Annotated in this window: 85 protein-coding genes (2 of these 85 cut by a window edge); 33 read left to right on the top strand and 52 right to left on the bottom strand. The window is 69.3% G+C overall.

The window, feature by feature from the left end; all coding sequences use genetic code 11:
• The 3 genes in view from QHF84_RS14515 to QHF84_RS14505 are tightly spaced (at most 42 nt apart) and all read left to right on the top strand, a layout consistent with a single transcriptional unit that may run on beyond the window.
• A protein-coding gene (locus tag QHF84_RS14515; protein WP_281313875.1) for a serine/threonine-protein kinase crosses the window boundary here: on the top strand, positions 1-941 show its 3' end. It extends 2,239 nt beyond the left edge of the window; 941 of the gene's 3,180 nt are visible here — the last part of the coding sequence; its start codon lies beyond the left edge, outside the window; the stop codon is at positions 939-941.
• Between the two features lie 42 nt (positions 942-983).
• Positions 984-2,882: a DUF4114 domain-containing protein gene (locus QHF84_RS14510; protein ID WP_281313874.1), complete on the top strand. Its 1,899-nt coding sequence runs from the start codon at positions 984-986 to the stop codon at positions 2,880-2,882.
• A complete protein-coding gene (locus QHF84_RS14505) occupies positions 2,879-5,347 on the top strand; it encodes a MopE-related protein (protein WP_281313873.1) in 2,469 nt (822 codons plus the stop codon). Before QHF84_RS14510 ends, QHF84_RS14505 begins: the two co-directional genes overlap by 4 nt.
• 20 nt (positions 5,348-5,367) lie before the next feature.
• Here QHF84_RS14505 and QHF84_RS14500 read toward each other — a convergent pair whose 3' ends face one another.
• The 9 genes from QHF84_RS14500 to QHF84_RS14460 all read right to left on the bottom strand — a co-directional run bounded on the left by QHF84_RS14500 (position 5,368) and on the right by QHF84_RS14460 (position 19,678).
• Positions 5,368-6,066, bottom strand: coding sequence for a siderophore-interacting protein (locus QHF84_RS14500; RefSeq protein WP_281313872.1), 699 nt, complete (start codon positions 6,064-6,066; stop codon positions 5,368-5,370).
• 198 nt (positions 6,067-6,264) lie between these two features.
• Positions 6,265-7,434, bottom strand: a complete 1,170-nt coding sequence (locus tag QHF84_RS14495; RefSeq protein WP_281313871.1) for a porin — start codon at positions 7,432-7,434, stop codon at positions 6,265-6,267.
• A 176-nt stretch (positions 7,435-7,610) separates the two neighbouring features.
• A complete protein-coding gene (locus QHF84_RS14490) occupies positions 7,611-8,222 on the bottom strand; it encodes a hypothetical protein (RefSeq protein ID WP_281313870.1) in 612 nt (203 codons plus the stop codon).
• On the bottom strand, positions 8,219-8,818 hold the full coding sequence (locus tag QHF84_RS14485) for a sigma-70 family RNA polymerase sigma factor (protein ID WP_281313869.1): 600 nt from the start codon (positions 8,816-8,818) through the stop codon (positions 8,219-8,221). Before QHF84_RS14485 ends, QHF84_RS14490 begins: the two co-directional genes overlap by 4 nt.
• A 188-nt stretch (positions 8,819-9,006) precedes the next feature.
• On the bottom strand, positions 9,007-10,533 hold the full coding sequence (locus tag QHF84_RS14480; RefSeq protein WP_281313868.1) for an NADH-quinone oxidoreductase subunit M: 1,527 nt from the start codon (positions 10,531-10,533) through the stop codon (positions 9,007-9,009).
• 21 nt (positions 10,534-10,554) lie between these two features.
• Positions 10,555-12,114 carry an NADH-quinone oxidoreductase subunit M gene (locus tag QHF84_RS14475; protein WP_281313867.1) on the bottom strand — a complete coding sequence of 520 codons (1,560 nt, stop codon included), beginning with the start codon at positions 12,112-12,114 and terminating at the stop codon, positions 10,555-10,557.
• A gap of 2 nt (positions 12,115-12,116) precedes the next feature.
• Positions 12,117-14,282, bottom strand: a complete 2,166-nt coding sequence (locus QHF84_RS14470; protein ID WP_281313866.1) for a proton-conducting transporter membrane subunit — start codon at positions 14,280-14,282, stop codon at positions 12,117-12,119.
• Entirely contained in the window at positions 14,275-18,210 is a 3,936-nt protein-coding gene (locus QHF84_RS14465) for a putative inorganic carbon transporter subunit DabA (RefSeq protein ID WP_281313865.1), read from the bottom strand. Before QHF84_RS14465 ends, QHF84_RS14470 begins: the two co-directional genes overlap by 8 nt.
• A gap of 7 nt (positions 18,211-18,217) precedes the next feature.
• The gene (locus QHF84_RS14460) at positions 18,218-19,678 is read right to left on the bottom strand and encodes an NADH-quinone oxidoreductase subunit M (protein WP_281313864.1); all 1,461 of its coding nucleotides are present in this window, start codon (positions 19,676-19,678) and stop codon (positions 18,218-18,220) included.
• Positions 19,679-19,864: 186 nt separating this feature from the next.
• On the opposite strand from QHF84_RS14460, the gene QHF84_RS14455 reads away from it, so the two are divergent.
• A complete protein-coding gene (locus tag QHF84_RS14455) occupies positions 19,865-21,505 on the top strand; it encodes a SulP family inorganic anion transporter (protein WP_281313863.1) in 1,641 nt (546 codons plus the stop codon).
• A gap of 109 nt (positions 21,506-21,614) precedes the next feature.
• Here QHF84_RS14455 and QHF84_RS14450 read toward each other — a convergent pair whose 3' ends face one another.
• Positions 21,615-22,277 carry a hypothetical protein gene (locus tag QHF84_RS14450; protein WP_281313862.1) on the bottom strand — a complete coding sequence of 221 codons (663 nt, stop codon included), beginning with the start codon at positions 22,275-22,277 and terminating at the stop codon, positions 21,615-21,617.
• A gap of 272 nt (positions 22,278-22,549) precedes the next feature.
• On the opposite strand from QHF84_RS14450, the gene QHF84_RS14445 reads away from it, so the two are divergent.
• Positions 22,550-23,674 carry a diacylglycerol kinase family protein gene (locus tag QHF84_RS14445; RefSeq protein WP_281313861.1) on the top strand — a complete coding sequence of 375 codons (1,125 nt, stop codon included), beginning with the start codon at positions 22,550-22,552 and terminating at the stop codon, positions 23,672-23,674.
• Between the two features lie 50 nt (positions 23,675-23,724).
• The gene (locus QHF84_RS14440) at positions 23,725-24,048 is read left to right on the top strand and encodes a TMEM165/GDT1 family protein (RefSeq protein WP_281313860.1); all 324 of its coding nucleotides are present in this window, start codon (positions 23,725-23,727) and stop codon (positions 24,046-24,048) included.
• On the opposite strand, the gene QHF84_RS14435 is transcribed toward QHF84_RS14440, so the two are convergent.
• Positions 24,039-25,352, bottom strand: a complete 1,314-nt coding sequence (locus QHF84_RS14435) for an inositol-3-phosphate synthase (protein WP_281313859.1) — start codon at positions 25,350-25,352, stop codon at positions 24,039-24,041. The two genes, QHF84_RS14440 and QHF84_RS14435, sit on opposite strands and share 10 nt — an antisense overlap.
• 678 nt (positions 25,353-26,030) lie before the next feature.
• Here QHF84_RS14435 and QHF84_RS14430 point away from each other — a divergent pair.
• The gene (locus tag QHF84_RS14430; protein WP_281313858.1) at positions 26,031-26,861 is read left to right on the top strand and encodes an NTP transferase domain-containing protein; all 831 of its coding nucleotides are present in this window, start codon (positions 26,031-26,033) and stop codon (positions 26,859-26,861) included.
• Between the two features lie 10 nt (positions 26,862-26,871).
• Here QHF84_RS14430 and QHF84_RS14425 read toward each other — a convergent pair whose 3' ends face one another.
• Complete coding sequence (locus tag QHF84_RS14425; protein ID WP_281313857.1) at positions 26,872-27,603, bottom strand: DUF2064 domain-containing protein; 732 nt, start codon at positions 27,601-27,603, stop codon at positions 26,872-26,874.
• A gap of 211 nt (positions 27,604-27,814) precedes the next feature.
• Between QHF84_RS14425 and QHF84_RS14420 the strand changes: the two genes are divergently transcribed.
• The 3 genes from QHF84_RS14420 to QHF84_RS14410 all read left to right on the top strand — a co-directional run bounded on the left by QHF84_RS14420 (position 27,815) and on the right by QHF84_RS14410 (position 33,553).
• Entirely contained in the window at positions 27,815-29,092 is a 1,278-nt protein-coding gene (locus tag QHF84_RS14420) for a hypothetical protein (protein ID WP_281313856.1), read from the top strand.
• Between the two features lie 83 nt (positions 29,093-29,175).
• Positions 29,176-31,725, top strand: coding sequence for a HEAT repeat domain-containing protein (locus QHF84_RS14415; RefSeq protein ID WP_281313855.1), 2,550 nt, complete (start codon positions 29,176-29,178; stop codon positions 31,723-31,725).
• 244 nt (positions 31,726-31,969) lie between these two features.
• Positions 31,970-33,553, top strand: a complete 1,584-nt coding sequence (locus QHF84_RS14410) for a VWA domain-containing protein (protein ID WP_281313854.1) — start codon at positions 31,970-31,972, stop codon at positions 33,551-33,553.
• 12 nt (positions 33,554-33,565) lie between these two features.
• Here the strand turns inward: QHF84_RS14410 and QHF84_RS14405 are convergent, their stop codons facing one another.
• The 4 genes from QHF84_RS14405 to QHF84_RS14390 form a co-directional block, all read right to left on the bottom strand.
• Positions 33,566-34,798, bottom strand: coding sequence for an MFS transporter (locus QHF84_RS14405; protein ID WP_281313853.1), 1,233 nt, complete (start codon positions 34,796-34,798; stop codon positions 33,566-33,568).
• A complete protein-coding gene (locus QHF84_RS14400) occupies positions 34,795-35,403 on the bottom strand; it encodes a TetR family transcriptional regulator (protein ID WP_281313852.1) in 609 nt (202 codons plus the stop codon). Before QHF84_RS14400 ends, QHF84_RS14405 begins: the two co-directional genes overlap by 4 nt.
• A gap of 82 nt (positions 35,404-35,485) precedes the next feature.
• Positions 35,486-36,430, bottom strand: a complete 945-nt coding sequence (locus QHF84_RS14395; RefSeq protein ID WP_281313851.1) for a hypothetical protein — start codon at positions 36,428-36,430, stop codon at positions 35,486-35,488.
• A 120-nt stretch (positions 36,431-36,550) separates the two neighbouring features.
• Positions 36,551-37,666 (bottom strand): hypothetical protein, encoded by a 1,116-nt coding sequence (locus QHF84_RS14390; RefSeq protein WP_281313850.1) that lies wholly within the window; start codon positions 37,664-37,666, stop codon positions 36,551-36,553.
• 50 nt (positions 37,667-37,716) lie between these two features.
• Between QHF84_RS14390 and QHF84_RS14385 the strand changes: the two genes are divergently transcribed.
• Positions 37,717-38,682, top strand: coding sequence for a serine/threonine-protein kinase (locus QHF84_RS14385; RefSeq protein WP_281313849.1), 966 nt, complete (start codon positions 37,717-37,719; stop codon positions 38,680-38,682).
• A gap of 39 nt (positions 38,683-38,721) precedes the next feature.
• On the top strand, positions 38,722-39,108 hold the full coding sequence (locus QHF84_RS14380; protein WP_281313848.1) for a hypothetical protein: 387 nt from the start codon (positions 38,722-38,724) through the stop codon (positions 39,106-39,108).
• A gap of 1 nt (position 39,109) precedes the next feature.
• Here QHF84_RS14380 and QHF84_RS14375 read toward each other — a convergent pair whose 3' ends face one another.
• Genes QHF84_RS14375 through QHF84_RS14360 form a run of 4 tightly spaced genes read right to left on the bottom strand, consistent with a single transcriptional unit; the run spans position 39,110 to position 43,459 of the window.
• On the bottom strand, positions 39,110-40,060 hold the full coding sequence (locus QHF84_RS14375) for a ferritin-like domain-containing protein (RefSeq protein ID WP_281313847.1): 951 nt from the start codon (positions 40,058-40,060) through the stop codon (positions 39,110-39,112).
• A 10-nt stretch (positions 40,061-40,070) separates the two neighbouring features.
• Entirely contained in the window at positions 40,071-40,754 is a 684-nt protein-coding gene (locus QHF84_RS14370; RefSeq protein ID WP_281313846.1) for a hypothetical protein, read from the bottom strand.
• 38 nt (positions 40,755-40,792) lie between these two features.
• A complete protein-coding gene (locus QHF84_RS14365; RefSeq protein ID WP_281313845.1) occupies positions 40,793-42,241 on the bottom strand; it encodes a GuaB1 family IMP dehydrogenase-related protein in 1,449 nt (482 codons plus the stop codon).
• A 45-nt stretch (positions 42,242-42,286) separates the two neighbouring features.
• Entirely contained in the window at positions 42,287-43,459 is a 1,173-nt protein-coding gene (locus QHF84_RS14360) for a hypothetical protein (RefSeq protein ID WP_281313844.1), read from the bottom strand.
• A gap of 201 nt (positions 43,460-43,660) precedes the next feature.
• Between QHF84_RS14360 and QHF84_RS14355 the strand changes: the two genes are divergently transcribed.
• The 5 genes from QHF84_RS14355 (at position 43,661) to QHF84_RS14335 (ending at position 55,030) form a co-directional block, all read left to right on the top strand.
• Entirely contained in the window at positions 43,661-45,481 is a 1,821-nt protein-coding gene (locus QHF84_RS14355) for a hypothetical protein (protein WP_281313843.1), read from the top strand.
• Entirely contained in the window at positions 45,478-47,244 is a 1,767-nt protein-coding gene (locus QHF84_RS14350; protein WP_281313842.1) for an acetyltransferase, read from the top strand. Before QHF84_RS14355 ends, QHF84_RS14350 begins: the two co-directional genes overlap by 4 nt.
• Before the next feature lie 23 nt (positions 47,245-47,267).
• Positions 47,268-48,719: an outer membrane protein transport protein gene (locus tag QHF84_RS14345; protein ID WP_281313841.1), complete on the top strand. Its 1,452-nt coding sequence runs from the start codon at positions 47,268-47,270 to the stop codon at positions 48,717-48,719.
• Between the two features lie 245 nt (positions 48,720-48,964).
• Positions 48,965-49,912: an alpha/beta hydrolase gene (locus tag QHF84_RS14340; protein WP_281313840.1), complete on the top strand. Its 948-nt coding sequence runs from the start codon at positions 48,965-48,967 to the stop codon at positions 49,910-49,912.
• Between the two features lie 147 nt (positions 49,913-50,059).
• Positions 50,060-55,030 carry an AAA family ATPase gene (locus QHF84_RS14335; RefSeq protein ID WP_281313839.1) on the top strand — a complete coding sequence of 1,657 codons (4,971 nt, stop codon included), beginning with the start codon at positions 50,060-50,062 and terminating at the stop codon, positions 55,028-55,030.
• Here the strand turns inward: QHF84_RS14335 and QHF84_RS14330 are convergent.
• Together QHF84_RS14330 and QHF84_RS14325 are read right to left on the bottom strand one after the other, a co-directional pair.
• Positions 55,015-55,770: a glucose 1-dehydrogenase gene (locus tag QHF84_RS14330; protein WP_281313838.1), complete on the bottom strand. Its 756-nt coding sequence runs from the start codon at positions 55,768-55,770 to the stop codon at positions 55,015-55,017. The two genes, QHF84_RS14335 and QHF84_RS14330, sit on opposite strands and share 16 nt — an antisense overlap.
• A 101-nt stretch (positions 55,771-55,871) precedes the next feature.
• Complete coding sequence (locus tag QHF84_RS14325; RefSeq protein ID WP_281313837.1) at positions 55,872-64,400, bottom strand: non-ribosomal peptide synthetase/type I polyketide synthase; 8,529 nt, start codon at positions 64,398-64,400, stop codon at positions 55,872-55,874.
• 579 nt (positions 64,401-64,979) lie between these two features.
• On the opposite strand from QHF84_RS14325, the gene QHF84_RS14320 reads away from it, so the two are divergent.
• Positions 64,980-66,629: a PAS domain-containing sensor histidine kinase gene (locus QHF84_RS14320; RefSeq protein ID WP_281313836.1), complete on the top strand. Its 1,650-nt coding sequence runs from the start codon at positions 64,980-64,982 to the stop codon at positions 66,627-66,629.
• Here QHF84_RS14320 and QHF84_RS14315 read toward each other — a convergent pair.
• From QHF84_RS14315 to QHF84_RS14290, 6 genes are all read right to left on the bottom strand, one after another.
• Positions 66,626-69,490, bottom strand: coding sequence for a response regulator (locus QHF84_RS14315; protein WP_281313835.1), 2,865 nt, complete (start codon positions 69,488-69,490; stop codon positions 66,626-66,628). The two genes, QHF84_RS14320 and QHF84_RS14315, sit on opposite strands and share 4 nt — an antisense overlap.
• A complete protein-coding gene (locus tag QHF84_RS14310) occupies positions 69,490-70,293 on the bottom strand; it encodes an alpha/beta hydrolase (RefSeq protein WP_281313834.1) in 804 nt (267 codons plus the stop codon). The genes QHF84_RS14315 and QHF84_RS14310 overlap by 1 nt, the downstream gene beginning before the upstream one ends.
• Before the next feature lie 97 nt (positions 70,294-70,390).
• A complete protein-coding gene (locus tag QHF84_RS14305; protein WP_281313833.1) occupies positions 70,391-71,026 on the bottom strand; it encodes a hypothetical protein in 636 nt (211 codons plus the stop codon).
• A 74-nt stretch (positions 71,027-71,100) separates the two neighbouring features.
• Positions 71,101-72,357: a metallophosphoesterase gene (locus tag QHF84_RS14300; protein ID WP_281313832.1), complete on the bottom strand. Its 1,257-nt coding sequence runs from the start codon at positions 72,355-72,357 to the stop codon at positions 71,101-71,103.
• Positions 72,358-72,378: 21 nt separating this feature from the next.
• The gene (locus QHF84_RS14295) at positions 72,379-73,092 is read right to left on the bottom strand and encodes a hypothetical protein (protein WP_281313831.1); all 714 of its coding nucleotides are present in this window, start codon (positions 73,090-73,092) and stop codon (positions 72,379-72,381) included.
• 65 nt (positions 73,093-73,157) lie between these two features.
• A complete protein-coding gene (locus QHF84_RS14290; RefSeq protein ID WP_281313830.1) occupies positions 73,158-74,633 on the bottom strand; it encodes an NADH:flavin oxidoreductase in 1,476 nt (491 codons plus the stop codon).
• Positions 74,634-74,758: 125 nt separating this feature from the next.
• On the opposite strand from QHF84_RS14290, the gene QHF84_RS14285 reads away from it, so the two are divergent.
• On the top strand, positions 74,759-75,667 hold the full coding sequence (locus tag QHF84_RS14285; protein ID WP_281313829.1) for a hypothetical protein: 909 nt from the start codon (positions 74,759-74,761) through the stop codon (positions 75,665-75,667).
• A gap of 13 nt (positions 75,668-75,680) precedes the next feature.
• Here QHF84_RS14285 and QHF84_RS14280 read toward each other — a convergent pair whose 3' ends face one another.
• The 5 genes from QHF84_RS14280 to QHF84_RS14260 are packed head-to-tail and all read right to left on the bottom strand — an operon-like array spanning position 75,681 to position 79,467.
• Entirely contained in the window at positions 75,681-76,847 is a 1,167-nt protein-coding gene (locus tag QHF84_RS14280; protein WP_281313828.1) for an acyl-CoA dehydrogenase family protein, read from the bottom strand.
• Positions 76,844-77,698 (bottom strand): enoyl-CoA hydratase family protein, encoded by an 855-nt coding sequence (locus QHF84_RS14275; RefSeq protein ID WP_281313827.1) that lies wholly within the window; start codon positions 77,696-77,698, stop codon positions 76,844-76,846. The genes QHF84_RS14280 and QHF84_RS14275 overlap by 4 nt, the downstream gene beginning before the upstream one ends.
• Positions 77,695-78,276: a MarR family transcriptional regulator gene (locus QHF84_RS14270; protein WP_281313826.1), complete on the bottom strand. Its 582-nt coding sequence runs from the start codon at positions 78,274-78,276 to the stop codon at positions 77,695-77,697. The genes QHF84_RS14275 and QHF84_RS14270 overlap by 4 nt, the downstream gene beginning before the upstream one ends.
• A complete protein-coding gene (locus tag QHF84_RS14265; RefSeq protein ID WP_281313825.1) occupies positions 78,273-78,692 on the bottom strand; it encodes a RidA family protein in 420 nt (139 codons plus the stop codon). Before QHF84_RS14265 ends, QHF84_RS14270 begins: the two co-directional genes overlap by 4 nt.
• 16 nt (positions 78,693-78,708) lie before the next feature.
• Positions 78,709-79,467, bottom strand: a complete 759-nt coding sequence (locus tag QHF84_RS14260; RefSeq protein ID WP_281313824.1) for an SDR family NAD(P)-dependent oxidoreductase — start codon at positions 79,465-79,467, stop codon at positions 78,709-78,711.
• A gap of 245 nt (positions 79,468-79,712) precedes the next feature.
• On the opposite strand from QHF84_RS14260, the gene QHF84_RS14255 reads away from it, so the two are divergent.
• Positions 79,713-81,749, top strand: coding sequence for a hypothetical protein (locus QHF84_RS14255; protein ID WP_281313823.1), 2,037 nt, complete (start codon positions 79,713-79,715; stop codon positions 81,747-81,749).
• Positions 81,746-82,498: a hypothetical protein gene (locus QHF84_RS14250; protein WP_281313822.1), complete on the top strand. Its 753-nt coding sequence runs from the start codon at positions 81,746-81,748 to the stop codon at positions 82,496-82,498. Before QHF84_RS14255 ends, QHF84_RS14250 begins: the two co-directional genes overlap by 4 nt.
• A 56-nt stretch (positions 82,499-82,554) precedes the next feature.
• On the opposite strand, the gene QHF84_RS14245 is transcribed toward QHF84_RS14250, so the two are convergent.
• Positions 82,555-83,076 carry a tetratricopeptide repeat protein gene (locus QHF84_RS14245; RefSeq protein ID WP_281313821.1) on the bottom strand — a complete coding sequence of 174 codons (522 nt, stop codon included), beginning with the start codon at positions 83,074-83,076 and terminating at the stop codon, positions 82,555-82,557.
• 90 nt (positions 83,077-83,166) lie between these two features.
• On the opposite strand from QHF84_RS14245, the gene QHF84_RS14240 reads away from it, so the two are divergent.
• Genes QHF84_RS14240 through QHF84_RS14230 form a run of 3 tightly spaced genes read left to right on the top strand, consistent with a single transcriptional unit; the run spans position 83,167 to position 86,516 of the window.
• Complete coding sequence (locus QHF84_RS14240) at positions 83,167-85,167, top strand: hypothetical protein (RefSeq protein WP_281313820.1); 2,001 nt, start codon at positions 83,167-83,169, stop codon at positions 85,165-85,167.
• Positions 85,168-85,201: 34 nt separating this feature from the next.
• Positions 85,202-85,915, top strand: coding sequence for an alpha/beta fold hydrolase (locus QHF84_RS14235; protein ID WP_281313819.1), 714 nt, complete (start codon positions 85,202-85,204; stop codon positions 85,913-85,915).
• A 10-nt stretch (positions 85,916-85,925) separates the two neighbouring features.
• Positions 85,926-86,516, top strand: coding sequence for a hypothetical protein (locus tag QHF84_RS14230; protein WP_281313818.1), 591 nt, complete (start codon positions 85,926-85,928; stop codon positions 86,514-86,516).
• 155 nt (positions 86,517-86,671) lie between these two features.
• Here the strand turns inward: QHF84_RS14230 and gcvPA are convergent, their stop codons facing one another.
• The 9 genes from gcvPA to QHF84_RS14185 form a co-directional block, all read right to left on the bottom strand.
• The gene (gcvPA, locus tag QHF84_RS14225; RefSeq protein WP_281313817.1) at positions 86,672-88,030 is read right to left on the bottom strand and encodes an aminomethyl-transferring glycine dehydrogenase subunit GcvPA; all 1,359 of its coding nucleotides are present in this window, start codon (positions 88,028-88,030) and stop codon (positions 86,672-86,674) included.
• 35 nt (positions 88,031-88,065) lie between these two features.
• Positions 88,066-88,467: a glycine cleavage system protein GcvH gene (gene gcvH / locus QHF84_RS14220; protein ID WP_281313816.1), complete on the bottom strand. Its 402-nt coding sequence runs from the start codon at positions 88,465-88,467 to the stop codon at positions 88,066-88,068.
• Between the two features lie 57 nt (positions 88,468-88,524).
• On the bottom strand, positions 88,525-89,640 hold the full coding sequence (gene gcvT / locus QHF84_RS14215; RefSeq protein ID WP_281313815.1) for a glycine cleavage system aminomethyltransferase GcvT: 1,116 nt from the start codon (positions 89,638-89,640) through the stop codon (positions 88,525-88,527).
• A gap of 126 nt (positions 89,641-89,766) precedes the next feature.
• The gene (locus QHF84_RS14210) at positions 89,767-90,282 is read right to left on the bottom strand and encodes a hypothetical protein (RefSeq protein ID WP_281313814.1); all 516 of its coding nucleotides are present in this window, start codon (positions 90,280-90,282) and stop codon (positions 89,767-89,769) included.
• On the bottom strand, positions 90,279-93,923 hold the full coding sequence (locus QHF84_RS14205; RefSeq protein WP_281313813.1) for a PilC/PilY family type IV pilus protein: 3,645 nt from the start codon (positions 93,921-93,923) through the stop codon (positions 90,279-90,281). Before QHF84_RS14205 ends, QHF84_RS14210 begins: the two co-directional genes overlap by 4 nt.
• Before the next feature lie 10 nt (positions 93,924-93,933).
• On the bottom strand, positions 93,934-94,590 hold the full coding sequence (locus QHF84_RS14200; RefSeq protein WP_281313812.1) for a hypothetical protein: 657 nt from the start codon (positions 94,588-94,590) through the stop codon (positions 93,934-93,936).
• Positions 94,587-95,852 (bottom strand): prepilin-type N-terminal cleavage/methylation domain-containing protein, encoded by a 1,266-nt coding sequence (locus QHF84_RS14195; protein WP_281313811.1) that lies wholly within the window; start codon positions 95,850-95,852, stop codon positions 94,587-94,589. Before QHF84_RS14195 ends, QHF84_RS14200 begins: the two co-directional genes overlap by 4 nt.
• Positions 95,852-96,463, bottom strand: a complete 612-nt coding sequence (locus tag QHF84_RS14190; protein WP_281313810.1) for a prepilin-type N-terminal cleavage/methylation domain-containing protein — start codon at positions 96,461-96,463, stop codon at positions 95,852-95,854. The genes QHF84_RS14195 and QHF84_RS14190 overlap by 1 nt, the downstream gene beginning before the upstream one ends.
• The gene (locus QHF84_RS14185) at positions 96,460-97,026 is read right to left on the bottom strand and encodes a prepilin-type N-terminal cleavage/methylation domain-containing protein (protein WP_281313809.1); all 567 of its coding nucleotides are present in this window, start codon (positions 97,024-97,026) and stop codon (positions 96,460-96,462) included. The genes QHF84_RS14190 and QHF84_RS14185 overlap by 4 nt, the downstream gene beginning before the upstream one ends.
• A 256-nt stretch (positions 97,027-97,282) precedes the next feature.
• On the opposite strand from QHF84_RS14185, the gene QHF84_RS14180 reads away from it, so the two are divergent.
• Positions 97,283-98,371: a DUF6599 family protein gene (locus tag QHF84_RS14180; protein WP_281313808.1), complete on the top strand. Its 1,089-nt coding sequence runs from the start codon at positions 97,283-97,285 to the stop codon at positions 98,369-98,371.
• Between the two features lie 52 nt (positions 98,372-98,423).
• Here the strand turns inward: QHF84_RS14180 and QHF84_RS14175 are convergent, their stop codons facing one another.
• Positions 98,424-99,197, bottom strand: coding sequence for a peptidylprolyl isomerase (locus QHF84_RS14175; RefSeq protein WP_281313807.1), 774 nt, complete (start codon positions 99,195-99,197; stop codon positions 98,424-98,426).
• 104 nt (positions 99,198-99,301) lie between these two features.
• The gene (locus QHF84_RS14170) at positions 99,302-100,153 is read right to left on the bottom strand and encodes a MaoC/PaaZ C-terminal domain-containing protein (RefSeq protein ID WP_281313806.1); all 852 of its coding nucleotides are present in this window, start codon (positions 100,151-100,153) and stop codon (positions 99,302-99,304) included.
• Between the two features lie 142 nt (positions 100,154-100,295).
• Here QHF84_RS14170 and QHF84_RS14165 point away from each other — a divergent pair, with 142 nt between their 5' ends.
• Together QHF84_RS14165 and QHF84_RS14160 are read left to right on the top strand one after the other, a co-directional pair.
• Positions 100,296-101,525, top strand: a complete 1,230-nt coding sequence (locus QHF84_RS14165) for an AAA family ATPase (RefSeq protein ID WP_281313805.1) — start codon at positions 100,296-100,298, stop codon at positions 101,523-101,525.
• Entirely contained in the window at positions 101,503-102,165 is a 663-nt protein-coding gene (locus tag QHF84_RS14160; RefSeq protein WP_281313804.1) for a retron system putative HNH endonuclease, read from the top strand. The genes QHF84_RS14165 and QHF84_RS14160 overlap by 23 nt, the downstream gene beginning before the upstream one ends.
• A 10-nt stretch (positions 102,166-102,175) precedes the next feature.
• Here QHF84_RS14160 and QHF84_RS14155 read toward each other — a convergent pair whose 3' ends face one another.
• Positions 102,176-102,940 carry a hypothetical protein gene (locus QHF84_RS14155; RefSeq protein ID WP_281313803.1) on the bottom strand — a complete coding sequence of 255 codons (765 nt, stop codon included), beginning with the start codon at positions 102,938-102,940 and terminating at the stop codon, positions 102,176-102,178.
• Positions 102,931-105,114, bottom strand: coding sequence for a serine/threonine-protein kinase (locus tag QHF84_RS14150; RefSeq protein WP_281313802.1), 2,184 nt, complete (start codon positions 105,112-105,114; stop codon positions 102,931-102,933). Before QHF84_RS14150 ends, QHF84_RS14155 begins: the two co-directional genes overlap by 10 nt.
• Before the next feature lie 66 nt (positions 105,115-105,180).
• Here QHF84_RS14150 and QHF84_RS14145 point away from each other — a divergent pair, with 66 nt between their 5' ends.
• Complete coding sequence (locus QHF84_RS14145) at positions 105,181-106,440, top strand: segregation/condensation protein A (protein WP_281313801.1); 1,260 nt, start codon at positions 105,181-105,183, stop codon at positions 106,438-106,440.
• Positions 106,430-108,196 carry an SMC-Scp complex subunit ScpB gene (scpB, locus tag QHF84_RS14140; RefSeq protein WP_281313800.1) on the top strand — a complete coding sequence of 589 codons (1,767 nt, stop codon included), beginning with the start codon at positions 106,430-106,432 and terminating at the stop codon, positions 108,194-108,196. The genes QHF84_RS14145 and scpB overlap by 11 nt, the downstream gene beginning before the upstream one ends.
• A 17-nt stretch (positions 108,197-108,213) precedes the next feature.
• Here scpB and QHF84_RS14135 read toward each other — a convergent pair whose 3' ends face one another.
• Entirely contained in the window at positions 108,214-108,564 is a 351-nt protein-coding gene (locus QHF84_RS14135; protein WP_281313799.1) for a helix-turn-helix transcriptional regulator, read from the bottom strand.
• Between the two features lie 58 nt (positions 108,565-108,622).
• Here QHF84_RS14135 and QHF84_RS14130 point away from each other — a divergent pair, with 58 nt between their 5' ends.
• Positions 108,623-110,143, top strand: a complete 1,521-nt coding sequence (locus tag QHF84_RS14130) for a lamin tail domain-containing protein (protein ID WP_281313798.1) — start codon at positions 108,623-108,625, stop codon at positions 110,141-110,143.
• Positions 110,144-110,500: 357 nt separating this feature from the next.
• Entirely contained in the window at positions 110,501-111,160 is a 660-nt protein-coding gene (locus QHF84_RS14125) for a helix-turn-helix domain-containing protein (RefSeq protein WP_281313797.1), read from the top strand.
• 115 nt (positions 111,161-111,275) lie between these two features.
• On the opposite strand, the gene QHF84_RS14120 is transcribed toward QHF84_RS14125, so the two are convergent.
• The 4 genes from QHF84_RS14120 to QHF84_RS14105 all read right to left on the bottom strand — a co-directional run bounded on the left by QHF84_RS14120 (position 111,276) and on the right by QHF84_RS14105 (position 114,111).
• Positions 111,276-111,599 carry a hypothetical protein gene (locus QHF84_RS14120; RefSeq protein WP_281313796.1) on the bottom strand — a complete coding sequence of 108 codons (324 nt, stop codon included), beginning with the start codon at positions 111,597-111,599 and terminating at the stop codon, positions 111,276-111,278.
• A gap of 11 nt (positions 111,600-111,610) precedes the next feature.
• Positions 111,611-111,922 carry a hypothetical protein gene (locus QHF84_RS14115; protein WP_281313795.1) on the bottom strand — a complete coding sequence of 104 codons (312 nt, stop codon included), beginning with the start codon at positions 111,920-111,922 and terminating at the stop codon, positions 111,611-111,613.
• Positions 111,923-112,025: 103 nt separating this feature from the next.
• Entirely contained in the window at positions 112,026-113,411 is a 1,386-nt protein-coding gene (locus QHF84_RS14110) for a metallopeptidase TldD-related protein (RefSeq protein ID WP_281313794.1), read from the bottom strand.
• A gap of 40 nt (positions 113,412-113,451) precedes the next feature.
• Entirely contained in the window at positions 113,452-114,111 is a 660-nt protein-coding gene (locus QHF84_RS14105; RefSeq protein ID WP_281313793.1) for a hypothetical protein, read from the bottom strand.
• A 74-nt stretch (positions 114,112-114,185) separates the two neighbouring features.
• On the opposite strand from QHF84_RS14105, the gene QHF84_RS14100 reads away from it, so the two are divergent.
• Both QHF84_RS14100 and larB read left to right on the top strand, forming a co-directional pair.
• Positions 114,186-114,692, top strand: coding sequence for a DUF1579 family protein (locus tag QHF84_RS14100; RefSeq protein ID WP_281313792.1), 507 nt, complete (start codon positions 114,186-114,188; stop codon positions 114,690-114,692).
• Positions 114,693-114,757: 65 nt separating this feature from the next.
• Positions 114,758-115,343 carry the 5' portion of a nickel pincer cofactor biosynthesis protein LarB gene (gene larB, locus QHF84_RS14095; protein ID WP_281313791.1) on the top strand. It continues 200 nt past the right edge of the window, so only the first 586 of its 786 coding nucleotides appear in the window; it begins with the start codon at positions 114,758-114,760; its stop codon lies beyond the right edge, outside the window.

The raw sequence follows: 115,343 nt of genomic DNA, 5'->3' as shown, positions 1-115,343 counted from the left end.
TCGATCCTCGCAAGACGATCGAAGAGTCCGTCGCGCGGTTCGAGCGGGCGGGGAAAGAGGACCCGGCGTATAGCTCTGCCTTCTCGAACATCGCGTTCGTCCTCTCGATCCGCGCGAGCTACGAGCTTTCGATCGGCGAGGACCCGCGCCCGTCCGTGCGGCGCGCGGTCGAGGCTTGCGCGCGCGGGGCGGAGATCAATCCGAAATGGCTCCCCATGCTGAACAACCGCGGCTGGGCCGAGCTCGTCGCCGCGCAATACGAGGAGGCCACCGGCGCCGATCCCACCCCGACGCTCGACCGCGTCGAGGCGAGCTTCCAGGCCTCGCTCGATCTCAACCAAGACGAGGCCGATACCCATTTCGGCATGGGCGCCGCGAAGCACGTACGCGCGCTCTACCTCCTGCGGACGAATGCCGATCCGCAAAAGGCCCTCGACGAGGCCCGCGCCGAGCTCCGTCGCGCCGCCGAGCTCGACGCGCGGGAGCCTGCCATTCGCCTCGAGCTCGGCCTGCTCACGATGACCATGGCCCGGCGCGCGGCGCTGCGCGGCGAGGACGCCTCGGCCCTGCTCGACGAGGCCGAACGTGTCCTCCGGGAGGGATTGCGCATTCATCCCCGCCACGCCCCGCTCCACGCCGCGCTCGCCGAGCTCCTCGCGCTCCGCGCCGAAACGCGCACGGGCGACGACGCGTCGCGTGAAAAACGCGTCGCGGAAGGCCTCGCTGCCGCGGACGAGGCGCTCCGGCACAACCCGAAATGGGCCCTCGCCATGGCTGCCAAGGGCGTCCTCCTCGCGCAGCGCGCTCGCGCCGGCAAGGACGCCGACCGCGCCGAGGACACGCGGCTCGCCGTGGAATGGCTCGACAAGGCGATCGTGACGAACCCCCTCTTGCCGCGACGCTTCAAGGATCGGCTCGTGGAACTTCGCCGCGCCCCTTGATCCCTCTTGTGGGTGGAGCGGCCGTTCGCTTATCGTTGCATCATGGAGATCCTTCGATCAGGTCCTCCGCGGGCGGCGTGGCCCGCGCTCGTGGCCCTCGGTCTTTGCTTGTTCCCCGGGGATGCGCGCGCCGTCGTGGAGCAGACCGATGGGCTCGTCGTCCCCGTGCAAGTCGCGACCTGCCCGGGCAGCGGCAACGCGGAGGGCTGCATCCAGGTGGGGCTCAACATCGGCGAGGGCCTCGCGGCCACGGCGGCAAACAACCCGCTGAACGCCATCTTCAACGCCGTCACGAGCCCGGAGCTCTTCTCCATCCCGAAGACGAACAACGTCTTCGGCAACGTCACGGTGAATGACCTCATCGAGGGCGCCGGTTACGAGAACACGTTTGGCTGGTACAACGCCTCCGACCCGACGAAGCTCTACGCGATCACGCCTTGCGCGGACGAACCCGGGTCGAGCCGCACCGTCAACTTCCAGACGGAGTTCACGGCGGGCCGGTACCTCGGCGGGTTCATCGGCTTCTTCCTGATCACGCCGGAGAATGCGCCGGTCGGGAACAACTGCGGCGCCATCGGCAACGTCGGGCACATTTATTACACCGAGCAGGCCCGGAACGGCGACGGCAACTACGTCCACTATCTTCTCTATCAATCCAAGGCGAACCCGCTCGCGTATTACTTTGGGTTCGAGGATCTCTACCGCGGCGGCGACAACGACTTCGAGGACATGTTCCTCAAGGTGACGGGCCTGCTCGCGCCGTGCACGCCTTCCGCCGAGATCTGCGACAACAAGGACAACAACTGCGACGGCATCATCGACAACGCGCCCGTCGACGCGGGCGGCACGTGCGGCGCCACCGACGTCGGGGAGTGCGCGTTCGGCACGGTCACCTGCCAGAACGGCGCGCTCGTGTGCGTCGGGGCCGTCGGGCCCACGGCCGAGCAGTGCAACAAGCTCGACGACGATTGCAACGGCGTCGTCGACGACAACGCCGCGGGCGCGGGCGCCTCCTGCGGCAGCGACGTCGGCGAGTGCTCCTTCGGCACCGCGCAGTGCATCGGCGGCGTCATCGTCTGCCTCGGCGGCAAGGGTCCCTCGCTCGAGGTCTGCAACACGCTCGACGACGATTGCAACGGCGTCGCCGACGACGACACGAAGGACTCGGGCGGCCCTTGTGGCTCGAACATCGGCGCGTGCCTCCCGGGCACCCTCGCCTGCGTGAGCGGCTCGATCGAATGCGTGGGCGGCACGGCGGGGACGCCGGAGACGTGCAACGGGATCGACGACGATTGCAACGGCGCGATCGATGACGGCAACCCCGGCGGCGGCGCGAGCTGCGGCACGGACGTGGGGAGCTGCGAGGCGGGGACGGAGTTCTGCGTGGGCGGCTCGATCGTGTGCGTCGGCGCCGTGGGCCCGGGCTCCGAGATCTGCGACGGGCTCGACAACGATTGCGACGGCGTGGCCGACAACCTCGCCGCGTGCCCCGGTGATTCCAAGTGCGTCGAGGGCACCTGCGCCGAGAAATGCAAGTTCGGCGAGTTCCCGTGCCCGGGCGGCCAGGTCTGCAAGGAGGGCTATTGCGTGCCGGTGACGTGCGACAACGTCACGTGCGAGCCCGGCTTCTCCTGCACGCAGGGCGTGTGCGTCCCTGACAACCCCATGGGATCGGGCGGCGCGGGCGGCGCAGGCGGCGCAGGCGGCGCGGGCGGCAGCGGTGGCACGGCCGGAAACGGCGGCGCGGCGGGCGCGACGGGGACCGGCACGGGGGCGTCCGGACAAACCGGTGCGTGGGGGCTCGCGACGGGCGGCGGCGGCGCGCTTTGCGCGGCATCGCCCACGAACCTCGGCGGACGCGCGGGCGGCGCGGCCATGACCCTTCTTCTTGCGGCAAGCGCGTTCGTCGCGCGGCGGCGCGGCCCCCGGAGGAGCGCGTGAAAAGGTCTGTCGTCTACGGCGCATCCATCCTCGGCCTCTCGCTCGCCTCGCTCGTGTTCACGAGCGGCTGCACGACCGAGGCCTTTTGCTGGGATTGCAATGCCACGCCCTCGGGCAGCGGCTCGGGCGCGTCCGGCGGCGCGGGCGGCACGGGCGGCATCGGCGGTGACGGCGGTGAGGGTGGCCTCATCATCGTCGGCTCGGGCGGCACAGGCGGCTGCAATGCCGACGTGCTCACGGATCCGCAGAACTGCGGCGCTTGCGGCGTCGTCTGCAACCTGCCGAACGCGTTCTCCACGTGCGAGGCCGGCTTCTGCGTGGTCGACACGTGCGCCTCGGGCTTCGTCGATCTCGACAACCAGGTCGCGAACGGCTGCGAATACAAGTGCTCGGTCTCGAACAACGGCGACGAGATCTGCGACACGATCGACAACGACTGCAACGGCGCGATCGACGAGCTCACCGATCTGCAGGGCGACCCCTTCAACTGCGGCGCCTGCAATGCGGTCTGCGCGTATGCGAACGCCTCGCCCTCCTGCGTCGGGGGCATGTGCCAGCTCGCCGAGTGCCTCGTCGGCTACCACGACGTCAATGGTGAGCTCGGCGACGGCTGCGAGTACGCGTGCACCGAGACGAACGGCGGCGTCGAGCTCTGCGATTACGCGGACAACGATTGCGACGCCACGGTCGACGAGGGCTTCGACGTCCAGACGGACCCGGCGAACTGCGGCACCTGCGGGACGAACTGCAGCGCGCTCTACCCGAACTCCGTCGGCACCTGCAACGCGGGCGTCTGCGCGTTCGGCCCCTGTTTGCCCGGGCATTACAATATCGACGGCATCGAGGCGAACGGCTGCGAGTACGCCTGCACGCCCTCGGGCATGGAGACGTGCGACGGCGCCGACAACGATTGCAACGGGCTCATCGACGACGGCACGCTCCCAGGCGTCGGCGCTCCGTGCGGCGAATCCGACGTGGGCGAATGCTCGCTCGGCGCGCAGGCTTGCCAGGGCGGCATGCTCGCTTGCATCGGCGCCGTCGGCCCCGAGACGGAGCTTTGCGACGGCCTCGACAACGATTGCACGGGCGGCGCGGACGAGGCGTGCCCCGTGGCGAAATCGACGGACACGCGGCTCGATCTCGGCTCGGCCGTCGGGGCGGCGCCGAGCACGCAGCTCTCGGTCGCGTCGCGCGGCGACGTGGTGATCGCGGCGTACCTCGATCGTCGCTCGGGCAATGCCGACATCCGCGCGAACGTCTCGACCAACGGCGGCACCACGTGGCTCGCGGCCGACGTCCAGGTCGCGGGCGGCACGCTCACGCAGGTCGAGCCCTGGGCTTTCCTCTCGCCCACGCGCGCCTACGTGGCGCTCGCGCAATTCCCCGTCGCCGCGCACCGCGACGTGTACATCGCCTCGGCCCCCGCGCCTTACAATACGTACTCGGTCCCCTCGCGCGTCGACAAGGACGCGGGCACGGCCGACGCCTTCCTCGTGCGTGGCGTCGTGGCCAAGGCAGGCGCGCAGGACACGCTCGTCGTGGTCTGGCAGAGCCTGAGCGGCACCGGCTCGAACGTCACGACGGACGTCTTCCTCCAGCGCTCGACGAACGGCGGTTCGTCGTGGCTCGCCACGGACCTCCGCGTCAATTCGGTCCAGGGCAAGGCCGAGCTCCCCGCGATCGCCACCGACGACAATGGCAAGGTGTTCATCGCGTGGCGCGACGCGCGTAATGGCAAGGCCGAGGTCTACGGCGCGGTGTACGACGCCGAGGCGGGCACGCTCGGCACGAACGTCGCGCTCTCCGGCGGCAATCCGGCCGAGCAGATCACGGTCGCCGCCGATTCCGGAGGGACGAACGTGTACGTCGCCTGGACCGACCTGCGCGGCGCGAAGAAGGTCATCCGCCAGAATCGCAGCAACAATTCGGGCATGACGTTCCAGGCCGACGGGGCGGTCGTGAACGTCGACTCCACGTTTGCCGACGCATCCTCGCCGTCGATGGCCTCGGCCGGCGGGCGCGTCGTCATTGCGTGGGAGGACACGCGGAGCGGCTTGCCCGACATTCGCTTGAACCATTCGATGAACGGCGGCGTCACCTGGCAGCCGACCTCGGCGCGCGCGGATCTCGGCACCGTCGCGGGCACGAGCGCCTCGACCCGCCCGCGCGTCGCGCTCGGCGGGGCGAGCCTCGTTTTCGTCACGTGGGAGGACGCGCGGAGCGGCCAGCGCGACATCTTCGCGAACCACTCCTTCGACGACGGCGCGACGTTCCAGCCGATCGACCTGCGCATGGACGTCGGCACGGCGGGCGCCCCCTCGCCGGCGGGCACCGCCGATTCTCGCAGCCCGTTCGTCGTGACGAACGCGGCCGGCGCCCGGGCCATCACGATCTGGACCGACAACCGGACCACGGCCGGCGCGAACGGCGCGAACGCCGACATCTACACGAACTTCTTCGAATAGTCCCTCGCGGACGTCCGCGTCTACAGACCCCGCTTCCCGTCCGCCCAGTAGGCCTTCGTTCGAATGCTGCGACGCGGCCACCCTCGTCGCAGCAGCCGCTCGCGTATCTGGATGAGCGAGCCCGTGTGCCCTGCCAGGTAAAAGCAAATGTCCGCGCTCAGCGCCGGCTCGTTCGCGTCGAGCCATTGCAAGAGCGCGTCGCCTCGATCCCCCGTCCTTTCTGCGGCGGAGAGATCGAGACCCACGAGCGCGGGCCAGCCACCTCCTCCGCGACCCACTTCAACCGCGCCGATGCATTGCCCCGGGGCCGCGCGCGCGAAGCACGCGAAGAGCCCGAGCGCGGTCTCGTCGCCGAGCAGCACGTGCTTGGAAGCGTCCCGCAAGACGAGATTCCCGCCGGGCCCGAGCACGTTCGTGGTTTGTCCGCGGCGCAGATTCGCCGCCCAGTGCGAGCCAGGGCCTTGCCCGTGCAGGAAAAACACGACCTCCATGGCGCCCGCGCGCGCGTCGTACGCGGAGGGCGTGTAATGCCGGAACGCCCGATCGCTCACGCGGAACTCCACCTCGTGGCCGGCTTTGAAGGGGACACCTCGCAGCGCCTCGCCCTCGAAGCGCACCTTGCGGAGCTTCGGCGCGAGGTCCACCACCCCCGTCACCTCGGCGCGGCGGCCGAAGCGAGGTTCCAGGACGTTGGCGAGAAACGCAGGCATCTCGGGCATGGGCGTAGGACCTCCTGTGCGAAGAATCGACCTCCCCCGTCGCTCCTCAGGATCTCCTGTCGGGGTAGGAATGAACTCTACCCGACGCCCTTGAAAACGAAAGTGAAAATCGTTTTCAACTACAGTCAAAATCTTGCTGGGAGCAGCCGGCGCCACCTCCGTTCGAGGCGACGCCGGCCGCGTGCCGAGCCTTCCAGGCTAAATCCAGAGCTGCACCTGAAAGGTCAGCTTGTGGTTCGTGCCGGCTGCATACCCGTCGGCCGTCTTCGCGTCGGTGCGCAGCCACATGTAACGCAAGCCCATCTTGAGGTGGTTGCCCACGACGTACCCATTGAGCAGGCCCTCGACGCTCCGCTCGGTGTCCGCCTTCGTCGAGTCCGGATCCATCACGCCCGCGCGCGCCGCGATCTCGAAGCGCTTCGGCACCACGAAATACCCCGCCTGCGCATATCCACCGAATCCCTGGATCCGCTTGCCCTCGTCGGGCTGCACCTGCCTTGCAAACGCCTCGGCGAGGAACGTGAACCGATCCCAGGCGATGTACAGGTCGGCGCCCGCGGTGAGGCGCGTCTCGGCGGGCAAGGCCACGGTGGTCTGCTGGCCCGTCGCGGGGTCCGTCTGCTGTTTCGTGGGGTGCGCGCGATCGGCGATGCCATTGACGCCGATGGAGATCCCGAAAGGAACGGCGCCGCGCAAGGAAGGCGTCTCGTCGTACGGCATGGCCCGCACCGGGCTCACCGCGAGGCGGCCGATGCCCATCACGGACGTATCGTCGTTGCCGCCCTTGTCGATGCCGTTTCCATTGAAGGCGCCCGCGTAATACTCGAGGCGCCCCTTGCCGGTCGAGCCGAAGAGCATCATGCCGGTGTCGCGCGACGCCCGGAATCTCTCGTTTACGCGCGAAAAATCGGGGAACTGGAGGACCGGCACGGGCGTGAGGAACGCGCGGCTGAACGGCGTCAGGAACTGGCCCACCTTGATCCCGAGCTCCGGCATCGGCTGCCACGTGATTTCGAGGTCGAGCAGCTTCGGCGTGGCCGTCGCGAGCTCGGGCTGGACGAAGAAGCGGATCTGATCGTGAAATGCACGGGCCCGGATGTACGGGCGTACGACGGCGACGTTGAATCCATCGGTCGCGAGCCCGTCGCTGTTCGAGACGAGGTCGAAGCGCGTCTGGCTGAGCACGCCCGCGTCGAGGGCGAATTTGTCCTGCTCGGTGCGGAAGCCGAGCCCGTCCGCGAGCGAGGCGTGGAATTGGAATTTGTCGCTCTTCGCGGGCGCCTCGGCGCGGGCGGCGGGGAGCGCGAAGAAAGAGGCCATGGCGAGCGACGCGACGCCGCTCGCGAGCGCGCGAATGCGATGAGACACGATACCTCCAGCGGTCCGCAGCGCGGACGTACCAGGACGAACGATCGCACCGACAAACCCGGGTCGGCGCGGAGGACGAGCCTTGGGCGCCGGGCAAAAGGGCGCGGCGTCCCGGGGCTCGGGTGGTTGTCTTTCAATCGATGGGGCGCCGGGGTGTTCCCCGCCGCCGAATTATTTCAATCGCGGCTGGCCGTCAGCACGAACTGCTCGCGGAGGGCAGCTTTTTTCGATTCGTGCCGGACGTGAATCTCGTAACGGCCCGGGTGCGCGACGGCGACCCGCAACGGCACGCCCTTGCCATTGTGGTGCGTGAACTTGTGCACGCAGCGCGTCTCGACACACTGCCGTTCGAGCTTCGCGTCGCTCTCCGACGGGAGCTCGACACGCACGTGCGTGGGCACTTCGAGGCTCACGAGCGTCGGCTGACCGTCGTGGTGTTGCGTCTGCAGGTGGAGCTCGGTCCAGGCGTGCCCGTCCTCCGGCAAGGCCACCGCGCGCTCCTCGACGCGCACGACCTCGGCGCCCCCCGAGCGCACGTGCCCCCAGACGCCATACACGAGCGCCGCCGCGAGGGCCATGGCCGGCACGAGCCGCACGAACGCCGAGCCGCCGCCACTCTGAGGGGGTTTGGCCGGGACATTCGCGCTCGCGCGACGTTCGGAGGCCGAGCGCTCGGGCAGACCCGAGAACACGCGCTCGACGAGCGCTTGCGGAGGCTTCACCTGGCGGAGCGCGCGGATCTCCTCCTCCAGCTTTTCGGGGAGCGGGGGCAGGTCGTTCGAATTCATGTCGATTCCTCCTCCTCCCTCGCCGGCGCTTCGGGCTTCGCCGCCACGAGCTTTTCATAGGCCACGCGCAGACGCGCGCGCCCGCGGGCATGTCGGCTCTTCACCGTCCCCTTGGGGACGCCGAGAATTTCGGACACCCGATCGTATCCAAGCTCCTCGATGTCGCAGAGAACCACGACGGTGCGGAATTCCTCGGGCAACGTCTGCAAGCATGCGAGGAGCTGGCCCGCGTGCTCGTTCTGGATCACCAGCGCCTCGGGGCTCTTTCGTTCGTCCTCGGCCCCGAATCCGAACGCGGAAGCGCAAGCATCGACGAATTGCTCGAAGAGCCCGCGCCGCCGCGCCTCGGTGCGCCGCGCCTCCAGGTGCTCGTGCCGGGCAATCCCGCAAATCCAGACCACGAGGTCGCTCCGGCCCTCGAACGAAGCCGCGTTCGCGTAAGCCTTGATGAGCGTGTTCTGAAAGAGATCGTCGGCGCGGTCGCTGTCGCCCGAGAGGGCAAGGCAGAATCGATAGAGCCGTGGCAGGACCGGGCGAACCGCCGCCTCGAACTGCGCGCGGCCTTCCGCGAGTGACGTGGATTGCGGAGCGGCCATGGAGAACCCGTCGAGCATGGGCGACGACGGGGCCACTCTAGCGTAGTCGAGACGCGGGGCCACCCCTGGGAAGCGGAAGATCGGTCCTTCCGCGGAGAACGCCCTTGATTCGGTGGTGGCGCGCATGTCCGGAGTAGGACGGAACGAGCTCGGCCCGGGTTCCCGGGCGGGCGCGGCGGGGCGCATGATCACGGGTGCGCGGCGACGGCAGGGGTCGCGGGGCGCGCGAGGGCCTCGGCGCTCGGGCCCACGACCGCGAGCAAAGGCCGCGGGTAGAGGCCGACCACGAGCACGAGAATGGCGAGGCACCCGACGACGCCCCATTCGAGGGGCCGGAGGTCCTTCATCGAGGCGACACGCGGGCGCGTCACGGGGCCGAGGAAGACCTGCTCGAAGACCCGCAGGACGTAGGCCGCGCCGAGGATCGTGCCGAGGAGCGCGAACCCGAGCAGCGGGAGGCTCGTCTCGTACGCGGAGAGCAGGACGAGGTGCTCGCCGGGGAAGCCGCTCGTGCCAGGCACGCCAATGCCGGCGAGGCTCAAGAGCAAGAACATCACGGCCGCGCGCGGCGCTTTCTGGGCGACGCCGCCGAGCGCCGAGACCTCGGACGAACCCACGCGGCTTTGCAGGAAGCCGGTCAGGAAAAACAGGCCCGTGGCGGACAATCCCAGGTTCAGCATCGCGAGCACCGCGCCCGAGAGGCCCTCCGCCGTGCCGGACGAGATGCCGAGCAAGACGAGGCCCACGTGGCTCAGACACGCGAACGAGAGCATACGCCGGAGGTTTGGCTGGACGAGCGCGACGAGCGCGCCGTACACGACGCCCGTGACGCCGACGGCGCCGAGCAGCCACGCATAACGCGCCGTGGCCTCGGGGAGGAGCGGCACGAGGAAGCGGAGCACGCCATAACTGCCGAGCTTGAGCCCCGTCAAAAGGACGCCGATCCCCACGGGGCATTCGCGCAGCATCGTGGGCATCCAGGTGTGGAGCGGGACGAAGGGGCCCTTGACGGCGAAGCCGGTCAGCATCGTGAAGAACACGATCGGGCCGATCGCCGCCGGGACGGGCCTGCCGCGGAGGACGAGCCAATCGAAGGTGTACGGATCGGCGGGGCTCTGCCGGCCCGCGACCGCGAGCAGGACGATGCCGAGCAGGAGCGGCCCCGAGGCGGCGAGCATCGTGAGCACGAACTTCATCGCCGCATACCGGCGCTCGGGGCCCACGCCCCAGAGGCTCACGAGGAAATAAATGGGGACGAGCGACGCCTCCCAGAACACGAAAAAGAGGACGAGGTCGAGGGACGAGTAGATGCCCACGACGATCGCGGAGAGCGCGAGGAGCGACGCGCAGAAGCCGCGGGCGCGGGTCTTCACGTCGTGCCAGGAGGCGACGAGCACGAGCACCGTGAGCATCGCGGCGACGGGCAAAAAGAGGACGCTCATGCCGTCGACGCCGACGTGATAACTCGCGCCGAGCGCAGGGATCCACGAGCGCCGCTCGGCGAATTGCACGTCGGGCGTGCCGGGCGAAAACCGCGCGAGCACGAAGAGCGAGAGGAAGAGCTCGATCAGGGCGCCGGTGAGGGCCGTCCACCGCGCGCGTTTTTCGTCGCCGATCGCGAGGACGAGGATCGCCCAAAGGAGCGGCAGGAAGATGAGCGTGGAGAGGACGGGAAAACCGACCTGATCTGCGGCGAAGATCTCGCGAATTTGCACGCTGAAGCCTCCCGAGCGCCCTTACGGGGCGCCCTCCCCGTGCATCACGAGGGACGTCTGCGGTTTGGCGTGCTCGAGCCGCGTGGACATGGCGCGGACCGAGCCGTCCACGAGCTCGAGCAAGGGGTGAGAAAAGAGGCCGAGGCCCACGATGATCGCGCCGACCGCGCCGGCGATGACGAGCTCGCGCGGGTTGAGGTCACGGACGGCCTTGCCGCGCGTGGATTTCGCCTCGGCCGCGGGCGAGCCGGGCGACGCGGCGGAGGCGAGGAAGGCGCGCTGGAAATAACGCAGGAGGTAAGCGGCCCCGAGCAAGCTGCCGAGGCCGACCGCGATCGCCATGATGCCGTGCCGCGCGCCGAGCGCGCCCACGACGACGAGGTGCTCGGCCTCGAAGCCGCTCGTCCCCGGCATTCCGATCGTCGAGAGGCCAACGAGCAGGAACGTGAACGAGAGCAGCGGCGCGCGATGCGAGAGTCGCGCGGCGCGGTCGATCTCGGTCGAGCCGAGGCGGCGGTGCAAGAAGCCCGCGACGAAATAAAGCCCGGCCGCGCTGAGGCCGACGTTCAGCGTGACGAGGAGCGCCCCCGACAAACCTTCCACGTTGAGCGCCGAGAGGCCCACGAGCACGGCGCCCGTGTGCGCGAGGCAGGCGAACGCGACGAGGCGGCGCAGGTTTGTCTGGACGAGCGCGAGGAGGGCGCCGTACAGCATCCCGACGACGCCAAGGATCGCCAGAATGGAACCGTGGCGGTGCGCGGCGACCGGCAGGATCGGGACCACGAATCGCAGGAGGCCGTACACGCCGAGCTTGGCGCCGACGAGGAAGACGCTCACGCCGACGACAGGGCCCTCGGCCATGACGGGCGGAAGCCAGCCGTGGAAGGGGAAGAGAGGAATCCGGACGGCGAAGCCGAGGACGAAGAGCCAGAACGCGAGGGATTGCGCCCGCGCCGGCGCGGGCATGTCGAAGAGCGCGTCGAGGGAGAATCGGCCGCCGGTGACGCGGCCGAGGACGATCGCGCCGGCGAGGACGAGCAGGACGCCCATCGCATTGAGCGCCGCATACCGGCGCGCCGCCGCGTGCCTGCCCGGCCCCGTGCCCCAGCTCCGCACGAGCAGCGTGCCGGGCACGAGCTCGAGCGCGGCGAACGCCCAGAAGAGCAGGAGATCGAGGGCGACGAAGGCGCCCATGAGCGTCGACTGGAGGCAGAAGATCGCGGCGAGGTAATGGCCGGGCCGCTCCTTGGAGGCGACCTGCGCGTGGAGGATGACGAGCAGCGCGAGCAGCGCCGTCAGCGGCAGGAAGAGGACGCTGATGCCGTCGACGCCGACGTGATAGGCGAAATGGCCGAAGAGCGGGACACGCTCGACGAGCTGGAGCGCGGAGGTGTGCCGCTCGAACCGGGCCACGACCATGACGGCGAGGACGAGCTCGAGCGCGGCGACGCCGAGGCCAATGGCATACACGTGGCGCGCCTGTTTCAGGGAACGGACGAACGCCGCGGCGAGGAGCGGCACGAGGATGAGCGCGCTCAGGACCGGGAAGGGCAAGGCCGAGGAGTAGGGAATCTCGTTCATGGTCAAACGGCCCAGCGGACGACGACGAACAGGGAGAGGACGACGAGCGCCCCGACGACGACGGGCCTCTCGAGCAGCGCCTCGACGTGATCGAGGGTGCGCCCGATGAGGTCGCCGGTGATCGGAATGCCGTGGCCGATCGCGCGCCGGACGAGGTGTTTCTCGACGAGGTGCGCGAGCGCGGCCGCATATTGGAGGATCCGGCCCGCGATGCCCCGTCCGCGCGCGAATTCGTCCTCGGCGCTGGGCGCCGGCGGCAGCTCTTCGCCCTGCGTCATCGCGGCGCCGCTCGTGGTCTGGCGTTCGAGCGCCGCCCGTACGGCCGCGAAAGGATCGGCGTCGTCGATTTCGCCGGCGAGGACCTTCTCCTGGAACGTCGCGAGCGGCGCGGGCGCGTCCTCGGGCGAGAGCGGGCGGCCGAAGGCGCGATCGAGGAGCGAGGCGTCGAGGTGATCGAGCGCGCGGCCGAGCCGGAGAATGGGCGCGAGGAGGAAACGCTCGTAAAGAGGTTCGAGCCAGAATCGCGCGAGCGCCGTGACGTAAAGGCCACGCAGGCGGGTCGGCAAGATGCCCGGTCGCTCGGGCGCGGCGCGGTGGAAATAAAGCGCCGTCGCCCAGCCCGCGACGAGCAGGCACCCGAGCAGGAGCATGAGGCCGAAGGCCCAGAAGGGATGCGCGGCGCGGCCGAGGCCACCACGCTTGAGCAAGGGATCAAGGACGAGGTGGAAGAGGCCGTGCGGCCGTCCGCCGGGCGCGAGGCCGAGCGAGAGGCTGACGGCGCCGACGACCGCGGGGGCGATCCACGCCGGGCCGAATTCGACGAACGAGGAGACGGTCTTCCACTCGGCGCCGCTGCCGGCATTCGCGAGGCTCCGCTGCGCGAACCGGAGGAGATAATGGCCGCCGCAGAAGAGCGCCATGCCGGCGCCCGCCGCGGAGAGGAATGCGCCGGGCGAGAGCGGCGCGTCCGGGCCGGCCCAGATCTCGGTGAGGAACGGCAATGCGAGGACGCCGAGCAGGCCCGCGAGCAAGAGCCAGAAGGCCGGCTCGACCTCGCCCGCGACGGGGCGCTCTTCGCGCGACGGCTCGTCGCGCGTGACGAGGAGCAAGGTGCTCGGCGCCGTGAGGAACTGCGCGCCGCGGAGGAGCGCGTGCGCGAAGAGGTGAAACAGCGCAATGCCGCGGGCCCCGAGCCCGACCGCGAGGAACATGAGCCCGAGCTGGCTCACGGTGGAGAAGATGAGCCCGCTCTTCGCGTCCGTCTGCACGAGGCTCACGAGGCCGCCATAAAGCGCGGTCGCGGCGCCCATGGCGGCCATCGCGCGCAGCACGTCGGGCGCGTGCACGAGCACGGGGTTCATGCGCAGCACGAGGAAGAGGCCGGCCGTGACCATGACGGCGCCGTAGAAGAGCGCGCTCGAAGGCGTCGGGCCCTCCATGGCGCGCGAGATCCACGGCGAGAACGGGAGCTGCGCGGATTTCGCGGCCGCCGCGACGAGCAGGCAGAAGCCGAGGGCCGAGAGCGCCCCGTGGTTCGCGGTCTCCGCGACGTGGAAGAGCGACGAATAGCTGACCGTGCCGAGCTCGTGCCAGGCGATGAAGATCGCGCAGAGGAAGGCCGCGTCGCCGATGCGGTTCGTCACGAACGCGTACGTCGCGGCCCGGGCCGGCGCCTTGCGATTGTAATGGTATCCGATGAGCAGGTACGACGCGAGGCCCGCGCCCTCCCAGCCCACGAACGTCATCACGAGGTTGCCGCCGAGGACGAGCAGGAGCATCGCCGCGAGGAAGAAACACATCACCGCGAAGAACCGGGGGAAGCCGGCCTCGCGGTGCATGTAATTCGTCGAGAACCGGAGGACGAGCGCGCCGATCCCGGTGACGAGGAGCGCGAGCGACGCCGAGAGCGGATCGAGCAGGAGCTCGAGAGGTGCGCGATAGGAGCCGCTCTCGATCCAGGGCGCGACGAAGATCGTCGCGGGCGCGGCGCCGAGCGTGGAGCGCGCGAGGAGCGCCCCGGCGCCGAGGAAGGAGAGCAAGGTCGCGCCGAGGGCGAGCCGGCTCGTCGTGCGCTCCGAGAGCGGGCGTCCCCCGAGGGCGAAGAGGCCGATGAGGGTCGCCGCGACGAGCGGCAGCAGCGGAATCAGAATGGCGAGACGCTCAAGCATGGGCCACCCGGGAACGCGCAGGGCGTTCGTCCGGACGAATGAACGCCGGGGGAAGGAAATCGAGCGTGCCCGAGTACCAGGCCGCGGAGTTCGTTACCGTCTTCATCGGGAAACCTTGAGGTTCCCAGGGAACGAAGCCCTTTCCAGGCAGGAACGTCACGCATTCGCCCGTGTCCGGATCCATCGCGACGAGGTGGACCCACGCGTTGCCCACGAGCTCGCGGATGATCGGCTGCTTTTCGTAGATCTTGCCGAGGATCTCGGGCTTCGCCGTGACGAGCATGACGAGCCGCATCGGCTCGTGGATCTCGATCATCTGCCGGGGCAAACCGGTGCGCAGATCACCCGAGGCGCCCTCCATCACGCCGATGAGCCCCGCGACGTTGTGGGGGACCTTCGTCCCGCAGCCGTACGTCGCGTTGTCGACCGTGGAGAAGTAGTACTCGAGACTGATGCCCGCGCCGACGGGGCCGGCGGCGAGCAAGATGCCTTCGAGGATGGAGCCCTCGGGGTCGATGGCCGGATCGTACGAGATCAAAAAACATCGTCGGTCGAGGAAGACGCCCTGCGAGACCGTACGAGGTCCAATGATCGCGAACGCGTTCGTCGCATGGCCGAGCTCGGGGCGCGCCTGCGAGAGGTCCGCGGCGCGGCCGACCACGTGCCGGAGCGCGCGCGCGGGCGTGGGGTTCTTCGGGGCCGATTCGAACTTGCGGCACCGCTCGTGCGCCGAGCGCTCCCGGGCCTTCTGGAGCACGCCGCGGAGTTTGTCCACGGCGGGGCGGAACGCGTGCGGGACGTCGACGAGGTCGAAATAGAGGATCTCGTCCGTCGCGGTGTTGTGCTCGGTTCCGAGGAACCAGGTGTCGTCCGGGATGTCGATGCCACGCTCGCGCAAGATCGCGCGGACCTCGGGGTTGTTCGCCATGCGCGCGAAGACTCGGGCGTTCGGGCCGCCGTGGTTGCCGCCGCAGGCGCCGCAGTCGTACGCGGAGAGGTGCGGGTTGTTGCGGCTCTCGGAGCCGTGGCCGGAGAGCACGACGAGCGGCGCGAAGTCGCGGACGAGGCCGATGACCCGGAGGAGCGACGCGACCCGATCCGCCTGCTCGCCGAGGGTGAAATGGGTCTTCTGGAGAGAGCCTTGTTTCGGCTCCGAACCTTTTTCACGCTCGCGATCGAGCGGTACCTCGGTCTCGACCTTGGGGAGCACGGCGTCCTTCATGCGGCGTGACATGCGGTCGAACGCGCGCGGGAAGAGCAGCCGGCCGAAGACGGGGAAGAGCGAGAAGAGCCCGAGGATGTCGATGACGAAATAGGACGAGACGGGATTGCGGGTGACCTCGCGGATGACGTCGCGCAGGGCCGCGAGCGCGCGCATGCGGAGCGAGCGCGAGGCCCACGCGTGCATCGCCTCGGGGCGCGGGACCTCGCAAAGCTCTGCCACGGGCGTCGCGACGATCGGGCAGAGCGGCACGGCCTCGCGCGCGCCGAGCCCCTCGTAGGCGATCGCCACGCCGAAGAAGCCCGCCACGCCGAAGGTCTCGTACGAGGGCCGGAGCTCCTCGATGTGCCGGCGGATGGATTCCTCGCGGTCGTCCATGCAGAAGACGATCTGCGCCTCGCGACGGCCCACATACGGCTTCTGCGCGCGGACATTCGTCGTGAGCGCTTCGAGCACGGCGTCGCGGTAATGGATCTCGTAGGCGCTGTGCCAGAGGGGCGTGATGATGTCGGGGGCGCACGCGTCGAGCGTCGCGAGCAGGCGCGTGACGCCTTCGAGCGAGGTCGCGCGGAGCTCGCCCGGGGAGACGCCGAGGTGCTGCGCGAGCAAGAAGAGGCGGAAGGCGTGGTGCCGCGCGGAATGCCCGGCGTTCACGTGCTCGGCGCTCTGCTTCAGGTCGAAGACCATGTCGGCGAGGCGGAGGAGGGCCCCCGCGTCGCCGGCCGCGGCGCCGACGGCGCGCGCCTCGAACAAGGCGCGGGCGCGTTCGGCGAGGAAATCGGGCAGCTCGCCGAGGAAGAGCGCGTGCCGGACGAGCAGCTCCGGCAGGTGGTTCGAGAAGTAATGACGGAAGGCGTCGATGTCGCCGTCGTGCCCGAACGCGCGGAGCGACGCGCGCCGCACGAAGAGCACCTCGTAGAAGAGGCGCACGGCGAGGAACTGGATGAGGTCGATCGGATGCGCACGCTGCGCCGGATACGCGGGGTGCGTCTCGCGCCAGTGCACCATGCCCCCGAGCCCGGGCAACCCCACGCAGATGCGGCGGAGATAAGGCCCCCAGTGCGGCTCGGGCACGCCGAGGCGTTCGAGGCTCTGGAGGATCGCGTCGACGGCGAGCGGCGGCAGCTCCCGCACCGCATCACGCGCGCCGGGCAAATCTTCGAGCTCGAAGAATCGGTCGTGCTCGGCCATCTTGCGGAACGCGTCGTAAAAGCCGAGCGAACGGCCCGCGACGTGCCAGGCCGCGAGGCCCTCGTCGAGGAAGGCCATGGTCACGCGCATGATCTGCGGGTGAATCTTCTCGTGGATGTCCTCGCCCGTGAGCGCGAGGATCAAATCGCGGTGGCACGTCTCGGGGCCGACCTGGCCGATGTGCTGTTCGAGCCGGCGCGCCGCGTGCTCCATCATCTGCTGGCGCGGATCCCGCGCGGTGAGCTCGGCGATCAAGCTCTCGCTCGACGGCGGCCCGCCGAATGCGGACTCGAGCGCCCGGAGCGCCTCGAACCCGCGCCTTCGCAGGTGATCCGGGCCGAGGTCGTGGACGACGGTGAGGCAGAGGCGCGCGATTTCGCTGGTCGCCGCGCCGGCATGCGGACCGAGCGCGCCGTCCCGCTCTTCGAGGTGCGCGCGCACGGTGTTGCGGATGCGTGAAGCGAGATCGGCGTCGAGCGGAATCGCCGGGCCGCCCCAGGCTTCGAGGTGCTCGATGCGCTCGAACAGGGCCTCGATCCGCGCGCCCACGGGCTCCTCGGGCGTGAGGTGCTCGGCGTGGATCGGCGAGAACGGGTCGGACAAACCAAAGCTCGCGAGGCTCGCGCGCAGCAAGGAGAGGACGGCGAGTCCCTCGGGATCACGCCGCACGCGCTCGGCGATCGCGGGGAGCGTGCCCTCCACGCCGAAATGCGCGAGGAGCACGCGACGCACCTTGCGCACCTCGGCTTCGAGCCAGCGCTCGGGGCGGTTTTTCGCGGGGCCCGAAGCGAGTTTGTCGCGGACGAGGTCGACGTATCCGGCCCGCGCCTCGTCCGGGATGCCGAGCGCGTCGAGGGCCCTCGTGACGGCGTCGAGATCGGCGCCCGCGTCCGAGGGGCCTTCGAGGCAAGCCTCTTCGAGCACGGCCGCGGGGACGGGCGTGGCGAGGAGATCGGCGAGGAGATCGGCCACCGTGAAATCGCGGCCGACGCGGGCGAGGGCGGCCTCGAATTCGCGCTTCGCCGCGGCGAGCAGGCGCTCGCGGGCCTCGGCGGAGAGCTCGGGCCGGAGCGTGGAGAAGACATCGGGCCCGAAGCGCGACTCGGCGTTCTCGCCGGGTTCGAGCGGGTCGAGGCCGTGCAGCAAGGCGAGGCGCTCGACGTCGCGCGTGGTGATCGTCCGATCGCCGATGCGGATCAGAGGCTCGGGCTCGGTCGCACCCTGACGCTCGCGGCGCGCGCGCTCGAGGTCCTCGTCGGTGATCCGGCCGATGGAGTAGAGCCGCCGGTACTCGTCGAGCGGCAGATATCCGCGCCCGCCGAGCACGCGGCGCGCCTCCACGACGGCCTGCTCGAAATGCAGGTGCTGAAAGCCGTGCAGCGTGTTGTGGTGGATGAACGTCTCGATCGGCCCCTGTCCGGGCAGGACGTGGGCGATGTGGTGGATCTCGTGTTCGAGGTGTTTTCTCGATTCGACCGAGATGCCGCGCGTGACGGCGGAGGGCAATGGACGCATACGGGACTCATCCGTGGAAGAGCGTCGCCATGTGCGAGACCGTGGCGGCGAAGAGATCGAGCGCGGCGCGCGGGGCGACGCCGAGCACGACGATGAGCACCCCGAGCGGCGCGGCGGCGAGGAGCTCCCGCGGCTCGAGGTCCCGGAGGTGTTTCCAGCGGGGATTCAGGGGGCCGAAGAAGAGGCGGCCAATGGCGCGCATCGAATATCCGGCCGTGATGAGGACGCCGACGGTCGCGATTCCAGCAAAATATTCGTACCGCTGGAACGTGCCGACGAGCGTGGACAGCTCGCTGACGAACCCGGCGAGCCCGGGCAAACCCATCGACCCGAGGAGCGCGAGGGACAGCGCCACGAAAAAGCGCGGCGTGACGCTCGCGAGGCCGCCGTACTCGCGCAAATCACGGGTCTTCGTGCGACGCTCGAGCGCGCCGACGAGGAGGAAAAGCGCGGCGCTGCAGACGCCGTGCGTGCACATCTGCATCGTGGCGCCCGTGAGCCCGGCGCCATTGAGCGAGGAGACGCCGATCAAGACGAAGCCCATGTGGCTCATCGAGCCATAGGCCACCATGGTCTTGAGATCGGGCTGGCGGAACGCGAGGAGCGCGCCGTAGACGATATTGACGAGCCCGAGCAGGAAGAGGAGCGGCACGAGGGACTCCGCGCCGGCGGGCAAGAGCGCCGTGAGGCGGAGCAGGCCGTACGCGCCCATCTTCGCGAGCACGGCCGAAAAGACCATGCTGACGGGCGGCTCGGATTCGACGTACGCGAGCGGGAGCCAGCCGTGCAGCGGGAAGACGGGGATCTTCACCGCGAGGCCCGCGAAGAGGCCGAGGAAGAGGAGGACCTGCGTCGCCCGACCGAGCCCGGCGCTCGCGTTTTGCATCTCGACCATCCCGAAGCCGTGCTTCGGCACCGAGAGGTGCAGCGCCAGGATGGCGACGAGCATGAGGACCGAGCCGGCGAGCGTGTACATGAAGAAGCTCATGCTCGCGGCCGACCGGTTTTTCCCGCCCCACACGCTGACCAGGAAAAACAGCGGGACGAGGGTGAGCTCCCAGAAGACGTAGAAGAGCGACCACGAGAGCGAGGTGAAGACGCCGAGGACCGCGAATTCGAGGAGCAAGAACCAGGCGAAATACCCCTTCACCCGGTGCGTGCCGTGAAGCGAGGCGACGAGCGCGACCAGCATCACGAGCGTCGTGAGGAGCACCATCGGAAAGGAGATGCCGTCGACGCCGAGCGCGGCGGAGCCGTCGGCGTCCGGCGACCACGGGAATGGTGCGACGAATTGCAGCGCAGAGGTCGTCCGGTCGAACGAGGGGACGAGGCTCCACGAAGCGATGAATGCGAGCGCCGCGTGGAAGAGCGCGACGCCCTTGATCAACCGGGTATTCCCGGGCGGAAGCAGAATGACGAGGATCGCGCCGAGCAAGGGCGGGAAAATCGTCAGGAGGAGGCTCGGCATATGACAATGCTTATCGCGGGGACATAGCGTCCCTGCGTGTGCTGCTTGCGTCGTGGGACGGGACGAGCACGGAGTTGGTTCCCGGGAACCTCTTGATGACCTCGATCCGTCTTGTGGATCGGATCGCACGACCGACGTCGTGGGGTACGGAATTTCGACGTCCGTGACCGATCCGCAGAGGGTTTTATGGACAAGCCGGACCAGAGCGCCGGTGTGCCCACGGGCGCGCCTTCCATCCGGAACGACCTCGTCGCCGGATTTCTCGTCTTTCTCATCGCCTTACCACTTTGCCTGGGCATCGCCATGGCGAGCGGTTTTCCGCCCGTGGCGGGCATCATCACGGCCGTCATCGGCGGCGTGGTCGCTACATGGATAGGCAGCGCGCCGCTCACGATCAAGGGGCCGGCCGCAGGTCTCATCGTCATCGCGCTCGGCGCCGTGACGGAGCTCGGCAATGGAAACGGGTCAGTCGGTTATCGCCGCGCCCTCGCCACGATCGTGGTCGCCGCCGTGCTCCAGATCGGGTTTGCCCTCGCGCGCGCCGGAGCCCTCGGCGATTTCTTCCCGTCATCCGTGGTGCACGGGATGCTCGCGGCGATCGGCATCATCATCTGCTCGAAGCAGATCCACGTGGCGCTCGGCGTGACGCCCGAGGCCAAGGAGCCGCTCCACCTGCTACTCGAGATCCCGCGGAGCCTCGGCCGCCTGAACCCGGAGATCGCGATCATCGGTGGCGCGAGCCTCGCGATCCTGTTCTTGTTCCCCGTCGTCTCGAAGCGCGTTTCGTTCCTCAAGAAGATCCCCGCCCCGCTCTTCGTCCTCGCCCTCGCGGTTCCGCTCGCGTACGTGTTCGACCTCGAGCACGAGCACACGTACACGTTCTCGATCAACCACCACGACTACAAGATCGGCCCGAACTTCCTGGTGAACCTCCCGGGAAACTTGCTCGCCGCGGTGACGACGCCGGATTTCAGCGCGGTGCTCTCGGGGACGTCGCTCAAGTACATCGTGATGTTCGCGCTCGTCGGCAGCATCGAGAGCTTGCTCAGCGCCAAGGCCGTCGACGCGCTGGATCCGGAAAAACGCCGCTCGAACCTCGACAAGGACCTGCTCGCGACGGGCGTGGGCAACCTCGTGGCGGGCCTCATCGGCGGCCTGCCCATGATCTCGGAGATCGTGCGCAGCTCGGCGAACATCGGCTACGGCGCGCGGTCGAAGCTGTCGAACTTCTTCCACGGGCTGTTCTTGCTGCTCTTCGTGGCGTTCTTGCCCGGCCTCATCCACCGCATCCCGCTCGCGGCCCTCGCGGCGATGCTGATCTACACGGGCACGCGCCTCGCCTCCCCCCACGAGTTCGTCAAGACGTTCCGCATCGGCCCGGAGCAGCTCCTCGTGTTCGTGTCGACGACACTCGTCACCATCGCGACCGACCTGCTCGTCGGCGTGGCGGCTGGCATCGTGATCAAGATGGTCGTGCACGTGGTGAACGGGGCGCCCATGAAGAGCCTGTTCCGGCCCGACATCGAGGAGCGTTCGCTCGGCGAGCGCATCGTGCTCCGGATCCGGCACGCGGCGGTGTTCAGCAACTACCTCACGATCAAGGGGAGGCTCGCGAAGCACGAGGCGAAGCACGTGGTCGTCGACTTCGAGGATGCCCGCCTCGTGGACCACACCGTGATGGAGAAGCTCCACGAGCTTCAGGGCGAGTACGAACGCAGCGGGCGCGTCCTGGAGCTCATCGGCCTCGATCGGCACCGGAGCCTGTCGGAGCACCCGCTCGCGGCGCGCCGGAAGGCCGCGCTGGAGCGCGCCGGCTCGACGCCCTGAGCTCATCCGGAGCTGCGTAAAAGCGAAACGTCCCCCTTCCCGAAGCGCACCGGGGAGGGGGACGTCGTGGTTTCGAAGCGAGGGCCGGGAAGCGCCGGCCCGCTTCGGATCAGCCGCCTGCGGCGCGCATCGGGGGCTTGAGGGGCAGCGGGAGCGGGGCCATGGGGCCCGGCGTCGAGGGCGCGGCCTTCGGCGCGGCTTCGCCGTCGAGCGCGGCGAGGGCCATCATGCAGCGGTCCATGCCGTGGTCGAGGGCGGCCTCGCGCTGGAAGACCTTCGACAGCTTCACGAGCTTCAGCGAGGTCTGCTTGCCGAAGTCGATCTCCCGCTCGAGGAAGGCCTCGAACGAGCCGTAGCCCTTCGCCTGGTAGAGCTGCTGCTCCTGGATCTCGGCGAGGACCAGGCCGATGTCGAAGAACCCTTTCTCCATGCGCTTGCGCAGGGTGCGGATCTTCGTCGTCTGGTTGTGGAGCTCGGCGATCTTCGCCTTGATCGCATCGGCGCCCTCCGGCACGCGGATCGTGGCGCGCGCGCTTCCGGGCGGGGCAGGCTCGGCGGCCCGGGCCCGCGCCTCGGCGGCGTGCTTGGCCGCGTGGCGAGCGGCCCACGGCGCGGCTCCCCGCAGACCGAGCTTGCGCTTCGAGCCCTTGGCGTCGTCGTCCTTCTCCCGGGCCTTCGTCCCGGACTTCGGGGCGTCGCCGCTCGCGCGCGAGCTCGAATGTTTCTTCGCGGAGCGTTTCTCCGAGCTCTTCGTCTTTGTCGATTTCGCCATGTCGCTGCGTCCCGCTTCTGCGATAATCCCCGTCCCACGCGTATCGTCACGCGAACTGGGGCGCGCCGTACGGTTCGAGCCGGACGGCTGTCAAGTGCACGTGAAGGCTATACGCCCGTCGCCTTACCAAAATTTGAGCCAGTCCGTCCAGAAACTTCGGACGTATAGTCACTTTGTGTCCCCGCAGGCGGACGAACGGGGCTAGGCGACGCGCCCCGAGGACCGGGGGGACGGACGGGGAAGAGCCCGTATTCGTGCTAGATCCGCGCCCCATGGCCTCTCGCACCGACGCGCCCCTCCCCCCCGGAACGGACCTCGAGGCCGCCTCGCCGAAGCCGGAAGGGCCGGCCCGGTCCGCCGGTCCGGCGTTGCCCCGCATCGCCGTGGTCGTCAACGGCAACGCCAAGAGTGTCACGTCGGAGGTCATCGAGACGCTCGATCAGATCCTCGACAGCGGCGATCTCTTCGTGTCGCGCAGCGTCGAGGAGAGCGAGGGCATCGCGCGGACCCTCGTCGATCGTGGCTACGGGACGATCCTGACGGGCGGCGGTGACGGGACGTTCACGTCGGTCGTCACGGCCGTCGTGAACGAGGCGAAACGAAGGAACGCGCCGATCCCACGCTTCGGCCTCTTGCGGCTCGGCACGGGCAACTCGCTCGCGTGGGTGCTCGGCGCGAGCGGCGCGGGCGAGAAAGGCTCGGGCGGGTTCCGCGGGCTCGCGGTGGACCTCTCGCGCCTGCGCGCCGACGCGGGGAGCCGGTGGCTTCGGCTCGTGGAGGCCGAAGGCGTGCTCTCGCCGTTCTGCGGTTTCGGCATCGATGCCGAGATGCTCAAGGACTACACGCGGGTGAAGGGTCTGCTCGCGCGCGGGCCTTTGAAGCGCATCGCGCCGGGCATCGTGTCCTACGCGATCGCGGCGACGACGAAGACCTTGCCGAGCTACTTCGTGCGCCGCACGCCGCATTGCCGCGTGATCAACACGGGGAGCGACGCGGTGCGCGTGGGCGAGAAGGGGTCGATCCTCGGCGCGCCGATCCGCAAGGGCGGCGTGATCTACGAGGGACCGGCGAAGCTCGCGTGTGTCGCGACGATCCCGTATTACGGCTTCGGCTTCCGCATGTTCCCGTATGCGGAGGACAGGCCGGACCGCATGCAGCTCCGCGTGACGAACCTCTCGCCTGTGGCCTTCGTGTCGAACTTTCAGACGATCTGGCGCGGCGAGTACGACAACCTCGAGGACACGTTCGACTTCTTCGTCGACGACATCACCATCGAGATGGACCCGCCGACGGCGTTCCAGATCGGCGGCGACGTGCGGGGCGATCGCAAGAGCGTGCGGGTTCGTCTGACCGAACCGATCCGCATCGTCGACTTTTACGCGCCGCCGCGGGGCTAGCGAGCGCGCCCGCGCTTGTTCGTGGCGCCCGGCCGCGTCACGCTCGGCGGATGGACTGGAAGCTCTTCGCCTCGACGTTCGCTGCCATCTTCCTCGCGGAGATGGGCGACAAGACGCAGATCGCGACGCTCACGCTGGCCGGCAGCGGCTCGTCGCGCTGGGTGGTGTTCGCGGCCTCGGCGCTGGCGCTGGTCGCGACGAGCGCGGTCGCGGTGCTCCTCGGGGAGGTCGTGAGCCGCTACGTGCCGGCGATCTGGGTGAAGCGCGCGGCGGGGCTCGTGTTCGTGCTGCTCGGCGTGATCTATCTGGTGGGCGCGAAGGAGGAGCCGGGGGCTCGTTCAGGCGAGCCCCCGACGTCGAGCCATCAGTCGTAGTACTCGTTGCCGAGGTGGGTGATGAGGTCCTCGCCCATCATCCAGCGCATCGTGTTCTTGAGCTTCATCGACTGGATGAAGAGGTCGTGCTCCGGGTAGAGGTTCGGAGCGGTCATGGGGCTCTTGAAGTAGAAGCTCAGCCACTCCTGCGTGCCCGAGAAGCCCGCGCGCGAGGCGAGGTCCATGAGTAGCGCGAGGTCGAGCACGATGGGCGCGGCGAGGATCGAGTCGCGGCAGAGGAAGTTCACCTTGATCTGCATCGGATAACCGAGCCATCCGAAGAGATCGATGTTGTCCCAGCCCTCCTTCGCGTCGCCGCGCGGCGGGTAAAACTCGATGCGGACCTTGTGGTAGAGCTTGCCGTACAGGTCCTTGTACATGTGCGGCTGCAGGATGTACTCGAGGACGCCGAGCTTCGAGACTTCCTTGGACTTGAAACTATCGGGGTCGTCGAGCACCTCGCCGTCGCGGTTGCCGAGGATGTTCGTCGAGAACCAGCCCGAGAGGCCGAGCATGCGCGCCTTCAAGCCGGGCGCGATGATGGTCTTCATGAGCGTCTGGCCGGTCTTGAAGTCCTTGCCGGCGATCGGCACCTCGAGCTTCTTCGCGAGGTCCCACGCGGCGGGGAAGTCGACCGTCAGGTTCGGCGCGCCGTTCGCGTAGGGCACGCGCTCCTTGAGGCAGGCCCACGCGTAGATCTGCGAGTTCGAGATGCCCGGATCGTTTCGCGCGAGGCCGGCCTCGAAGGCGTCGATCGACGCGTGCACGTCGCCCGGCGGGAAGTAGACCTCGGTCGAGCCACACCACACGGCGACGGCGCGCGAGCAGCCCTTGGTCTTGAGGAACGTGCGGATGTCGTCGCGCACCTGCTCGACCATGTCGGCCTTCGTCGCGCCCGTCTTGACGTGCGGGCCGTGCAGGCGCTTCACGTATTCCGGGTAGAAGACCGCCTTCATCGGCGTGACCTGCGAGAGCTCGTCCTTCACCTGATCGAGGTGGCGCTGCTCGAGGACCTCGGCGTGCTTGGCGGACTCGTACGCCGTGTCCGGGAAGAGGTCCCAGCCGCCGAACTCGAGCTGATCGAGCGACGCGAGCGGCAAGAACTCGCGGATGAGCGGCGAGCGATTGTCCGTGCGCTTGCCGAGCCGGATGGTCCCGAGCTGCGTCAGCGATCCGATCGGCAACGCCAGGTTCTTGCGGGCCAGCATCACACCGGCGATCGTCGTCGTCGCCACTGCACCGAGCCCCGGCAGGAGCACGCCGAGCTTGCCCTCTGCCTTCGTGATTTCTTTCGGCTGCTTCACTCCCGCTCCTCCGTATGTCCCGTCGATCGCCCCGGGGGGGCATGTCTAGGCCAACGTCGCACGACACTCAAGCGGTGCCTGCGAATGTCGTGCCCCTCGGAGCATGACGTGCCACGCGGCGTGTGCACGGGGTCTGCGCGATCCCCGCGAGGACACGAACGACCACGGCGCGCGGGGTCTGACCCGAACGGGGTGGATACGGCACGTGTCACGTCGAGGACGCGGCTTCACGCGGCTCGGATCGGCTGGCCGCGCGCCTCACGACGCTCGCTCGCGCGTTGACGCGAACGTTCGCCGCGGGTCTGGCAACGACGTCGCACTGTCGCCCCACGCGCACGCTCGACCTCGCTCGCATGCACACACGTGAACGACGCTCCTGCGAAGTTTCAGCGCGATTTTCCGGCGGCACGCGCGCAAGGTGCGAAGGCGCGGTAGCGGCTCCGCTGGCCTCCGGCTTGCTTTGAATGAAGATGCACCTCGATCGCCTCGCACGCCGATCCCCATCGGATGCGCGTGGTGATGCAGCTCGGCTCCGCATGTCGAAGTCGGGCGGGTGTTGCGCTTTTGCAACACTGTGAGGCGCCGGAACACCGCCGTTGAAAGCGGACCGAAGGGAATTGTTTTGCAGGCAGAAGGCGTGCTACGAGGGGCGTCTTCGGATTGGGCATCGCACCTTCCATGCTTGAAAAACGAACGATGGAGCGGGCAATCGTGCTCGCGGCAGGCACCGGCTCTCGCCTCGTGAGCGGCGAGATCGCACCCAAGCCCCTCAAGCCGGTCGCCGGGGTTCCGCTTCTGGTTCGCATCCTCCGGACGCTACGCGCCGAGGGGATCCGCGAAGTGGTGGTGGTCACGGGGTACAAGGAAGAGCTCATTCGCCGCGCGCTCGCGGAGAGCTCCCTCGGCCTGTCGATCTCGTTCGTGAGCAACACGCAGTACGAGCGCAAGAACGGCGTGTCGCTGCTCGCCGCGCGTGAGCATGTCGTCCCGGGGACGCTGCTCACGATGGCCGATCACCTGTACGCGCCGGCGATCGTGCGTCGGCTCGCCGCGCTCGACCTGCCGAGCCGCGCGGCCGCGCTCGCCGTCGATTACGACATCCCGCGCTGCTTCGATCTCGACGACGCCACGAAGGTGCGCGTCGAGCGCGGGCGCATCGTGGACATCGGCAAGGAGATCCCGGCGTACGACGCGCTCGACACGGGCGTGTTCCGCATCGGCCCCTCGCTCGTGGAGGCGCTCGATCGCGTGTACGCGGCGAAGGGCGATTGCTCGCTGTCGGAGGGCGTGCGCGCGCTCGCCGACGAGGGGATGTTCTTCGCGTGCGACGCGGGCGACGCGCGATGGATCGACGTCGACACGCCGGCCGCGCTGGAGCAGGCCGAGCTGCTTCTGCGCATGTTCGGCGACGGCCTCGATCGCGACACGTATCCGCGCCCCTCCGAGCGCGTGGCGCCGGTGAGCCGCTCGTGGGCCGCCGGGTATCAGCCCGCCGCGGACGCCGAGTAAAACCCGCCGCTCAGCGGTTCACGGGCCGAATGCCCGCGCGCGAAAGGAACGCGGTGCATCCGGGCGCGGACATGCCGGGGCCTCCCGTTCCGCTCGCGAGATCGCGGGCGAGACGATCGAGATCCGCGGGCGTGTCGATCTCGTAGGTCGGCTTGAGGAGCTGCGTCTCGAGGCCGAGCTCCGCGGCGCGTTTCGTCGCGCGTTCGAGCACGCCGGGCGAGGTCCAGTCCATTCCCTCGAAGAGCGCAGGCTCGGGGGTCGTCGTGCCGATGAGGTAAAGCCCCCCCGGCCCCGTCGGTCCGAGCAGCAGGCGCCTTCGCTTGGCGGCGAGCCAGAGCAGGCCCTCGAACACCTCGTCGAGCGGCATGAACGGCGCGTCGCTCGTGACGAGCGCCGCGGCCTCGGCGCCCGTCGTGAAGAGGTGCTCGAGCCCGTGGACGAGCCGCTTCTCGAGGTGCGTCGTGCCAGCCGAGACGACGTGTTGCCATCGCCCTGGCACGAGCTTCTGCAGCAACGCGCTCTCCTCGTCGGACACGCTGAGCACCGCGCGATACGCCATCGGCAGGATGGCGAGCATGTTCAGCGCGTCGCCGAGGAGCGCCGACGAGAGCTCCGCGGCGGCCTCGGGCGAGAGCGGTGGAGAGAGGTGAGGCTTCGCCGTTCCCGCGATCGGAGCGCGAGCGAGGACGCCGAGCGCGAGCCTCTGGGGGCGGACGGTGGGGCGGGCGCGATGGTCGGCCACGCCTCGTCGTACCACGAGTTTCGTGTCCTTGGCCAAGCGAGAGGCGGTCGATTCGAAGGCAGCCTCTCAGGCCGGCCTTTCTTTGTCCGGCCTCGATTGCGTGAGGGGGGATCCTCTGGGACCATGAGCGTGTCGGCTCGGCGCTCGAGGCACGTGTGGGGGAAGGGCGCCGGGAGGCCCGGCAGGGCGTCCCGCCGGCGAGGAGGTAGCCGTGTCCATATCGACCATCCTCGACGTCGCGATCGGGATCTCCTTCGTCTTCATGCTGCTCAGCGTGATCGCCTCGGCCATCACCGAGGCGATCTCCGGCATCTTGTCGCTGCGCTCCGTCACGCTGCGGCAGGGCATCGAGCGGCTCCTCAAGGACCGCACGCTGACGGACAAGGTCTACGCGCACCCGCTGATCGACGGTTTGACGAAGGACGACGACAGCGACCCCTCGTACATCCCGTCGGACCTTTTTGCGCGCGCGCTCGTCGACGCGGTCGCGGGCTGGAAGGACGGCACGGATCGATCGCGGAGGCCGGAGCGGATGGGGCTCGTGCGCGGCATCCTGTCGATCCCGCTCCGCGCGCTCAAAGGCTTCTTCAGCAGGCTCTGGCCGAAGACCGACGGCGGAGGCGAGGGCGCGACGAAGAAGGTCGCGGCGAGCCTCGACGACTTCAAGAAGCGCCTCGCCGAGGCCAAGGACTTCGAAGAGGACACGCGCATCGCGCTCACGGCGCTCGTCTCGGACGCGAGCGTCAAGACGCTCGAGGACGCGACGCAGCAGATCGCCGCGTGGTTCGATCGCGCGATGGACAGCGTCTCCGGCTGGTACAAGCGGACGGCGCACATCCTGATCTCCATCGTGGGGCTCTTCTCGGCCGTCGTGCTGAACGTGGACACGTTCCTCGTGCTCGACAGCCTCAACCGTGACGCCGTGCTGCGCGAGTCCGTGGCGTCGGCGGTGGCCGAGAGCGTGAAATCCGAATCGGCCATGGTGAAGACGGCCGCGGAGGTCGTGGCGGAGCAGAAGGCGAATGCGAATGCGAAGCCGTCCGAAGTCTTCGTCGACGAGAAGAAGACCGAGGAGCTCGTGCGCAAGCGCGTCGTCGCGGTCAAGCGTGGCCTCGACGAGCTCACGTTGCCGATGGGCTGGCCCGAGGGGCGCGGATTCCTTTGCACTCCGACGGCCGAGGTCACGTGTGATCGTCGCGCGATACCTGCGACGCTCGGCGGGTTCGGGCGTCGCTTCGGCGGGTGGCTCTTCACGGCGATCGCGATCGCGCTCGGCGCGCCGTTCTGGTTCGATCTCCTGAACAAGCTCATCAACCTGCGCGCGGCCGCGCCGCCGCCCGAAAAAGTCCGTCCCAAGGAGCGCACGACGGCCGCCGAGCCGCAGCTCTCGGTCAGCTCGGCCGGCTCGAGCGCGAGTACGCCCGTACGTGAAGAGAGCGTGCGTCCCATCGCCTCGCGTAGCAGTGCTCCGCCTCCTCCGCTTTCCTGAGCCTCGCGCTTCGCGACGAGCCGGCTCGACCCGCAAAACATGGTACGGTGCGCGTCGCGCGTTCGGTCACGCGCTCGATCCGCATGCGTAGCCTCGTCCGAGCCGGCCTCCTCTCGCTCTCCGTCTCGCTCTCGCTTTTTTCGGGCGGAGCGGCCGATGCGTTCGTCTGGCCCAACGTGCCCGAGCGCATCGCTCGCTCGCTCGCCTCGCCCGACGTCTCCGAGCGGCGCGCCGCGGCTCCGCGGATCGGCGAGCTCCCTTCGGAGCTCGGTATCCCGCTCGCGCAGCGCGCGCTCGGCGATCCCGACGTCGAGGTGCGGCTCTCGGCAGCCGAGGCGGCCATCGCGCTGCGATTGCCCCGCGCCGGGGACCTCGTCATCGGCTGGCTCGGCGAGGGCGACGCGAGGCTAAGGCTCGCGGCTTGTGACGTCATCCGCTCCTCGCCCACGGATCGCAGCGTCGTGGCGCTCGGCCGCGTGCTCGGTGATCCGGATTCGAAGGTCCGCGTCGCGGCGGCGTCGGCCATGGGCAGCTCGGGTTTGCCCGACGCGGTCTCGCCGCTCCTCGGACACCTCGACGACAGCGCGCTCGAGGTGCGCGTCGAGGTCGCGCGCGCGCTCGGCAGGCTCGCCGATCCACGCGCGGTCGTTCCGCTCATCGGCAAGGTGCAGGACGCGGTGCCGGAGGTGCGTCGCGCCGTGGCGCGCTCTCTCGGCGAGCTCGGGGATGCGCGGGCCACGAGCGCGCTCATGATCGCGCTGCAGGATGGTTCGCAGGACGTGCGCGTCGAGGCCGTCACCGCGCTCGGCAAGCTGCGCTCGGACGAGGCCACGGCGGCGATCGCGCCGCTCCTCGAAGCGGGATCGGGGAGCGACGCCGTCCTCGCGCCCAGCATGCCCGGCGTGCGCCCGGGGCAGGGGAGCGCGGGGGCGGGCGAGGTGCGCGCGGCGGCGCTGCGGGCGCTCGGCCGCATCGGCTCGGAGAGCGCGGTGCGCGCGCTCATCGGCGCGCTCGCGAAGGACGATCCCTCGGCGCCACGTTCGCCCGTGCGCGAGGCGCTCGTCATGGCGGGCAAGAGCGCGGCGCCGCAGCTCGTCACGGTGCTGTCGGGCTCGCCCTCGCCTTCCACGGCGGCGGGCGCGGCGCTCGTGCTCGGCGCGCTCGGCGCGAAGGAAGGGCTCGATCCGACCGTGCGCGCGATGCAGCGCGGCGTCCTTCCCCTCAAGCATGGCCTCCGCGCGCTCGCGCTCCTCGGTTCGTCCGAGGCTCTCCCCGCGGTGCTCGAGCTCCTCTCCGACGCCGATCCCACCGTGCGACGTGAAGCCATCCGCGCGGCCTCGGAGCTGCTCGATCCGGCGCGGCCCGACGGACGCGCGGTCGATCCGGCGCGCGCGATGCTGCTCGACGCGGCGACTCCGCCCGACGAGAAGATCGAGCTCGTGCGCCTCCTCGGTCGCACGGGCTCGCCGCGCGCGCATGACGTGCTCTTGCCGCTCGCGACCACGAAGTCGCGCTCGTTCCGGCTCGCGGTGCTCGAAGCGCTCGGCGCGTACGCGCCCGCGCCGCCGAAGGTCGAGGCCGTGCTGCTCGATGCGATCGCCGACGACGCGGCGGACGTGCGGCTCGCGGCGGCAGCGTCGATCGCGCGTGCGGGTGGCCCTTCGGCCGCGGTGAAGCTCCTCGAACGGCTCCAGGTCGCGGCTGAGCAAGATCGCGGAGCGATTGGCCTCGCGCTCGCGGGGGCGCTGTCGCGCGCCACCGATCCTGCGCTCGCCGAGCGTGTCGGCGCGGCCCTCCCGTCGTCGCCCGACGTCGCGCGTGATGCTTTGCTCGAAGGCCTCGGCCGCATGCGTGGCGAGGCGAGCGGCAAGGTCCTGCGCAAGTTCGTCGCGTCCGGCATCGACGATCGGCGCAAGGTCGCCGAGGCGCTCGCGGGCCATCCGGAGGCCGCGTCCGTGCTCGTCCCGCTGCTCGGCGACGCCGATCCCGGCGTGCGCGCGAACGCGGCCTGGTCGCTCGGCGCCGTCGGCAAAAAGGACACCGTCTCCGCGCTCACGCGGGCTGTCACGGATCCCGACGTCGCCGTCGCGGGCAATGCGGCGGGCGCGCTCGGCCGCATTGCGGCGCGCGAGGGCGCTGCGTCCGACGTGCAGGCCTCGCTCTGCCGCGCGGCCACCGATCCGCGACCTTACGTGCGGGCCAACGCCGTCGTCGCGGTCGGGCTTGCGGGCGCTTCGTGCGAGCCGGGGCTCGTCATGAGCCTCCTGCAACGTGATCGCTCCGAGGCCGTCCGCCTCGCGGCTGCCGAAGCGCTCTGGCGTGACGTCTCTCGCGCGCAGACGGGCAAGGACCTCGAGCGTCGCGCGCTCGCGCGATGTACCGGCGAGGATCGCAACGCCGCCGTGGCGAACCGCTGCGCGCGTCTTCCCGTGCGTACGCCGGGCACCGACGACGTCCTCGTCTTCGTCGCGCCCGACGGCAAGGACGAGCCGCTCTCGCGCGCGCCTTACGCGCTCGTGCGGGAGGACGGGCTCCTCCGCATGGGCATCGCGGATCGGCGCGGCGCCTTCTTCGAGTTCGCGGTCCCGAAGGGCACGATCCGCCTCGCGGTCCCGGCGCAGCTCGCGCGGTAGGCGAGCATCCCCCCCGAAAACCGGTTTACAGGACGAACCATTCCGTCCTCACCGGCGCCCGCGCATCCGCAAAGGTTATCGCGGCCGGCAGGGGCTTGGCCTCGCGCGTTGGCCTGTCTTTTTTCTCGCGATCTGTGTCATCTTGGGCCGGGGCGCGGCTCGTTTTTGGGGGCCTCGCGGCAGAGATGCCGAGGTGCGGGAGGGCACGGACCTTGCCACGCTTCCCTTCGCCTGGAGGTCTTGCATGAAGCGATCGTCTTCTCTTCCCTTCGTCTTCTCCGCGCTCTGCGCCTGGAGCTGCGGCCTTGGCCTTGGGCTCGCCGCGTGCGCGGCCGATTCGGCGCCGGTCGAACCGACCGCCGGCAATGGGGGCAGCGGCGGGCAGCCGGGCAGCGGTGCCAGCGATTCGGGCGGCAACACGAACTCCGCGGGCGCTGGCCCCGACGAGCCGCCTACGCCGCCTCCGCCCCCTCCGCCCCACCCGGACGACACCCTCGTCCTGAGCGTCGACTCCACCTTTGGCTGCGTGGGCCTCGATCAGTCCAAGCCGGCCACCTTCTTCGTCTCGGCCGACGACTCGAACTCCATGGCGTCGCCGGTCCACGCCCGCGACCTGCTCCGGCTCGGGATGGAGCCATTCCCGAGCGAAATCCGCACCCACGAATTCTTGAATTACTACCAGATCCTGTATCCCGCGGCCCCGCCTGGCCAGCTCACCCTCTTCCCCGAGCTCGAGGCCGACAAGGAGGCTCCGGAGCAGCTCTATTTCCAGGTCGCCTTGCGCTCCTTCAACGCGATCCAGCCGCGAAAGCCGATGAACATCACGTTCCTCGTCGACACCTCGGGCTCCATGCAGGGCCCGGGCCTCACGCGGGCGAAGGCCGCCGTCTCCGCGATTGCGTCGCAGCTCGCGGCGGGCGACCTCGTCGGAATCGTCACGTGGGGCTCGGCGAACAACGTCCTGCTCGCCGATCACGTGGCCACCGGACCGAACGATCCCGCGATCCTCGCGGTCGTCGACGCCCTCACGGCGAGCGGCGGGACGGATCTCGCGAGTGGCCTCCACGCGGGCTACGACCTCGCCCAGAAGCATTATGCGCCGGGGCGCTTGAACCGCGTGGTCCTCATCAGCGACGGCGGCGCGACCGTCGGCGTCACGGATGCCGACCGCATCGCCATGGCGGCCGAGGACGCCGACAAGGAGGGCATCTATCTCCTCGGCGTCGCGACGGGCCCGGCGCTCACGCACAACGACACGATCATGGATACGCTGACGGACAAGGGCCGGGGCGCGTACGTGTATCTCGATTCCGTCGAGGAGGCCACGAACATGCTCGCCAATCGATTCGACGAGACCATGGATGTCGCGGCCCGCAGCGTCAGCGTCGAGTTCACGCTCCCCTGGTACTTCGACATCCACAAGTTCTACGGCGAGCAATACGCGACGGACAAGACGGACGTGGAGCCGCAGCACCTCGCGCCGAACGACGCGATGATCTTCAGCCAGGTCCTGAAGGCCTGCGATCCGGCCGTCATCAATCCGATGGATCCGGTCACGATTCGCGCCGTCTGGACCACGCCCATCACCTACGCAAAGCAGACGACGGAGGTCACGACGACGATCGGCGAGCTCCTCGACGCGCAAAAGAAGGGGCTGCCGAAGGGCAAGGTGATCGTCATGTATGCCGAGGCGTTGAAACGCCCGAGCAAGAAGAGCCTCACCGAGGCGCACGACGCGGCCCTCGCGTATGACCCCGAGCTTGCCGATCCGGTGATCGCCGAGATCGCCTCGCTCATCGAAAAGCACCCGCAGTTCCCGGCGCCCTGAGCGCTGCGGGAGTCAGCCTCGCATCACCGACGCCTCGAGCCCTCGTCCGCTCCGGAACACCATTCCCACGAACACCACAGCGAGCGCGGCCAGCGCGGCGGCCAGCGTGAAATGCCCAGCGTATCCCAGCGCCTTCGCGGAAAACCCGCTCGCCGCCGCCGCCGCGCCGCTCGCCGCCACCACCACCGAGGCTTGCACCGTGTAATCGGCGGCCGCGTGCTCCGGACGGCATGAATCCATCATGGCCGTGAACAGCGCGACCGTGGCCATTCCGCTCGCGAGGTGCTCGACGGCGCACGCGACGCCGAGCATCGACATCGTCGCTTGCTGCCGCGCGACGAGCGCATACAAAAGCACTCCGGCGGTCTGCAAAACCCCGAACCCGATCAGTGCGCGTCGGTATCCGAGCCTCCGCACGAGCGCGCCTCCGAGCGCTGCGCCGGCGAGCCCCGCGGTGAAACCCACGCCCGCGACGAGCCATCCGACCTCTTCGAGCCCGAGCCCCGCACCTCGCTCGTCCGCGAAATAGTTCTTCAGCATCCCCGTGGCGAAGTTCTCGCCGGCCTTGTAGACGAAGAGCAGCCCGAGCCACGAAAAGGCCCCCGGGCGCTTTATCCAGTAGGACAAACTCGGGCTTTCGCGGGCCGGGCGCGGCGTGCTCGGCGGCTCCTGGAAGAACACGATCGGCAGCGTCGCGACGAGGAGCATCACGCCGAGGCTCACGAGGGTCATCCGGAAGCCCACCGCGGCGAAGACGTGGACGAGCGGAGCCCCGCCGATGACCATTCCAACGCGATACGCCGCCACCTGCACGCCATTGCCCCAGCCGAGCTCTCGGCCCGACAGGATGTCCACCGCGAGGCCGTCGGTCGCCACGTCCTGCGTCGCCGCGAGCAGGTTGACGCAAAAGACGGCCGCGAGGAGCCAGGCGACCGTCGGCGCGCCCTTCGAGGTGAATGCGAGGCCCAAAAGGAGCAGCGCCGAGAGAACCTGGATCGGCAGGATCACGCCGCGCCGCCGCCCGAGCCGGCCCGCGTCGCGCCGGTCGATGTACGGCGACCACAGGAACTTCAGCGCCCACGGGAGCGCGAGAAGCTGGCTCAGGCCAATGGCCGGCAAGGACAAACCCATCTTCTGGAGCAGGATGGGCAAGGCCACCGTGAAGAAGCCAAAAGGCAAACCCTGCGAGAAATAGAGGCTCGAAAGCAATCCGAGCTTCGTCAGCGTGCTCCGCTGGATCGTCACACGGCCTCCTTCGTGTCTTCGGCTGCCTCGTCGAGCAGGCCCTTCGCCATGCGTTTCGCGGTCGCCGCCGCCGAGCCCTTGGGCGTGAGGCCCGGCGCCGCCGCGGCCAGCACGAAATACCCCTGAATGGCTGCAAAGAGCCCCGCCGCCACGCCGCGCGCCCGCCGCGCGCCGATCACCTCGGCGCAGAGCCCTTCCAGCCGTTCGAGATCCTCCCGCGCCACCTTCTCGTACGCCGCGCGCACCTCCGGCTGCTTCACGGCCTCGGCCGAGATCGTCACCCACGCGGCCACCGCGGCCGGATCCGCGTCCTTGCCCGTCGCGAGATACGCATCGAGGAACGCGTCGACCTTCCCCCGCGCGCTGTTTGCCCGCGCGACCCGCGCATCCACCCGCGCCCGCGCCCGCGCCGCGAGCTCGTTCACGCCTACGAGCAGGATCTCCTGTTTGTCGCGGAAATGGTAGTGCACGAGCCCGGGCGAGAGCCCTGCCGCGCGCGCGACCTCCTGGATCGTGGCCCGCTCGTAGCCGCGCTCCGCCATCACGGCGAGCAGCCCCTCCACGATCTGCCTCCGGCGCTCCTCGGTGTTCGACGGTCGGGCCACCCTTCGCTCCGTTGTTTGGTTGACCAACCTATAAATGAGGCGACGACCGAGGTCAAGGGCGCCCGCGCCCTCGCCTCGTCGATCAGAGCAAATTCAGGTGGAAATGCGGCTCCGGCCCGTCCCGCTCGTCCATGAGCGTCACGCCCGGCTCCTGCTTCACGGCCTCGCGCAGCGCCTTCTCCAGCGCGCCGTCCATGCTCCACGACCGCACGTCGACCGCGCCCGACTTCAGGTGCTTCGACACGTACGTCCCGCGCCCGATCTGCGCCTCGATCACCTCGCGCATCGCGCGGATCGCGCCTTTTCGTTTCTCCCCGCGGGCGGCGGCCTCGCGATAGGCATTCCGCACCTCGGTCGCAGCGGCCTTGTTCTCGTAGAGCGCCACCACGTCGTCGCCGCGCTTCAGCTTGTCGTACATGAGCTGCGCTTGCCTTTGCGGCGTGCGTGTCCCGCCCGTCACCACGAGCCGCTTCTTCGTCGCCTTGTGATACCGGGCCGCGATGCGCTCGAGCCGCTTCGCGTTCGTGTCCGTGAGGCGCAGATCGCGGGCCAGCACCTCCATGTGGTTCGTGCCCGCCACCTTCTGCAGCGCCTCGGGCGTGGCGTCCTTGCCCTCGCCGGCGCCTTCCTGCGTCGTCACGCGGAAGCTCTTCACGTCGTCGTGGCTGCGGCACGCCTTGCACGCCCCGGCCGCGTTCTCGCCGTTCTTGAGCTTCACGTCGAGCTGCTCGACCGTGCCGCCCTTGGTCACGAGCTCGACGCGGACCTTGAGCGCGTCCTCGTAGCCGCTCTTGATCTCCACGGTGGTCGCCGCGTCCTCGTCGTCGCCCTCGGCTTCGCTGTCGTCGCCCTCGGGCTGCGCGCACGTCCGGAGCTCGAGCTTCTCGTAGCCCTTGCCGGCCGCGCGCCACGCCGAGCAGCGCGGCGCGTCCCCGGCCCGCGCCTCGCCCGGCGACACGACCATGAAGGCGACGAGCGCCGCGGACATGCCCCACGCACGCAACCACGTTTCCCGGAGACCGAGCACGACGACATACCTTCCCGCCGGGCCCCTCCGGCGCCGGCACAGACGCTTTCGCGCGCCCGCCCGCTGCCACGAGTCACGCCGCGTGTCAACCGTCATGGCCGAGCCGCGGGAAAACGCGGCTCATCGACCGACCTTCATCACGCTCCCGCCGTTCGTCGCGTCCACCCAGAAGATACACGCCTTTCCCAGGGCGAAACGCGTGAGGCCCGTCCGCCCGCTCGTGTGCACGCGCGGCGCATCGGCCCCGCATCCGGCCGCGGGACAGCTCCGGATCGTGCCGCCCTCCGTGTCGCTCCAGTAGACGCGCCCCCCCGAGACGGCCACGTCGAAGGGTTTGTCCCCGGCCTCCGCCGGCTTGATCGCCGAAGGCTCGCTGCAATAGCCGCCTTTCGGACAACGCTGGACCGCGCCGCCGAGGTGCCACGACGGGAAATAAAACGAATCGTTGTCCACCGCGACGGACGAGGGGAACGCGAGCGCGCTCGCGACGGTCGTCGCGCTTCCCCCGGACGAACCCTGATAGATCGCGCCATTGGCGTTGCCATTGCCGAACTGCACCCAGAAGAGCTGGCCGCCGCTCGCGAGGATCGTGTCCGGTCGGAAGAGCCCCGTGGCATACTCCTTCGGCGTCGCGCAGTCGCCCGGCGCGCAGCCGTACACGCGGCCGTCGCTCTCGGCCGCGCCGCGATCGGTCCAGTAGACCGAGGCCCCGTCGTACGCGACGCGCCCGATCGTGCCTTGCGCGACGGACGACGTGACCTTCTGCCGCGTCTCCGTGCAAGCATCCGCCGCGCAGGACCAGAGCCCCTCGTCGTCCCCGTAAAACACGTTTCCGTCGCGCACCACGAGGCAACGCGGCGCGACCGCGGTCGTGAGCGCCTCCGGCGCCTCCGCGCCCGAGACGAACCGCATGACCTCACCGCCCTCCTGGTTCACCCAGTACACGCCGTCGCTCGCGGCCACGAGATCCGCGGCGCCGAGCGCGAACGCCGGCCCCTCCGCGACGGGCACGGGGGCGCACCCTCCCTCGGGACACGGATCGCATTCGAGCACGAGCGACCCGGGACCGCCGCCGCCGGTGCCGCTCGTGGTGCTGCTCCCGACATTGCTCCCGCCGCCGGCCGCGGCGCTCGGCAGGCCCGCGCCGAGGCGGTCGAGGTCGAGCCAGCAGGCGGCCGCCGGGAGCGCGATCGCCGCGAGCAAGAGGCCGGGAAGAAAGTTCGGGCGCGGAAGCATGGGCGCAGTGTAACCCGCTCGCGGCGCGGTCGTGGTACCCTCGGCCGCGCATGATGTCGGAATCGGACGAGGAGATCGCCGCGCGGCGCATCGGCACGTCGATCGGAAGCTGGATGATCGAGCGCGTGATCGGCATCGGCGGCATGGCGAGCGTCTTTCTCGGTCGCCGCGCCGATGGGTGCGTCGCGGCCATCAAGGTCCTCCACCCTTATCTGCTCGACGTGCGCGAGCTTCGAAAGCGGTTCCTCCGCGAAGGGCCCATCGGCAGCGCGCTCGCGGCCGTCGGCCCGCTCTGCGAGGGTCTGCCGCAGGTCTACGAGTCGGGCGTGGCCGAGGACGGCGCGGCGTTCCTCGCGATGGAGCTGCTCGACGGCGAGACCGTCTTCGATCGCATGGCGCGCAAAGGCGTGCTCTCCGTCGACGAGGTTTTGCGGATCGCGCACAAGGTCCTCGACGTGCTCGTCGTCGCGCACGCATTCGGCATCGTGCACCGCGACCTCAAGCCCGAGAACCTGCACGTCGGCAGGGACGCGCGGATCAAGGTGCTCGATTTCGGCATCGCGCGTGTCGACGCGCTCCCCGAGGGCACGGCGGAGCTGCCCGAGAAGACGGCCACGCGGACGGGCGTCGCCATCGGCAGCTACGAGTACATGGCGCCCGAGCAGGCCATGGGGAAAAACCAGGAGCTCGACGGCCGCACCGACATCTTCGCGCTCGGCGCGACCATGTTCCGCCTCCTCGGCGGTCGTTACGTGCATGGCGATCTCGAAGGCGCGGTCCTGCTCGTCGCCGCGGCCACGCGCCCCGCGCCTCCGCTCGCGTCCCTCGCGCCGCACATCCCCGCGCCGGTCTGCCGCGTCGTCGACATCGCGCTCGCGTTCCACAAGGAGGCGCGTTATCCCGACGCCGCGACGATGCGCTTCGACGTCTACTCACTCCGCGCCGGCAAAGCGCCGCCGTACGCGACGGCCGTCGCCGAGGGCCGCATTCGCGCGGGTGATCGCCCGCCCCGCTGACCTTGACAATCCGCACCTCGCGCGGTCCCATCGGCGCCCGTGGAAACGTTCAAGATGTGCGGCTGGCCCGCGTGGGTGATTCTGCTCTTCGCGATCATGGGGCTCGGCCTCGCGGCCCTCGGCTTCTTGCTCGCGCTTTTGAAGAAGCCGCTCGGCGGCGCGATCGTGGGCGGGGTCGCGGTCCTCGTATCGCTCGGCTCGATCGGGATGGGGCCCGTCGGCGCGATGCGGGGCCGAGCCGTGACGGACGATGCGCTCAGCGGGGATTACATCGACGCGTCCCAGAAGGCGAAAATCCGCGAGATGGGGTATGCCGAAGCCGACGGTTGCAAGGACGTCGGCCTGGCCCTCGGTTCCACGCCGCTCTTCGCCTCCCTCGGCGCCCTCGCGCTCGGGCTCGTCCTCCACAGCCGGAAAAAAGACTGATTCAGGCCGCCGCGTCGATCCCGATCGCCGCGACGAACCTTTTCGCGAGCACCTCCGCCTCCGCCGCGCCGGGCAAACCCAGGACCCGCAGCGCCTCGTCGCGCTTTGCATCCGGCACGCGCGGGGCGAGCAGCGCATGCGCTGCTTCCCTCCGCGCCGCCTCCACGCGCGCCCGCGCCGCGGGGCCGAGCCGCCGCCTCGCCCACGCATCGATCGCATGAGCGAGCGCCGCGTGGCGCGCCTCGTCGTCGGCGATCTGCACCATTGCGACGCGCACCTCCGCATCCTTCGCGAACGTCGCTTGCCACCGCGCCACGAGCGCGCCGAACGCCTCGCGCACGCAGCCCTCGGCCGCGTTGTGCGTCGCGAGCTCCTCCAGCGACGCGCGCCGCGTCGACCCCGCCGTTCGTCCCGACACACGCGCCCCGTACCGCCGCGCGAGCGCCTGCGTGCGCCGCGTGTGCCTCTGCTCCTCCTCGGCCGCCCGTGAGGCCGCCCGGAGGAGTTTCCGAGGTGCCCCGAGCGCGGCGAGATCCCGCCGGAGCTCCCGGAACGCGATCACCGACCCGGCTTCGAGCGCCGCCGCGTGCACGAGCCATTCGCCCGCCGCCCCGAGGTCCTTGGTGTCCCAACATTGCGCCGGGCCGCGTTGCCCGAGCGGCCGCCGCCCGGCGCCGCAATTCCCCATCTGCGTGCACTCGATCGCGGGCATCGCTCCCCCGTCTTCGAGCGGGATCGACGTCGGCACGCACGAGATCCCGTTCGGACATTTGCGCTGGCACTCGTCGGCGATCCAGTCGCCAGCGTCCTCGACGCCGCCGTCGCTGCTCGGCGGCAGGAGCGGGATCTGGGCCACGTTGTCCGGACAGGGCCCGCACGCGAGCCCTCGCGCCCCGAGCGCCGTCGTGGCGATGATCATGCCGAAAATTCTTTCGAGGTGTCTCTTGTTCATGGCGTCGTCCTCAGGGCGAGGTGGGGATCAGAATCGATCGCGTTTGCATCCCGCCGGGCGCGGGCGACGCGCCGAGCCCGGGCGCGATGGTCCCGCTCGACGAGGACCGCGTGATCCACACGCGGAAATCGCAGTCGGTTGTCCCGGGCTCGATCGCGAGATCCGCCGGCTGGATCGCGTACACGCCGGGATCCTCCGCAAAGTACCGCGAAATCGGCCACGACAAACAGGGGGCCGTCACGTCGAGCCACGTCTCGAACGTGCCGTCCGCCGCGTCCCAGTGGATCGGGATGGGCGACGCGCGCGACGCTGTCGTGCTCGGGACCACGATCGAAAAAGGCGGCGGCGCCACGAGCTTGCTCACGAATCGCTCGCTGCCACGCGAAAACACGAGGTCGAGCTCCGTGGCGCTCGTTTCGAGCTGCGCCACGTACCCGAACCCGCCCGAGACGAGGGTTTGCGCGGGTCCGCCGGGCTCTTCGAGGCTCAAACGATCGGGGTTTTCCAGCGTGACGCTCGTCCCGTCGCCGAGCATCGTGACCAGGACCTGGGCCGTGCCGCCGTTCGTGCGCAGCTCGACGTAGAGCGAGAGCTCGGCCGGCGTGAACGTGGTCGACGTGCGTGGCTCGGAGGATTCGCTGCTGCACCCCGGGGCGGAGGCGAGGAGCAAAACGGCGAGGAGCGGCGAGCGCATCCCCGGAGCTTACCCGAACATCGCCTCCGCCGGGAGCGTCAGCGCCGCACGGCGCCGTGGGGTTTGCCCTCGCCGTAGCCCGCGAGCGTCTGCACCCCGATCACCGCCTTTTCATGGAGCTCGGGCAAGGTCTTCGCGCCCGCGTACGTGCCGGCCGATTGCACGCCCGTGATCATGTCGACGAGCAGCGCGCCCACGCTCTCCTTGCCTTCCTGGATGTAAATGCGCGACGTCGAAATGCCCTCCCGGAAGAAGCCCTTTTTCGCGCGCTCGAACGGATCGATGTCCGCCGTCCGATCGTGCACGGCGCGGGCGCTCGCCATGCCGTAATTCTCCTTGTAAAGCGCGCCCTCGCGGTCCTCTTTCACGTCGCCGGGGCTCTCGTACGTGCCCGCGAGCGCCGTGCCCACCATCACGCGCGACGCGCCCGCCGCGAGGTAGAGCGCCACGTCGCGCGGGTATTTCACGCCGCCGTCGGCCCATACGTGTTTTCCGTGCGCGTGCGCCTCGCGCGCGCACGCGAGCACCGAGCTGAACGTCGGCCGGCCCGCGCCCGTTTGCATGCGCGTCGTGCACATCGCGCCCGGGCCCACGTTGACCTTCACGACGTCGGCGCCCGCCTCCAGCAAATCACGCGTGCCCTCGGCCGTGCACACGTTGCCGGCGACGAGCGGCACGGCGGTCCCGATCGCTCTCCGCACGGCGCGGATGGCCTCGATCATGCGCCGCTGATGGCCGTGCGCCGTGTCGAGCACGATCGCCGACACCCCGATGTCCACGAGCCGACGGGCGAACTCGGGCGCATTCGCCGAAATGCCCACCGCGGCCGCGACCATGAGCTCGCCGTTCGTGGACAAACTCGGCCGGAGCAGCTCCAGCCGCACGGCGTCGTCCCGCGTCAAGACGCCCACGAGCTTGCCCTCGGCGTCGAGCACGGGCACGGCTTTCACGCGCGCCTCTTCCATGAGGAGGAATGCGTCGCGGTTCGGCGTGCCTGCGGGGATCGTCACGAGGCGCGAGGACATGAGCGCCGAGGCGGGCGTGTACTGGTCTCGATCGCGCAGATCCGCGTGCGTGACGATGCCGAGCACGCGGCGCTCGTCGTCCACGACGACGACCATGTCGTGTGAACGTTTGCGGATGATGCCTTGCACGTCGCGCAGGCTCTCGCGCGGCGAGACCACGAGGGGCGTGTCGTAGCGGGGATCGGCGCTTTTGATGTGCCGGACGATGCGCTCGGTCGTATCGAGGGCCATGTCCTGGGGGAGCACGCCGAGCCCGCCGAACCGGGCCATCGTCTCGGCCATGCGTTTGCCCGTGACGGCATTCATGTTCGCCGAGACGATCGGGTGCGACCCGCCCGGAAAATCGACCGGCCGGAGATCGACGTCGAGGCGCGAGACGCCCTCGAAATACCCTGGCGTCAGGAAGACGTCTTCGAGCGCGAGCTCGAGGCTTTCGTCTCGCTCGGGATGGAGGAATCGCATGCGGCAACTGTAGCCGAATGCGGCGAAAGCGACGAGGTGCTCGGTCTATTGCGGCCCGGCGGCTTCGGGCGCGGCGGGGGCGGCGGGCGGCGGCTCGGCGGGCGCAGCGGGCTCCTTGGCGGGCTCGGGCGCAGGCGCGGGCGCGGCCGGCGGCTCGCTCGGCGGCGGCTTCGTGGCCTCGGGCTCGGTCTTCGGCTTCTCCTGGGCGGGCGCGGGCAAGAGGTCGCCGGTGATGTTCAGCGCGAGGATGATGTAGGGGACGGCCTGCGAGACGTCCTGGCCCGTGCGATAAGGCGATTTCAGCCACCAGTTTGCGACGAGCAGGATCGTCGGCTCGAGCGCCGCGCCGTCCGGCTTCTTGAACGTCCACGCCGCGATGGGGCCGATGCGGTGGATGGCGCCGGGCGCGCGCGTCTTGTCGTCGCCGGGACCGAAATGTTCGTCGTTGTAAAACGCCCGGCCCGTCGTCCAGCGCAGGCCGACGGTCAGGCGGTTGTCGAGGCCCTGGTAGAGGAGATCGGCGTCGTTCGAGTACCAGACGCCGCCGTCGCCCACGAGCAGATCGTAAAAGATATCGTAAAAGACGCGGTCGCCCTGGCGCAGCTTCATGTCGGGGCGCCCGAAGCGGAAGAGGTTGCGCGCCGCGACGGGGCCGAACTTGAACTGGAGGTTCGCGCCGGCGATGAGCTGCGTCCCGGTCGTCGAATAGTTTTTCTGCGGATCGCCCTTTTCGAGGTCGCCGCGCCGCGCGAGCTCGGTGTCGCTGTAGTCGACCTTCGTCGCATCGGCCGTGGGGTACGATTGCAGGAAGTTGAAGGCGCCGAAATACCCGATGCCCTCGTAGAGCGCCCAGAGCTGGAGGAAGCTCGCCGGCTGGATCTGGATCGTGGGGCCGCCGCGGGCGAACGCGCCGCTCAGGGAGGGCGCGAGTCCAATGCCGATGAAATTGTCCCGGAGCGCTGCGCTCTCGCTCTTGTAAAGGCGGTATCGGTAGACGAAACGGGCGTCCGTGATGAGGCCGAGCGGATTCCACCGGAACAAGGTCAAATCGGTATAGACGATCCGGTGCTGTGGGGGCGGTCCGTCCCGGTACGCCTGGGCGTCGGCGTCCGGGGCGGTCGAAAGCGTGAAAAGCGCCGCGAGGGCGGCGAGCGAAGGGGCGAGGAAGCGGCGCATGGGGAGCTCCGTGGAGAGGCGGTCGCCTCTTGAAATGGGCATCCTATGGCCTCCCATTGTTGGAGGTCAAGCGTTCTGGACGTCCCGACCCAGGCGCGGCGCACCTGCCGTTGACGGAGCATGGCACCGCACAACGATCTCGTTTGGAACGGGAGAAGGCGAGCTGGCCCGGGGTTATGCCGCGTCGCGTAAAGCGTCTCGGGCGGTCACGACCTCCTTTTCGTTCCGACGGAGATGCGCGCCATGCGGACCTCGACACGCTCCCGTTTCTGGCTCCTCTGCCTCCCGCTCGCCGCCTGCGGGGGCGCCGCGAACAGCGAGGTTTCCGGCATCGACCAGCCGACCGAAGGCGACGACGACGCGCCCACGCCGCCGCAAATTCTCGCGAATCGGTTCCTCCTCGCCGTTCCCGGGCTCGAGGCGCCCGAGGAGATCACGCTGGAGCTCGACAAGGCAAAGGCGCTCGAAATGTTCGGCGAGGCGGCCGCGCGCCGCATTCATATCCTCGACGTCGACTCGACGGCGCTGCTCGGTCACGTCCTCGACACCATCCGCGACGCCTGCGGCAAGGGCTGGAGGATCGATCGGAAAAACCCCGGATACGATTGTACGCAAACGGCGCTCGGCCGGACGTTCGGGTCCACGTGGCGGACCTCGGCCGAATTCGGCCTCGTGCGGCTCCTCGGCATGACGCCGGCGAACACGGATCTCTCGGGGACGAGCCTCGAGACGTTCGCCGCGCTCGTCGAGCAAAACCCGGACACGTTCCGCTTCGATTTCCCCCGGGTGCTCGCCGAGAGCCTCGGCATTGGCCGCACGGACCCCGTCGTGCCCACGGACGCGCTCGTCCGTTCTCTCCAGGAGAACCTGCTCGGCACGCACCCGGGGATCGGCAATCCATCCGGAAAACTCCCGGTGACCCTGTATGACGCCCTGAAAGATCTCACGACCTTGCCGGAGAAATTCGGCCCCATACCGGGCGAGCACCCCGGCGTGCTCGTGCCGGACGACGCGAATTTCGCCACGCGGAGCGACGTGCTCGGCCCCGATTTCCGGATGCGTGTGGTCGCCGCCTCGAACCTGCGCCGCGTGCGCGGGGTCGACCTCTCGTCCGGCGGCGGCGACATGTTCGTGATGGAAGGCCGCGCGCCGCTCTCGTTCGATTTCGAGGATCCCGAGCGGCTCGTGATCCAGGGCGTCGCAAATGTGCCCACGGTCGACATGCGGTTCGCGACCGTCGAGGCGGACCATTTCATCCCCTCTTGCGCGGCCGACCCCGGCTGCCGCCCGTATTTCCTGGAGTCGATCGTGACGAGCGGCGCGCACCGCGCGTACGGGCGGCGGTCGTACGATCGTTGTTTTGTCGCGCTGAACGGCGAATGTCTGGTCGGCGTGGCGATCGGGCAGGGCGGCGCGCCGCCGGGGTGGATCTCGTTCGCGAATGCGATCCGCGGTGTGACCGTGCCGGAGCCGCAGTATCTGTGGGATCTGCTTTCGCAGGTCGCGCAGATTTCGCTCCACGATCCGACGGGCGACGGCACGCCGGACATCCCCGAGGGCGCCGCGCGGCCCGTGTTCGCGCTGCGGGACGTGCCGATCGGTCCGAGCGGCGCCGAGCTCGTGCGAGCGATGCGGCCGACGTTGCAATCGCAGGCGGATCTGATGGCGAACGTCATCGTCGGCAGGTTCTGGGAGAACAACCACGATCTCGATTTTTACGTGCGACGCGGCGGGGAAGGCGGGCCGCCGCTCCTGTATTTCGTGGCGCCGTCCGATCGCAAGCCCAATCCCGCGGGCTCCGACCGTCCGAAGCCGTACGGCTACGAGCGCCCCGGGTTTTTCACGAGCCCGAATCTCGCCGAAGGGAGCCGCGTCTCCAAGCGGCAGATTCCGGGCGTGGTCGACACGGAGCACGAGAAGTTGCCGCTCTCGCCGGGCGAGCTCGTGCTTTATGCGGAGGACGACGCGCGCGACATTTACGAGATCCGGATCCTGGTGCCCGAGGAGGAGGGACGCGACATGGTCGTCGATTTCGAGAAGGTCGCCTCGCGGAGGTCGCGATGACCACGAGACGAGTCTCCGCCCTGCTCGTCCTCCTCGGCGCCTCGGCCGCGGGCTGCGTCGAGCCCGTCACGCTCGCGCCGCCCCCGCCCGAAAGCGAGCTCGCCGTGGGCGAGAGCCGCGAGGTCACGTTGCGGTTCTTGCGGCTCGATGTGAAGGATTTCGCGCAGACGCTCGGCCCGGAGGAGCTCCGCCGGTTGCCGCGAAAAACCCTCGAGGAGACCTGGCTCTTCGACATGGAGCTCCGGCCGCTCGTGGAGAATGCGCTCGATCGATTCACGCATCTCCCCCTGGAGGAGGCGAAAGCGCTGCCGCAGCCGGCGTGGAACATGTTCGCGCTGCTCAACATGACGCCGGCGAGCGCGCGGCTCGATGGAACGTCGCTCGCCGGGCTCACGGCCGTGGGCGAGGCGGTCGGGATCTCGCCGTCGCGGATCCTCGCCGACCTCGCGGGCGTGGGGCCGAACGAGCCGCTCGCCGCGCGATCGATCGTCGCCGACGTCGTGCTCGATCAGGTTGTCGCGACGCACCCGCGCGCGCGCATACGCAGCGGCCCGGTGACCGCCGATCACCCTGAGGGACTTTACGACGTGGAGAAGGGCAAGATCGCCCTGACCCTCTACGACGTGGCCACGGATTTCGCCTCGCTCTCGGAGCGGTTTGGCCGGGCGCCGCTCGATCCGGCGCATCCGGAAGGGCCCGCGCATCCCGGGTTTCTCCGGTCCGCCTCCGGTCTCTCGGCCGCCGAGGGCGGCTTCCGGATGACGGTGCGGCTCGACGTGAATGCGCTGCCGTACCGAGGCGTCGAAGCCTCGCACGCCCGCATCGCCAGCGTGAACTCGATCGGCGGGCAGATCGGCCGCGCCTTCGATTTCTCCGATCCCCGGTGGCTCGAGGTCCAGGGGCTCGCGGAGGACCTCTCGATCCGGGAAATGACGATGACGATCGACGAGGACCCGACGTACCTCGCGCCCGGGACGAGCCGAGACCCGCGGCCGCTCGGCAATTCGCCGGTCTGGAACGCGGCGCCGTGGGTCGAAGAGCGGGTTCTCGCCGAGACGGGGCGGCGCCTCGCGGCGCGGATCTCGCCCCATTGCACCACGTATTCGCCGGCGGGCGAGGTCTCCGATCCGTTCGAGGCCGTACGGGTGTGCATCGACGCGGATGGCTGGGTCCGGATCGACGTGGATCCGAGCGTGATCCTCGCAGTGCCGCCGCCACGGCCGTCGTATTACTGGGACATGCTCCTCGAAGTCGCAGAGGCGCGCATGCACGACGGCGGGCTCGCGGAGGGTGAGGCGAATGTGGTCATGCCCGTGCACGACGTGCCCGTCGGCGTGCGGACCGAAGACGTCGTCGCGCGGATCCGGGAGAACATCGAGACGAGTCCCGTCGTGCTCCGGGACATGGCCGAGGCGCTCACGCAAAATACCCGCGGCGATGCCGATTTCTTTTACGTGCAGCCCGACGGCACCGCCGAGGATTGGCTCTATTTCGTGGCGCCCGAGGACATCCGCAAGGACACCGAGGGCAACCCCGTCCGGCCGTATGCCTACACGAGCCCGGGGTTCTTCGCGGATCCCGCGCTCACGCGGAAGGTCTCCTCGCGCGTCGAAATCGACGGGGACGACACGCACGAAAAGGTGCGCATCGAGCCGGGCGACCGGCTCTACGTGAAGGACGCCGAGGGGCGCGTCTTCGAGATCGTCGCGGAGGGGAAGCCGAGCCTGCACAGGCTCACGCTCGTCGTGACGCGCGCGTCGTGAATCGATCGAAGGGGGAGAGCACCATGTCACGTCGTCCGCTGCGAATCGCGTCCCTGCCCCTCGCCCTCGGCTCGCTGCTCGCGTCGCAAGGCGCGGGCGCTTCCGGGCTCGACGCGCCGCTCGTGGGGAGCGGTCAATCCGGGCCGACGATCTCGGACGGCGCCGCCGTCCACTGGAACCCCGCGGCGCTCGCCGATATCGATCGCCCCGAGCTCTTCGGCGGCGCGGGCCTCGTCGCAGGGAGGGTCGGATATCGTCGCGAGCGGCGCGGGGTCTACCAGACGCCCGACACCTTGCGATTGCGCGGGCCCTTGGCGATCGGCGAGACGGACCCCGGCAAGCGAGGTTTTTCCGAGGAGGTGGCGGCGACGCCGATAGCGCCGACGGGGGATCTGTTTTTCGCGTTGCCCGTGGCCGAGCGGCGGCTCGTCTTCGGGCTCGGCGCGTACGTGCCTTATGCAGCGGCGCTCCGGTTTCCGGAGAATGGCCCGCAGGCGTGGCAGCTTCAGCAGGCCTTCATCGTGGCGTCCTACGTGACGGCGAGCGCGGCCTTACGCGTCCTGCCCAACCTCTCGTTCGGCGCGGGCGTCTCGTACGTGGGCGGGCTCGCGAGCCTCCGCAAGAAGCAAGATCTGGCCGAGCTGCCCGAGATTCAGCGCGCGTTCTCGAACCCACCGATTGGCCAGCCAAACGAGTTCGGTCCGAACGCGCCGAGCCGCGTGCGCGAGCTCGACGTGCTCTCGCGGCCCATGTCCATCACGAACGCCCTGAGCCACGGGGTCTCGTTCAACGTCGGCCTTCTGTATCAGCCCTCCGAGGACGTGCGCCTCGCGCTGGCCTACCAGCACGGCGCGCAGATGCGCTATCGGGGGCGCTTCGCGCTCGACAAGAACGATCCGTTTTTCACGCAGGACCTCGCCGCGCAGGGGCTCCAATATCCGCCCCTCGTCCAAGGAGACGCCGAGCTCGCGTTCCGGCTCCCGAAGCGGATCACTGCGGGCGCCTCGGTTCAGGCGACGCGCGCCTTCCGGGTCGACGGGTTCGTCCAGTACGTGACCTATTCGGACGTGGATGCGTTCGTCGTGATGGCCCGATCGCCAAAGCTCGCGCAGCCGAGGCTCGGGATCGGCCCCTCGGTGCGGGCGATCTTGCCGCGGAAATGGAATGACACGGTGTGGGTGGAGGCCAATGGGCGGTTCGTGATCTCGAGGCTCTTCACGATGTCGGCGACGGTCGGGTATCAATCGCCGGCCTCGCCCGACGAGACGATCGACGTGGGCTCGCCCGACGGGCACCGTCTCATCGGCGGCCTCGGGGCTGTGGTCCGGGCGACGCAATGGCTCGATTTGCACGCCGACGCGCGCGCGCAGGGGATCCTGCCGCGGACGGTGACGACCTCGCGGAACGACCTCGCCAATGGGAGGTACACGATGGCGATCGGATACCTCGGCGGGCACGCGAAGGCGCGATTCTAGCCGCCTGCCGACGCGCCCGGTCAGCCGGGCTCCATCGAACCTCGATCGGAAGATACGCCGGTCGGGGGCGCGACGGGATCGAGGTCCTTCGATCGGTGACGGTTGCGGCGGGCATTGTCGCCAACCGTTCGTCAATGTCAAGCAAAATCAACGAAAGTACGCGCATTCTGGCGTCGAATGTGGTTTTTCGTGGTCCGCGAGGCACGGCCCTTGTTCCTTCCCATCAATCGTGTTGTGATTTCATCATGACACCCTCCCTGCCTCCACCTCGCCGTCCCCTCCACGTCGCCCATGTGCTCCGTCGTGCTGGCCAGATTGGAACGCTCGCGCTCGCGCTCGCGAATCTCGCCGGTTGTGGAGGGGAGCCCGAAGCGTTTTCCGAAGAGCTCACGGCGGAGGCGGAGGGCGCCGTCGTGGCGGGGCCCCTGGTCATTGCGTATGGGTCCGAGCCGGACCAGTTTGGCGAGCTGCGTGTCCCTTCGTGCCCGGGCCCGCACCCCGTTGCGGTGATTCTCCACGGCGGGTGCTGGACGACGCTCTTCGGCTACGACCTCATGAGCGACATGAGCGAGGACCTCACGAGCGCGGGCATCGCCACCTGGAACATCGAATTCCGAAGGATCACGTACGGCGGCACGGATGACGGACATCCGGAGACGTTCCGCGACGTGGGCATGGCCATCGACGCGCTGCGCACGCTCGCCCCCGTCCACGATCTCGATCTCGACCACGTAGTGACTGTGGGCCACTCCGCCGGCGGCCATCTCGCCATCTGGGCCGCCGCGCGCCCGAATCTCCCCACGTCGAGCAGCATCCGCGGCGCCGACCCGCTCCCGCTTTCGGCCGCCGTCTCCCTCGCCGGCGTGCTCGATCTCGCCGATCCCGTGGCGGTCGGCGCGTGCGGGACCCTCGCCGGGCAGCTCCTCGGCGGTACGCCCGCGGAGGTGCCGGAACGTTATGCGGAGACAAACCCGAGCGAGCTCGTGCCGATCGGCGTGCCGCAGTCGCTCATCCACGGGACCGCCGACGACGTCATCCCGCTCTCGGGCAGCGTGAACTATCGCCACCACGCGCATGACGCAGGCGACCAGGTCTCCTTGAAGAAAGTCCACAACGCCGACCACTTCGACGTGATTACCCCAACGTCCTCCAAGTGGCCGCAGGTCCGAGCCCGGATCCTCCAGGCCTTCTGAGAATGAGGGCCTGCGCCATAAAACCGTCACACCACTTGACTGAATGTATCTTTGATCTGTGTCCCAGGTCTCGAAGGATGGAACGCGAGGGAGAATCGTCAGACGCTCTACCGATGCGATAGATTTTCATGATACGACGGGGGCCGCATGCAGCCCCAGCACCCCGAGCAGCCCGTCTTTGCCCTCGAGCCCTGGCTTCGGGCCGCGATCGCGGCAGCCGACGCCCTCGCGAAGCTCCACCAGAGCGGTATCATCCACCAGAACATTCGCCCGCAAACGCTGCGGATCGATCCTCGGGGCGAGGGGGTCGAGCTTGTCGGCGCCGAGGGGTACGAGCTCAGCGCGTCGATGGTGCTCTCGCTGCCGCTCGACGCGCTGCCGTACATCGCGCCCGAGCAAACGGGGAGGCTCGAGGCTGCGATCGATCACCGCGTCGACCTTTATTCGCTCGGGGTGGTGCTGTACGAGCTCTGCGCGGGGGCGCTGCCATTCCAGGCCGAGGACGCGGTCGGCTGGGTGCATTGCCACGTCGCGCGGGCCCCGAGGCCGCTCGCGGACGCGGCGCCGGGGACGCCGGCGATCGTCTCCGAGATCGTGATGCGGCTGCTCGCGAAGTCGCCGGACGAGCGTTACCAGAGCGCCCGCGGCCTCACGCACGATCTCGAGCGGTGCCTCTCGGAGCTGCTCGCCCACGGCCGCATCGAGCCCTTCCCCCTCGGCGCGCGGGACGTATGGGACAAACTCCGCGCCGCGAGTCGCATGTACGGCCGGCGCGCCGATCTCGCGGCGCTCCACGGGATCCTCGAGCGCGTGCGGGAGACGGGCTCGCGCGAGGTGGTGATCGTCAAAGGCCCCTCGGGGATCGGCAAATCCGCGATCCTGCGCGAGCTCCAGCGCGAGGCGGGGAGCGATCGCGCGATGTTCCTCTGGGGGACGTTCGAGGAGCAGCGGCGCGACATCCCGTATGCGACGCTGGGCCAGGCGTTCGAGGGGCTCATCCGGCAGCTCATCTCCTCGACGGACGCGGAGCTCGCGGCCGTGCGCGAGGAGCTCGCGGCGGCCCTCGGCGAGAATGGTCAGCTCATCATCGGGCTCGTCCCGCAGATTCAGCTCGTGATCGGCAAGCAGCCGCCGGTCACGCCGCTGCCCCCGGCCGAGGCGCGCGCCCGCCTGCACCAGACGTTCCGCGCGTTCGTCTCGGCATTCACGTGCCGGGAGCGTCCGCTCGTCCTCGTCCTCGACAACCTGCAATGGGCCGATTTCGCGAGCCTCGAGCTCTTGCAGCACATCCTGACGCATCCGGAGGGCCGGAGCCTTTTGCTCATCGGGACCGCGCGCGACGACGAGGACGACGCGACGCAGGCCGCCCCGACCATGCTCCGCGAGATTCGAAGCGCAGGCGTCCCCGTCCACGAGCAGGTGATCCGCCCGCTCGAGAGCGCGGACCTGACGGATCTCGTCGTCGATCTCTTCGGGTGCGATCGCAAGGATGCGGAGCCGCTCGCGGCCCTGCTCTGGACGAAGACGGGGGGCAATCCGTTCTTCGCGGGGCAGCTCCTCAGCGCGCTCCACCAGGATCAGCTCATTCGATTCGACACGCGCCGGTGGGCGTGGGTGTGGAACATCGCCGAGCTCGAAGCCAAGGAGATCACCGACGACATGGTCGAGCTCGTCCTCGGCAAGCTCCGGCGCCTGCCGCAGGATACGCTCGACATTCTGAAGCTCGCGGCCTGCATCGGCGGCGAATTCTCGGTTTCGCTCCTCGGCACGCTCAGCGATCGGACGCTGGAGGAGGCGCGTCGCGTGCTCGAACCCGCGCTCACGGAGGGGCTCCTCCTGCAGCGCCCCGAGGGATACAAGTTCATGCATACGCGGGTGCATCAAGCCGCGTATTCGATGATCCAGGAGCAAGAGCGGGCGGCGCTCCATTTGCGCCTCGGCTGGCTCCTGCTCGAACGCACGCCGGAATCCGAGCGCGACGGATTGCTCTTCGACATCGTCAATCAGCTCAACCTCGGCGCGCCCCGCGCGGCCGCCGCCGAGGAGCGGCAACGCATCGCCGAGCTCGACCTCGCGGCCGGGCGGAAGGCGAAAGCGGCGAGCGCGGCGCGATCCGCGGCGGCGTACCTCGGCGTGGGCGTCTCGCTCCTCCCCACGACAAGCTGGGGCGACCTTTACGAGCTCTCGTTCGGCCTGCACCGCGAGCTCGCCGAATGCGAGTTCATCAGCGGGCGCTTCGACGAGGTCGAGCGGCTCCGCGCGCTGCTCGCGGAGCACGCCCGGACGGTCGTGGACAAGGCGGCCGCCTATCGTCTGGAGATCCAGCTCGCGATTGCGCGGGTCGACAACAAACGCGCCATCGATGTCGCGCTCTCGAGCCTGCGCCTGCTCGGCGTGGACCTGCCCGCGGCCCCGAGCGAGGACGACCTGCGCGCCGAATACGAGGCGATCCGCGAGGCGCTCCAGACGCGCCCGCTGGAGGACATCCTCGCCGCGCCGGAGGTGAAGGACCCGGCGGTGGTGGCCGCGCTGGATCTCCTCTCCGCGGTCTTCCCGGCCGCGACGTTCGCCGCGCCGGAGGTCGCGAACATGACCGTCGCCCGCACCGTGCGCCTCACCATCCAGCACGGGCCGGCCCCGGCTTCGGTCCCCGGATTCACTTTGCTGGGCGGCCTTTTGTGCTCCAAGTTCGACGCGTACGAGGAAGGCCATCGTTTTGGCAAGCTCGCGCTGGAGCTGGTGCGGCGCCCCGGCTTCGGCGGGTATGGCGCAGAGGCCTTCAACGCGTTCGGCACGGTGATCGTGCTCTGGTGCCGCCACGCGCGCGAGTGCCTGGAGCCGCTGCGCATTTCGGTCCGGCTCGGGCGCGAGCACGGCAAGATGATTTATGCGCTGGCCAGCCTCATCAACAACGTGACGACCTTGCTCGCCCTCGGCGAGCCGCTCGAGGCCGTCTATGAGGCGACGCTCCCGGGCTTCGAGCTCGCGGCGAGTGCCGGCTACGGCTTCCTCGCGGAAAACGTATTGTTTCTGCAGCGGTTCATCCGCACCATGCGGGGCGATACCGAGCGGTTCGGCTCGTTTTCCGGGGAGACGTTCGACGAAGAGGCGTTCTCCGCGGCTCTGCGCGAGAAGAACATCCCGCTCGTCCGCTGGAACTTCCATACCGCCCAGATCCAAGCGAAGTATCTCGCGCACGATTACGAGGGCGCGCTCGCGGCGGCGCGCGACGTGGAGGCGCTCTCCTGGGCGCGCATCTACGGAATCGTGCACGCCGAGAGTACCTTCTATTCGGCCCTCACGGCCGCGGCGCTCGTCGAGCGAAACGAGGGCGACGAAAAGGCGAAGCTCCGCGCGCTGCTCGACGCCGGGGAAGCGAGGCTGCGGCGCTGGGCCGAGACCTGTCCGGACAATTTCGCCTGCCGGCACGCGCTCGTCGCCGCGGAGATCGCGCGCCTGGAGGGGCGAGATTACGACGCGTCGACCCTTTACGACAAGGCGATCCGCGAGGGCCGCGCGGGTGGGTTCGTCCAGATCGAGGCCCTCGCCTGCGAGCTCGCCGGCCAGTTTGCCCTGCGCCGCGGCCTCGCCGTCGTGCCGGCTGCTTTCTATCGCGAGGCGCGGACCTGTTATGCGCGATGGGGCGCGCTCGGCAAGGTGCGGCAGCTCGAAGCGCTCCACCCGGATCTGCTCGCCGAGCCGCGCCGGGAGAGCGGGCCGCTGCCCGTCGCGAATGCCGAGCCCATCGATACGTTGACGGCCGCGAAGGCCTCGGCCGCGATTTCGAGCGACATGTCGCCGGATCAGCTCCTCGCGACCTTGATGCGGATCCTCATCGAGCATGCAGGCGCGCAGCGGGCCTGCTTGCTTCTGCCGTCCTCGGGGACGCTCGGCGTGGCAGCGGACGTCACCTCGGATCAGGATGGCGTGCGGGTCGACATTCCCAAGGGGGCGCGCGTGCCCTCCGCGGTCACGTTCCCGCTCTCGGTCGCGCATTACGTTCGTCGCACGCGGGAGAAGCTCGTGCTCGACGACGTGGCCGCGCAGAGCATGTTCGCGGCCGATCCCTATCTGTCGAAGGCGCCGCCGAAATCGCTCCTCTGCGCGCCGATCGTTCGGCGCGGGGAGGTGGCAGGGATCGTTTACCTCGAAAACAACCTGGCGCGCGGCGTGTTCACCGCGCGCAGGCTCGCGCTGCTCGAATTCCTCTCGGCCGTCTCGCTCGAGAACGCGCTGCTCGCGGCCGATCTCGCGCGGGAGACGGCGGAGCGGACCCAGGCCGAGCGGACGTTGCGCGAGAGCGAGGAGCGGCTCGCGCGGCTCGTGGAGACGGCGAGCGTGGTGCCGTGGGAGGCCCGCGCGGAGACGGCGCGGTTCACGTACGTCGGCCCGAAGGTGGTGAAGATGCTCGGGTATCCGCAGGAGGCATGGCTCTCGCAGGATTTCCTGACGAAATATGTGCACCCGGAGGACCGTGAGAGCACGCTGATGCATTTCTTCGCGGCGGACGGGGACGACGATTTCGATTTCCGGGTGACGGCGTCCGACGGACGCACCGTGTGGCTGCACAATGTGTTCAGCTCGCGGGCGGTCGACGGGGCCGAGGTGCTCGGCGGCTTCCTCTTCGACGTGACCGAGCGCAAGGAGGCCGAGGCGACGCTGCGGGAGAAGCTCCGTATCATCGAGGAGCAGCAGGCCGCGATCCGGAGTTTGTCGACGCCGATCATCGAGGTCTGGGAGGGCGTCTTGACGATGCCCATCCTCGGGAGCGTCAACGAGAAGCGCGCCGCGGAGATGATGAGCGTGATGCTCGAGGCGGTGACCCGCACCGCGTGCCAGTACACGATCATCGATCTGACGGGCGTCGATACCGTGGATACGGCGACGGCCGATTACATCATGCGGATCGTCCGCGCCGTGCAGCTCCTCGGGGCGCGGACGATCGTGGTCGGCATTCGGCCCGAGGTCGCGCAGACGATCGTGTCGATGGGGGTCGACCTGTCGTCGATCGCGACGCTGTCGACGCTGCGGGCGGCGCTTTTGCAATGCATGCGGGATCAGGAGAGCGTGCGGGCCAAGGCGGCCGCGCAAAAGGCGGGACGTCAGGTCAAGAGATAACCGCCGTCGACGGCGAGGCTCGTGCCGGTGATGAACGACGCGGCGGGCGAGCAGAGGAAAAGGACGGCCTCGGCTGCTTCTTCGAGGCGGCCGAGGCGCCGCATGGCGATCCGGGACAGAAAGCCTTGCATCATCTCCGGCGTCGCGTTTCCGTAGGTCGACCTCGACATCGGGGTGTCGAAGGAGCCCGTGCACATCGAATTGACGCGGATGTTGCGTGAAGCGCACTCGTGCGCCGCGATGCGCGTCGCGACCTCGAGGCCGGCCTTCGCGGCCGAATAGGAGCCGAGGCCCGGGGCGGCGACCTGGGTCGCGGCGGAGGAGCAATTGACGATGGCCCCGCCGCCGGCCGCGGTCATCGCCTGGATCTCGTACCGCATGCAGAGGAAGAGGCCCCGCAGGCAAGCGGCGTTCGCGTCGAATTCTTCGGTGGAGAACTCCGCGATCGTATTGATCTTCGGTGCGTGCCAGGCATTGTTGTAAGCGACGTCGAGCCGCCCGTGGAGCTCGACCGTCTTCTCGACGAGCGCGCGGATCTGGCGCTCGTCGGTCACGTCACAGGGAATGAACGTGGCGTCGCCGCCCGAGGCGCGAATCGAGGCTTCGACCTCGCGCCCGGGGCCCTCGCGGCGCGCAGTGAGGACGACCTTCGCGCCCTCGCGGGCAAACGCCTCGGCCGTCGCCTGGCCCAATCCGGAGGTTCCGCCCGTGACCAGCGCTACTTTCCCTTGGAATCGCATTCCGCTCCTTTTGCGAGGAGAGGGCATTCCCTCGCCTCGATGGGGTTCGTTTTGATGGAGAGGGCGCGACCACGCGTTTGGCGCGGCGCCCTCCCTGAACGTCATGCTACTGCATCGGTAGGCTCTGCGGGCAGCGAATAATGTACGTGGACGAGCCGCCATTGCCCGTCCTCTTTTTCGAGGATCCAGCTCGCGCGTACGCCCGGGTACGTCGCGCGCTTGCCACTCCGCTGGAGGACCATCTCAGCGTCGAAGCGCGCGGTGACCGAGGCGGCGCGCCCGCCCGCGAAGATCTGGATCCGCTCGTCGTAGACGCGGATGCGCGTCTCGCGGTAGGCGGCGCCGCCGCGATCGTAATGCATCCGGATGGTCTCCGCGCCGATGATCACGCTGTTGTTGATCGGGACGAGGACACACTCGTCCCCATAGGCCCACGAGGTCTCGATGGCTGCCCCGTCGCAGGCCTGCATGTTCTCCAGCAATTGATGGACGAACGCGCGGACGGCGCCCTCTTCCGCCTCGGGGCGGAGCGCGTCTTCGATTCGTCGGCCGAGGTTCATCACGTGTTCCTTTGCGAGCATCGAGAAGTGATCGCCGGGGACCGGCACGACGGCGAGGCCGCGGAGGGGTAGGTCCGGCGGGTTCGCCGGAGCGGCCGGCGACCGCTCGGCTTTGAAATGGGTGGCGGGCACGGAGAGCTGCGGGAGGGTGTGATGGCGCCAGATGTCGAGGTGGTGCTCGGCGATGGCCACGTGCCTCGCCGGCGAGACGCCCTCTTCCATGAGGACGGCGGGCATGACGGGGCCCTCTACGGTGCGCCGCAGGTGGTCGAGGCCAACGTTTGGCGAGCCAAACACGTCGAGAAGGACGAGCCGGGCGACCGTCTCGCCGCGTCGTTCGAGCTGTCTCGCGATTTCGATCGCGATCACGCCGCCGAAGGACCAGCCTCCGAGGAAGTAGGGGCCTCGCGGCGCGACGCGCCGGATTTGCTCGACGTAATGGGCCGCGAGCTCCTCGATGCTGGAAGGGCGCGCCGCGTCGTCGTGGAGCATCGGGGATTGGAGGCCATAGATGGGTCGGTCGGGATCCATGGCCTTCGCGAGCGGCGCATAAGGCGAGACGCCGCCGCCGAGCGGGTGGACCCAGAAGAACGGCGGCTTCGAACCGCCGCGTTCGAGCGGGACCAGCGAGTCCACGACGCGTTTCGGCGGCGGAGCCACGACAGCGGCGGCGCGTGCCGACGGCGGGACGTCGCCTTGGGGGCGCAGCGCATCGACGAGGCCACGAACGGTGGGATTCGCGGCGAACGCGCGCATTTTGAGGTCGCGGCCCGTCTGCGCGCGGAGCTCCGCGAGCATTTGCACGGCGAGGAGCGAGTCGCCGCCCATGTCGAAGAAATTCGCCGAGCGAGACACGTGCGGGCGGCCGAGCAAGCGACCAAAGAGGTTTTGCACGAGGAGCTCCGTGGCGTCGGCGGTGGCCATCGATTGGCTCATGGGGACGGGTTCGTCGCGGATCTCGACGCGCGGCGGCGGCACCGTCGGGCGGCGGCGCGCGAGGGGCGGCGCCTCGAGCGCTCGTTCGGCGAGCAGGAGGCCGTGATCGTCGATGGAACGCCGTCCGCCGCGCGGGACGGAGGTGATCTGCGGGAACCCTGCACGTTTCAGGAGTTCTTCCCATTGATCGAGGTTCGTCGACAGCGAGCCGCGGACATGTTTGATGTCCCAGTATCCCGGCGCGAGGCCCCAGGTGAGCTCGTCCCACGCATCGACGCGCGTGACCTCGACGAGGACGAGGGATCCGCCCGGCGCGAGCAGGTCGTGCAGGGTGCGGAGCGCGGCCGGAAGGTCGAGCGCGACGTGCACGGCGTCGAGCCCGAGGACGAGGTCGTATTCGTCGTCGAAGCCTTGCTCCTCGGGTGGACGATTCAGATCGAACGAGCCAGTCTTCAGGAAGGAGAGGCCGCGACGTTTCGCCTCGTCCTCGGCGCGGTTCAGGAAGGAGCGGCCGATGTCGGTGAAATGGTATTCGATGTCGGCGCCCTGCAAGCGCGAGACGAGCGGCCAGGTGAGGGTCCCGTGGCCGGCGCCGACTTCGAGGATACGCGTCTTTCGTTTGCCCCGGCGCTTCACGATCGCCTCGATCGCGTCGCAGGCGAGCGAGATGTAGATGTCGCGGCTCTGCGGCGGGCAATCGCGCATGCAGGCGCGGAAGAAGGCGTCCGTCCCGTCGGGGTAGAGGACGCCGACGGGCTCGATCACGCCCGTCAGGGCCTCGTCGTAATGACGCACGCAATGCTCGAGGAAGCGGAGGAGCCCGTCGAACCGCGGGAAATCGGCCCGCATGCGTGAATGGAACTCGGCCGAGCGGCCGGCACGATCGGCGCGGAGGCGAATGTCTCCGGCCGGGGTTCGCTCGGCGAGGCCTGCGCGGAGAAGGGTCTGCACGCAGAGGTCGAGCATGGGCGCGAATTTGGGGAGAATGCCGGCGCGCTGGCGCAGGGTTTCGAGGGTGAAGACGCGGCCGAGGTCGGCTCCGAGCCTTCGCGCGAAGAAATCGAGCAAGAGGCTCGCGCCGAGCGCCTCGAGGCCGGGGCGCAGGCCCGGTTCGTCGTCGATGACGTGCGTGCCGAGCTTGCGCGCGAGATCGAGGACGCGTGTGTCGAGCGCGGCGGGGCTCTCCGCCGCGGGGGGGCCGAGCGAGTAACGCCGGCCCTCGAAAGGATACGTGGGCAGCGGGACGCGGCGCCTCTTCTCCGGGGCGTAGAAGGCATGCCAATCGATGTCGACGCCGAGCTCCCACGCTTTCCCGAGCGCGCGGAGCACCTCGGCATGCGCGGGCTCGTCGCGGCGGCGATGGCTGGGGAGCGTGCCGAGGATATCGATGTCCTGGCCGGCGGCGCGCGGGTGCGCCTTGAGGAAGGAGCCCATCGTGCCACCGGGCCCCACCTCGACGTAAATGGCGGAGGGGAGATCGAGCAAGGTGCCGAGCCCCTCCGACAAACGAACGGCGCTGCAGAGGTGATCCGCCCAGAAATCGGGGCTCGTGGCTTGCTCCGCGGTGAGATGCTCGCCGGTCAGGTTGGCGACGATCGGAATCGAGGGGGGCCTGCGTTCGACGGCGGCCACGCGATCGCGGAAGGTTTGTCGGATGGACCCCATCGACGGGGAATGAGAGGCCCGCGAGACGCGGACGCTCGTCGTCTCGAAGCCGGCGGCTTCGAGACGTGCGCGCGTGGTGTCGATGGAGTCGACAGGTCCCGAGAGCACGACGGCGTTGGGCGCATACGTGGCAATGACGAGGTCCGCCGGGAGCTGGGGGCCGATGGAAGCGGCGTCGGCGAAGACCGTCAGCATGCCGCCCGGGGGCGTTTCATCCATGAGGCGACCGCGTTCGGCGACGAGGGAGAGCGCGTCGCGGAGCGAAAAGACGCCCGCGAGGCAAGCGGCCACGTATTCGCCGACGCTGTGCCCGAGCATGGCTGCGGGGCGAATGCCGAAGGCCTGGAGGAGCGTGGCGAGGGCGTGTTGCACCACGAAGAGGAGGGGCTGGGCCCAGCGCATCTCGTCGAGCTTGCGCTCGTGCTCGGGGCGGCGTTCGAGGAGGAGAGGGCGGAGATCGAGGCCCGCGTCTTTGCGCAGGTGCTCGACCGAGGTGTCGATCGCGGCACGGAAGATGGGCTCGGCATCATAAAGGGCTGCCGCCATGCCGAGGTATTGCGCGCCGTGCCCCGGGAAAAGGAAGACCACGGGGCGCCCGCCGTGGGCCGCCGCGATCGGGGCGTCCGCTTGCCGCTCCGCGAGGCGCTGCCGGGCCTCGGCCTTGTCGTGACAAACTACGATCGTGCGGAATCGACGCGGCGTCCGACCGATCGCGAGGGAGAACGCGACGTCGGCGAGATCGAGGTGCCCGCTCCGCGCGAGGTGCTCGCCGAGCCTGCGCCGGGCCTCCGCGAGCGCGGATTCGGTGTTCGCCGAGAGGCAGAGGAGCGCCGTCGGGCGGCGGCTCGGGGAAGCCTCGACGCGAGGCGGTTCTTCCAGGAGCACGTGCACGTTCGTCCCGCCAAGCCCGAGCGCATTGACGGCCGCGCGGCGGGGACCGTTCGTCCGGGGAAACGGTCGGGGCGCGTCGGGCAGGAAAAACGGGGTGCTCGATAGGTCGAGCAGGGGGTTCGGCGTGCGGAGGTTCGAGAGCGGCGGGATGATCCCATGCTCGAGCGCGAGCGCCGCCTTGACGAGGCTCGCCCCGCCCGCGGCGGCGTCGAGGTGCCCGAGGTTCGCCTTGAGCGAGCCGAGCGCGCAATACCCGCGATGATCGGTGAAATGCCGGTACGCCTTGGCGAGGGCGTGGACCTCCGTGGGATCCCCGAGGCGTGTGCCCGTGCCATGCGCCTCGACGAACCCGATCGATCGCGGATCGATGCCGGCCGTATCCAATGCTTGCTTCACGACCCGCGCGACCCCTTCCTCGCTCGGCGCGGTAAAACCGAGTTTTTCCCCGCCGTCGTTGTTCATGGCGGAGGCGAGGAGGACGGCGTGAATCGTGTCGCCATCGGCGATCGCGTCGGCGAGCCGCTTGAGGACGACGATCACGGCGCCGCTCGAAGGGATCATGCCGCTCGCGGCCTCGTCGAAGGGGCGGCAATGGCCGTCGGTGGAGAAGACGCCGCCTTCGGCGCATTGATAACCGCGATCTTCGTCGCGGAGGGACGTCAAGGAGACACCGCCCGCGAGGGCCACGTCGCATTCGCCGGCGAGCAAGCTCTGGCGCGCCACATGGACGGCCGAGAGCGACGTCGAGCACGCCGTCTGCACCGTGATCGCAGGCCCGCGCAGGCCCAGCTTGAAGGCCACGCGCGTCGCCAGGAAATCGTGCATGTTGAGCGTCTGCGCGCGGAACGCATTCGGCGAGCGGCCCTCCTCGCGGATCGCGTCGGCGACCGGGCCGAGCCAATGCAATGGAGCGCCCATGCCCCCGAAGACGCCGATCCGGCCGGAGAAACGGGTCGGATCGCAGGAGGCGCTTTCGAGGGCCTCGTGCGCGCATTCGAGGAAGATGCGTTGTTGCGGGTCCATGAAGGCCGCGTCCGCGTCGTTGTACCCGAAAAACGCGGCGTCGAAACGGTCGGCGTCTTCGAGCACGCCCTCGACCGGGACGAACCCCGGCGCGCGAACGCGCTTCGGATCGGCGCCGGCGGCGATCAAGGCCTCCGGATCGAAGCTCTGGACGGTCTCGCGCCCGGCATTCACGACGTCCCAGAGATCCTCGGCGCGGCGGATGCCCGGCGCGCGGATCGCCATTCCGACGATGGCAATGGCATTCGCGTGGGGGGAGGGGAGGGCCGCGGGCGCGGGCCGCGCGCGTTCGTATCGCTCGAGCCCCGGCAGGGTGGACAGGTGCGCAGCGAGCTGGCGAATCGTGGGGAGCCGCATCAACGTCATGACGTCGACCGTGACCCCGAGCTCCGTCGCGAGCCCGGCTTGCACGCGCGCGAGGGAGAGGGAATGCCCGCCGATTTCGAAGAATCGCGCGTCCGGGTCGATGTCGGAGAGGCCGAGGACGTCCCGCCAAACCGAGGTGATCGAGGCCTCCAGGTTCGATGTGGCCGCGGAGGCCCGCGGGGCCGTCGGCGCGGGGGCCGGGAGGCGAGCCCTGTCGATTTTGCCACTGCGGTTCGTCGGGAGCGCGTTCGTCACGACGAACGTGCTCGGCACCATGTACGCCGGGAGCCGCTCACGCAGGTATCGCCCGAGCTCGGGGCCGAGGTCGCCCAGCCCGCCGTCGCGGGGCGTGACATAAGCGACGAGGCGGCGATCTCCGGCGATCTCGCGGACCTCGACCGCGGCCAGGCCGACACTCGGGTGATGGCCGAGCGTCGCCTCGATCTCGCCGAGCTCGATGCGGAACCCGCGCAGCTTGATCTGGCGATCGACACGACCGACGTATTCGAGGGTCCCGTCGGGACGCCATTTCACGCGATCGCCGGTGCGATAGAGGCGCATCCCGGCGGTCTCGGGCGTCGTGCCTTCCACGAAGGCGGCCGTGGTGAGGTCGGGGCGCTTCAGATACCCACGAGCGAGGTGGGGTCCGCCGATGGAAAGCTCGCCCGGAATGCCCACGGGGACGGGGCGCCCGCGCTCGTCGAGGACCTGGACCGTGGCATGCGCGAGGGGGCGCCCGAGGGCCGGTTTTCCTTCCCCGGCGCGGCATTCGGCGACGAGCGTCACGACGGTGGCCTCGGTCGGGCCATAGGCATTGAAGAAACGTCGGCCCGGGGCCCACCGCGCGACGAGCTCCTCGGGGAGCGCCTCGCCGCCCGTGATGAGGGTATGCAGCGAAGGGAGGTTTGCGTGCGGCAACATCGAGAGCGCCGACGGCGTCAAGATGAGCGCGTGGATGTCCTTGGTTTCGAGAACCTTCACGAGATCGGGGCCCGGTGCGAGTCGTTCGCGATCCACGAGCACGAGGGTCGCCCCGACGGGCAATGCCATCGCCCAATCCCAGACCGAGCCGTCGAACGTGAGGGGGAAAAATTGCAAGACGCGGCTGCCCACGCCGAGGCCGAACATCGCCGCGTGGGACCGGGCGAGGTGCGAGAGGCTTCGGCGCTCGATCAGCACGCCTTTGGGTTGTCCCGAGGATCCCGAGGTATAAATGACGTACGCGAGGTGATGGGCGTTCGCGTTCGGGGGAGGGGCCTCGCGGGGATATCGAGCGAAACCGGGCGCGTCTCCGTCGAGCAGGAGCGAGGGCACGCCGTGGAGCCCGATCGCGTCCGCGTTCCGCGTATTCGTGAGCACGAGGCGTACCTCGGCGTCTTCAAGGAGGAAGCGCAGGCGTTCGGCGGGAGAATCGGGATCGAGCGGGAGGTAGGCACCGCCCGCCTTGAGGACGCCGAGAATGCCGACGACGGCTTCGAACGAACGTTCGACGCAGAGCCCGACGATCGTCTCCGGGCCGACGCCGCGGGCGCGCAGGGCGTGCGCGAGCTGGTTTGCGCGCGCGTCGAGCTCCGCATACGTGAGCCGCTCATCGCCATGTTCCAGGGCAATCGCCGACGGCGTCTTTGCAGCCTGGGCCGCGAAGAGTTGCTCCAGGCTCTGGAGATCGTCGTCCTCGGCAGGGGGCGCAGAGGGCCCTTGCCACGAAACGAGCTGCCGCTGCTCGGCCTCCGTCACGAGGGGGAGATCCCAGAGGCGTTGTGAGGGATCCCGGGCGATGCCTTCGAGCAAGGTCCGGTAATGGCCCGCCATGCGCTCGATGGTCGCGGGCGCGAAAAGATCGGTCTGGTATTCGATGTGGCCGACGAGGCCTTGCGGGCGCTGATGAAGCTCCAGATAAAGGTCGAGCTTGGCGGTGCCGATGTCGATCCGGCCCGAGCTCCAGTACGGAGGCTCGGAGACGGGCGGGACGGGCGGCATGAGCAGGAAGGCGGTGTCGTAAAGAGGGTTTCTCTCCGGCTGGCGGGGGCCGTCGGACGCGGCGAGGAGCCGGTCGAAGGGGACGTCCTGGTGCTCGCGCGCGGCGCGCAGGACCTCGCCCACGCGCGGCAAGAGCTCCTCGAACGTGAGCGCGCCGTCGAGCTGGGTGCGCAGGACGAGGTTGTTGTTGAAATAGCCGATGAGGGAATCGAATTCGGGGCGCGGGCGCCCGGCCGCGGCCGAGCCGACCACGATGTCGCCCTGCCCCGTGTACCGGAAAAGGAGCGTTTTCCACGCGGCGAGCAGCGTCGTGAACAAGGTCACGCCCGCCCGATGGGCAATCTCCCGGAGTTTTGCCGCGAGATCGGGCGACAGCTCGATCTTCATGCGGGCGCCGTTTCCCGTGGGCCGCGCCGGGCGCGGGAAATCGAGGGGAAGATCGAGCTGCGTGACGCCCGCGAGCTGCGCTTGCCAGTACGCGAGCTTCGGCGCGAGCTCGTCCTCGGTGAGCCATTGGCGCTGCCAGGCCGCGAAGTCCGCGAGGTGGAACGAGGGCTCCGGCAAAGGCGAGGGCTCGCCGCGGGAGAAGGCGGCATAAACCGCGCGGAGCTCCGGCAGGAAGACGCCAAAGAAGGAGATGCCGTCGACGATGATGTGATGCGCGGTGACGCAGAGCCGCGTGTCGTCGTCGGCTAGGCGCAAAAGGAGGGCGCGGACGAGGGGGCCCTCTTCGAGGTCGAAGGGCTTGCGCGCGTCGATTCGAGCGAGGCGCAGCGCCTCGGCTTCGCGCTCCTCGGGGGGCAAGATCGTCAAATCGAGGATGGGCAGGAGGAAAGGCCTCGGCGGCAGGATTCGCTGCATCGGCTGGCCGTCCGACACCGTGAAGACCGTGCGCCACGCCTCGTGCCTGCGGGTCATTTCGGTCATGGCGCGGGCGAGCACCGCGGCGTCCACGGGCTCGCGCATCCGTACGAGGATCGGCTCGTTGTAGACGGGCGTATCGGGGAACATCTGCCCGACGAGCCACAACCGCTGCTGCGCGAAAGACGCCGGCAAGAGGCCGCCGCGCGGAATCTTCGTGACCGGCGGCCCCGGGGGCTCGATCGTGGGGCGGGCGTGCTTTTCCTTCGAATCGGCGCGCGTCGGCGCCTGGCTCGGTCGGGCCGCGATGCGAGGCTCGCGCGTGCTCGGGATGGCACCGCCCGCCATTTCGTGGGGAACGGCGCCGACCCCACCCGCCGGGCCATCGCACACGATAGCCTCGGAAAACGAGCCGGGCTCGTTGTCGCTGGATGGAATGGGAGCACGACGCCCTGGAACGGGGTCGAAGGTCTTGCTGGTCATCGGCCCTCCCGCCCCCCGCAACAACAAAATTTCTGTCTTGGTATTTGTTTGTCCGACAAGCACGGAAATTCTGCAAGCCGGACGGCACGATTTCCACGCCGATTTCGTCATGGCTGTCGCGGGGCCCGGAAACTCCGAGGTGTCTTCGCAACCCAGCGGACGCGCCGAGCCTGCCCATTTTTCGGCAAAAATCGGCGGAAATTGCCTCATGGGCATGCTCGTGATGTTAAAAAAGTCACAGACGTGTCGTTGCGATGTCACAATGCCCGCCGGTAACGTAACGGTGCAATGAGATGCATTTTGATGATGCTGTGAAATTGTGCCTTTGAAGGATCCTACGGATGCAAAGGACCGCCTCGCGTGCCGAGCAGCCAAGCTCCGCCGGCGCCGGAGCGCATTCCCCCTGCCGATAGAGGGCGCTCGGCCCCACGGGAGTCGTGAGGCATGGATCCGAGGGAGCGTGAGGGAAGGAAGGGACGGCTCGTCCACTGGCTCTCGGCGCATTTCGCGCGGTCACGCGGGGGCCGCGCGGAGCCGGAGCCACGAATCCAGGGCCGAGGCCCGGAGCAGGGAGCGAGCGAAGCCAAGCCGTCCGATATCCTGCGAAGCGCGAAGGCGGAGATCCTCGACGCGTGGGAGCGAGGCGTCCGGCAGATGCCCGCCAATCGTGAGCCCTCGCGTCCGGACCTCCTCAATGAAATCCCCGCCATGCTGGAAGAGATCGCCGAGAGGGCCGACGTGCTCGGGGCCGGCCTATCGCCCGAGCCAGCGGCGACGGCCGCCATGGCCGACGCGGGCGAGCGCCTGGGAAGCGGGTTCGACCTCGGCGCCGTCGTCGCCGCATACGCGATGCTGAGGTCCGCGATCACGCGGTCGCTCGGGCAAAAGCAAGACCTGCCATGCGGCCCCGAGGCGCTGCTCTCCATCCACCAGGCCATCGACGCGGCGATCGCGGCGGCCGTCGAGCGCTACACACGCATGCGCGACCAGGCAGCCACGGAGAGCCGCGCCGAGCTCGAGCGGGTGCTCGTCCAGGTCGACGTCGAGCGGCTGCGCTTCCGCGATCTCGTGAACAACCTGGATCACGTCGTGGTCTGGGAGGCGGACGCCGAGACGCTGCGGTTTTCGTTCGTGAGCGACCGGGCCCTCGCGGTCACCGGCATGACGGCGGCCGAATGGACGAACGCGCCCGATTTCTGGGGCACCCACGTCCCATCCCCGGATCGAGAGGCGCTCTTCGGACGGTTCCGCGACTGCCTCGAATCACGGACGGACGCGCGTATGGATCACCGTTTCCTGCGGCCGGACGGTCGTGTCCTCTGGTTTCACACGGGTGTGCACCGGACCGAGCCCGCGGGCACGCCGATGTTCCAGGGGGTGAGCGTCGACGTCACCGAGCTGCGGGAGGCCATCCAGGCGCGTGACCAGGTCCTCGAGATCGTGTCCCACGACCTGCGCAACCCGCTCAGCGTGATCACGATGAACCTGGAGCTCTTGGCCCGGAGAGCGCCGCCGGGCGAGGCCGGGGCCGAGCTCCGACAACGGGCGGAGACGCTGCTGCGCCACGCCCGGCACATGGCGCGGATCATCGGAGATCTCGTGGACCTCACGGCGCTGTCGACGAAGCGCCTTTCGGTCGCGCGTAGGCCCGAGGATCCGCGGTCGATCATGGAGGAAGCCGTGGCGAGCTTCGAGGCGAAGGCGAGCGCGAAGGGGCTCGTTTTGCGGGGCGAGGTCGCCGGGGAGTGGCCGCGGGTCGTGTGTGATCACGATCGGGTGCTCCAGATCCTCGGCAACCTCCTCAGCAATGCGATCCACGCGACGGAGCCGGGCGGATCCGTGGTCGTGCGCGTCGAGCCGCGCGGAGAAGAAGTGGTGTTTTCGGTGGCGGATACGGGGCGCGGGATCTCCGCGGAGCACCAGCGGAACCTGTTCAAGCCGTACTTTCGGGGCGACGCGACCTACAAGGGCAGCGGGCTCGGGCTCGCCATCTCGCACGGGCTCGTGACCGCGCAGGGCGGGAGGATCTGGGTCGAGAGCGAGGTGGGCCGGGGGACGACGTTCTTCTTTTCGTTGCCCGTGGATCGGGCCTAGCACATCGAAACGAGGGACTCGGCCGCGCGTGTATGTTCGTCGAGGGCCGCCGCGATGAGCCCAGCGAGGCCCTCGCGCGGGCCTTCCCGGGCCGCACGCTCGATGTCGGCCGAGCGGCGCGAGAGGCGCGTGGCGCCCATCATGCCGGCGCTGCCCTTGAGGTTGTGCGCGAGGCGCTCGAGCCTTTGAAAATCCCTCTCCACGAGCGCGGCGCCCATGTCCTCCAGATTGCGCCGCGAATCCCGGACGAAATCGGCGACCAGCGTCGCGAGCGGGCTGTCCTCGTCGAGCGAGGCGACGAGCCGGATCCGTTCGAAGGCTTCCTCGTCGACGACGGGCTCGTCGAGATCCGGCGGCGCCGAGAGCTGCGAGGGCGCGGGCGCCTTCGGCCGTTCGAGGGCCGAGCGCGTGAGCGCGGCGACGAGCTCTTCGATACGAATGGGCTTGGAGACGAAATCATCCATGCCCGCCGCGAGGCACTCTTTCTGGTCCTCGTGCATCGCGTTCGCCGTCATCGCGACCACGCGGGGCCTGCCCCGGAAGGGGCCCGGGGCGCGCAGGCGGCGGGTGGCCTCGAGGCCGTCCATTTCGGGCATCTGGACGTCCATGAAGACGACATCGTATTCCTTGCGCGTGACGGCCTCGAGGACCTCCAGGCCGTTCGCCGCGATGTCCACGCGATAGCCGAGCCGCTGGAGCAGGAGGGTCGCGACCTTCTGGTTCACCACGTTGTCCTCGGCGAGGAGGATCCGCAGCGGATGGCGCTCGCCGAGCGACGGATCCATCGCCGGGTTCCGGGGGGCCCGCGAGGGGCGCACGACCGATTGCGAGAGCGCGCGCGTGATCGCGTCGAAGAGGCTCGATTGCTTGATCGGCTTCGAAAGGCAGGTGGCCCCGAGCCGCGCGGCCTCGCGATGCGTGGCGAGGTCGCTCGACGTGAGCAGGAGGAAGGGCAGCTCGGCGAGGCGCGGATCCCGGCGAATGGCGGCGCCGAGCTCAAAGCCGTCCATCCCTGGCATGGAGACGTCGAGGAGCGCCAGGGCGACCGGCAAAGGCTCGTGGGGCGGCAGGGCCTCGGCGCGGCGCCGGAGCAGGTCGAGGGCCTCGTCGCCGGACGCAGCGAGCATCGGCATGAGGCCAAAGGCGCGCGTCTGCTCGGCGAGGATGCGCCGGTTGGTGGCGCTGTCGTCGACGATGAGGACGTGTTTGCCCGAGAGTTCCTGACCCGCGACGGCGAGCGCGTTCGAGAGATCCTGTCCGACGTCGTGCGCCGGGGTGGTCTCGATCGTGAAATGGAACGTGGTGCCGACGCCCTCCTCGCTCTCGACGCGGATCTCGCCGTGCATGAGCTCGACGAGGCGCTTGCAGATCGCGAGGCCGAGGCCGGTGCCGCCGTACCTGCGGGAGATCGAGGCGTCGACCTGGGAGAACGATTGAAAGAGCCGCCCGAGGCGGTCTTTCGGGATGCCGATGCCGGTGTCGCGCACGGAGAACACGAGGACGAGTTTTCCGGGCGGCGCGGGCTCGCTCGCGGGGGCGATCTCCACGAGGACCTCGCCCGCGGCGGTGAATTTCACCGCATTGCCGAGCAGGTTCACGAGGATCTGCCGGAGCCGGGTCACGTCGCCGAAGATGCCGGGCGGCGCGGCCGGGTCGATGTAGGCGCCGAGCTCGAGGCCCTTCTTGCGCGCCGCGACCGCCACGAGGTCGAGGGCCTCCTCCACGCAGGGGCGGAGCGCGAAGGGCTGCTCTTCGAGGTCCATGAGGCCCGCCTCGATCTTCGAGAAATCGAGGATGTCGTTGATGATCGTGAGCAGCGCCTCGCCGCTCTGGCGGATGGTCTCGACGACGTCGCGCTGGTCCTCGTCGAGCGGAGTGTCGAGCAGGAGCCCGGTCATGCCGAGGACGGCGTTCATGGGCGTCCGGATCTCGTGGCTCATCGTGGCGAGGAACCGCGACTTCGCCGCGTTGGCGAGGTCCGCCTCGCGGCGCGCGGCTTCGAGCGCGGCGTTTTTCGCCTCGAGCTCCTCGCTCGCGAGGTGTTGCGCGGTGACGTCGATGAACAGCCAGAGCCTGCCGCGGTGCTCGCGTTCGCACGTGGCCGTGCTGGAGATGCTGAGCACACGCCGCGGCGGGCCCTGGAAGCTCCACCGCGCGTCGCGCAGCTCGGCGTCGCGCTGGTTCATCACGGCGAGCGCGGTCCGCCGGAGGCCGGCGCGGTCCTCGGCGCGGCTCCACAGGCTGGCCATCGCGCGGGCCACGCGGGCCGGCTCGTGCGAGCCTCCGGAGAGGCCGAGGAGCGCGGCCGCGGCCTCGTTCACCCACGCCTCGGAGCCGCGGTCGTCCACGAAGAGGAGGCCATGCGGGAGGGTCTGGAAGACGGCGTCGAAGCGGGCCGAGGCCGCCGCGGCGAGCTCGGTCTTCTGCATGTGCCGTACGAGCAAGTGGAAGAGGGGCAGGACGGAGACGAGGGCGCGCTGCTCCGCCTCCGAGAAGGGCGCCATTTCGCGGCGGACGAGCGCGAGGCCGCCCGCGTCCTCGGTCGAGGACCACGGCAGGATGGCGAGGCTGCCGCGCAGGGTCCGTGGCAGGCCCATCTCGGAGGTGACGACGGCATTGAAGACGGGGCGGGCGGATTCGAGCGCGCCGGCGAAGATGGCGGCGTGCGTCATGCCATCCGGCAGGACGCCGGCCGGGGCGCTCGCGAGCGCGACGGCCGTGACGGGATCGATCCGGCGGAGCGCGAGGACCGCGTCGGCCTGGAACCGTTCGTGGAGGACGGCGAGGACGCGGGGCAGCGCGGCGTCGGGCTCCCCCGCGCCGAGCGCGGCGAGCAGGGCTTCGGGGGTGCTCGTGGCCATCACGCGGAGGCGGCGAACGAGAGGATGGCGCTCGTCACCTGCTCCGGGGCGCTCCAGTGCGGTAGGTGGCCGGTCGCGTTGAGGATCTGGAGCTCGGCGCGGGGCATGTGGCGCGCGAGGTACCCGCCGACCGACATGGGGACGGCGACGTCGGCCTGCGACTGGAGCACGAGCGTCGGAACCTCGAGCTTCGGGAGGTCTTTGCGGTGGTCGGACTCGAAGATGATGTGGGCGACGGTGAGGGCGATGTCGGGCCGCAGCGCGGCCAGGGTGGCGGAAAATTCGCGCGCGAGGTCGGGTTTGTCGGGGTTGCCCGTCACGATCGGCGCGAACCCGCTGGCCCAGGCGTGGTAGTTCGTCTGCATCGCCTCGTAGAGCCCGTCGAGGTCGGCGCGCTTGAAGCCCCCCTCGTAGCCCTCGTCGTCGAGGTAGCGGGGCGAGGCGCCGAGCAGGATGAGCTTGCAGAAGCGGCCCGGCTCTTCGATCGCGGCGAGCAGGCCGATCATGCCGCTCATCGAGTGCCCGACGAAGACCACGTCCTCGAGGGCGAGCTCCTCCAGCAGGTTGAGCACGTCGATCGCGTAGCTGCGCAGGCTCTGGTAGCGGCGCGGGCTGTACGCGGAGAGGTCCGAGCGCCCCGCGCCGACGTGGTCGAAGAGCAGGACGCGGTGCCGTTCGGCGAGGACCTGCGCCTGGTTCCGCCACGCCGTCTGGTCGGTCCCGAAGCCGTGGGCGAGGACGATCGTCGTTTCGCCTGCGCCGAGGAGGCGCGCGTTGTTTTGCTGGGAAGGGGCGAGGGGCATGCGGGCTCGTCGAGGTTACGAGCCCTGCGCGAGGAAGGGAATGGCCGCGTGGGAAGAGCGAGCGGGGAACGTGCCTTCGCTCGCCCGGGGACGACCGTCAAAAAACGAGCGCGATCGCCAGGGCTTCCTCGACGTTGTGGATCGGCTGCTTGTTCACGAAGACCGGCGCGTACGTGGCGCTGACCTTCGCGACGAGCAGCGGCGCGATCCACCATTCGAGCTTGGCCGTGGCCTCGGGCGCGAGGGGAAAGCCGAGCGCCTCCTCGGTGCCGGCGTCCGGGGTCGTCTGGAAGTCTGCGTCGACGAGCTTTTGGCTCGCGGAGAAACGTCCGATGCGCACGGCGGCGCCGAACACGAGGGCGACGGGCCACTCGAGCTCGCGCAGGCGGAAATTGATGCCCGGCGCGACCGATAGCTGGGCGAAGTCGGGCACGCCGGCGTTCGGGTCGATGGCCGTCTGGAAGCGGGCGACGACCGGGATCGAGAAATGCGGGCCGAGGTGCAGCTCGAGCGCGGCGCGGGGGTAGATGCCCGGGACGAACCCGCCTTGCCCGACGACCTGGTAGACGCCGGCGCCGGCCTCGATGTGGAAGCCGATACCGGCCAGGCCGTACTTCGGCTTGAGCCGCCGCGGATCGTCCTCCTCGGCGCCCGCCGCGCTCGAAAGGAGCAGCATGGCGGCGCACGAGAGCGAGAGGAGGCCGGCTTTTCCAAGGCGAACGCCGCGTCGCATGGAGATTTAGTATCGAGGAGGGCTTCTCGGCGTCAAGGAGCGTTTGCCGAGACGAGCACATTTGGGGCGACGCGTCAGGGGCCTTCGAGGGTGAAGGTATCCCAGACGGCACCTTTGTCGTCAATCACCTGGCCCGAGAGGGTGCTGCCGGTTGCGTCGAGGACGACGGCGTGGCGGACGGTGCCCGACGCGGCGCGCATCGCGCAGATGGGGCGATCGACGTTCTCGTCCACGTTCGCGAGCGAGGCGCCGCCGCCGCCGGTCGTGATCCACGTGATGTCGGGGAACGCGAATCGCTCGTAGCCGTGCATGTGGGCCTGGATCACGAGCTTCACCCCGTGCTGCACGAAGAGCGGCTCGAGCTCGGCGCGCGTCGCGGGATCGTCGGATTTGTCCCCGCACGTGACGATCGGCTTGTGGAGGAAGACCACGGAGAATCGATACCCGGGCTTCGACGCCGCGTCGGCGAGGGATTCGGAGAGCCATTGTCCCTGCTCGGAGGCGAGGCCGAGGGGGTTTTCCGTGTCGAGCGAGAAGAACCACACGCCGCCCGATTCGAAGCGGTAATGGTCCCCCGCGCCGTCGAACCCGGCGTTGCCGAAGAAGCGTCGATAATAGGCCTCGTATTCCTCGGGCACCTCGAGCTCGTGATTGCCGAGGGCCGGGAAAAACGCGCCCTGCGCGAGCATGGGGCGCATGGCGGGGAACCAGGACGCATAGGTCTCGAGGCCGGATTCGTAATACTGGATGTCGCCGCCGTGCAGCGTGAAATCGGGCTTCATCGGCAGGACCTGATCGAGCACCTTCAGGGTGAGGCGATTGAGGCCCGGGTTCGTGTCACCGATGGCGAGGAAGCGGAGGTTCGCGCCGTCGGGTTTGGCGGCGCAGACGCGGCCCTTCGCGGCCGGGTCGGCGGCGAGGTGGTATTCGACGCAGGCGCCGGGCGTGAGGTTCGAAAGGACGGCCTCGTGTGTCCAGTACGTGCCGGCCTCGTCGGGCGGCGCGCTCGGATCGAGGACCGCTTTGCGTGTCGTGGGGACCTCGTACGTCGTGACGGTCGAGGTCGCTTCGCGCGCATCGCCGCCGCCCTCGGGCGTGAAGACGACCCCGCCGGCGACGCCCTGCCGGCACGCCTCCCAGCGGACGACGGCGGAGGTGCGATCGACGCGGAGCGACCACGGTCCCTTGCTGACGCCGCTGCCGGGGCAGCGTTCGTCCACGGGCGGAGGCGGAGGAGGCTCGGCGGGAGAGGGATCACCGCAGCCCGAGGCGAACGAAGCGGCGATCCCGAGGGCGGCGAGGAGGCGAGGGGGCGTGGCGAGCGTCGGCATGCGCCCGCAGTGTACTCCCGCTCAGGGGGTCGAGGTGAACTTGCCGGTGCGAACTTGTTGGAGGACGAACGAGCTCTCGCTGTCGAAGGCCGAGTCGGGCGTGCCTTTGCGCGAGCGGGTCACCTCGATGTTGACGTCGCAGGTGGGAGGCGGCTGGTCCATCGAGCCCGTGGCCTTGAGCGAATTGGCCGGGATCGTGTGCTTGCCGGTGTCGCCGGGCACGTCGATGGTTTCGAGGAAAATGCAGGTGCCGTTGAGCTCGATGCGCACGTCGTCGTTCGAGCCGGACGGGGTCCAGCTGACCTCGAGATCGGCGGCGCGCGAGGCGGACGTGTCGGCGAGGGTGAGCGTGAACGGCGCGGGCAAGGTGCCGCGGCTCGAGGGCGCGTTGTCGCCGTCCGCGCGCTGGAGGTCGACGACGAACTCGGTGCCATCGGCGGCGGTGGCGAACTCGGCCTCGTAGACGCCGGTATCCTGGGTCTGCATCTCGACACGCTTGTCGCCCGCCGAGGCGAAGATGCGGTCGCCGCCCGAGAGGTCGACGTAGGTGTTGCTCTCGTCGCCGCCCACCTTGAGCGTGGCGATGAGGCGGGTCTCCTTGTCGTTTTCAGCGGTGGCGGAGAGGATGGCCGCGATGCCGGCGGTCTTGACGTTCTGCGAGTCGACCGTCTCCTTGCAGCCCGAGAGCACGCCGAGGCCGACGAGGGCGAATGCGGTGAGGCAACGTGTATTCATGGAAAGCCACTCTTTCTTCAAGGGCGCCCGCGCGGCGGGGCGCTGTTCCGGTGAGAATACACGAATCACCGATCCCAGCGGGGCGCGACGAGCCTGCGGTTTCCCTCGATGCTGCGCGGCGCGTCCGGATCGTCGAGATCCTGACGATCCCAGAGCTGGCAGGTGACCTGACGGTGACGCTGGTCGAGCGCCTCACAGTAATTCGAGTAGATGCAACGCCGCACCTCGGCGCCGCGGCCTTCGCGGTGCTTGCGGAACCAGTCGGGATCGGCGAGCGACTGGCGCGCCGCGGCAATGAGATCGGCCTCGCCGCGGGCGAGAATGGATTCGGCCTGGACGAATGTGCCAATGCCGCCGGCGGCGACGGTGGGCGTTTCGAGGCCCTCGGCGCGGAGGGCGGCGCGAATGCGTGCCTGCTTTTCGACGTTGCGCGCGAAGGGGCCACGCGCGTCGGAGAGGGCGGTGGGCATGCACTCGTAGCCGCTCGGTCCGGTGTAGGGATAAGCGGCCTCGCCTACCTTGGGTTGCTTCGAATCCTCGAATTTGCCGCCGGTGGACAGAGAGAGAAAGTCCATGCCGGCGCGGGCGAAGAGGAGGCCGTAATGGATCGCGTCGTCGATGCGGCTTCCGCCTTCGATGATCTCGTCGCAGAGGAAGCGGCATCCGACGGTGTACGAGCGGCCGACGGCTTCGCGCACGGCGGCATGGACCTCGAGCGGCAGGCGCGCGCGTGCGTCGCGCGATCCGCCATAACCGTCCTTGCGATCGTTCCGGGCGGAGAGGAACGAGGCCATCGTGTAGGCGTGCGCGTAATGCAGCTCGACGCCGTCGAATCCGGCGTCCTTCGCGCGCCGGGCGGCCTCTGCGAAGAGCGAGGGCAGGACGCGCGGAAGGTCGCGGATGTGGGGCTCGTGGATGTCGGTGACGCGCTCGCGCGCCCCGAAGCGGAGCGCTTCGAGCTCGCGCGGGTCGAGGATCCGATCGAGCATCTCGTCGCTCGTGGTCCGCAAAAACTCGCGGATGCTCGCGTCCGGGGCCTCGGCCCACCAGGCATCGCCGGTCTCGCGCTCCAGGTTCCTCCGGTGCGCCGGGGTGAGGGCGAGGTGCGTCTCCAGGAATTTTTCGTGCGGCGGGCGCCTGCGGATGCGCAGGAAATCGATGATCTGGACGAAAAGGCGGGTGCGGCCGCCGCTCTCTTCGCGGACGCGGCGCGTGAGCTCGGCGAGCCCGGGGACGAACCGATCGTGCCCGATGCGCAGGAGCGGCCCGCTCGGGACGTCGCGGATCCCGGTCGCCTCGACGACGAGCACGCCCGGCTCTCCCTCGGCGAAACGTCCATACCAGTCGAGCACGTCCTTCGTGACGAACCCCTCCTCGGTCGCGCGCCAGGGGACCATGGCGGGGACCCAGGTGCGATCGGCGAGCGTGAGGCCGGAGGCGAGGGTGAGCGGCGAGAAGAGGCGCGAGCGAGCGGCTTCCTCGGCCGTGGGAGGCCGGTCCTCGGGGAGGGGATGGCGGATGCGCTCCTTTGGCTTCCACATGGCAGGACCGGGGAGGGAAGACTCCGAACCACGTGCAGGCCGAAGCGCAAGGAAAAACCCGTAGGCGTCGCAAATTTGCCGCGCAACACGGAGGGTTTTACCGTGGGGTTTCGCAGCGCCAAACCATGGAGTCCTTCGACCAGTCCCTGAAGTATTTGCTGCAGCACAGGCCCGAGGCCTTCCTGCAGTTCGGGCTCGGCGATCCGACGATCCTGGTGATCGGCCCGTTACCGAGTGATCTGCCCGCGCGTGGGCGCGACATCGATGGGAGCTACCTGATCGTCCGTAACGGCGCGCGCACCGTGGCGCACCTCGAGTTTCACCGCAGGCACCAAGGAAGCGACGAGCTCGCGATCGACATCGCCGAGGCACAGATCCGCCTCTACCGCCGCGAGCGCCTCCCGGTGCTCTCGCAGGTCTGGGACCTCTACGGCGACGCGGACGAACCCGTCGTGACCGAGCGCGGGCTTCGGTTTGGCGCGTCCCTGGAGACGAGCGCATCGCAGGCGATTTTCCAGCGGATCAACTTGCGCGCGCTCGGCTGGGAGGAGCTCCTCTCGCAGGCGCCGCTTCCGCTCTGGCCGCTGGTCACGTTGACGCGGGATGGCGCCCACAGGGAGGTGGTGCGCGAGGCGTGTGGTAGAATCGAGGCGAAGAGGGAGCTCAGCTCGGGAGAGCGTGCGGATTATCTGGCAGTGCTGTGGTTCGTGGCCGAGGCGGAGGATGTGCCGACCCGGCTGCTGAAAATGTACATCTCGGAGGAACGACTCATGGCAAGCGAGCTGTACCAGAGCATCTTCGCGAGAGGCGAGGCGAAGGGGGAGACCACAGGCGAGATACGGATCCAAGCGGAGACCGTCATCCGGATCCTGAGCCGCCGCCTGGGCGTGCTCGAGCCGGCGGTCCGCGAGTGGATCCGACGGTCCTCCGATCGCGAGAGGCTGGGGACCTGGTACGACATGGCGCTCGTCGCCGACGACGCCGAGGCCGCGCAGCGGCTGGTCGAGACGATCCGGAAGGCGCAGCACCCCTGACGAAGGCCGCTCCTCAGCCGAGGAGGGCCTTCGCGATGACGAGCTTCTGGATCTCCGTCGTCCCCTCGTAGATGCGCAGCGGCCGGATCTCCCGATAAAGCCGCTCCACCTCGCTCCCTTCGAGCACGCCGATCCCGCCGTGGAGCTGCACCGCCTTGTCGATGATGCGTTGCGCGGCCTCGGTCGCGTACATCTTGCCCATCGCGGCCAGGCTCGTGACGCGCTCGCCCGTGGTGTCGCGTCGATGCGCGGCGCGCGCCACGAGCAGCCGCGCCGCGTCGAGCTCCGTCGCCATCTCCGCGAGGTACGCCTGCACGATCTGCCGATCCGCGAGCGGCGCGCCGAACTGGCGCCTTCGCTTCACGTGATCGATCGTCGCCGTGAGCGCCCGCGCGGCCATCCCGTTCGCCGCCGCGCCCACGGAGATGCGGAACGCGTCGAGCGTCTCCATCGCGATGCGGAAGCCCGCGCCCACGTGCCCGAGCACGTGCTCGTTCGGCACACGGCAGCCTTCGAGGCGAAGGCGGCCGAGCGGATGCGCGCTCATCGGCAGCGGCTCGAGCGTCAGGCCGGGCGCGCCCTTCGGGACGTAGAACGCCGTGATGCCCTTCCTGCCGAGCGAGGGATCGGCGTTCGCGAAGACCACGTGATGATCGGCGATCGGAACGTTCGAGATGAGCGTCTTTTCCCCGTCGAGCACCCAGGCATCACCGTCCTTGCGCGCGACCGTGCGCAAGGAGGCGACGTCGCTGCCCGCCTCGGGCTCGGTGAGCGCGAAGGCCCCGAGGCGGCGGCCTCGCACGACGTCGGGCACGACTTCGGCGATGAGGTCCTGCGAGCCGCCGAGGAGGATCGGATAGGTGCCGAGACCCTGCACCGCGAAGATCGAGTCGGCCTGCGCCGAGATCTGGCCGAGCGCCTCGCGCACAAGGACGAGCGCGCGCACGTCGATGTACGCGAGGTCGACGGGGCGCCCCGTCGTGGCCCCGCCGTAAGCCTCGGGCACGAGGTACGCGTAGAGGCCGAGGGGATCGCCGAGGAGGCGCGCGATCTCGACCGGATCCTCGGTCGTCCCGAGCACGCCGAGGTGCTCGCTTTGGAGAAGGGTCGCGAGCTCGTGGTGGCGCTGCTCGAAGAACGGCGCGAGGTCCGGGACGGAGAGCGAAAAGCGCCCGCTCATGTCTCGCTCCCTGCGTCGGCCTTCGGCGCGGCCGGCGGCGGGTCGCAGATCTCCGCGCCGAGGAAGCGCGCCGGGCGCTTCACCTTGTTCGCCTCGTAGGCCTCGCGGAAATCGGGGTGCGCCATGCAGAGCGCCTGCGCCTGCGCCTCGGCCTCGATCGCGGCGGCGAGGGTCAAGCCGTGCTCACTCTCCAGCATCTGCTTCGTCATGCGATGCGCGAACGTCGGTCCCTTCGCGAGGCGCTCGGCCCAGCCGCGAGCCGTGGCGAGGACGTCGGCGTCGGGCACGACGCGGTTCGCGAGCCCGATGCGGTGCGCCTCCTCGGCGCCGATCAGATCCCCGAAGAACAGAAGCTCCGCGGCCCTTCCTCGGCCGACGATGCGGGGCAAGAGGAACGATGCGCCCATGTCCGCCCCCGAGAGCCCGACGCGCGGGAAGATGAAGCCGATGCGCGCGCTCTCCGCGAAGATGCGCATGTCGCAGGCCGTGGCGATGACCGCGCCCGCGCCCACGGCGACGCCGTTCACGGCGGCGATCACGGGCCTCCGCAGCTCCGCGATGCTCTGGATGAGGGCGCCCGTCACGCGCGTGAACTCGACGAGGCCCGTGATGTCGCGGGCGAAGAGCTCGGCGATGATGCCCTCGACGTCGCCGCCCGAGCAGAAGCCGCGGCCCTTGCCGGTGATCACCACGGCGCGCGCGTCGTCGGCCTTCTCCAGGGAGCGGAAGGTCTGGGCGAGCTCGCCGTACACCTCGAAGGTGAGCGCGTTCAGGCGCTCGGGCCGGTTCAGGGTGATCTGGGCGATGCCGCGGGATATTTCGAGGTCAAAGGTCTTCGGCGAGAGGGTCACGTGTCTTCCTCGGATTTGGCGCGGGCGCGGCGCCTGCCCGTGCCGCGCTCGGGGGTGCGGCGAGCCTCGCCGCGCGGGCCGCGGACGGCCGAGAGCTCGGGTCCGCGGATGGTTTGTCGTACCTTGTCGAGCATCCGCACGAGGCTCGACAGCTCGCTGCCGCTGAGCGACGAGAACAGCTTGGAGACGCGCGCGGCGTGGCGGCGCTCGGCGCGCTGGAAGGCGAGCTGGCCCTTCGGGGTGAGGTGCACGCGCCAGGCGCGCCGATCGTTCGGATCGGCCCTGCGCTCGACGAGCCCGTCGCGCGCGGCGCGATCGACGAGGCCGGTGATGTTGCCCGCCGTCACCAGCATCGAGCGCGAGAGCGACGCGAGGGTCTGACCGTCCTCGCGCACGAGGTTCGAGAGCAGATCGAAGCGCGGCAAGGTCATCTCGTGCTCGAGGTCGTCGCGGATCGCGGCGAGCGCGGACTTCTGCACGGCGAGGATGCGCACCCACGCGCGTACGGAGGGGTTCTGCTCGCCCTTGCCCGCGGGCTGCGCGCTCACGGGCCTGCGTGTCGGCGCGCCTCGCCTCACGCCGGATCCGTCGCCCCACGAAGCACGGCCACGGCCTCGATCTCGACCTTGGCGCGCGGCTCCACGAGGCCCGCGACGCCGAGCAGCGCCATCGCGGGGAAGTGCTTGCCGAGCCGCGCGCGCCACGCTTGCCCGATCGCCTTGAGCGACCCGCGGTAGGCGTCGAGATCCGTCACATACACGGTCATCTTGGCGAGATCCGTGGGGCTCCCGCCGGCGGCGCGCACGACGGCGATCACGTTGTCGAGCGCCTGCGCGAACTGCTCGGCGAGGTCGTCGGTCTCGAACTCGCACCTCGCGTTCCAGCCGACCTGACCGGCCACGAGGAGCGTGGGTCCCGAGACCAGGGCGCCGTTCGAGTATCCCTTGGGGGGCAAAAAGCCCTCCGGGTTCACGAAGGTGAGCTTGTCGTTCATGGCCTTTTCCGCCTTCCTATTTCATGACCTGGCCGCCGTCGATGGGGATGGCCTGGCCGTGCACGCTGCGGGCCTCGGGCGCGCAAAGCATGGCCACGATGTGGGCGATCTCCTCGGGTTCGGCGAAGCGCTGCTGCGGTGACATGTTCGCGAGGATCTTGTGCGCCGCGTCGGCGCTGCGACCGGTTTTTTGCGCGATCCGCGTGGTCGCCTCCTCGCCCATGCGCGTCCGCGTCCATCCCGGGCATACGGCGTTGACCGTGACGGGCGACTTCGCGATCTCCACGGCGAGCGCGCGCGTCATGCCGACCATCGCGTGCTTCGAGGCGCAGTAAGCCACGCTGTATCCGTAGCCGACGAGGCCCGCGTTCGAGGCCACGTTGATCACGCGGCCGAAGCCACGCTCGATCATGCCGGGAACGAACGCGCGGCAGAGGGCAAACGCGTGGGTCACGTTCACTTCGAGCAGGTCGTCCCAGATCTCGTCCGTCGTGCGGTCGAAGGGCAAAGACTCCGCGAAGCCCGCGTTGTTCACGAGCACGTCCACGGGACCCGCTGCGCGGATGACCTCGATCGCGTCCTTCACGCTCGCGCGATCTTTCGCGTCCATGCGCACGGCGACGCCGCCGATCTCGCTCGCGACCTCGTCGATCTCGGGCTGGGTGCGCCCCGTGACGACGACGCGCGCGCCCTCGCGGGCGAGCCGTTCGGCGATGGCCCGGCCGATCCCGCGACCACCGCCCGTGACCAGGGCATTTTTTCCAGCGAGGTACATGACGCACCTATAAAAGATTCACATCTAAAGGACAATGCAGCCGAACGAGCGTGGGCGGAGGAGGCCGGGAAAGGACGAAAAGCCGGGTCCTCGGGTCGTCGCCCTCCGCGCGGAGCGGACGGCGCGTGGGGCGAATCGAAAACGACCGGGGCGCCGCGGGGTCGGAAATTGCGCGGCCGAGCGACAAGAAAAGCAGGCGCCCCCGGCCTATCGCGGGGGGCTACCGTCATGCATACTTTTCCGTCATGCGCGACCTTCGGAGCTTCTCTTTTGCGCTCGTATCGTCTTCGATCCTGCTCGGCGTCGCCGGATGTGGTCCCGAGCCCGCCGTGCCGCCCGAGGCCGCCTCGATCTGGGTGGCCCCGTCGTCGCCCACCGCGCCCGCGGACACGTCCTTTTTCGATCATCCGTGGCCGAGTGATCTGCGCCTCGAAGACGGCGTCGTGCCCCTCGAAGGGTATCCGAACCCGCGCATCGTGCCGATCCTCTCCGAGTACATCTCGCTCATGGATCGCAAGCTCGACGGCTTCTCGCCGGCGGCCACGGGCTACCTGCGCTTCGATGGTCCGCTCGATCCGAGCTCGCTCCCGCAAAACCCGGGGCTCACGCTCGACCCGCGCGCGTCGGTGCAGCTCCTCGACATCGATCCCGCGTCACCCGAGCACGGGACACGCAGGCTCGTCTCGCTGAAATTCCGCGCGGAGGAGGGCGTGTATTACCCGACGAACACGCTCGCCTTCATGCCGACGCTCGGGTTCCCGCTGCGGCCGCATACCCGGTATGCGCTCGTCGTGACCGACGCCGTGCGCGGCGTCGCGGGAGGCTCGATCGCGAAGAGCTACGAGCTCGCGCAGGTGCTCGGCGAGCAGAGCCCCGAGAGCGATGCGGCCCGGGTCGCGAAAGAGGTGCTCGCGCCGGCCGTGGCGGAGATCGAGAAGGCCGGGATCGAGCGCGCGCGCATCGTGCACCTCGCGGTCTTCCGGACGAACGATCCGACGGAGGAGCTCTTCGCGGCGCGGGATCATCTGCGCGCGAACGTGCCCGCGCCCGTCGCGAACCCGACCGCGTGGGTCGTCGGCGGCACGTGGGACGCGCGCACTGAATACCTCGGCGTCTACGGGCCCTCGCCGAATTACCAGGAGGGCGAGCTTCCCTTCGAGAAGCCGAGCGACGGCGGCGCGTTCAAGTACGAGAACGGCGCGCCCGCGGTCGTCGACACCTTCAATCTGCGCTTCTCGCTCACCGTGCCGAACTCGCCCGCGTGCCCGATGCCGGCGAACGGATACCCGATCGTGCTTTACGCGCACGGCACGGGCGGCGACTTCCGCAGCTACGTGTACGACGGCACGGCGCGTAGCCTGGCCGAGCAATGCATCGCCTCGATGGGCGTCGATCAGATCTTCCACGGCCGCAGGCCGGGCGCGCCCAAGGACGGCGATACCTCGCGGATCTCGCTGCTCTTCTTCAACGTGAACAACGTCCTCGCGGCCCGGACGAACAGCCGGCAGTCGGCGCTCGACGAGGTGCAGCGCGCGCGGCTCTTCACGGAGTCGAAGATGGAGGTGCCCGCGAAGATCTCGGTCACGGGTCAGCCGATCCGCTTCGACGGCTCGCGCCTCACGTTCTTCGGCCACTCGCAGGGCGGGCTGAACGGGCCGCTTTTCCTCGCCTCGGACGATCAAGCGCGCGGCGGCGTGCTCTCGGGATCGTCGGCGGTCATGGCCATCACCCTGCTGCAGAAGACGAGCCCGTCGCCGAGCATCGCGCAGCTCGTGAAGACGGTGTTCCTGAGCCTGAGGGCCGAGGAGGAGGGGGAGCTCGACCTCTTCCACCCGGCGCTCTCGCTCGCGCAGATGCTCGTGGACGCGACCGATCCGCTACATTACGCGCAACGTGTGGTCCTCTCGCCGCGTGACGGGATGGCGCCGAAGAGCATCTACATGACCGAAGGCGTGAACAACGACGGTTCGGGCGACAGCTACTCGCCGACACGTGGCATCGAGATGCATGCGATCGCGATGGGCCTGCCGCTCGTCATGCCGTCGCAGTGGCCGATCCCGGAGCTCGAATGGGGCGGGCCGGGCACGGTGGAGATCCCGGCGTCGGGGCTCGCGGGGAACCTCGCCGACGGGAAGGCGACGGGCGTGCTCGCGCAATGGCCGGTGCCGGAGGACTCGGACGGTCACTTCGTGGTCTTCCGCGTGACCGAGGCCCGATCGCAGGCCTCGAAGTTCCTCCGCAGCCTGAGCGACGATCCGAAGGGGCAGGTCTCGCAACCGTGACGCACGACGAAACGAGCGGGCGCGCGGCGCGCATCTGCGCTGCAGGAGCGATCACGAAGCGGCGTCCGCCGTCTCCGGCGGCGTGGGATCTCGCGGCCGATCCGCCCGAGGACCTCGCGGCGCTCTGGGCGCACGCGGGCGGGCTCGAGCTCAGCGACGGCACGCGCCTGCTCGGGCCCGAGGAAGTTGGTCCTGCAACGAAATGGCTGACGGAGGAGAAGTCGCTCGGCTGGGACAGCGATCTCCTCGTGATCGGCGAGCGTGACGATCTCGTGATCGTGCGGGACCTCGATCACGCGGGCATACGCGCGGGCGGCGGCGTGCTGGAGGCGCCTTCGGACGGGCTCGAAGCGTTCCGGCGGGTCGCGTGGAACGTGCTCGGGTACCTGGAGACGCGGCTCGGGTTCGAGCCCGCGCCGCGGCCGACGCCGGAGATCGCGGCGCAGCAGGCGGCCTCGCAGAAGGACGTCGCGGCGCTCACGAAGGTGCTGGCCGAGTCGTTTTACCCGGGCAGCGAGGCCGTGGCCGCGCACGCGGCGCTCGTGCTCGGCGAGATCCTGGCGGCCGCGGGGGACGACGTCGCGGCAATGCGCGCGTTCGTGCGGAGCGTGTCGTTCCGTGTGCAAGGGGCGCGTCGTGGGGCGGAAGCCCTGGAGCGCGCCGCGGGCTTCCGCGCGGCCGCGCGTGTGGCCGAGTCGGTGGGCGCCAAAGCCCTCGCCGAAGCGTGCCTCACGCGTGTCGACGTCTGAGAGGGTGTTCCACAGCGTTTTTCACGCGCGACGCCTGTGGAACCAACCTCTTCGTATCACTCGAACTCGACCGGCTCGTTCTCCCCGGCGATGCCCAGCATGCCGAGGATCTGCTCGACCTCGAGCCGCGCTTCGAGATCGGGGTTCGACTTGAGGAACCCTTCGAGTTGCTTCTTCGCGGCCTTGCGGTTGCCTTTCGCCGCGTACGCGAGGCCGGCGGCCTGCATCGCTTCGCCGTCGCCCGGGAACCTGCGCAGCGCCTCGTTCGCCTGCGACAGCGCGCCGTCGAGATCGCCGAGCTGGCGCAAGAGGTGCGAGAGCGCGACACGCGCGCCGAGGTAGTTCGGGGCGAGGCGGAGCGCCGCGCGGTAGGCTTCACGCGCGGTCTCGCGCTCTCCCGTCTCGAAGAGGGCGGCGCCGAGGAAATGGAACGCGTAGGGGTTCCTCGGGTCGGCCTTGATGACGTTTCGCAGGGCGACGAGCGCCTCGACGAAGCGCCCGTCGTTCATGAGCTCGGTCGCTTCCTCGACCGCGTCCCATCGGGCGGCGTCTTCTGCATCCACGGTCTGCGTTGCCATGCGCGAAGCATACGCGCGGAAAGCGCGGCGCGCCGTAGGGCGAGCGATCAGCGCTTCCGGCACCTCGTGTTTCGTGGTTAGTCCCGCTCGATGCTCGATAGGCCCCGCGAGCCCGTGCTGTTTCCGGTCTTCGCGGCGATCCTCGTGATCGCGGCGGGCCTCGCGTTCTGGCTGCCCGGGTTCGAGCGGACGGACGGGGTGTTCCCGGTCCCGCTCGACGACGTCTACATCCACTACGGATTCGCGCGATCGGCGGCCCTCGGCCACCCGTTCGCGTGGCTGCCGGAGAACGGCTACTCCTCGGGCGGGACGAGCCTCACGTATCCGCTCGTGCTCGCGCCTGCGTGGGCGCTCGGCCTGCGAGGCGCGTCGCTCTCGTACTTCGCGGCGGCGATCGCGTGCGTTTGCCTGTGGGATCTCTGCCGCTCGGTGCGGACGCTCCTCGAAGGCGCGCCGCGGCTCGCGGCCTGGATCGCGGCGCCCCTGCTCCTCGCGGTACCGCTCGTCGACTGGAGCCTGTACTCGGGCATGGAGACCGCGCTCTTCGCGGGGATCCTTGGCCGCCTGCTCGTCGCGGCGCGGCGCGCGACGACGGCTTCGCCGAACGAGCGTCCCTCGGCGCAGCTTCGCGCAGGGCTCTGGGGCGCGCTCCTCGCGGCGACGCGGCCCGAGTCCGCGGCGCTCGTCGCGCCACTCGGTGTCGCCATCGTGTACGGCGCGCGTTCGCTCGGCACGTGGTCCTCGCTCCTCCGCGCGCTCGGACCGATGGGGGTTTTTCTGGCCGCGCAGGCGGCGGCGAACCTCGTGTTCACCGGGGAAATCAGCCAGGCGGGCGCCGTCCGCAAGCTCGTCGGGACGAACCCGTACCTCACGCCGATCGAGGCGGCCGTGGAGGTGATCAAGAACCTCGCCGTGCTTCAGGCGCAGGCGTTCGACGTCGCGCTCGGGGGACCGTCGTTCTCGTTCGTCGTGCCGCTCCTCGTGCTCGTCGCGGCCTTCGCGCGGCGCACGCGCCTCCTCGCATTGCCGCTCGTCGCGGGGGCGATCGGCATGCTCTTGCTCGTGTCGCTGAACACGACGGCGCGGTACCAGAACTTTCGGTACGCCGTGCCTTCGCTCCTGTTTTTGCTCGTCGCCGCGGCGCTCGGCGCAGGGGAGCTGATGCGAAGGGGGCGGGTGCTTCGTGTCCTCGGGCTCGGGCTCGCGCTCGTCGCCGTGCTCGCGCCTGTGCGGCTCTTTCCGCGGCAGATCGATCATTTCGCTCGCGCCTCCGGCAACATCGAGCATCAGCAAGCCGAGGTCGCGCGCCGGCTCGCCGCGCTTTCGCCGCGTCCTCGGCGGGTCCTCGTCGGTGACGCGGGCGCGATCCCCTACCTCTCGGGCCTCTCCGCGCTCGATGGCCTCGGCCTCGGCGGTTATCACGACCTGCCGTTCGCCCGCGCTTCGGTGCACGGGATCCCCGCGATCGTCGAGCTGATCGAGCGGATGCCGGCGAGCGATCGGCCCGACGTGATGGCGATCTATCCGAGCTGGTTCCCCGATCTCGCACGATCGTTTGGACAGCAAATGTTCTCCGTGCGGATCGAGGACAACGTGATCTGCGCCGCGCCGGAGAAGGTCGTGTATGCGGCGGATTGGTCCACGCTTGCTCCGAACGACGAGGCGCGGGCGGGCGTGGTCGACGAGGTCGACATCGCGGACCTCGTGGACGAACGGGCGCACGGATACACGTTCCCGCGGCCGCAGGCCGGGTGGGTGATCGGCGCGACGTTGCGGGACGCGGCCGGGCGCGCGCGGTTCGATGCAGGCCGCATCATCCCGCAGGGGCAAAGCGAGTCGTTCGTCGTCGCGCCGCACGTCCAGCGAGGCCCCGCGACGCTCGTGCTCCGGACCGACGGAGGCGGACCGATCACGCTCGTGATCGAGCTCCTTCGAGGAGGCATGCAAACCGTGGAGATCCCGGCGCGGGACGAGGCTTCGTGGTTCGAGGCGCGTGTGCCGCTCTCCTCCATCGGCGGCCGTGATTCCGTGAAGATCACGGCGAAGCAAAACGCGTGGCGGAGCTTCCACGCGTGGCTCGTACGACCTTGAAGATCACGGGCGCCGTCCGTGGCATCCTCGCGGCATGGCGGATCGTCCCTCTTGGACCCGCGCGCTCGTGAACGCGGGCCGCGAGGCCCTCGCGTTCGGGCGGCAGGCGTGGCTCCTGCGGCACGATCTCGATGGAGCCGCGGCGCCGGCCGAAGTGCAGGACGGCGACGACGTCGTGGTGCTCCTCCACGGCCTCTTCGCGACCGCAGGCGGCCTTCGCCCCATGCGTCGCGCAATCACGCGTCACAAGGGTGTGCACGCCGCGGCGATGACGTATCCGCCGGGCCCCGGCGTCGAGGAGCTCTCCGAGCGGCTCGCGGCGCTCACCGCGGAGCTGCCCGGCGGAGCGCGCCTGCACCTCGTGGGGCACAGCCTCGGCGGCGTCGTGGCGCGGTTTTACGCGCAGGAGGCGGGGGATACGCGGGTCGTGCAGACCATCTCGATGGCGAGCCCGTTCGCGGGCGTCGTCGGGGCGAGCGCCCTCGGTTTCGGTGCGGCGCGTGATCTCGCGCCGGACAGTGCGATTCTGCGCAGGATCCGCCTTGCTGCTTCGGCCACGGCGAACGTCCCGCACCTCTCGATCATCGCGAGGGCGGACGCCGTCCTGCGTTCGCCCGTGTCGCACGCCCTGCCCGGCGGCGAGGTGATCGTGATGGAAGGCCAAGGGCACAACACGGTGCTCTTCGACGAGGAGGTCGCGCGGATCGTCGAGCGGCGGATCCTCACCCGCCGCAGAAAAACGTGCTAGGTGCGGTTGCGTGCGTCGCAACGTGAAAGCTTCGTGGATCGGAGTCGCGCTCGCCCTCGGAGTCGCGCTCGCGCCGGACGTCGCGCGGGCCGATGCGTCGGCGTGGGCGTTCGCGGGGGCAGGGGCGCTCGCGTGGAAAGAGGGGACGGCTCCGCTCGCGCCGCGCGCGGCCTTCAACATCGATTACGGCGTGGGCACGTCGCCGGATGGATCGTTCATCGTCGGAGGGCTCGCGCGGCTCACGCCCGTGGTCGACGAGGGCCTCGACCTGTCCTTGCTCGCGCGTTTCGCCACGCACGGCTTTCAGGCGGGCAAGGTTGGCGTCGCGCTCGACGTGGGCGGCTACCAGAGGCTCTGGGGGACGTACTCGCGTGGTGTGGCCGGCGGCCTCACGCTCGGCTTGCCGCTCGGCTTCTCGATCGGCGTGCAGGGGCTCTACGGAACGGGCGACGCGCTTGCGTTCGGCGCGATCGCCGGCATCGATTTCCTGCGCATGACGATCTACCGGCAGTCGATGCTCGACGCGTGGCCGAACCCGTACCCGGCGTATCAAACGCCCGCGGCGACGGCCTCGTTCGGACCGTCGCCGCGTTTCTTCTAGGTCGGCGGAGGCAGAGAAAGCTCCGACTCGTGCATCGACCGCATCGCGGTCGATGCATCAGAGGTCCAGGGCTGGCCCTGGTTCGGGTCCAGGGGCGAAGAGCCCCTGGTCGGGGCCCGGGGTGAAACCCCGGCGCGACGCTGTGGAGCTCCTTCTCAGATCGACGCGAGCGCCTTGACCAGTCGGTCGAGGTCCGCGCGCGTGTGGCGCTCGGTCACGGCGACGAGCAGCTCGCCTTTCCGATCGGCGCTGATGCGGCCGAGGTCGAAGCCGGGGATGATGTCCTCTGCGGCGAGCTTCTCGCAGACCTTCTTTGCGTCGCCGCCGCGCACGCGCACGACGAACTCGTTGAAGGTCGGTGCGCGGTAGGGCAGCGAATAGCCTTCGAGGCCTGCGATTGCCTGCTTCAGGTATTCGGCCTTGGCGAGGCACTGGCGCGCGGCCTCCACGAAACCCTTCTTGCCGAGCATGCACATCTTGATGGTCATCGCGGTCGCGCAGAGGCCGCTGTTCGTGCAGATGTTGCTCGTGGCTCGCTCGCGGCGGATGTGCTGCTCGCGTGTGGCGAGCGTGAGCACGTAGCCGCGGTTGCCTGCCTTGTCGACGGTCTCGCCGACGATGCGGCCGGGGATCTGCTGGAGGTACTTGCGGTCTTCGCGGCATGCGAAGAGACCGACGCCGGGGCCGCCGAATTGCGGCGGGAGGCCGAGCGGCTGTCCCTCGCCCACGGCGATGTCGGCGCCGAGTGCGCCGGGCGACTCGAGGAGCGCGAGCGCGTACGGATCCTGCGTCGCCGTGATCACGAGCGCGCCCTTGTCGTGCGCGGCCTGGGCCACCTTCCGGAGATCGCAGATCGAGCCGTAGAAGTTCGGGTACCCGACGACGACACACGCGGTCTCTTGCGTGATCGCAGTCGCGAGTGCGTCGACGTCCGCGGCGCCGTCTGCGGCGAGGGGCACCGTCGTGAGCGATGCCTTGCCCGTCCCGAGGCCACGCACGTGCGTCTCGATCGTCTCCAGGTACTCGGGGTGGATGCCCGCGGAGATGACCGTGTGCTCGCGACCGACGAGCCTGCGCGCCATGAGCACGGCCTCGGCGGCTGCGCTCGCGCCGTCGTACATCGACGCGTTCGCGAGCGGCAGGCCGAAGATCTCGCTGACGATCGTCTGGAACTCGAAGATGACCTGCAGCGTGCCCTGCGCGACCTCGGGCTGGTACGGCGTGTACGCCGTGTAGAACTCGCTGCGCAGGAGGAGCTGGTCGGCGGCGGGCGGGAAATGATGCTCGTACGCGCCGGCGCCGAGGAACGAGAGCATGCCGGCCGCGCGGTTCTTGCGGGCCAGCTCTTCGAGGTGGCGCATGAGCGACGGCTCGTCGACCGGCGCGGGCAGGTCGAGCGGGCGATCGTAGCGGGCGCGTGCGGGGATCGATTCGTAGAGCGCCTCGAGCGACGGCAGGCCGACGGCCTCCAGCATCGAAGCGATCTCCTCGGGTGTATGAGGGAGGTATCGCATGGGTGTGGAGAGAGATGAGGAGGCCGCGGCGCGTGTCAGTGGGCGGCGGTCTTCAGGAGCTCAGTATAGGCGGTGGCATCGAGCAGGCCATCGAGCTCGCTACGATCGGAGGGCTCCACGGCGATCATCCAGGCGAGGTCGTAACAATCCTCGTTCACCTTCTCCGGCTCGCTCTCCAGGAGTTGGTTGATCTGCACGACCTTCCCGCTCACCGGGGCGAAGAGATCGCTCAGCGTCTTGACGCTCTCGATGGTCCCGAAGGCCTTGCCCCGAGTGATCGTCTCGCCGACCTTCACGTCGAGGTTCACGAGCGTGATGTCACCGAGCTGATCCACGGCGTACGCCGTGATGCCCACGAGCACCCGGCCGCCCTCCTCCTTCGTCCACTCGTGATCCTTGGTGTACCGACGATCCGAACGAACATCATCGCTGGCCATACGAAGTCTCTCTCCTGTCCCTGTGACGCCACGCTTTCGCTTGCTACGACGCTTCTGCTACGACGAACGCTTGTAAAACGGAGTCTTCACCACCACGGCGCTCACCGAGCGGCCGCGGCAGTCGACCTCGAACGACGTGCCCACCTCGGCGAGCGACGTGGGCAGGTAGCCGAGGCCGATGTTCTTGCCGACCGTGGGGCCGGGGCTGCCGCTCGTGCACACGCCGACCTTGGTCCCCACCTTGTCGAGGAACGGGTAGCCGTGCCGCGCGATGCCGCGGCCGGTCATCTCGAAGCCGACGAGCTTGCGCGTCAGGCCCGCGGCCTTGAAGCGCTCGAGCGCCGTGCGACCGAGGAAGTCGCCCTTGCCGAGCTTGACGACCCAGCCGAGGCCGGCTTCGAGCGGGTTCGTCGTCTCGTCGATCTCGTTGCCGTACAGCGAGAGGCGCGCTTCGAGGCGGAGCGTGTCACGCGCGCCGAGGCCGGCGGGCTCCAGGCCGAGCGGGCCGCCGAGCTGGACGAGGGCGCGCCAGAGCTGCGCCGCGCCGTCCGTGGGACAGAAGATCTCGACGCCGTCCTCGCCCGTGTAACCCGTGCGCGCGACCGTGCACGGGACGTTCGCCAGCGTGGCGTCGCGGAAGTGGAAGCTCGGAAGCTCCGCGAGCGCGGGGCCGTCGCCGCCCGCCTGCGCGAGCAGCGCGAGGGCCTTCGGGCCCTGCAGCGCGATGAGCGCCGTGCGATCGGAGGCGTCGTCGAAGTCGCAGTGGTTCACCGCGGCGGCCCGGAAATGCGCAGCCATCTTGTCGCGGTTCGCAGCGTTGCAGACGATGAGCCACTTGGTCTGCGACACGCGGTAGACGATGAGGTCGTCGAGGATCGTGCCCGCGTCGTTGCACGCGACGGTGTAGAGCGCCTGCCCGTCCATGAGGCGCTTCGCGTCGTTCGTGATGAGGTAGTTGACCACGTCCGCCGCGTAGTCGCCCGAAAGGACGAGCTCGCCCATGTGGCAGACGTCGAAGATCCCGACGGCCGTGCGCACGGCGCGGTGCTCTTCCGTGACGCCCTTGTACTGCACGGGCATTTCCCAGCCCGCATAGGGCACGAGGCGGCCGCCGAGCGCGACGTGCTCATCGTAAAGAGGGGTCCTGCGAAGCGGTACCTGGGGCTGATCCATGGTCGACACCCCGCGCGATGTAGTCCGATTCGGGGTCAAAGTCGATGGCCGTCCCGTGCGGTTCAGCACGGACGCACGATCGCAGCCTGCACGATCGATGACGCGCCGCGCCTCTCGGCGGAGGCTTCATTCGAGCTTCGTAGGATCGAGAGGTTGCCCCTGCGGTGTGAGGCCGAGCTCGCGCCACCGTTCTTCCTCGGTCAGGCCGTCCTTCGCGGGGGGCCGGGTCACGTCGCGCACGACGATCTCGGTGTGATCGTCCCGCATGAGGACCTCGATCTCGAGCACACGCGCAGGCGCGGCCGCGGACTTCACGGTCGCGCCGTGGAACACGGTTTTTGGCGGGGCCGACTCGACGCGTTCGGCGACGACACGCGCCTTCACGTACGTCGCGACGTCCTCGGCGCGCAGGCTGCCCCGCGCGAAGAAGGCGTCGGGGAACTGCGCGGTGACCGTCAGGGCGCGAGGTAGTTTGAGCCCAAACGCATCGACCGTGCCCTCGGCGAGCTCGCCGGGCGCGAGCTGATCGGGGCGCGGGGCCGGGGCCGCGGAGGCGGCGCCGGCGGGCGCGCGGCGTTCGCCTTCCCCGCGGCAGGCGGAGAGCAGCACGAGCGCCGCGGCGCAGAGGATTGCGTGGTTCACTCGAGGACGAGGCCCCACGAGTCGATCCTCACCGAGGTGCGCGGCGGCGGCAGGCGTTTCGTCACGGTGTTCGTCTTCGAGTTCTCGCTCGACGTGCCGCCCTGACCGGTCTGGAAGACGAGCTGGAACTCGCCCGCGGTCGAGTTGTTCACGACCGACATCGGGCCGAACGCGGGGTCGTCGAAGTTGAGCTGCTCGTAGCAGCTCGGCGTCTGCGTGACGGCCACGCCGAACACGACGGTGCCAGGCGGCTGGTTCTCGAAGAAGCTCACCGTCTGCGGCGCGTTCACCGGATCCTGCACGTACCGCGGGCAAGGCCAGTCCGTCGGCGGCGTGGGACCGTTGGCACTGCAAGCAGTCTTCCGGTAGTAGTCGACGCCCCAGACGGCGCCGTAGCCGTCGGAGCACGCGTTGCCTTGCGGGCCGGTCGGCGTGAACGTCGAGAAGTAGGCGACGCCGTTGAAGAGCGAGATCGGGCCGGTCACGCGCACGCCGTTCTCGAAGGGGATGACCCAGTTGCTCTTCGTGACGAACGAGCCCGCGCCGTCCGGCTCCTCGCGGATCGACCACGCGCGCGTCTGCACGCCCGCGCTCGACGTGAACGTCTCCTGATCACCGGTCGAGAGGAGCACGACGGGGTTGCCGATCGGATCGACCGTGACGATCGGCGGCGTCTCGATGGGCTGGCGCGTCGCGGCCGTGTCGTTGCCGAACGCGTACGCGTCCCATGCGAGATCGACGGTCCACTTGTCGGGCTTCGGCGAGGTGAGGTTGATGCGATAGAGCGTCCCGTCCGCGTCGCCGACGTAGATGCGATCGGAGACCTGGCCCGGCTGCGAGGGATACGGGACGGGGACGCCGGTGACGGGCGAATCGAAGGACTCTGCCTTCACCTTCGTCGAGGGCAGCGTGGGGCCGTCGTCGGCCTTGCCACGGAAGTTCATGAGCAGCTCGCCCGTGTCGAGGCGGACGATCGAGAGCGAACGCGCCGCGCCGACCCGGCCGTTCGCGTCGTGCCAGCACCGCACGACGTCTCCGCTGACCTTGGGCTGGTACGCGTCGGACGACGAGACGCGCGTCGTCGACTTGAGGCGCGGGCAGCTCCCGTTCGTGAGCGTCGTCGTGCCGCCCGGGAGGATCGCGACGGCGACCTCCTTCACGTCGTTGTTGCCGTCGTCGACGGCGATCGTGGCGATCGCGGGTTTGATCGTGGTCGCCCCGAAGAGCGGCTCGCCGCTCGTGTTCGTCGAGAGCTGCCAGAGGAACTTCGGATCCGTCGCGTTCGTCACGTCGAGCGCGTAGTAAAAGCTGCCGCCGAGGCCGCCGGCCGCGACGAGCACGCTCCGCCACGGCGAGCCCGCCGCGCCGGCCTGCGCCTGCGCGCGCGTGCGCTGGAAGATCACGTCCTTCACGACGGGGCTTCCATCGAGCAGGAACGCCTGCCGACCGTACGTGGGCAAAAGACCGGGGAGCACGTGCGGCGGGAGGAACGACCAGAGCTCGTTGTTCTGCAGCGTGTCGACGCGCTGCGTGTCGGCCGGATCGTTCGACGCGACCTTGAAGGCGTGGAGCTGGCCGTCGGTCGTGGCCGCGAAGAGCACGAGCGGGCGCTTCTTGATCACGGGATCGGCGGCGAACGCGGCGTACGACTCGTCGCGGAGGAACTCCTTCGGCGCGCCCATCGTGATGGGCGAGGCGTGGTAGATGCTGCCGAAGCCGTTGCCGTACCGCGACTGCGGCACGCCGGGCAGGCCGACCTCCCAGCGGACCACCGTGTCGGCGCAGGTGCTCGCGTTCGCGCCCGAGCCCGCGATCGCCTTGCACGTGTCGGGCACGGGGCTCGACGGGATGTCGAGCGCGAGCGGCGTCTGCGCGAGCGTCGACGCGAACACCGAGCCGTCGACCAGGCCCGTGCTCGTGCCGCCGTAGAGGCCGAGGCCGTCGTCCGTGACGAGGCTCGGCCGGAGCGAGCGGCGCGAGTGGATCTGCCCGTTCGCCTGCGGGCCGATGAGCGTGAAGAACTTGCGACCGGGCGTGTTCGTGTTGAGGTTCGCCTCGAAGTCGTCGCCCTTGGCCTGCTCGATCGACGCGAGCACGGGCTTGAGGATGCCGTTCTGGTTCTCGCAGACGTAGCGCTTGCGTTCGAGGTTGCCGGTCCAGAGCGAGCCGACCGGCGCGTCGAAGGACGTGACGAACTGGTAGCCGGCGGCCTGGGCGTTGCCCTGGCTCGTCGTGGCGCCGGCCGTGGAGAAGACGGGGATCGTGCGGCTCGTCGAGCCGGCCGAGACGACGGCGAGGACCTGATCGAGCGCGCTCTTCAGCGTAGGCAGGTCGTTCGCGAAGAACGCGCGCTTCGTGCCGCCCTCGTAGGCGATGCGCGAGAGCGTGCAGCATGCCTTGAGCGTGCCCGTCGCGTTCGAGCAGAGGCCGCCGGGGTTCACGATGTCGGCCTGCGTGAGCGTGCTGCAGTCGGTGCCGCCGGCCTGCGACAAACCAAAGCCGATGGCGAAGGTCTTGATCGGGTTCGACAGCGTCGCGAGCTGGTGCGCGATCTCGTGCGGCCGCGGGTAGGGGCACTTGCCGTTGCCGGTCCCGCACGACTCGCGCAGGTCGAGGTTCGGCTCGCCGTCCGAGAGCACGATGACGAACTGGTTGCGGCACTGGCCTGCGACGTACGGATCGTTCTTTGGGCCGAAGGGTTTGCCCGTGGCCGGATCGTTCGAGCCGTCGTTCAGCAGGTAATCACGCGCGTCGGCGAGGATGCCCGCGATCGGGGTCGCGCCGTAGGGCCGCATCGCGAGGAGCGAGGCCTGGATGCGATCGTTCGTCTGCTGGATCTGCGCGATCGGCGCGTCGTGCGTGCCGAAGCCGATGAGGCGGCCTTCCCACGGCGGCGCGGCGGGGTTTCGCCCGCCGACCTCGAAGTCGTGGGTCGCGCAGTTCGGAGGGTTGCCGTTCGCGGGCGAGCCGCCGGAGCTCCAGTTCGGGTAGTAGCTCCACATGCCCTTCGTGCCGTCGTTCGGCGCGGGCGCGGATCCGCTCGCGCCGGTGCCGGGATCGGGCAGCGTGTCGAACGTCATCAGGCCGAAGCGGACGCGATCGCGGTACGTGTCGAGCAGACCGTCGTTCGCCTGCTGGAACCCCGGCGACGCGCAGGCCTGGCTCGTGTTGTTCCACGCGTGCGTCTTCAGCGCGTTCGCGGGCCAGTCCCACCAGGCCGCGCCCATCGAGCCCGGACCGTACGCGCAGCCGTTCGAGAGGATGCGGTGGAACGGCAGGTAGTACTTGTAGTCGTAGGGCTCGGGGCCGTTCGGCAGGGTGAACTCGTTGAGGAACGAGGTCGACGATCGATCCTGCGCGAAGCACGAGAAGTTCTGGATCGTCCCCGTCAGCACCGTGACCAGCGTGGACCAGCGGTTCAGCGGCGTGGCCGTGCCGGGGACACACGTCGCGCCGGCCTCCTCGGGGCGCTTGCCGTTCGCCATGTTCTCCATCGACCCCGAGGTGTCGATGACGAGCAGCACGTTCGGCAGCGGCGGGTTGATGTCCATTTGCGCCTCGGCGACGGGCGCGAAGGACGCGATCGAGAGCAACGTTGCGGCGGCGATGCTGGGGGAGAGGACGCGGGTCAGGGTTCGCATGGGTCCTCCGTCAAGGTCCGGAGATCGGTCCGACGACGAGCTCGGCGCGGAAGGTGGTGCTCGAAAGGGTGCTCGCGACTCCGCCCGGCGGTTCGAGCCGGATGCGGCCCGTTCCATGAAGCATGACGCTCATGAAGTGGACGTTCGCCGCGCCCGCGGAGGTGTAGTCGAAGCCCGCGATGGGGCGATCGACGCGGTAGAGGTCGTTCATCTCGACGAGCAGATCGGCCGAGGCGTTTTCGATGCGGCCGAGCGTGCCGTGATTGCCGGTCTGCGGGTCGTACGGCTGGAAGAGCGCGAAGCCGAGCTCCTTCTCGAGGTACGTCCGGCCGAACCGCGTGCAGTTCTGGTAGTACGGGTCGCCCGACATGCCGAGGCACTCCGTGGAGTTCTGCCGCGCGAGGAAATCGATCTGCGCGCCTAGGTCACGCGAGACCTTCGCGGTGACGGCGTTCATCGCGCTCTCGCCGAAGTAGCGGCTCTGCGTGGTGACGCGCGAGGTGCCGCTCGTGCTCGTGGCGATGGTGCTCGCCTGCGCGGCGAAGAGGCCGATGCCCGTGAGCATCGCGATGACGAGCACGACCACGAAGACGGTGGCCCCGCGCTCGCCGCGGCGCGCGCGGCGGCGCGTGATCGCGCTCGGGTTCGTTCGGACGAGCTCGCTCACGGCTCACCTCCACGCGTGTTCACGAGCGCGAATTCGCGCTCGAGCGTGCGGACGCGCGCGAAACGATCCGCGCCCTTCGCGCTCCCCACGAGGAAGCGGAAGGGGCGGCCCGCGGGCGCCGCGATCTGCGTGGGTCGATCGGGCGCGCGGGAACGCGTGGAGAGACGAACCTGCACCGAGCGCACGGCCTCGGGCCGGCTGCCTTGCACGTCGGGCGAGCCCGCGATCGCGTAGACCTGCGCGTTCGGCACGGGATCGGTGATCGGGAAGCGCTCGAGGACCGGCGCGTCCGGCTGCGAGGTGACGGTGAGCGCGGTGATGCCGAAGCGCAGCGCGATCGCGTACTCGGTGACGAGCTCCAGCGTGCCGGGGATCTCGCTGTCGTCCGGCGCGAGCTCGACACGCACGAGCTCGGTGCGATCGGCGTCGCCGGTCACGGGGTTCAGCGGCTGCACGTAATCGGCGAAGCTCGCGTCGGCCACGACGGACCGGAGCTCGTAACGGACGCGCGAGATCACGTGCACGGGCCAGCCGCTTCCGAAGCCCTTGATCGCGCACGACGAGCCCGTGCCTTGCGAGGTCTGGATCGGCACGAGGGGCGTGTTCTCGATCGTCACCTGGATCGAGCTGATCGGCGTGCCCGTCGCGGCAAACCCCTGGATGCGGCCGTAATAATCGTGCGTCGGTCCCTCGATGTGCAGGATGCGGCCGGCGCGGAAGAGCTCGGCGAGCCTGGAAGCGACGTTGCCGTTCTGCGTGAGCGCCGCGAGGCGGCGGATCGCGCGGCTCTGCGGCTGGAGCACGATCGTCGTGGTGCTCGCGCCGGGCAGCGTCGTGCTCATGACGAAGTTCTCGCCGGAGTCGAGGTCACCCGCGATCGTGATGCGCTCGTTCCGCAGGTCGTTGCCCGCGTTCTGCGGCAGATCGGGGCGGGCCTCGATGACGACGGGCGCGAGCCTGCGCATGCCCGCCGGCCAGTCGACGAGGTTCGTCTGGGCGCAGATGCGTCGATCCGTGAAGGGGTTTCGCGTGGTGTTGCGGCCGGCGTGCTCGAGGTCCGTGCCCAGGCGGCCGAGGCCCATCGACACGGCGACCTGCGCGTACGACATGCGCGCTTCCTCCTGGAAGATGCGCACCGCGTTCTTCGAAAGGAGCACGGCCGCGGCGGCGACGAGCGCGCCCGCGGTGATCGCGACGAGCAGCTCGACGAGCGTGAAGCCGCGCCGATCGCCGCTCTTTGGGGTGCGGTTCTTCGCGCGCATCAGTTCGAGGCCTCCGCCTGGCCGACCACGGTGGAGAGGTAATAAAAGCCGTACCGCGCGTCGTTCTCCTCGATGTTCGCGGGTGCGGTCGTGCGGCACTCGGTGATCGGCGCGAGGTCGCGGCGCCAGATCACGCGAACGAGCGCGCGGACGGCGATCGGGTGCGTCGCGCCGACCAGCGAGAGGGGCTTCTGGACGGCGCGCGCCATCTGCAGGTGCGTGCAGAACACGCCGTTCGTCGTGGTGTCGCCGACGGGCACGTCGGCGCCGTGGATGTCGGCCACGGGCGAGCTCCAGCCGGAGACCTCGGGCGCGAGGATCCATTGTCCCGGGCCCGGCGGGTTCACGGGATCGTACACGCCCGAAGAGACGAGCCAGCGCGTCTCGCCGAGGTCCGAAACGCCGAGCGGATCGTTCCACTGGAGCGCGTCGATCTTGAGCCGCTCGGCCCACGTGGACGCCACCTGCCGCGCGCCGTCGCCGACCCGCGCGTTCGAGTTGCCGATCAGCGCGACCTTCTGCAGCGCGATCACGCCCGTCGCGCCGACCGCGAGGATCGCGAGGGCCATCATCACCTCGATGACCGTGTAGCCACGCAGAGCCCGCTTCATTGGATCACCCTCGGCAGGCCGAACGACGGCACGAGCACGCGGCGAACCCGGCCGTTCGCGAGGTTCGTCACGGAGAGCTTCGCCGCGCCGACCATCTGCACGAACGCGCCGTCGTTGTACCGGACGAACGCGGTGCGGCGCGCGAAGCAGACGTCGGCGATCTCCTGGTTCGAGTTGTCGGGGCCGAGGAAGCCGACGTCGACGATGGTCTTCTTGTCGGTCGAGGCGAACCGATAGGTTTGTCGCTCGAGGGTGGGGTCGGCCCAGTCGATCGTGTTGCAGCCGCGCGGCGAGATCAAAGTCGGCGCGGGCGTGTCGAGCGCGGCGCGCACGGTCTCGACCTGCACGGCGCCGCTCGGCTTGCGGAAGCGCACGAGGAACGTGGCGCGCTCGGACGACTCGACGTAGCCGCGGCGGTAGATCTCAGCGAGCTGCATCGTAAGCCGACTCAGGCCGATGTCGCGCATGATCCGGATGAACGCAGGCGACGCGACCGCGGCGAGCAGCGTGATCATGAAGATGACCACGAGGATCTCGGTCAGCGTGAAGCCACGCCGCCGCACCACCGCGATTGCAGCGCGCGCCCTGGGAAGCCGGCGAGAAAGGAAACGAGCCACCAACATGATTGGTAGCAAGCCTCGTGCCTCGAAGAAAAAGTTTTCGGGGAAGCTGAATGGGCCGAGAGCAAGGCCCGATGCGAGGTGTGGCGCGGGACGAGCCGCTACGGATTGCGACGCTCTGCAAAAGTTGCGGGATCCGGGGGGCCGGGGGCCTCGCGCCCTTGCACCGGTCTTCTGATCGTTGCATGTGCGGTCGACCATGATCCAAAGGCATGCGGCATTCGGTTCCCTCCTCGCCCTCGCCCTCGTCAGCGCTTGCAAGAACGAGGAGCCTCGCGGCGCGGCGCCACCGCCGCCTCCCGCGGCGAAACCCGCGGCCTGCGCGGGCGGCGGCGGGACCCTGTCCGACGCGCAGTCCGCGGCGTTTTTCCCGCGCACCACGGCGAACTTCTGCCTCGACCCGAACGGCGGCGACAAGACGTACGGCGAAGGCGGCAGCCTCCCGCTCGATCAGATCTGCGACATGTTCGACGGCGAGTGCGAGATCTACAAAGGCTTCGGCGTTCGCCGCGTCGTCGAGCTCAGGTACGTCGACGGCGGCGGCAGCGCGGCGACCATCGACGTGCACCTCTCCAAGTTCGGCTCGACCGAGGGCGCGTACGCGATGTTCACGAAGCGCGTCGTCGGCGACGGGGATCCCGCGGGCGAGGACACGCCGCGGCCCATCGAGGGCGGGGGCGCTGCGGCGCTCGGGCTCGGGACGGCGTACCTCTGGCGCGGCGCGCACCTCGCGGAGATCACGTACAACGACGAGGCCGCGGCGGAGCCCGCGATCAAGGCGCTCGGGGACAAACTGCTCGCGCCGCTCGTGAAGGAGATCGGGGCGAAGCTGCCGGGCGAGACGGCGCTCCCGCCGGCCGCGGCAGCGCTGCCCGAGGCGAACCGGATCCCGCTCGGCGTGCGCGTGGTGACCAAGGATCTCCTGGGGATCCCGAGCACGGGCGGCGGCGCGTTCGGCTACTACAAGGACGGGGACAAACGGTATCGGTTCGCCGTGATGGTGCGCGCGGACGACGAGCAGGCGAAGGACGTGCTCGCCACGCTCGGCAAGGGGCCCGGGGCGCAAAAAGAGAAGGGGATCGGCGACGGCGCCGTGCGCTTCATGAGCAAGGAAGGCGAGGCGCCCGCAGTCGAGTGGATCGTCGCGCGCACGGGCAGCCGGCTCGTGGGCATCGGCGACGAGGTGCGCGTGCTGCGCAGCGGGATGACGGCCGACGAGGTCACGAAGGTCTCGCTCGGCAAGGACGAGAAGATCGCGCGGCTGAAGGACGCGATCGCCAAGAAGTGAGGGAGGCGAGGGGACGCGGCGTCTGCCCGCGTCCCCCATCCCCGTCGACGAATTACTTCGTCCTCAAAATGACGTGGTAGCCGAAGGGCGTCTCGACGAGGCCGCTGACCTCGTTGACCTTCAGCTTCTCGACCGCCTCCTGGAAGGGAGCGACCATCGCGCCCTTCGGGAAGAGGCCGAGGTCGCCGCCGCGGGCGCCGGCGTTCGGCTCGTCGCTGTACTCCCCGACGATCGTCTCGAACTTCGCGCCGTCCTTGACCTTCTTCAGGCCCTCCTCGGCGCGCGTCTTCGCCTCTTCCTTCGTGCGCGTGATGTTCGCGGGCGCGCGCATGCTGCCCTTGTACATCACGAGGAAGTGCTTCGCGCCGAACATCTCGCGCGGCGGCTGCTGCTGCGCAGGCGCCGTGGGGCGAGGCGGCGTCGCGGGCGTCGCCGGGGTGGCAGGCTGCGTCGCGGCCGTCTCCGTGTGCGCGCCGCCGCCCTGGGGCTTCGCGGCGAGGAAGCCGAGCGGCTTGTTGAACATGCCGAAGAAGCCGAGGATGCCGACGAGCACGAGCACGGCCAGGACGACGTGCGGCGTCCACCAGTAGGGATCCTCGTCGTCGCCGTGTGCGGCGGCGTCGTGGCCCTGGTGCTGCGCGTGCTCGTCTTCCTCTTCGTCCTCTTCTTCGTCTTCCTCTTCGTCCTCTTCCTCGTCCTCGTCTTCGGACTCGCCTTCCGCGCCCTCTTCCTCCTCGTCCTCTTCCTCTTCCTCGTCCTGATCCTGCTCCTTGTCGAGCTCGGGATCCTGTTCGGCCTTGGGCTGCTTCTTGGTCTCTTTGCTCATGATGACTTCTTCAGAGAGAGGGCTTTGCCCCACCGTTCTTGCCGCGCGGGCGGCGATGACCCTGTGATCGGTCCGGTCGAGTTAGCACGCGCCTCGGCGGCTCGTCAGGCGATCTCCGCGTATCCGCCCGTGAGGACTGCTTCCGGTCTTCCCTTCACGCTCGCCTGGAGCGCCACCTTTCCACCTTCGAGCAAGTATCCCTGCGTGACGATCGTGTCCCCGGGCCAGACCGGCTTGCGGAATTGTGCGGACAAAAGCCGCAAGCGCGAGGCATCTCCCCCGAGGAGGCCCTTCACCACGGCACGCGCCGCGAACCCGTACGTCGCGAGGCCGTGCAGGATCGGGCCCTGCGGGAAGCCCACGGACGCGGCGAACGCAGGGTCGGCGTGCAGCGGGTTGTAGTCGCCGCACAGGCGGTAGAGCAGGGCTTGCTCCGGGGACGTCGTTTCTTCGTGGGTGAACGTCGGCTCGCGATCCTTGGGGATCGAAGGTTCGTCCGGATCGCCGGGCGGACGCGGGCCGCTGAAGCCGCCTTCGCCGCGGTAGAGGATCGACCAGGTCGTCTCGTAGACGCGCTCGCCGCCTTCGAGCGTGGTCGTCGTGTCGATGACGACCTGCGCGAGCTTCTTCATGTCGTAGATGCCGCGGATCGTGGCGGTCGTGAGCAGCGTGCCGGAGGGTGGGATCGGCGCGAGGGCGCGGATCTTCTGGCCGCCGTGGACGACCATGGCGAAGTTGCCACCCGTGCGCGCGAGCGACTTGAACACCGGCTCGGTCGCGGGGATCACGGCGAACGTCGGATAAACCTTCAGCCCGCCTTCGGTGCCTTCGTAGAGGTAGGCGAGCTCGTCGCGCTTCGCGCCGATGCCGAGCGCGTAGAGCGCGAGCGTCTTCCAGTCGTAGGTGAACGAACTCGGCTCCGTGGTGAAGCCCAGACTCGAGAGATCGAGGGCCATTGCGCCTTCCGTAAGGATCGAGACCGGGACACGTACCGATCTCGCGTGGACGCGTCAATTGTTCCTGATGGTCCTGGGGTGGGCTGCATACGGGGAGCGCGCGTTGACAGGCTGAAAGGTCGGACGCTAGGTTCGCTCATCCATGCGCCTCAAGACGCTGCGGCTCCAGAATTTTCGGGGGTTTGGGGACGCAACGCTCGACCTCGATCGACCTCTCACGGTCCTCTTCGGCGCGAACGGATCGGGGAAGAGCTCGGTGCTGATGGCGCTGCTCTTCGGGTTCAGCGAGCTCCTGCACTGGACCTTCCTCCAGGCGGGCGGTCGGGCCTTCTCGCCGTCCGACGGTGACATCGCGCTGGGTGCGGAGCGCTTGACGATCACCATGGAGTTCTCGGGCGATGATCAAGAGTTCCCTTTGAGTGTTCGATACAGGCGGGGACAGGGGACTGAAGTCTCCTCACGCCGATCTTACGACCTCGGGGACCTTTCCTTCTTGCCCATTGCCTACCTGGCCGACCGCTCCGTTGCGCCGTCCCGAGGCACCTTTCAGCCGATCGAGCCCGAAAAGCCGCTCACGCACGATTGGGTCCTCTCCGACGCGCTCGACGTGGGGCACGTCGGCTTCCGCCCCTTCTTCCGCTGGTTCAAGGAGCGCGAGGACGCCGAGAATCGGCGCAAGGTGCAGGAGAAGGATCTCTCGGTCACCGACCCACAACTCTCCGCCGTCCGCGCCGCCGTCGAGGGGCTCCTCCCAGGGTTCTCGAACCTGCGCATCCAGCACGATCCGCTGCGCCTCGAGGTGACGAAGGGCTCGCAGGCGCTCTCCGTGGATCAGCTCTCCGACGGGGAAAAGCAGGTCCTCGCGATCACCGCCGACATCGCCAGGCGCCTCGCGATGGTCCACGCCGACGCACCGGAGCCTTTGCAACGAGAGGCCATCGTCCTCGTCGACGAGGTCGAACTGCACCTCCACCCCGCCTGGCAGCGGCGGGTGCTCCCCGCGTGGAGGCGGATCTTCCCCGGCTCGCAGTTCATCGTCACGACCCACTCTCCCCAGGTCCTCAGCGAGGTCCCGAGCGACGCCGTCTTCCTCGTCGAGAACTTCCAGTTCGTGCGACCCGGCGCGCCCACCGAGGGGCGGGACAGCAACGCGATCCTCGAAGAGGTCATGAGCACGCCCGAGCGGCCTCTGGCGGTCAAGGACGAGCTCGACGAGATCTCCAGGTTGATCGACGAGGACCAGTACACGCTGGCCCGCGAGAAGCTCGACGCGGTGGCGCTGCGGGTGACCGAGCAGGACAGCGAAGTGGTCCGTCTGCGCACGCTGCTGCACTTCCTTGGGGATGGGGATGAGGCTCGTTCGCAAGGGTAACGAGCCCAAGGAGCTGCTCGCGTACCGCCTCCTCCCGCACGCGAGCTACGAAGGACTGCCGAGCGAGACGAAGGTGGAGCTCCGCAGCGCTCTCGTGCGCGATCAGGGGGCGCTCTGCTGCTACTGCATGCAGCGCATCACAGGCTTCGACGTGCGCATCGAGCACCTTCGATCGCAGTCGAACCATCCCGAGCTCCAGCTCTCCTGGAACAACCTCCTGGCCGCTTGCCACGGGAGCGAGGGCCGAAGCCCCGACGAGCAGCACTGCGACGTTCGCAAAGGCGATCGTGACATCACGCTGAGCCCATTCGAGGCCAAACACATCGCGTCACTCCGCTACGCGGCGTCCGGGGAGATCCGTTCGAGCGACCCGGCGCTTCAGCGGGACATCGGCGAGACGGGCAAGGACAAGGGCGCGCTGAACCTCAACCATCCCACGCTGCGACGCAACCGGAAGGAAGCGGTAGAGGCCCTGATCGACGCTCTTCACCGCAAGAAGAGCGGCGCGTTCTCCCCCTCGTTCCTTCGAGCCGAGCTCACGCGGTGCACGCAGCCGGACGCGAAGGGGCAGCTCACGCCGTTCGTCGGCGCGCTCGTCTACTGGCTCGAGAAGCGCCTCGGGCCTGCACACCGTACTTGAGGCCGTCGCTTCACAGCGCGATGCGGTACGCCACGAGCAAGCCGAACTCCAGCATGTCGACGCGGCCCGAAAGCGACGCGCTGTCGCCCGTGGGCGCTTGCAGGGGCTCGGTCGGCAGAAACCAGCTCGCGTACCGCAGCGTCGTGCCGAGCGACCAGTTCGGCGCCACCGTCCACTCGCCTCCGATCGCCAGGCCCGCCGCGAGTCCTTCCGTCGAGAGCGTCGCGGCGCGCGGGCCGACGAAGGCCGTGTCCGCCGCGGGCTCGCGATCCGTAGCCACGGTCCAGGCGTCGCGGATGATCACCGCGCCGAGCGTCGCGCCGCCCCACCAGACCCACTTGTCGCTCTGGATGCCGTAGTAGCGGAGCTGCCCCTCGACGAGGAAGTAGCTGCGATCGTGCTCGCGACTGAGCTCGGCCGCGCCAGGCGCCGTGCCGCTGAGGAGCGACCGCGCCCAGGAGATGCTCGCGCCGAGGCCGAAGCGGCCGATGCGATACTGGTTGTAGACGCCGAGCGAGACGCTCGTCTCGCCCTTCTCGCAGCTCGTGCGCGAGCGCGGGCAGACGTTCGCCGCGGGCAGGCTGAGCAGCCCCGCGTTCACCGAGACGAGCGTGTGCGTGTAGTCCTGCTCCAGGGCCGCGGAGGCGCGGCGCGCGGCGGCCGATTCCTGGCTCTGCGCGTGCGCGCTCGAAGGGCATGCGGTGAGCGCGACGAGCGCCCCGGACGTGGTCGCGAGGGCGACGAGCAGGCGGCGAGTCGCGCGCGTCAGAGCCATGGTCCACCGGTGGGTGTGGGCGGCGGATCGGTCGTCGGCAAGGGCGGCGGCGTGGGCGGAAGCTCGGGGCCCGTCGGCGCGCCCGCGGGGCCCTTCGTCGTGGACGTCCCCCCGGAAGGCGTGACCGCGGGCGTTGCCGTGGGTCCGGGCGGCGCCGCGGCCGAGGCGCTCGGGAGCGGTTTGCCGTCCTTGCCCGTGGGGCGCGGCATCGGGAAGCGGCCGTTCGGGCGGTGATCCGTGGGGACGGCGCGGGGCGTGTTGCTGGTCGCGGGCGCGAGCTCCGTCGGCGCCTTCGATTCGAGCTCGGCGACGAGGTGTTGCGCGGTCGTGAGCGAGGGGTTCAGCGAGACGGCGATGCGGGCGAGGTGCAGAGCCTCCGCGGGATCACCCGCGTACTTGCGCCCGAGCGCGCTCGTGACGAGGCGCTCGGCGGCCTCGCGGCGCAGCTCTTTCACGCGTGCTTCGCCGGGCCAGCGGGTGTTCGCGGCTTCGAGGATCTCTTTGACGTTGTCGCCGGGCGGCGCGTCCCACGCCTGCCGCTTCATGGCTTCGCGTGCGGCATCGAGGCGACCTTCGAGCGAGTCGGCCGAGGCCGCGCCGACGAGGCCGAGGCGCCGTCCACCCATGACGATCACGAGCGGCGCGGCGGCGAGGCAGAGGACGATCGCGACGATACGCGTGAGGCGCGCGCGGCGCTTCGTGTCGGCCGGCGGAGGCAAGGAGAGCGGCGTCTCCGTGCCTTGCATCGTCGACTCGCGCGCGAACGGGGCTGCAGGCGAGGCGTGTGCGTCGGGTTCCTCGGGCTCGCTCGTGTCGTCTTCGTCGACGCGTGTATCGCTCCGGGTCGAAGGGGGCGCGGCGGTGGTGTCGTCTTCGTCGTCGAGGATCGCCGAAGACGACACCATGCGGCCCGCGGACGACGTGGGCGCGGGCGGGACGAGCGGTGATGGCGAGCTTTCCGGGTCGTCGAGGATCCGCGAGGAGTTTGGCAGCGGGGTCGCGTCGGCTCGCGCGGGGACGCCGCCGATCTTCGCGGCGAGATCCGTGGAGAGCTCCAGCGATTTCGTGCGCTCCTTCGAGGGCAGCTTCACCGCGCCTTGCCGCGCGAAGAGCAGGCTCGATCGAGCGAGCTCGTCCGGATCGAGTCCGCTCTGTCGCGCCGCCGCGTAGAGATCCTTGCCGAGCGTGCGCGCGTCTGCGGCGCGCGCCTCCGGCTTCTTCGAGAGGTTTTGCATGATCACCGCGGCGAGCGGCGCGGGGACGTAGCTCGCGCGTGGGATGCGCAGAAGATCGGGCGGCGGATCGTGCGTGTGCTGGATGAGGAGCTGCACCGGCGACTCGCCTTCGAAGGGCGTTCGGCCGGCGAGACACTGGTAGAGGATCGTCGCGATCGAGTAGACGTCGGCCGCGGGGCTCACGGGTTTGCCCTCGGCGCCCTCGGGCGAGATGTACTTCGCCGTGCCGAAGATCAGGCCCGCCTGCGTGGCCATCGAGCCGCCGCGATCGGCCCAGTCGAGCCGCGCGATGCCGAAGTCGAGCACCTTCACGAAGTCCGGATCGTCGCCGCGGCGCACGAGCATCACGTTCTCGGGCTTGAGATCACGATGCACGATGCCCTGCGCGTGCGCCTCGCCGACCGCGTCGCAGATCTGCAGCGCGATGTGCATCGCGCGCGGCAAAGGGAGCGCCGAGGGCTCGCCGCCCGTGCCCGCCGCGGCGAGCGCGGAGAGCAGCGACATGCCGTCGAGGTACTCCATCACGAGGTACATCTCGCCGCCCGTGCGGGGATCGCCGCGTTGCGGGATCGTGCCGGTCATGAGGACCGAGACCACGCCGGGGTGCGCGAGCCGGCTCGCGATCTTGGCTTCCCGGTGGAAGCGTCCGACGAGCTCGGCGTTGCCGCTGAGCTCGCGGTGGAGGATCTTCACGGCGACGTCGCGATCGATGCCGGCCTGGAAGGCGCGGTAGACGCGGCCCATCGAGCCGATGCCGATGAGGTGCTTGATGCGGATTTGCCCGCTGAGCTCGAGGCCCGCGTACGGGTCGACCTCGGGGCTCGAGAGCGAGGGCCCCTTCACGTTCACGAGGGGCGTGCCGTCCTGCGGGCAGAAGAGGACATCCGCGTCGTAGCGCTCGCCGCACGACGGGCAACTCTTCGTGGGGGACGGGGTCATCGGCGGGACGAGTGTAGCAGGAACGCGTGGATCCCACGCGGCCTCCGGATTACCGTCCGGGCCCAGGTGAGCAAGGCGAGGGCGAGCGCGGCGGGGAAGACCCAGGAGAAGGCGAAGGCCGCCCCTTCGCCCGCGCCCGCCAAACGCGAGCCGCGCGGCAAGCCGCAGAAGCCCGAGGCCCCGACGCCGATCCGCGAGGCGATGCCCGCGGCGGCCGAGACGCAAGACAACGACAACGCCTACCGCATCGAGCTGCCCCAGTTCGAGGGCCCGCTCGACCTCCTGCTGCACCTCATCCAGCAGCACGAGCTCGATATCCTCGACATCCCCGTGAGCTTCATCACGCAGAAGTACCTCGAGTACCTGTCGTTGATGCGGGCTTTGTCGATCGATCTGGCGAGCGAGTACCTCGTGATGGCGGCGACGTTGACGCACATCAAGTCGAAGATGCTCTTGCCGGTGGTGCCTGCGGGTCAGGACGGCGATGGGCTGCCGGAGGAGGAGATCGATCCGCGGGAGGAGCTCGTTCGGCGGCTGCTCGAGTACCAGAAGTACAAGGCCGCGGCGGCGGACATCGCGGAGCGCGGGACGCTCGGCAGGGACATCTTTCCGCGCGGCATCCCGGAGCCCGTGCCGGAGGGGCCTGCGCCGTTCGCGCCGGTGGGCGTGTTCTCGCTGTTCGACGCGCTGGAGAAGCTGCTCAAGCGCACGAACGTGAAGGTCGAGCACCAGGTCAACTTCGATCGGATCACGATCACGGACCGGATCGTGCAGCTCACGGAGCGCCTCTCGGGGCGGCGGCGCGCGACGTTCGAAGAGCTCGTGCTCGACGATCCGGCGCGGAAAGGCGCGCCGCTCACGAAATTCGACATCGTGATCACGTTCCTCGCGATCCTGGAGATGGCGAGGATGAAGCTGCTCAAGATCTACCAGTCGGATCCGCTCGCGACGATCCACCTGGAGCTGTCGGTACAGGCGGGGACGAGCGAGGAGGAAGAGGAGGACGTCTTCCGGGAAGAGCGCGACGAGGCTCGGAAAAAGCGCAACGAGACTCGGGAAGAGCGCAACGAGACTCCGGAAGAGCGCGACGAGACTCCGGAAGAGCGCGACGAGACTCCGGAAGAGCGCGACGAGGCTACGGAAGAGCGCGACGAGGCTCCGGAAGAGCGCGACGAGACTCCGGAAGAGCGCAACGAGGCTCCGGAAGAGCGCGACGAGACTCCGGAAGAGCGCAACGAGGCTCCGGAGGAGCGCAACGAGACCGGGGAAGACCGCGACGGCGCTCTCGCGCTAGACGAAGAGCCCGAGGTGAAGGATGGCGACTGAGGGCGGATCGAAGCGGCGCGGGAAGTTGCGGCTCGTGCCGCCGCCGCAGCCGCACGAGGAGGCCCCGCCGGACAGCGATTCGCCCGAGCGGCTCCGCCGCGCGGCATGGGCATGGTTCCATCCGAAGCAGGCGGAGACGGCGCCCGTCACGGAGCCGGACGTGGTCGCCGAGGCAGCGCCGGTCGCGGCGGCGGAAGCGCCCACGGTCGCCGAGCCAGCGCCGGTCAAGCAGACGAAGTCGAAGGCGAAGGCGAAGGCTGCGCCGGTCGCGGAAGCGGAAGCGGTCGCGGAAGCGGAAGCGGTCGCGGAAGCGAAGGCGGAAGCGGTCGCGGAAGCGAAGGCGGAAGCGGTCGCGGAGGCGGAAGCGGTCGCGGAAGCCGCGCCGGAAGCCGAAGCCGCGCCGGCCGCGGAAGCATCGACCGAGGCGGCCGAGCCCAAGCGCAAGCGCGCGCCTCGCAAGCCGAAGCCCACGCCGCTCTCGCCCGTCGAGCGGTTTCGTTCCCTCGCGGCTGCGTTCTTCCGTGCCCAGCGCCTCGTCGCATCCGCGACCGCGACGAGCGGCGCCCCGGACGGAGCTCCCGAGGCGCACGAAGACAACACCGCACAGGCGAGCGGGGCGGTTGCCCGCGCGCATCTGAAGGGTGTGCTGGAGGCTCTGATCTTCGCGTCCGAGCACCCGATGACGTCGCGCGACCTCGCTCGTGTGGCAAAGGCGGAGCACCGCCTCGTCGTGGCGCTGCTCGGCGAGCTCGGGGCCGAGTACCGCAACCGCGGGATCCGGCTCGACGAGGTCGCCGGCGGGTTCGTGTTCCGCACGAGCCCGGCGTTCGCGCCGTTCGTGCGCGAGCAGGTCGCGAAGAAGCCGGTGAAGATGACACGCGCGCAGGTCGAGACGCTGGCGATCGTCGCGTACCGGCAGCCGATCACGCGGCCCGAGATCGACGAGGTGCGCGGCGTGGACTCGGGTGCGGTGCTCAAGTCGCTGCTCGAGCGGGACCTCGTGCGTATCCTCGGCAAGAAGGAAGAGCCGGGGCGGCCGATGCTTTATGGCACGACCGCGCAGTTCCTCGAGTTCTTCGGCCTGCGTACGCTCTCGGATCTGCCGACGCTACGCGAGTTCACCGAGCTCTCGGACGAGTCGCGGCGCGCCTACGAGCGCGAGATGGGCGAGGAGCCGCCGGAGGCGGCCGTCGCCTTCACGGATCCGGGATCGCCGGCGGCGGATGGCGGTTTGATGGGCGGTGAGGGAAGTTTTCAGACGCACGTCGTGCCTCCGGAGGCATCCAGCGATGGGGAGAGCACGACGCGTGACGAGTTTGCATTCACGGACGAGGACCGGGCGCAGGAGCAGAGCGGCGGGGAGGAAGCGATGAGCGACGTGCAAGCAATGAACGACGAGTGGGCCGAGAAGGAAGAAGTCGAGAAGCGCTTGGCCGCGGAAGAGGAAGAAGACGAGGACGAGGACGAAGACGAGGACGAAGACGAGGACGAAGACGAGGACGAAGACGAAGACGAGGACGAGGACGAGGACGAGGACGAGGACGAGGACGAGGACGAGGACGAGGACGAGGACGAAGAGGACGAGGACGAAGAGGACGAGGACGAAGAGGACGAGGACGAAGACGAGGACGAAGACGAGGACGAAGACGAGGACGAAGACGAAGACGAAGACGAAGACGAAGACGAAGACGAAGACGAGGACGAGGACGAGGACGAAGACGAGGACGAGGACGAAGACGAGGACGAGGACGAGTAGCCCTCGGCCTGGTCAGGTCACGTCGAGCCGGATTCCTCGGCGGGGTCCGGGTAGGCCTCGGCGAGCTTGCCGACTTCGCGGCGCAACTCGGCGTGCGCCACGAGCTTTCGTACGAGCTTCCACGTCTCGGGATCCGCGAGCACGGCCATCGGCGACGCCGCCACGGCCCCGCGCCGAGGCTTGCGCACGATCGCCCCTTTCCCCTTGCTTCGAAGCTCCTCCATCTTCGTGACGAAGCGCTTCGTCGGGAACAGGTCGCCTCGCTCCCACGCGAGCACCGTCTCCTGTTCGAGCCCGAGCGCCGCCGCGAGCTCCTTCGCCGTGCAGTCGAGCTCCTTGCGGAGCGCCTTGATGTCATCGGGCGTCATCGGCGCGTAAACCTATCAATTTCACGCAACCGGCGGGGGCCCCGGTCGATGTACCGGCATGCAAAAGGTCGCATGCCCTCTCCTCGCCCTCGCGCTCGCCCTCGTCGCCTGCCGGCCCGATCTCCCGATGCCCGAAGCCGGACTCGCGCCGGCGACGCAGACGGCCGGGATCACCGTCGCCTTCGAGCCGGAGGCGCCCGTCACCGCCGCGCCGCGTGTGCTCCGGGTGCACGTGGCCGGAGGGCCGTCGCTCGACGAGGCACGCCTCTTCCTCGTGCGCGGCGAGGTGCGCGACAGCCACCTCCGCCAGATCGAGCGGGACGACGTCTCGAAGGCCCTCGCCGAGCGGTTCGTGCCGACGTTGCGGTGGCGCGCGGACGACGGCGCCGTCGTGCTCGCGCCGACGGTCCCGCTCGACCCGGGCGAGACGTACGTCGTGGCGAGCGGGGAGCCACGGGCGAGCCTCGCGTTCGTGGCGGAGCCGGCCGAGGCGGCGCCGCTCCTCGTCCGCGCGTGGCCGCCTGCCGACGCGGCCGGCGCGGGCCTGTTCGGGCTCTACTGCGGCGACATGACGCTGCCCGAGGTGTCGTTCGAGGCCACGCTCGCGCCGGACGGTCCCCTCGGCGCGTTTGGGCGGGGTGTCGCGTCGGCGGGCGCGGGGGGCGCTTGTTTGCGCTTCATGGGTCGCGGCCTCGACGCGGAGGGGGGACCCTGGGTGCCGCCGCCCGTCGTGTGGTTGCCCGGCCTGCCCTGGCCTTTGCGGGTCGATCCGCGGCCGTTCGGGGGCGCGGCGCCGGGGGACCTCGGTGAGGCGATCGAGGGGTCGCTCGAAGGGGCAACGCTCGAATGCACGGCGTTCGAGGTCCCGTTCGGGCCGGGGTGCGTGGAGGTCGAGGACGATCGTCTGCTCGGGCGTGCGCCCGCGGCGGCGATGCTCTGGGGGATCGCGGGCGAGGGGCTCGACGTGGTGATGACGACGCAAAAAAACGAGCGGTTCGTCCTCAAGGGATTGCCCGCGGCGAAGGCCATTTCGCTCGACGTCACGACGATCGACCTCGACGGTCGGCAACGGCGCGTGACCTTTTCCGCGACCACCCTGACGCCGATGCCACACGTCGTGCTGAACGAGGTGATGGCCAATCCGCTCGGGCCGGAGCCGGATCAAGAGTGGGTCGAGCTCTACAATGACGGGTCGGTGGAGGCGGCGCTCGACGAGCTCGTGATCAGCGATATCGGGGGCGAAACCGTGCTGCCGGAAATAATGCTGCCGCCTCGGGGCTTTGCGGTGATCGTGAACGAGACGTTCGTCGTGGACGACGAGATCGACGTGCCGCCGGCCGAGGACGCCCTCCTGGTGCGTGTTCCCGAGCTCGGGAAAAACGGACTTGGCAATGGGGGCGAGATCGTGCGGCTGCGCGATATGCGTGGACGCACGATTTCCAGGTTTCCAGCCATTCCTAAGCCGAAGGCTGGTCAAAGTGTGGTACGTCGGTCACCCGACGCACCAGATGGAGTGAGCGATTCTTTCCAACTGGCGCCTCCCACGCCGGGGGCTGCGAACACAGCGTCATTCCCTTGACTACGGAAAAACCGTGCTCGGAGGTGGCCGTGATGGAGAAGGCGTCTTACTTGCCTACGAGAGCGAACGTTCCTTGCCTGTACAGACGGGCGGGGATGTCCGCGGGAGCGAGCAAGCGGTGTCGTTCCTACATCGGAGCCAGCGGCCTCAACCTTGCTGAACCAGCGAGTCCAGAGGCCCGAGCGAAGTGAACTGGAGTCAGGGCCTCGGGTGGGCTAGTTAACAAAGCCCGCACCTTCGCAAAAAAGTGCTAGGTTTGGATACAAAGAGCAACAGGGTGGGGGGCCACCCGCTGGTGTGGTCTGCTGGTCCGGAGGGCTGGACGGGTTGGCACACCTTTCGCGTGGAGTTCGGACGATGGCCGGAGTACGGGGAGAGAAACTGCTGACCGCGTCCGACCTCGCAGCGCTGTGCGAGGTCGATCTGAAGACCATCCATAACTGGGTGGATCGTGGCCGGATCGCACATTTTCGCACGCCAGGGCGGCATTTGCGTTTCCGCGCGGCCGACGTGGCGGAGTTCCTGCGAGCTTGGGGCTACAGCGTGCCCCGTGAGCTCGCGCGGGCGAGCGCGAAAAGCGGGCTCGTGGTGGGCTCGAAGGACACGCTCGCTCATGTCACCCGGGCGCTCGGGGACATGATGCCGCTCAGGGACGTAAAGCATCCATACGATGCGCTCGTCCTCGCGGGATCGGACCCTCCGGACGTGTTCATCGTGGACGCGAAAGCGGTCGCGGCGGACGTGGACGTGGCGCACTGGATGGAAGCGCTCGAGCGGGCGTGTCGAGAAGCGCGTTTCGTCGTGCTGAGCGACGAGGCGACGGGGCTGCCGCCCTTCGCGACGCGCGTGGGACGGACGGACGCGCAGGGCCTTCGGACCTTGCTCGTGCCCGAGCCCGTGGCGCCCGCGGCCGCGGCTCCAGGCCAGGTGGCCGCCGCCGCGAATGCAAACGAGCCGGGCGCCGCGCCGGCGGTCGAAGAGCTGCCGCCGCGCGCCGCAGGGGGTTCGTCGCGGTAAATCGACGGCGCTCCGCTCGGCTGTCCGACGGAGGATTTCCGTGACTCGGGGGCTTCGCCCGGACGAACCGGACGGAGCCCCGAGCCTGGAATGGCGGGGAATTCGCGCGGGGTGATTACCGGAGCGAGGAGCCCCGGTCGATGCACTCGTCGAGGTCCTGGAACTCGTCGGCGCATTCGAGCTCGGGCAGGAAGACGTCGAGGTTACAGGTATTGTTGTCGATGACGCAGAGGTGCGCGTCCTCGAATTCAACGTCGCAACCGTAGATGTCGGCCTGATCGATGGCGCCGTCGTAGGTGGCGAGGCACTCGTCGTACTCGCGCTCGCTGCATTCGGTGCAGTCACACGCGCGGTCGCAGTATTCGGCAGACATCCCACCGCAACCGGCGGCCACGGGCGTGAGCGCGAGGCAGGCGAGCAAAGTCCAGATCGTTCGCATGGTCGGCGCTCCTAATTGACGCAGTCGTTGTAATCGCCCCACTCGTCGGAGCAGTCGCCCCCGGTCGTCCACGTGTTTCCGTTGTCGCAACGGAACTCCTGCGCGGCGCAGTCGAGGTATCGATCCCAGAGATCCGTGCAGCCGTAGATGTCCGCGATATCTTCCTGCGTCTCGTACTGGACGATACACGCGTCGATATCCGCGTCGTTGCCTTCACGGCAATCCATCTCGTCGGCGCAGAGTGCGCTGTAGGGGGCGCACCCGAGCACAGTTCCAGCCAGCGCCAAGGCGGCCAGACCCAAAGTTCGAGAAAGCCTTGTCATCGTTCGAATCTCCAACCTCCGAGGTTGGAGACTACGAGAAATCGAACGTCCGTGCGCGTCAAATTTACGCGCGCAAATGTGCTTTGTAGGGATTTCGTTCGGCTCAGGACGAGCCGGCGATCGTCATCGAAGAAATTCGCAGCGTGGGCGAAGCCGTGGAGCTGCGCAGGTCGAGGTCGTCGCCGACGGCGTCGATGCGCTGCCAGAGCTGATCGAGGTTCAGCGAGATGGTCACTTCACTGACCGGGAAGGCAAGCTCGCCGTTTTCAATCCAGAATCCCGCGGCGCCGCGTGAGAAATCGCCCGTGACCGGGTTGTAGCCGAAGCCCATCATCTCGGTGACGTAGAGGCCGCGCTGCGTGCCCTTCACGATGTCGGCGGCCTTCGTCTGCGTGGGCAGGAGCATGAAGTTCGAGGTGGAAGGCCCGACGCCGCCGCCGCCGCCGCGCGAGGCGCTGCCCGTGGGCGCGCGGCCGAGCTTGCGGCCGCTGTAGCTATCGCAGAGGTAGGTCTTCAGGATGCCTTGCTCGACCACGAGGTTCTTGCGCGCCGCGAGGCCCTCGCCGTCGAAGGGACGAGAGCCGGGGGCGCGGAGGACCAAGGGGTCGTCGACGATGGTGACGAGGTCACTCGCGACGCGGCTGCCCTCGCGGCCGACGAGGTAGCTCGACTTGCGCCAGATAGAGCTGCCCATGATGGCGCCGGCGAGCAGGCCCAGGATGGCGCGCGCCGCGTCAGGGTCGAAGACGACCGGGGCCTCACACGTGGGGACCTTGCGGGCGCCGAGCTTGCGCAAGGTGCGCCGCGCCGCCTCGCGGCCGACCACCTCGGGTGCGTCGAGGGCGTCGAGGTGGCGTTTGGCCGTCCAGTGAAACCCGCGGCGCTTCTTGCCGCCCTCGTCGTCGGCGACGGGCGTGACGACGAGCGAGGCATACGAGCCGGCGTAGCCGCCCGTGAAGCCGCCCGAGAGGACGAGGCCGAAGACACCGGCGGTGCGGCTGAAGGTGGCGCCGTCGCTGTTCGTGATGCGCGGGTCGGCGTCGCGCGCCGCCTGCTCGCCGCGGCGCGCCATGTCGATGGCCTCGGCCGCGGTGACGTCGCCGCCCTTGGGGTCGTAGAGCTCGAGGTCGGGGAAGGGGCCGGAGGAGATCAGCGAGGGATCCGCCGGGCCGGCGAACGGGTCTTCCTGGGAGATGTCGACGAGCTCGAGGGCGTCGCGGACGAAGCGATCGATGCCACGCGCCGTGAGGTCCGAGGTGGAGGTGAGGGCGACGCGGCCCTGCTTGATGACGCGCATGCCGAGGCTCTTGTGCGAGGCCTCCTCGACGAGCTCGGGTTCGCCGAGGCGGACCTTCGTGCTGAGCTCGGAGCCGGAGCGCGCGATGGCCTCGGCGACGTCGGCGCCGCCCGCCCGGGCGCGGCGGACGACATCCGCGGCGAGGTTTTTCAACTCTTCGATCTCGGTTTCGAGCCGGTTCGGCGCGGTCATCGTGGGGGCAGAGCGTGGTGGACAACCGGACGCTCGTCAATCAGCGTGGCCTCCGGGGTCGACCGAGAAAGCGCGGCGGCTCTTCCGACGGGGGCTCGGACGGCAGCACCTCCGGGGAAGGGCGTCCGGGGCGGGCAGGCAGCACGGCGGAGACGTCGATGGTTGACAGCGTCCGCGCGGTGAAGACAGCACCGGCGACGAGGATCGCGTCCATCCACAGAATCGCGTAGCCGAGCGGGCTGCCCGGGAGCGGGCGCATGCCGAAGTCGCTCTGGACCTGGTCGTAGGTGGCGTCGATGCCGAAGCGCGCGTGGAGCGTGACGAGGGGGATCAGGCCGACGACGAGGGGGAGCGCGGCGAGCCAGGCGAGGGCCGCGAGGGCGCGGCGGGCGAGGGCACGGCGGCCGGCGAGGAAGCCGAGGACGGGGGCCGCGGCGTCGAGGAGGACGAGCAGGAGCTGGAGGGCGGAGGGGATGGCGCGGCCGTCGACGAGGTAAGCGAACGACCAGTCGGCGGCAAAGACGGCGAAGTAGGCCGAGACCGGGGCGTAGACGAAGAGGGCGTAGAGGGCGACGGCGAGGGTCGGTCGATCCCAGGACGAGGCGCCGGGGCGTTCGTCGGGGCTGTCCTCGAAGCGCGCGAGCCACGCGAGCAGGACGCCGAGCGTGAAGCCGAAGAGCGGGGCGAGGGGGGCAGGCATGACGAACGCGGAGGGAGCCGGGCTAGCGCGGGTGGGCTGGGATGTCCACGGGCAGCTCGTTTATGCTGCGCCGCATGGAACAGGTGAACCTCGAAACCGAGCAGACGAAGCCTTACGAGCGTGACAGCGAGCATCAGCGGCTCGCGCGGCTCGTGGGTGTGTGGCGCGGAACGGCGCGGACCATCATGGGGCCGAACGTGGCGCCGATCGAGGCGGCGTGGGAAGGGCGGATCGCGGCGATCCTCGACGGGAGGTTCGTGCGGTTCACGTATCGGTCGAGCGTCGAGGACAAGCCGATCGCCGGGGAGATGCTGATCGCCTTCGAGTCGGGCGAGAAGCTCTGGCGGACCTCGTGGGTGGACAGCTTCCACACGGGCACGATGATCCTCGTGTCCGAGGGGAGCGGGACGGACATCGACGTCCGCGGCAGTTACTTCGCGGCGGAAGGGCACCCGCGCTGGGGCTGGCGCACGGTCATCGACGACGCGCAGGCCGAGAAGCTCACGATCCGCATGTACAACATCACGCCCGACGGGGAGGAGTTTCTCGGCGTGGAGATCACGCTGTCGCGGGCAGGCTAGACGAACGAGCGGGGGCGGGCTCGGCGCGTTGCGCGCGGCCTGCCACCGGGCTAAGGGCTCCCGCGATGGATCCCAGGCGCGTGGAAGAGCTGCTCGATCGTGTGCGGCGTGGGGACGTGACGGTCGAGCACGCGGTCGAGGCGCTGAAGAGTTTGCCGTTCCGCGACCTCGGGTACGCGACGGTCGATCACCATCGCGCGCTCCGGCAAGGCGTGCCCGAGGTGATCTTCGGCGAGGGGAAGAGCGGCGAGCAGATCGCGGGGATCGCCGAGGAGATGGTCCGCGCCGGGACGAACGTGCTCGTGACGCGGATCGACGCGCAGAAGGCGGCGATCGTGGGGCAGCGCGTGCCGAGCTTCCGCTACGCGCCGCTCGCGCGGACGGGGAGCGTGGAGATCGCGCCGCCGCCGAAGCGTCCGTGCGCGCCGGTCGCGGTGGTGACGGCGGGGACGAGCGACAACGAGGTGGCCGAGGAGGCGGCGGAGACGCTGTCCGCGCTGGGGCTCGAGCCGATGCGGATTTACGACATCGGGGTCGCGGGCATCCATCGGCTCCTGCATCGCGTGGAGGATCTGCGGCGCGCGTCGGCGGCGATCGTGTGCGCAGGGATGGAAGGGGCGCTGCCGAGCGTGGTGGGCGGGATGATCTCGA

The organism is Polyangium sp. y55x31, from assembly GCF_029946505.1.
Taxonomy (GTDB): domain Bacteria; phylum Myxococcota_A; class Polyangia; order Polyangiales; family Polyangiaceae; genus Polyangium.
This window is presented reverse-complemented; position numbering and strand designations above follow the sequence as displayed.

Excerpts from the sequence above, each read along its gene's own strand:
- QHF84_RS14510 (WP_281313874.1), top strand. The coding sequence starts at position 984 with ATGGAGATCCTTCGATCAGGTCCTCCGCGGGCGGCGTGGCCCGCGCTC.
- QHF84_RS14500 (WP_281313872.1), bottom strand. The coding sequence starts at position 6,066 with ATGCCCGAGATGCCTGCGTTTCTCGCCAACGTCCTGGAACCTCGCTTC.
- QHF84_RS14490 (WP_281313870.1), bottom strand. The coding sequence starts at position 8,222 with ATGAATTCGAACGACCTGCCCCCGCTCCCCGAAAAGCTGGAGGAGGAG.
- QHF84_RS14485 (WP_281313869.1), bottom strand. The coding sequence starts at position 8,818 with ATGGCCGCTCCGCAATCCACGTCACTCGCGGAAGGCCGCGCGCAGTTC.
- QHF84_RS14475 (WP_281313867.1), bottom strand. The coding sequence starts at position 12,114 with ATGAACGAGATTCCCTACTCCTCGGCCTTGCCCTTCCCGGTCCTGAGC.
- QHF84_RS14470 (WP_281313866.1), bottom strand. The coding sequence starts at position 14,282 with ATGCTTGAGCGTCTCGCCATTCTGATTCCGCTGCTGCCGCTCGTCGCG.
- QHF84_RS14465 (WP_281313865.1), bottom strand. The coding sequence starts at position 18,210 with ATGCGTCCATTGCCCTCCGCCGTCACGCGCGGCATCTCGGTCGAATCG.
- QHF84_RS14460 (WP_281313864.1), bottom strand. The coding sequence starts at position 19,678 with ATGCCGAGCCTCCTCCTGACGATTTTCCCGCCCTTGCTCGGCGCGATC.
- QHF84_RS14455 (WP_281313863.1), top strand. The coding sequence starts at position 19,865 with ATGGACAAGCCGGACCAGAGCGCCGGTGTGCCCACGGGCGCGCCTTCC.
- QHF84_RS14450 (WP_281313862.1), bottom strand. The coding sequence starts at position 22,277 with ATGGCGAAATCGACAAAGACGAAGAGCTCGGAGAAACGCTCCGCGAAG.
- QHF84_RS14445 (WP_281313861.1), top strand. The coding sequence starts at position 22,550 with ATGGCCTCTCGCACCGACGCGCCCCTCCCCCCCGGAACGGACCTCGAG.
- QHF84_RS14440 (WP_281313860.1), top strand. The coding sequence starts at position 23,725 with ATGGACTGGAAGCTCTTCGCCTCGACGTTCGCTGCCATCTTCCTCGCG.
- QHF84_RS14430 (WP_281313858.1), top strand. The coding sequence starts at position 26,031 with ATGCTTGAAAAACGAACGATGGAGCGGGCAATCGTGCTCGCGGCAGGC.
- QHF84_RS14415 (WP_281313855.1), top strand. The coding sequence starts at position 29,176 with ATGCGTAGCCTCGTCCGAGCCGGCCTCCTCTCGCTCTCCGTCTCGCTC.
- QHF84_RS14410 (WP_281313854.1), top strand. The coding sequence starts at position 31,970 with ATGAAGCGATCGTCTTCTCTTCCCTTCGTCTTCTCCGCGCTCTGCGCC.
- QHF84_RS14390 (WP_281313850.1), bottom strand. The coding sequence starts at position 37,666 with ATGCTTCCGCGCCCGAACTTTCTTCCCGGCCTCTTGCTCGCGGCGATC.
- QHF84_RS14385 (WP_281313849.1), top strand. The coding sequence starts at position 37,717 with ATGATGTCGGAATCGGACGAGGAGATCGCCGCGCGGCGCATCGGCACG.
- QHF84_RS14375 (WP_281313847.1), bottom strand. The coding sequence starts at position 40,060 with ATGAACAAGAGACACCTCGAAAGAATTTTCGGCATGATCATCGCCACG.
- QHF84_RS14370 (WP_281313846.1), bottom strand. The coding sequence starts at position 40,754 with ATGCGCTCGCCGCTCCTCGCCGTTTTGCTCCTCGCCTCCGCCCCGGGG.
- QHF84_RS14365 (WP_281313845.1), bottom strand. The coding sequence starts at position 42,241 with ATGCGATTCCTCCATCCCGAGCGAGACGAAAGCCTCGAGCTCGCGCTC.
- QHF84_RS14360 (WP_281313844.1), bottom strand. The coding sequence starts at position 43,459 with ATGCCCATTTCAAGAGGCGACCGCCTCTCCACGGAGCTCCCCATGCGC.
- QHF84_RS14355 (WP_281313843.1), top strand. The coding sequence starts at position 43,661 with ATGCGGACCTCGACACGCTCCCGTTTCTGGCTCCTCTGCCTCCCGCTC.
- QHF84_RS14350 (WP_281313842.1), top strand. The coding sequence starts at position 45,478 with ATGACCACGAGACGAGTCTCCGCCCTGCTCGTCCTCCTCGGCGCCTCG.
- QHF84_RS14345 (WP_281313841.1), top strand. The coding sequence starts at position 47,268 with ATGTCACGTCGTCCGCTGCGAATCGCGTCCCTGCCCCTCGCCCTCGGC.
- QHF84_RS14340 (WP_281313840.1), top strand. The coding sequence starts at position 48,965 with ATGACACCCTCCCTGCCTCCACCTCGCCGTCCCCTCCACGTCGCCCAT.
- QHF84_RS14335 (WP_281313839.1), top strand. The coding sequence starts at position 50,060 with ATGCAGCCCCAGCACCCCGAGCAGCCCGTCTTTGCCCTCGAGCCCTGG.
- QHF84_RS14330 (WP_281313838.1), bottom strand. The coding sequence starts at position 55,770 with ATGCGATTCCAAGGGAAAGTAGCGCTGGTCACGGGCGGAACCTCCGGA.
- QHF84_RS14325 (WP_281313837.1), bottom strand. The coding sequence starts at position 64,400 with ATGGCGGGCGGTGCCATCCCGAGCACGCGCGAGCCTCGCATCGCGGCC.
- QHF84_RS14320 (WP_281313836.1), top strand. The coding sequence starts at position 64,980 with ATGGATCCGAGGGAGCGTGAGGGAAGGAAGGGACGGCTCGTCCACTGG.
- QHF84_RS14315 (WP_281313835.1), bottom strand. The coding sequence starts at position 69,490 with ATGGCCACGAGCACCCCCGAAGCCCTGCTCGCCGCGCTCGGCGCGGGG.
- QHF84_RS14310 (WP_281313834.1), bottom strand. The coding sequence starts at position 70,293 with ATGCCCCTCGCCCCTTCCCAGCAAAACAACGCGCGCCTCCTCGGCGCA.
- QHF84_RS14305 (WP_281313833.1), bottom strand. The coding sequence starts at position 71,026 with ATGCGACGCGGCGTTCGCCTTGGAAAAGCCGGCCTCCTCTCGCTCTCG.
- QHF84_RS14300 (WP_281313832.1), bottom strand. The coding sequence starts at position 72,357 with ATGCCGACGCTCGCCACGCCCCCTCGCCTCCTCGCCGCCCTCGGGATC.
- QHF84_RS14295 (WP_281313831.1), bottom strand. The coding sequence starts at position 73,092 with ATGAATACACGTTGCCTCACCGCATTCGCCCTCGTCGGCCTCGGCGTG.
- QHF84_RS14290 (WP_281313830.1), bottom strand. The coding sequence starts at position 74,633 with ATGTGGAAGCCAAAGGAGCGCATCCGCCATCCCCTCCCCGAGGACCGG.
- QHF84_RS14285 (WP_281313829.1), top strand. The coding sequence starts at position 74,759 with ATGGAGTCCTTCGACCAGTCCCTGAAGTATTTGCTGCAGCACAGGCCC.
- QHF84_RS14280 (WP_281313828.1), bottom strand. The coding sequence starts at position 76,847 with ATGAGCGGGCGCTTTTCGCTCTCCGTCCCGGACCTCGCGCCGTTCTTC.
- QHF84_RS14265 (WP_281313825.1), bottom strand. The coding sequence starts at position 78,692 with ATGAACGACAAGCTCACCTTCGTGAACCCGGAGGGCTTTTTGCCCCCC.
- QHF84_RS14260 (WP_281313824.1), bottom strand. The coding sequence starts at position 79,467 with ATGTACCTCGCTGGAAAAAATGCCCTGGTCACGGGCGGTGGTCGCGGG.
- QHF84_RS14255 (WP_281313823.1), top strand. The coding sequence starts at position 79,713 with ATGCGCGACCTTCGGAGCTTCTCTTTTGCGCTCGTATCGTCTTCGATC.
- QHF84_RS14245 (WP_281313821.1), bottom strand. The coding sequence starts at position 83,076 with ATGGCAACGCAGACCGTGGATGCAGAAGACGCCGCCCGATGGGACGCG.
- QHF84_RS14240 (WP_281313820.1), top strand. The coding sequence starts at position 83,167 with ATGCTCGATAGGCCCCGCGAGCCCGTGCTGTTTCCGGTCTTCGCGGCG.
- QHF84_RS14235 (WP_281313819.1), top strand. The coding sequence starts at position 85,202 with ATGGCGGATCGTCCCTCTTGGACCCGCGCGCTCGTGAACGCGGGCCGC.
- gcvPA (WP_281313817.1), bottom strand. The coding sequence starts at position 88,030 with ATGCGATACCTCCCTCATACACCCGAGGAGATCGCTTCGATGCTGGAG.
- gcvH (WP_281313816.1), bottom strand. The coding sequence starts at position 88,467 with ATGGCCAGCGATGATGTTCGTTCGGATCGTCGGTACACCAAGGATCAC.
- gcvT (WP_281313815.1), bottom strand. The coding sequence starts at position 89,640 with ATGGATCAGCCCCAGGTACCGCTTCGCAGGACCCCTCTTTACGATGAG.
- QHF84_RS14205 (WP_281313813.1), bottom strand. The coding sequence starts at position 93,923 with ATGCGAACCCTGACCCGCGTCCTCTCCCCCAGCATCGCCGCCGCAACG.
- QHF84_RS14195 (WP_281313811.1), bottom strand. The coding sequence starts at position 95,852 with ATGCGCGCGAAGAACCGCACCCCAAAGAGCGGCGATCGGCGCGGCTTC.
- QHF84_RS14190 (WP_281313810.1), bottom strand. The coding sequence starts at position 96,463 with ATGAAGCGGGCTCTGCGTGGCTACACGGTCATCGAGGTGATGATGGCC.
- QHF84_RS14180 (WP_281313808.1), top strand. The coding sequence starts at position 97,283 with ATGATCCAAAGGCATGCGGCATTCGGTTCCCTCCTCGCCCTCGCCCTC.
- QHF84_RS14175 (WP_281313807.1), bottom strand. The coding sequence starts at position 99,197 with ATGAGCAAAGAGACCAAGAAGCAGCCCAAGGCCGAACAGGATCCCGAG.
- QHF84_RS14170 (WP_281313806.1), bottom strand. The coding sequence starts at position 100,153 with ATGGCCCTCGATCTCTCGAGTCTGGGCTTCACCACGGAGCCGAGTTCG.
- QHF84_RS14165 (WP_281313805.1), top strand. The coding sequence starts at position 100,296 with ATGCGCCTCAAGACGCTGCGGCTCCAGAATTTTCGGGGGTTTGGGGAC.
- QHF84_RS14160 (WP_281313804.1), top strand. The coding sequence starts at position 101,503 with ATGAGGCTCGTTCGCAAGGGTAACGAGCCCAAGGAGCTGCTCGCGTAC.
- QHF84_RS14155 (WP_281313803.1), bottom strand. The coding sequence starts at position 102,940 with ATGGCTCTGACGCGCGCGACTCGCCGCCTGCTCGTCGCCCTCGCGACC.
- QHF84_RS14150 (WP_281313802.1), bottom strand. The coding sequence starts at position 105,114 with ATGACCCCGTCCCCCACGAAGAGTTGCCCGTCGTGCGGCGAGCGCTAC.
- scpB (WP_281313800.1), top strand. The coding sequence starts at position 106,430 with ATGGCGACTGAGGGCGGATCGAAGCGGCGCGGGAAGTTGCGGCTCGTG.
- QHF84_RS14135 (WP_281313799.1), bottom strand. The coding sequence starts at position 108,564 with ATGACGCCCGATGACATCAAGGCGCTCCGCAAGGAGCTCGACTGCACG.
- QHF84_RS14130 (WP_281313798.1), top strand. The coding sequence starts at position 108,623 with ATGCAAAAGGTCGCATGCCCTCTCCTCGCCCTCGCGCTCGCCCTCGTC.
- QHF84_RS14125 (WP_281313797.1), top strand. The coding sequence starts at position 110,501 with ATGGCCGGAGTACGGGGAGAGAAACTGCTGACCGCGTCCGACCTCGCA.
- QHF84_RS14120 (WP_281313796.1), bottom strand. The coding sequence starts at position 111,599 with ATGCGAACGATCTGGACTTTGCTCGCCTGCCTCGCGCTCACGCCCGTG.
- QHF84_RS14115 (WP_281313795.1), bottom strand. The coding sequence starts at position 111,922 with ATGACAAGGCTTTCTCGAACTTTGGGTCTGGCCGCCTTGGCGCTGGCT.
- QHF84_RS14110 (WP_281313794.1), bottom strand. The coding sequence starts at position 113,411 with ATGACCGCGCCGAACCGGCTCGAAACCGAGATCGAAGAGTTGAAAAAC.
- QHF84_RS14105 (WP_281313793.1), bottom strand. The coding sequence starts at position 114,111 with ATGCCTGCCCCCCTCGCCCCGCTCTTCGGCTTCACGCTCGGCGTCCTG.
- QHF84_RS14100 (WP_281313792.1), top strand. The coding sequence starts at position 114,186 with ATGGAACAGGTGAACCTCGAAACCGAGCAGACGAAGCCTTACGAGCGT.